Genomic DNA, 113,567 nt, shown 5'->3' with positions numbered 1-113,567 from the left:
GCTCGATCAGCGTATGCCTGACCCCCGCGGGTCGCAAGGCGTTCGACAAGATGGCGGTGGCGCATGAACAATGGGTCGTCGAACTGTTCGGCGGCTTGAGCCTCGACGAAAAATCGCGCACCCATCAGCGCCTCGGCAAACTCAAACAACATCTGCTCGACAGTCTGAAAGACTGATTCGCACTGTAGGAGACACTCATGACACGATCCAATGCCGACGCGCTGCTGGCCGGCAACCGCCTGACACTCGCCGGTTACGAAGCGCGGCACTTCGGTTGGTCGGTCGCCGGCAAGGTCGCGACGATCACGCTGAACCGCCCCGAGCGCAAGAATCCGCTGACCTTCGAATCGTATGCGGAGTTGCGCGATCTGTTCCGGCAACTCGCCTACGCAACCGACGTGAAAGCGGTCGTGATCCACGGAGCGGGCGAGAACTTCTGCTCCGGCGGCGACGTGCACGACATCATCGCGCCGCTGATCGATCTGCCGATGCCGGAACTGCTGCTGTTCACCCGCATGACGGGTGACTTGGTCAAGGCAATGCGCCACTGTCCGCAACCCATCATCGCGGCGGTCGACGGCGTATGCGCGGGCGCGGGCGCGATTCTGGCGATGTCGTCCGACATGCGGCTCGGCACCGCGCGCAGCAAACTCGCATTTTTGTTCACACGCGTCGGCCTCGCCGGTTGCGATATGGGCGCCTGCGCGATCCTGCCGCGCATCATCGGTCAGGGACGCGCCGCCGAACTGCTGTTCACCGGCCGCTCGGCGAGTGGCGACGAAGGCCACGCATGGGGCTTCTATAACCGCCTGTGCGACCCGGCGGCGCTCCTCGCGGAAGCGCAAAAGCTCGCCGCCGATCTCGCTGCCGGTCCGACCTTCGCGCACGGAATCACGAAGAAGATGCTGCATCAGGAATGGAGCATGAGCATCGACGAAGCAATTGAATCGGAAGCACAGGCTCAGGCCATCTGCATGAGCACCCGCGATTTCGAACGTGCATATAACGCGTTTGCCGCGAAGTCGCGCCCTGTGTTCGAGGGAGATTGAATTGAGCACTCACAGCGATATGGATCTGCACAGCGCGCTCGCGTGGCCCTTTTTCGAGCCGCGCCATCGCGAACTGGCCAAGGGTATCGAAGCATGGTGCAGCAACAATCTCTCGCACGTCGAGCACGATGACGTCGACGCGACCTGCCGCCAGCTGGTCCGCGAGCTCGGTGCCGCAGGCTGGCTGAAATACGGTGTTGGCGGCGTGGCCTATGGCGGACATGGCGACACCATCGATACACGCGCCGTGTGCCTGTTGCGCGAAACGCTCGCCAAACATTCCGGTCTCGCGGATTTCGCACTGGCAATGCAAGGGCTCGGCTCCGGTGCGATCTCGCTCGGCGGCACACATGAGCAAAAGACGCGTTACTTGCCGCGCGTCGCGAACGGGTCGGCTCTCGCCGCCTTCGCTTTGTCGGAACCGGAGGCAGGATCGGACGTCGCCGCAATGGCTCTCTCAGCACGAGAAGACGGTGACTTCTACGTACTCGACGGCGACAAGACGTGGATCTCCAACGGCGGCATCGCGGATTTCTACGTGGTGTTCGCCAGAACCGGCGAAGCGCCGGGCGCACGCGGCATTACCGCCTTTATCGTCGACGCCGACACGCCGGGCCTGGAAATCGCCGAACGCATCGACGTAATCGCGCCGCATCCGCTCGCGCGTTTGCACTTTGCCGGCGCACGCGTGCCGCGCAGCCAGATGCTTGGCGCACCCGGCGAAGGTTTCAAGCTCGCGATGCGTACGCTGGATATCTTCCGCACGTCGGTGGCAGCCGCGTCGTTGGGATTCGCGCGTCACGCCATGGCTGAAGGTCTCGCGCGTGCGGCGTCGCGCAAGATGTTCGGCCAGACGCTCGGCGATTTCCAACTGACGCAGGCCAAGCTCGCGCAGATGGCATTGACGATCGACAGCAGCGCGTTGCTGGTATATCGCGCGGCGTGGCTGCGCGATCAGGGCGAAAACGTCACGCGTGAAGCCGCGATGGCCAAGTGGCACGCCAGCGAAGGCGCGCAACAGGTGATCGACGCCGCCGTGCAACTTTATGGCGGAATGGGCGTGCAAAGCGGCACCCCTGTCGAGATGCTGTACCGCGAAATTCGCGCTTTACGGATCTATGAAGGCGCGACCGAAGTGCAGCAGTTGATTGTCGGCCGCGATCTCCTGAAAGCGCATGCGGCGGAATCCGGCAAGGACGCAGCGAAATGAGCCCGACCTTTGAAAGACCGGTCCGCATCCGCTTTTCGCACTGCGATCCGGCCGGCATCGTGTTCTTCCCGCAGTATCTGGTGATGACCAACGCGCTAGTTGAAGACTGGTTCAACGAAGGCCTGCGGATCGACTACGCACAGATGATCGCGCAACGCCGTGTCGGCCTGCCGATCGTCAAACTCGATTGCGAGTTTTCCCGGCCGAGCCAGATGGGCGAAACGATCACGCTATCGCTCAAACTCGCCAAGGTGGGCCGCCGTTCGATCAGCATCGAGATCGTCGGCCAGCATGGCGACGAAATCCGCTTCAGTGCGAAACAGGTGCTGGTGACCACGTCGCTCGAAAGCGGCACCTCCATCGACATTCCCGCCGACATCGCGAGCGCACTCGCGACATTCGCTCCACAGCCCGAACCCATCGAGGCACATCGCTCATGAAAAAAGCTCTCCTTCCCGCTGGTTGGATCAAGCCGCGCGGCTACGCGAACGGCGTTGCCGCAACCGGTACGCAAGTGTTCATTGCCGGCCAGATCGGTTGGGACGAACAGGCGCGTTTTCAGACCGCCGACTTCGCGCAACAGGCAATTCAGGCGCTCAGGAACGTCGTCGCCGTATTGCATGAGGCGGGCGGCAAACCCGAGCACCTGGTTCGCCTGACGTGGTACGTCACGGATAAACGCGAATACCTTGCCTCGCTGAAAGATATCGGCCGCGCCTTTCGCGAGCTGATCGGCGACTACGACATCGCGATGAGCGCGGTGCAGGTCGTTGCATTGATCGAAGACGAAGCCAAGGTCGAGATCGAAGCAACGGCCGTGATTCCCCAGTAAGCAAAGCACACGAACACGCCACCCACCAAGCCAACCGAAGCGCCTTCAGCCGGCTCAACGCCCGGGAGACCATGATGGAACCGTCAGCACACGTCGATACCTTCGCGCGCGACAATCTTCCGCCGCAGGATCAATGGCCTGTCTTTCTGCTCGACAACCCGGACGTTAGCTACCCGGCGCGCTTCAATTGCGCGACGGAACTGCTCGACAGAACGATCGAAGCGGGGCATCGCGACCGTCCGGCGATCTGGTCCGACGTGGATGGCAAGCCGCAGGCGACCACGTACGGCGAACTGCTTGCCATGGTGAATCGCAGCGCGCATGTGCTGGTCGATGAAATGGGTTTGCAGCCGGGCAACCGCGTGCTTCTGCGCGGACCGAACACCTTGCAGATGGCGGTGGCGGCGCTCGCCGCGCTCAAGACCGGTCTCGTCGTGGTGCCCACCATGCCGCTGCTGCGGGCAAAAGAACTCAAGCAGATCATCGAGAAAGCGCAAGTCGGTGCCGCGCTATGCGACGCACGCCTGACCGATGAGCTCGCACGCTGCAACGATCCCCAGGACGAGTTCTACTGCGCGGGTCTCAAACAGACACGCCTGTTTCATGACGATTCCGCCGCTTCGCTCGACACCCTCGCGCGCAACAAACCGGACCACTTCACCGCGTGCGACACCGCCGCTGACGACGTCTGCCTGATCGCCTTCACCAGCGGCACCACAGGTGCACCGAAAGGCTGCATGCACTTTCATCGTGACGTGCTGGCCATGTGCGATCTGTTTCCGCGGCACGTTCTGAAGCCTTCATCGAACGATGTGTTTTGCGGCACACCTCCGCTCGCCTTCACATTCGGACTGGGTGGCTCGCTGTGCTTTCCTCTGCGAGTCGGCGCGTCGACGGTACTGATCGAGCGGCTCACGCCCGAAACCTTGCTGCAAACCGTCGAACGCTTTCATGCAACGATCATGTTCACCGCGCCGACCTTCTACCGGCAAATGGCGCCGCTCGTCGCGCATCACGACGTGTCAAGCTTGAAGAAAACGGTTTCGGCGGGCGAAGCGTTGCCGGATTCGACACGCCGTCTATGGCACGACGCCACGGGCATCGACATGATCGACGGGATCGGCGGCACCGAGCTGATCCATATTTTCATCTCCGCGCAAGGCGACGAGATTCGCCCGCATGCGATCGGCCGCGCGGTGCCGGGCTACGTGGTGCAAGCCGTGGACGACGACATGCAGCCTGTCCCCGCCGGCACCATCGGCAAACTCGCGGTGCGCGGGCCGACCGGCTGCCGCTACCTGGCCGACGAACGCCAGATGAAGTTCGTACGCGACGGCTGGAACCTCCCCGGCGACTCGGTCTATCTCGACAAAGACGGTTACGTGTTTTATCAGGCCCGCGCCGACGACATGATCGTCTCCGCCGGCTATAACATCTCCGGTCCGGAAGTGGAAAGCGTGCTGCTGCAGCATGATGCGGTGGCCGAATGCGGCGTGATCGGCGTGCCCGACGAAACGCGCGGGCAAATCGTGAAAGCCTTCGTGGTGCTGAACCCCGGTTACACGCCAGGTGACGAACTGGTCGCGCAACTGCAGGATTTCGTGAAGAATAGCGTGGCGCCGTATAAATATCCGCGCACCATCGTATTCTTGAAGTCGCTGCCGCGCACCGAAACCGGCAAGCTGAAGCGCTTTGAATTGCGCACACTGAAGTAGCCCCTCTTTCCGCGGCAACTATTTGCATGGAATCGGAGACACACCACATGGCTGACTCTTTCATCGAAGTCGTCGCTCAGGATGGCGGCCGTTTCAACGCCTACATTGCGCGTCCGGCGCAAGGCTCGGGTCCAAGGCTCGTGCTGCTGCAAGAAATTTTCGGCATCAACGAGACCATGAAGTCGATGGCCGATCGCTTCGCCGAAGAAGGCTACGTGGTGCTGGTGCCGGATCTGTTCTGGCGGATCAAGCCGGGCATTTCGCTCGGCTACGGCGAGGCCGATATGAAGCAGGCGCTCGATTATCTCGGGCGCTTCGATGTCGATCTGGCCGTCGACGATATCGCGGCAACAGTCGCGACCCTGCGTGCCTTGCCCGAGCAGGCCGGCAAGGTAGGCGCGGTCGGTTATTGTCTTGGCGGCAAGCTCGCGTTCCTGAGCGCGGCACGCACTGACGTGGACTGCGCGGTCAGTTACTACGGCGTCGGCCTCGAAGCGAATCTGGATGAAGTACCGGCCGTACGCTGCCCGATGGTGTTCCACTTCCCCGAAAACGACGCGCATTGTCCGCCCGAAACGCGCGAGCGAATCAGCGCGGCGCTGCGCACGCGTCCACAGATCGAGCAATACGTGTACCCGGGCTGCGATCATGCGTTCGCCGCACCGTCACGCCCGCAGTACGACAAACCGGCCGCGATGATGGCCTATTCGCGCACGCTCGCGCTGCTGCGCAAAGTGCTGGGTCCCGTTTACGATCTGAACGCGTTGTGGGAGGCTCACTGCTACTACGAGTTCGCCACGCGCGACGTGGATGCGGTCATGCCGACCATGGTCGCGCAACCCTACGTCAATCACGTCCCGACCATGACGGGCGGCGTAGGCCACGACAAGCTCAAGCGTTTCTACACGCATCACTTCGTCAATTCGAATCCTGCCGATACGAAGCTGATTCCAATCTCGCGCACGATCGGCGCCGATCGCATTGTCGACGAGTTCATTTTTAGCTGCACGCATAGCTGCGAAATCGACTGGCTGCTGCCCGGCGTCGTGCCAACCGGCAAGTATTTCGAGGTGCCGATGCTGGCCGTGGTGTGCTTTCGCGGCGACAAGCTGTACAACGAGCACATCTACTGGGATCAGGCTTCCGTGCTCGTGCAGGTCGGCTTGCTGAATCCCGAGGGACTGCCGGTGGCCGGCATAGAAAGCGCGCGCAAGCTGCTTGACGAGACGTTGCCGTCGAATCAGTTAATGGGTACGAAGTCGCGGGTGTGACGTTTGACCGGGTTTGGCGGGTTTTGCCCGGGTCGAGCAGCAAGGCGCAACTAGAGCCCTACCTCGGCGCAACACCCCTATGATGTGACTCTTCACTGGCCAACCTCCCTCGCCCCATGCTGATCGTCCATCATCTGAACAACTCCCGCTCGCAACGCGTGTTGTGGCTGCTCGAAGAACTCGGCGTTCCGTACGAGATCAAGCGCTACGAGCGTGACCCGAAAACGATGCTCGCGCCGCCCGAATTGCGCGCGATCCATCCGCTCGGCAAGTCGCCCGTGATTGTGGACGAGGGGCAGACCATCGCCGAATCGGGCGCGATCATCGAGTATCTGGTCGACAAGTACGGTCAAGGCCGCTTCGCGCCCGCCGCGGGCACGCCCGAGCGTCTGCGCTACACCTACTGGATGCACTATGCGGAAGGCTCGGCAATGCCGCCGCTGCTGCTCAAGCTGGTCGCCCTGCGTATCGCTGGCGCGCCGATGCCCTTCTTTGCCAAACCGATCGCCCGCAAGATCGCCGCGACGCTGCAGTCGAGCTTCATCGATCCGCAGTTGAAGCTGCACCTTGGCTACATCAATAAGGAATTGGGCGCGACGGGCTGGTTCGTCGGCACCGATTTCACAGCGGCCGACGTTCAGATGAGCTTTCCGCTGGAAGCCGCCACCGCACGTGGCGGCATGGAAGGGCAGATTCCCGCTGTCGTCGATTTCCTGAAGCGTATTCACGCGCGGCCGGCCTATCAGCGGGCGCTGGAGCGCGGCGGCAAGTACGAACTGCTGGGCGGCGACTGACACCCGGCTCCGCCCAGGAATTCGTAGTTGTGACTGAAAACTCGCGAGTGCTAGACTAAATTCCCCCATTGCCATCAACGGGTTGCCGCCCGGGTTTCCAACTTCGTGCCGAGCGGCGGAACGTCCGGCATCCGCGCGCACCCGATCGCACCCGTTCGATCAAGGCAAAGGAGTCCCCGCATGACCCATTCCATCCACGGCAACAAGCGCTGGCTGGCACTGATCGTTCTGTGCCTCGGCGTGCTCATGATCGTGCTCGATACGACGATCGTGAACGTTGCATTGCCGTCGATCGCAGCCGACCTCGGTTTTACCGAGACCTCGCTGGTGTGGGTGGTCAATGCGTACATGCTCACGTTCGGCGGCTGTCTGCTGCTGGGTGGGCGGCTCGGCGATCTGTACGGCCACCGCAAGCTTTTTCTAGGCGGCATCACGCTGTTCACGCTGGCCTCGCTCGCCTGCGGCATGGCGAACTCGCAAATCCTGCTGGTGTGCGCGCGTGCCGTGCAGGGCCTGGGCGGTGCGGTCGTCTCCGCTGTGTCGCTGTCACTGATCATGAATCTGTTCACCGAGACCGGCGAACGGGCCAAAGCGATGGGCGTGTATGGTTTTGTCTGCGCGGGTGGCGGCAGCATCGGCGTCCTGCTCGGCGGCCTGCTGACCAACCTGCTGAGCTGGCACTGGATCTTTCTCGTCAACTTGCCGATTGGCATCGCCGTCTACGCGCTGTGTGTCGCGCTCCTGCCGTCCGCGCGCGGTCACGCTCATGGCGAACGGCTCGACGTAGCCGGTGCGGTGACGGTCACGGCTTCGCTAATGCTCGCCGTATACGCGGTGGTGAACGGCAATGAAGCCGGCTGGACCTCGGCGCAAACGCTGGGTCTGCTGTTCGCCGCACTCGTGCTGCTGGCCGTGTTTCTTATTATCGAAGCGCGCGTGCAACATCCGTTGATGCCGCTCGGACTGTTCCGTCTGCGCAATGTCGCGACCGCCAACGTGGTCGGCGTACTCTGGGCGGCGGCAATGTTCGCGTGGTTCTTCATCTCCGCGTTGTATCTGCAGCGCGTGCTCGGTTACCGGCCCTTGCAGGTCGGGCTCGCGTTTTTGCCGGCCAATCTGATCATGGCGTTTTTTTCGTTGGGCCTGTCGGCGCGCGTAGTGATGCGTTTCGGTCTGCGCCTTCCGCTGGCCGCCGGGTTGCTGGTCGCGGCGGTTGGCCTCGCGCTGTTCGCACGGGCGCCGGTCAACGGCAGCTTCGTGCTCGACGTGCTGCCCGGCATGATCCTGCTCGGCTTCGGTGCGGGCATCGCGTTCAATCCCATGCTGCTGGCCGCCATGAGCGACGTCGACCCGAGCGATTCGGGCCTCGCGTCCGGTATCGTCAATACGTCGTTCATGATGGGCGGCGCGCTCGGTCTCGCGGTGCTGGCAAGTCTTGCCGCCGCGCGCAGCGACGCGATGCAAGCTTCTGAAAGCGCCACAGCCGCGCTCAATAGCGGCTACCACGTGGCGTTTCTGTTCGGTGCGATCTTCGCGGCGGCTGCGGGTGTGCTGGGCGGGTTGTTGTTGCGTCCCGGGCAGGCTGGCGGCGCTCCTGCGGACACGCATGAGCTCGGACACGGCTCGTCGGCATCGGATCAGCCTCGCGCCGCCGGCAATGAGGCGGCGACAGAAAACTACTGACCGGAGCAACGCGGGGCAAACACGAAGCAGGCATACGAAGGAGCTCACCTCATGACCACCAGCACCGACGTTTCCACGCTTATCCGTGACTGCTACGCCGCGTACGAACGCAAAGACCGCAGCGCAATCGAGCCGCTGCTCAGCGACGACTTCACGTTCAGCAGCCCGCGTGACGATCACATCAGCAAAGCGGTCTACTTCGAACGCTGCTGGCCGTTCAACGAACAGGTCGAACACTTCCACATCGAAAAGCTGTTTGTCGAAGGCAACGAGGCGTTTGTCACATACGTCTGTAAGCCGAAAGGCCGCACGCCGTTTCGCAACACCGAGTTTTTTCGCACGAGGAATGGTCAGATTGTCGAGGTGACGGTGTATTTCGGTTCGTCGGCCGAAGACGTGTCGCCCACCTGAACAACACGCCATGACGGCCGATGCGGGTGGATCGCCAGGCCATCCGCAACATCGGCCGCAAAACCGCAAGCGCGATCAAATGCACCGTATCTTGCCTGGCTATGCTGGCTTCATGCAAACATGAGAGCCGAAATGAATCCCGTCGGAAAAGCGCTCTGGTTTATCGAAAGTCACTTTGCCCGCGCGCTGACGCTGGACGAAATCGCCAATGGCGGGTGCGTATCGCGCTTTCATCTGGCGCGTGCGTTCGAAGCAGCCACCGGGTTTTCGGTGATGCGCTACGTTCGCGCGCGCCGCTTGAGCGAAGCGGCACGACACCTAACCGACGGTGCCCCCGATATCCTGGCGGTTGCTGTCGATGCCGGTTACGGTTCTCACGAAGCATTCACGCGAGCGTTTCGCGAGCAATTCGGGCTCACGCCCGAAGCGTTGCGTGCGCGTGGTCACCTCGACAACCTTGCTATCGTGGAGCCGATCAGAATGGACAAACCCTTTCTCACGCATCTCGAACCGCCGCGTTTCGAAGACGGCAAACCGTTTCTCGTCGCGGGGCTCAGCGAGCGCTATACATGCGAAACCACCGCCGCGATTCCTTCGCAGTGGCAGCGCTTTGGCGACCACTTCGGCAGAGTGCCGGGCCAGGTCGGCAACCTCGCGTATGGCGTCTGCTATAACGCCGACGACGCCGGCAATATCGATTATCTATGCGGCGTCGAAGTCAGCGACTTCTCAGCCTTGCCTGCCGAACTGAGCCGCTTGCGCATTGCCCCGCAGCGCTACGCGGTGTTCATTCACCGCGAGCATGTCTCGACCGTGCGGCACACGTGGAATGCGATCTGGAATCAATGGCTGCCGGAATCGGGACATGTTCCCGCCGATGCACCGAACTTCGAGCGCTATGACGAAAAATTCGATCCGGTCAGCGGTATGGGTGGGCTCGAGATCTGGTTGCCGTTGAAGACCTAGTTCGGAACCGCTACGCCGCGCATGCCGCCACGAACGCGTTGACGAGCGGCGCCGGCGCTTCGCTGAGCGCCACACGTTCGGCATGTGCGAGCAACTCACGGCCCTTGAGCGTCAGCGTAACGGTACGGCCGGTAGGGCCGATACGCTCGACCAGCAGCACGTCAAGCTCACTTTCGAGTCCGCGAATCCATGAGGACACGTTGGCCTGCGACGTATGAAGATATTCGCCGGCCGCCGTCTCCTTGTGAACGCTGCCGCACACCTTCATACCGGCTGAAAGCGTCGTCCGCGGATATCAAGCGGCATGATGCACCAACTGAAGGCCGTGGAAGGACCGAATGGTGGCCGTGTTTTCCCGGAAGAAAGTTTGCGGTCGCGACAAACTACTCGAGGCATTCAGCGGCGCTGATCCACGCGTATCAGAGCACGGCTGCAATGACGTTCGACATGCCGGATCAGAACGATTCGCCCACCATCTCTTCGCTCTTGCGCCAGAGGGCGTCAGCATGTGCGGCGTCGAGCGCGTAACGTCGAACGCCTTCGCTGACGGGCGTAATGACAACATCGTCCGCGACAACTTCGCTCGTGTGGCAGTTTTCGCAGTATCTGCCACCAACGTCTTCGGCTGCTGCCACTACCGCGGCCCATACCGAAGTCGCGGCACCCTGCGGGATCGTTTTGAACTGGAACGGCCCTTGTCCCTCCGCTGCAAGCTGACTGTTGATTCTCTCGAGCAGTGCCGTGATCTGGCTTTCGTCCATATGACGAGCCAGCTCCGTGTGAATTCCGCCCGGATGAACGGCGGCTGCCCGCACGCCACGCACGCGATGTCGCTGATCGAAAGCAACGGCAAAGAGAACATTCGCCGTCTTGGCGCGTCCGTACGCGACGAACGGATCGTAGGGCGTACGCTCGAAACCGGGGTCGTCGAGATCCACGTCCGCGAAACGGTGCCCTGACGACGCCAGGACGACCACCCGCCCACCAGATCGGATCAGCGAAGCCAGGCGATTCACGAGCACGAAATGCCCCAGATGATTCGTGCCGAACTGCATCTCGAATCCATCTGCTGTTTTGCCAAAAGGTGTCGCCATCACGCCCGCATTCGCAATGATGATGTCAAAGGGTTGACCTTGCGCCAACAGCTTGTCGGCGCAAGCCCGGACGCTCGCGAGGTTCGCGAGGTCGAGCTCAACCAGATCGATGCTGCCGCCTGCCGCAGCGGCATTGCGCCGTGCTTCGGCAATCGCTTGCTGCGCCTTTTCGAGGTCTCGGGCAGCGCCAACCACACTCGCCCCGTGCACCGCGAGCGCCCGTGCCGTCTCCACGCCAAGCCCTGCCGAGACGCCCGTTACAAGAATTCGTTTGCCGTGAAGATCGACGCCCGAGAGCACGTCGTCCGTCGTCGAAGTTGCACCAAATTTCTCAGCCATTTCCGCCGCTCCATCACAATAGGGTTGACGCCATTCCCCGTCCGGGATAAAAACGGAGTAACCCTCCGCTTTTCTAATATACTAAACGGAGCCATCCTCCGTTTGCAAGCACTCAAGCTGCGAATGAATCACTCGACACCAAAAGAACGAAAACCCAGGGCCGACGCGCAACGCAATCGCGAGCGCATCCTCGAAGAAGCGAAAACGGCATTTACACGCGCAGGAGGCGATATCAGCCTCGAAGACGTCGCCCGTCAGGCGGGCGTTGGCGTAGGCACGCTATATCGGCACTTTCCCACGCGTGACACACTGCTCGAAAGTGTCTATCGTGCCGAGGTGGGAAAACTTGCGGACGACGCGCTAAAGCTGGCCGACTCCCTGCCCCCGCTCGATGCGTTGAGATCCTGGATGATGCTCTTCATCGACTACATCGCCACCAAGAAGATCATCGCGCCCGCGTTGAATTCAATCGTCGGGGGGCCGACGAAACTGTTTGAATCGTCAGGGGCCCAGATCAAGGACGCGATCCAGTCGCTTGTTTCGCGCGCCGTCGTCAGCGGCGACATTCGTGCCGATCTCGAGCCACTGGACCTCCTGCGCGCGCTGGTTGGTGTTTCCAATGTCGCCTCTGCGCCAGACTGGCAGCAAAGTGCAAAAAGGCTGGTCGATATCCTTCTACTCGGGTCCCGGCCGCCCGGATAAATACACGTACAGCGGAGCTTGTCGCTCTCGTTGCGCATGCCGTCGAAGAGCGCACGCACGGCAAGTGTGTGGCTTGATCACCACTCATCGTCGGCGAAACCGCAGCCTCTTTTGACACCGCAGGATTGCGGCCAAGGCACTTAAAGGAATTTCTCTTTGATCTATGACGTCGTGATTGCCGGCGGCGGCCCCGTCGGCCTGTTTCTGGCCTGTGAGCTGCGGCTCGCAGAGCTCTCGGTGTTAGTGCTGGAGCTAGCCGAGGATCCGGGCTCGCCCTTCAAGCGACTCCCGTTCGGCATGCGCGGCCTTTCAGTACCCACCATCGAAGCCTTTTACCGTCGCGGATTGCTGAACGACATTGCGCAGCCCCAACTCGCGAAAGACGACTCGGCCCGCAGCAGCGTTTCGGCTGAGGGGCAAGGCGCGCAACAGCCGCGCCGCCAGGTCGGCCATTTCGCCGGCATTCCCTTCGACAACGACAACATCGATGTCTCGAAGTGGACGTATCGTCTGCCAGGCCCGGTCGGCACCAGCATGGCGGCCGATATGGAGCACATCGAGTCCGCCCTGGGCGCTCGCGCAAAGGCGCTGGGGGTTGAGATCAGGCGCGGCGCCGGTGTTGAAGACCTCGAGCAGTCGGACGAAGAAGTCACCGTTCGCGCCGGTAGCGAGACCTTTCGCGGACGCTGGCTGGTCGGCTGTGACGGCGGCCGCAGCACCGTGCGCAAGATAAGCGGCTTTGAGTTCGTCGGCACCGATCCTGAGTTTACCGGCTACTCCGTTCTGGTCGAGATGGCTGATCCGGATAAACTCAAATTAGGCCGCAACTACACGCCGACGGGCATGTATTTTCAGTCCCGGCCCGGGACGATTGCGATGGCCGAGTTCGACGGGGGTGTTTCCCACCGAACCCAACCGCTCACACTTGAGCACGTGCAGGCCGTGTTGCGCCGTGTCTCCGGCGCCGACGTCACCTTGACCGCGCTAAAGCTTGCCACCACCTGGACGGATCGCGCGTACCAGGCCACGACTTACCGCAAAGGACGCGTGCTGCTCGCGGGCGACGCCGCGCACATTCATTCTCCGTTGGGCGGCCAGGGGCTCAACCTTGGGCTTGGCGACGCGATGAACCTTGGATGGAAACTTGCGGCCACCATCCGCGGCGACGCGCCGGCCGGTCTGCTCGACAGCTATTCGAGCGAACGGCATCCGGTGGGGGCGCAAGTACTTGACTGGTCACGCGCCCAGGTTACGCTCATGCGGCCGAGCCGGCATTCGCGCGCGCTCGAAGCCATCATCCGCGATCTTATCGACACGCGTGACGGCGCGACTTACTTCGCCGGGCGCGTGTGGGGCGTTTCTCTATGCTACGAGCTTGGCGGCGGCCATCCGCTGGTGGGCCGCAGCGCTCCCGATTTCGAGTTGCTCGACGGGACGAAGCTCGGCGAACTTCTCACAAACGGAAAAGGCTTGCTTCTGGACTTTGACTCTCGACCATCGCTTCAGACTCTGGCGAGCCGCTGGAGCGGCCGGATCACGTATGCCGCAAGTGATGCCAAAGATCGGCTTGGCTTGAGCGCGGTGCTCGTGCGGCCGGATGGGGTCGTCGCCTGGGCTGGTGAGGCTTTCCCTGACCTTGAACAAGCGGCTCAGATCGCGTCGCGCTGGTTCGGCGAACCCGAAGATACGCGTGAATCGGCCTGAGCGAGTCAGCGCAGGTGAAGGGTGCGTGACATTCGATTACTGACGTGAGTCTTTTGTCTGACGCAGAAGAAGGTCCACTGCCTGCCAGGCCCGCGTTGCAACGGTTGGGTCGCCGAATGCGCGAGCTTCGATCGTCGCGCCATCCAACAGCATTAAACAAACGCTAGCCAACTGGTCAGCCGCCGGTGGCGGTACGATCTCCCGCAGAATCTCGCTCATCCAACCCTGCAACTTCTCGCGGTAACGAAGCGCCACTTCCGAGACCTTGGGATAGGTGGGGCCGAATTCGGCAAGGGCACGCTCGAACAGACATCCTGCAAATTCAGGACTCCGGAACCATATCTCATACCAGTCAAAGATGGCTTTCAGCCGGGAGGTGGCGTCCGATGCCGGCGCCATCTGCTGCGCAATGCCCTCCACGATAACGCTGTAGCGCTGCTCCAAAACTTCCCTGATCAGATCTTCCTTGCCCGAAAAATGCCGATACATGGTCATTCTGGCTACGCCCGAATCGTCAATGATCCAATCAACGCCGACGGGATGAAAGCCATGTTTTGAAAACAGATCCGTCGCCTTGTTCACTATCTGCTGGCGCTTGGTCACAGACATCCTTTCCCCCTTTTGCAAGCCATTTAACAATTTTACCATCCGGGAACCGCAAGGATTGTCCGGATGGCGATAGTTCTGCATCCGCATCCGGCATCCCGGCTGCGAATCGAAAATACTGCGTCAACTTTATGCTCGGCGGGTCTTAAAACAAGCCTGACATGGCTTCATTGACATCAATGTAGAACGATCTATATACTTAAGATAGGTAAAAAACTTTAATTACCCTATCTGGCTTTCCGAGCCAACGGCGCGCCTTTTGAGAGAAAAATAATGCTGACAGGAAAGCTCACATTGTTAATCGCGGCTATCGCCGCCTTGACCCTCACTGGCTGCATGGGGCTATCGCCCTATTCACCGACGAGGAACGCTATGGATGCCCTGGTCGGCCATAACATTAAGGAAATGCTTCCAACCTGGAAGGGGGCGACGCCCAACGCCTATCAGGTGAACGCCCAGGAAAACGCGTATGTCTATACCTTCGGCTACCATCCGGGACATTACGTCACCAAGGGATACCGGACTCTGCTTACCCCCGGCATTATCGAGGAAGGCTCCTACGACGATTATGTGCCGACCTATACGGACTGCGTGATGACATTCTTTACGGACAAGTCTGGAGCCATCACGCGTTATATTATGAAAACCAATGGGGCAATAAACCAGAACTCGTGCGGACACTATGTGAGCGGCTGGGGGTTCTAGTAGCGATAGTCCATCGTTAAAAAGCGGCTGATTGAAGAAAAGGTCCGCGCGGAAAAGATTCCAGGCCTTTGCCATTGGGGGGCAAACCTGGCACGCGCGTTCCGCCTGCCCGCGCGACGCGGCATATCTCGAGGCATGCGTTAAGCTACCCGCATGGATATCCGCCAGCTCAAATACTTCGTTGCAATCGTCGATTGCGGCAGCCTCTCGAAGGCGGCCGAACAGCTTTGTGTGGCGCAGCCTTCGCTTAGCCAGCAGGTCGCCGGACTCGAAACCGAACTGAAAACGACGCTGCTGTTGCGCAGTCACCAGGGCGTCCAGCCGACCGAAGCCGGTCGCGCACTCTATCTTCGCGCTCGCGACGTGCTCCGTCAGATGGCGCAGATTCCCCTCGCGGTGCAGGTCAACGGCACGGAATCCGGACAGGTTGCGATTGGCTTGCCGACCAGCGTCGCGGTCGTGTTCGCGCTACCCATGTTCAACTACGTACGGCGTCATTATCCTGGCATCCGTTTGCAGATCGTCGAAGGCATGAGCGGATACCTCGCCGAATTGATGGCGAACGGGCGCCTCGATATGGCCATCCTGTTTCGCGAATCGGAAACACGAGGCGTCTCGGTACATCCGCTGTTCGAGGAAAACCTGTTCGTGTTCGGACAGATCGCCGGCATCGGCCCGGCGCATGACGTAACGTTGCGTCAACTCGCGAACGTGCCGATGGTTCTACCGAGCGCGGCGAATGGTTTGCGCGTGCTGATCGAGCGCGCCTTTGCACGCGAAGGCATCGAGCCCGATATCGTCGCCGATGTCGATTCGCTGCCGACCATGCTCGCCATCGCGCGCGAGGGCGAGGTGGTGACGATCGTTTCGTCGGATGCATTCGGGCGCAACACCGCGGACCAGCATCTGATCCATCGGCTGATCGATCCGGAGATCAGCCGTCCCGTCGGCTTGTGTGTGCCGAATGCGCTGCCCACCAGCGCCGCCTCACTGGCGATTCAGAAGGTGGTCACACGCCTTGTCGCCGAGCTGGTCGAAAGCGGCGTCTGGTCCGGTGTGCTGCACCCCAACGACGCCGGCACGGCATAGCTATAGGCGTCACCTATACCCGGTAGCTCCAATCGGTATTTCACGCCGATGCGGCACGCGTCTACATTGTGGCCTTCGCAGTCGATAAGAGATGCTCGCACAGAGCCCGAAGGAGACGCATGTACACCCAGATTTTCGACCCCGTCGCGCACTCGATAGGGGCTTCCGCATTTTTCGCCGTCCTTCCCCTGCTCACCCTGTTCGTCCTGCTCGGCGTCCTGCGCTTGCAGGCGCGCTGGGCTGCACTTGCTTCACTCGCGGTGTCGGTGGCGGTCGCGATTTTCGTCTACGGGATGCCCACTGGACAAACAGCCAGTGGCGCACTCGAAGGTGCCGCGATCGGGTTCTTCCCGATCATCTGGATTGGCATCAACGCAATCTGGCTGTTCAAGCTGACTCAGGAAAGCGGCCACGCCGACGTGCTGCGGCGCGCGCTCGCCCGCGTCAGCGCCGACCAGCGCGTGCAAGCGGTGTTGATCGCGTTCTGCTTCGGCGCGTTGCTGGAAGCGCTGGCTGGCGGTGGTGCACCGGTCGCAATCTGCGCGGTGCTGCTGATTTCGATCGGTGTCGAGCCGTTGAAAGCCGCAGCAGTTTGCCTGATCGCGGATACCAGCCCGGTCGCGTTCGGCGCACTGGGTTTGCCCATTACCGTGCTCGCCAAGATCACCCGTTTGCCGGTCCATGAGATCAGCGTAATGGTGGGACGGCAAACGCCATTGCTGTCGCTCTTCATTCCGCTGATCCTCGTATTCATCGTCGACGGCCGGCGTGGCATAAAGGAAGTCTGGCCGCTCGCGTTCGTCACCGGGATCGTGTTCGCGTTCGCACAGTTTGCCGGGTCGATGCTGCTGCCGGTCGAACTCGTCGACATCGTCGCCGCATTGATCTGCGCGGGCGTTTCCATCGCGTTCCTGCGTGTCTGGTCGCCGGGCGTGTTGCGCGCCGACCTGGCTGGCGCCGGAGCGGTCGTCGTCAATTCCGGTGGCCATCAACGTGCCGACGCCGACCATGGTCATGGCCTCGCGAGTGCGCCCCACAGCGCCACCATGACTATGCCGATGCCGGGCTCGGGCACGCAGTTCCATCACACGGCCGCCGTGCGCGGCAATGCATCAGCCGACACTGCCCAGGCGCCCGATTCGCGCGCCGAGATCCTGCGCGCGCTCGCACCCTACGCCGCCGTGATCCTGGTCGTCGCAGCGACGCAGATCGGCTTTATCGGTCACGCACTGGGTGTCGTCACCTCGACGTTCGCATGGCCCGGCCTGCACGTGGTCGATCCGAAAGGGGCCGCCGTATCGGCTACCAGCGCCAAGTTCGAATGGCTGCTTTCCGCAGGCTCGATCGTATTGATCGCCGGTTTGCTGTCCGCGCCGATCCTTAAGGTCAGCGCGCCGGTTGCCGCCCGGACCTATCTGAAGAATCTTCATGAACTGCGCTGGGCGGTCTTCACGGTGTGCTGCGTAGTCGGCGTGGCGTACGTGATGAACCTGTCCGGCCAGATCGTGACGCTCGGCATCTGGGCAGCCAAGGCGGGTCCCGCTTTCGCGCCGGTGTCGCCGATTCTCGGCTGGTTCGCAACCGCCCTCACCGGCTCGGATACATCGGCGAATGCGCTGTTCGGCATGCTGCAACTCACCACCGCCCATCACACCGGCCTGTCCGACATTCTGTTGACCGCGGCCAATACGTCGGGCGGCGTGGTCGGCAAGGCGATATCGCCGCAGAACCTCGCGGTCGGCGCGGTGGCCGTCGGCATGATGGGCAAGGAAGGCGTGTTGTTCAGACGCGTGGCTGGCTGGACGGTCCTGATGATCGCGGCGCTCAGCCTGCTGGTCTACCTCCAGTCCACGCCGGTGCTCGGCTGGATGGTGCCGTAATCGGGCCGGCCACCGCGGTGCCGTAGCGTGTGTCATGCCGTGTGTGGTGCCGTGTGTGGTGCCGTGTGTGGTGCCGTGTGTGGTGCCGTGTGTGGTGCCGTGTGTGGTGCCGTGTGTGGTGCCGTGTGTGGTGCCGTGTGTGGTGCCGTGTGTGGTGCCGTGTAGCAAGAAAAGCCTGAGCACCTGTTTTACGCATTGAAATAGTGAGGATATGCAGAAGATGAACCATCCACTCAACGACATCACGGTCGTCTCGATCGAGCAGGCGATTGCCGCGCCGCTGGCAAGCCGGCATCTGGCCGATTGGGGCGCGCGCGTCATCAAGATCGAGCGCCCGGAGGTCGGCGACTTCGCCCGCAACTACGATACCGCGATGGATGGCCTGTCGAGCCAGTTCGTCTGGACCAATCGCTCGAAGGAAAGTCTCGCGCTCGACATCAAGACCGGGCCCGGGCAGGAAACGCTCGAAGCACTGCTCGCCCGTGCCGACGTCTTTATCCAGAATCTGGCGCCCGGCGCGGCGCAGCGCCAGGGGCTTGACGCAAAGTCCCTGGTCGCGCGCTTCCCGCAACTGATCGCCTGCGACATTTCCGGGTACGGCTCCAACGGCCCCTACAGCAACAAGAAGGCCTACGACCTGCTGGTGCAGTGCGAAACCGGTTTCCTGTCCATCAACGGCACACCCGAGACACCGTCGAAAAGCGGTCTCGCGATTGCCGACATCGCGACTGGCATGTACGCGCTGAACGGCATCCTGATGGGCCTGCATCAACGCTCGCGTACCGGCAAAGGCATGGCGTTCGAGGTCTCGCTGTTCGATGCGCTGACCGAATGGATGAGCTATCCCGCGTACTACACGCGCGGCCTCGGCGAGCCAGTGCCGCGCAGTGGCGCCCGGCACGCAACCATCGCTCCGTACGGTCCATTCGCGACGGGCGACGGCAAGACGGTTTTCTTCGGTATCCAGAACGAACGCGAATGGCTCAGCTTCTGCACGGTCGTACTCGACGACGCGGCCATCGCGGTCGAGCCGCGCTATGCTTCGAACTCACTACGGGTTGCAAATCGCGAGGCGTTGGAACGGACCATCGAGGAGCGCTTCGCCGCGTGGAGCAGCGCGCAGGTACTGGAACGGCTCGATCGCGCGTCGATTGCGAACGGCATGATGAACGACGTCGAAGCACTCCTCGATCATCCACAACTACGCGAGCGCAATCGCTACCGTAGTGTTGAAACCGAGAGCGGTCCCCACGATATGTTCCTTCCGCCGGTGACGATCCCGGGGATCGAACCGGTCATGGGTCCGGTACCGGCAGTCGGCCAGCATACCGACGCCATTCTCGCGGAAATCGCAGCGGATACACACTCGCAACGGAGCGGCGCATGAGTCAACACGAATCGAATCCGCAGCGGCGCCCACGTACGACGCGCACCGTGCTCGCGGTGCCTGGGCATCGCTTCAACATGCTGCAATCGGCGGCGGCTTGCTCGGCCGATGCAGTGTTCATCGACCTTGAGGATGCCGTCCCTGTCGACAAAAAAGACGAGGCGCTCAAAACGGCCGTGCAGGCACTCGCCGAACTCGACTGGGGCGACAAGACTGTCAGCGTCAGGATCAATGCGAACGAACGGGGCATCGACGCGCACGAGGTCCGGACCTTGACCGCCGAAGCTCGCCGGCTCGATTCGATTCTCGTTCCGAAGGTGGAATCGGCGGACGTCATTGCACAGGTGGAGCAGTTGCTGAGCGCTCGGCCTGGGTCGTTCGCGCCGCTCGAAATCGAGGCGTTGATCGAGACGGCCCGCGGCGTGATGAATGTCGATAGCATTGCCGGGGCGAGTAGCCGGCTCACCGCCTTGCATTTCGGTGTCGGCGATTTTTCGGCGTCCATTGGCGCGCGCAACGTCGAGATCGGCGGCACACATGCCGGTTATGCCGTGACGCTCAAGGATGAAGCGGGGCACTACAGCGCCACGCCCCTCGACCTCTGGACGTACCCGATGATGCGGATTCTGGTCGCCGCACGCGCTTTTGGACTGCGTGCGATAGATGGTCCATGTGGCGCGTTTCGCGATCTCGTCCTGACGCGAGCCTGGGCGCTGAAAGCCGCGGCGATGGGTTACGACGGCAAGCAGGTCATCCATCCCGGGCAGATCGAGCCGACCCGTTCGGCCTTCTCACCGACCGACGATGAAGTGCGCGCCGCCCGCCGAACCGTAGAAGCGCTCGAAGCAGCGCAAGCCGCGGGCCTCGCAGCCATTTCGCTCGATGGCAAGCTGGTCGATTTCGCTAACGTGCGGATGGCGCAGCGCATCCTTGCGATGGCGGAACGGGGCTGAGCAGGCCACCGCGGGGACGGTTTTGTGCGGGTGTTTGTCGACTTCGTTGTCGAAGCGTTCGAGCGGCAGCGATTGGCTGAGAGGTTTGCGGGAAACGTCGAATGAGTTGAGCCTTGGCGAATTGATGCAGTTCGGTTTCGACTTCCATTCCGTATCCGGACGCGAACCAGCGTCACGTTAATGTTATCGGCGCGCCACTGGATCTACGCCCGGCGCTGGCAGTGCGTTTTTGTCCCTCGTCTGTCGAATGTTTTCCTAAGTTCTTACTCAATCCGGGCACAGCTTCGCCCCCATCGGAGCAGCCTCGTCGCGAAGACGGCAATACGGCCTTTCATCCTTGAGGGCGAATTCGGCCATCTGGTGTCCTAGGGCAGGCCACGCGAGTCGCATTAGCTTTTTACAGTCGCTGAAACGTGTCGTCAGTCGCTGTAATTCGGCGGCCCGAACCCCACGGCGGCTTCTCTTTTACCTGAAGCGAATTAACGCGAGCACCCACGTGTGCCGCTTTCCAGATGTCGGTCCGGTGACGCACTTTTCTGCTTCGTGGCTCACGCGAAATTTCATTGACTTCAGAGTAGAACGATCTATATCATGTGAAAAAATGGAAATTCAATCAAACCAATAGATTTTATACTGGTATTGCACCCCAATCCGTCACACTCCTATTTGTTAATTCTGAGTGCGACGAGACTATGGCTACTCCATTCAGGGTGGCCCGTATGGCCACGTTTATCGTGGCGCCCCTGCTTTTCCCGCGGCAAGTCCGCAATTAGCCAAAACTTCAATCAAACCGATCGTTTGACATAAATAAACCAGACGGAAACGACGATGAAAAAAATATTCTCGATTGTCCTGGTGATATTTTTAGCTGCTTGTCAGAGCCTGGGGCAAACGGTGGGCGTTGGCAATGAGAAATTCGATCCAGACTGGATCAAGCAACACGTAGTGGTCGGTAAGACAACGCAGCAAGATATCCTCAGCCTATACGGGGATCCGGATAACAAGACAACTGACGCCAAGGGTTTCGATACCTGGTTATATCGCAAGAATCGGTCGGGAAGCAATGTGATATCTGCCGTGAGCGGCATGATTCCCGGGATGTCAACGGCAAACCAAGCCGCGTCTTTGGCGGATGTTCACGATAAGCAAGGTTATAGCGATCGTTTGTATTTCTGGTTCAAAAATGGCGTTATGACCAATTGGCATAATTGACCTGCTCCGCAGCGCCCGGCAGTCATTCGCGCAATCGGCGCGACGCTCTGCTGTTGGCCGATCGCCTCCTGATGCGGTCGGCCATTTTGTTATGGCATACACGGAAATCCTGTCGTCGCCTGGTCGAAAGTAAGCTCGGCTAGCGAATCCGTGTGGCATCCCCGCCCCGCTGAAATTGATAACGGTCCGCAGAACGGTCTGGTTCAGCGCGGCCATCGCCGGCGAGAGACAACGGCAAAGCTCACGGCGATCGAACCCCCTTGCATCCGGCCATCGTCTGCCGGGAAGACGTCAGCGAACCGGGGGCGGCGCTCCCGATCCACTAACCGCGCCTGCGCAGGCTCAGGATTGCCGGCGGCGTCGTCAACCGGCACATCTGCACGGTCCGTGCGGTTTGCGCGACGCTTAGGATTTGGTGAGGCCATGGACAATCCCGTGTTGAGAGACATATCCGTATTGAACAGCTCGCCCATCGATTAGTAAAATGAATGATTTGATCGAAACGATAACTACGCAGAATGGAACTGAAACTGCTGAGAACGTTTTTGTCGGTCGTCGAGCTGCGTCATTTCGGACGCGCGGCGCAGGCGCTTCACTTGAGCCAGCCGGCGTTGAGCAAACAGGTTGGCGCGCTGGAGGCGAGCCTGGGCGCGAAGCTGTTTGAACGGGGGCGGCATGGCGCGGAACTGACGCGGTTCGGCGAAATTTTCCTGCCCGATGCGCAAGCGCTCGTCTACGACGCGGATGAGATTCTCGCGCGTGCGCGAGAGGCAGGCAGTGGCAAGCGTGGGCATTTGCGGATCGGCATTTGTCTGTCAGTGCTGATGATCGCACCGCGAATCATTGCCGACTTCCGTCAGCAGTATCCGGGCATTGCCATCGCGTTGAGCGACCTGTCGTCCGCCGAGCAAACCCGCCGCCTTCTGGCGGGAAAACTGGATGTGGGCTTTATGCGCGCACCCTCGGTCGAGGGCCTCTCGTCTCTTCGTGTGATCGATGAGACCCTGGCGCTGGCGTTACCTCCATCCCTTGAGCGCGTGCGTCTTCCTTCCGATTTTGACAAGCTGAATGAAATGGGTTTTCTGGCCCTGCGGCGTGCGCGCGGGCCTGGGCTCGCCGCACAGGTCGACGGCTGGTGTCGCGAACAGGGTTTTGTACCGAACGTGACTCAGCAGGCCGACGATGTGCAGTCCGTCCTGGCATCGGTTGCTGCCGGCGTCGGCGTCGCGTTCGTTCCCTCGGGTGCGCAACATCTGCTTCGGGATGCTACCGTCCTGCCGCTGCGCGGAAAATGCGCGAAGTGGCGTGTCGGGCTTGTGTGGGCGGATGCGAGGAAGAATCCCGTTACATCGCGGTTCGTCTCGTTTGTGCGCGCCGCACTGAAAGCGGGCTGAGTCTTTTCTACGTAGGGAGACTACTCGTCCCCACGGATCAGGGTTGGCGTTTGCCGCGGCCACCAGCGGGTTTGCCAGCCGGCTTACGTGAACCCGCAGCCGGCTTGCTGGCGGGTTTGCCGCGTGGTTTTTGCACGCTGAATGGGCTACCGCTGGACAAGCTTGTGCCTTTACCCGCGGCCACAGCACGCTGCGCCGCAGGCTTGCGTTTGTTTTCGCTACTTTGCGGGCGCGGTTTTTTGCCGGGCACTTGCACGGCGCCCGGCGCAGCTTGTGGCACTTTCGGCTTCTTGGGTTTTTTAGGTTTCTTGATGATCTCGCCCGTCGCGCTAGTTTGCGGCACGCGGTGTTCGGCTTCAAAACCCGGCTCTTCTTCACGGCGCAGCGTTTGCCGGATCAGCGCTTCAATCGCGGCCAGTTGCGGCGCTTCATCGGCACACACAAGGGATACTGCCACGCCGCTCGCACCCGCACGGCCGGTACGGCCAATACGGTGCACATAGTCTTGCGCCACGATCGGCAGATCAACGTTGATCACCAGCGGCAGGTCGTCGATATCCAGCCCGCGCGCAGCCACATCGGTGGCTACCAGCATACTGACTTCGCCCGTCTTGAAGCGTTCCAGCGCACGCAATCGTGCGGGTTGCGGCTTGTCGCCGTGGATGGTGTCGACCGAATAGCCCGCTTCATCCAGCATGGCCGCCAGATAATCCACGCCATTGCGAGTTTTGACGAACACCAGCGCCTGCTCCCAGTTGTTCTCAGCCACCAGGTGCATGAAGAGGTCAGGCTTGTTCTTTTTATCCACCGGTATCACCCACTGCTTGATCTTGCTGGCCGTGGCATTGGGCGGGCTGACGCTGATATTCACCGGGCCGCGCAGAATGCTCTCCGCCATCGCGCGGATGTCATCGGTAAACGTGGCAGAGAACAGCAGGGTCTGGCGCTGAGCGGGCAACGCGGCAAAGACGGCGTTGAGTTCGCGCGAAAAGCCCAGATCCAGCATGCGGTCGGCCTCGTCCAGCACCAGCGTTTGTACCTGGTCGAACTGCACTGCATTCTGGCGATTCAGATCCAGCAAACGGCCCGGCGTGGCAACGAGCACATCCACGCCTTTGCGCAACTTCATCATTTGCGGGTTGATGCTCACACCGCCGTAGGCGGCCAGAAATCGTAAGTCGAGGCCTTTGCCGTAGTCGATAAAGCTTTGCAGCACCTGTTCGGCCAGCTCACGCGTGGGCACCAGCACCAGAACACGCGCGCGGTTGCTGGACACCGCCGGGCCGTGTTGCACCAGCCGTTGCAACAGCGGCAGCGCAAAACCCGCCGTCTTGCCAGTGCCGGTCTGTGCCGCAGCCATGACGTCCTTGCCACTGAGCACAGCGGGAATCGCCTTGGCCTGCACCGGCGTAGGTGTCTGGTAATTGAGGTCCTGCAAATTACGCAGCAAGGGATCGATCAGGCCAAGCGAGGCAAAAGACATTGGCGTATTCCGGGCTAAAGCCGCAATTCTAGCGGTTGCCGCCTGATTGCGCCGCGCAGATCAATGGTCAAAAATATCGACGTTGATCGCCACTGAAAAACGGTAGCGCTGCCAGGCGACTGAACTATGCCGGCCACTGTCATCCCTCATCTGCCATTTCGCTATCACGTGCGGGAGTTCGACACCACTTAAAATGATGCCGGCGGTTCACAAATGCGAAGTGTCGAGGCGCGCTCATCGATACGCCTCGTGCCGGTCCAACATGCGCACATATGACGCGGCCAACATCGCAATCACGGAGGAGAACAGCATCAGGCAAAGCGGCGCGTAAGCTGCGTTGCCCTCCGTCAATACGGCTCCCGTCATCGAGGAAAGGGCGGAGCCGCCGGCAATGGTCATCGCGCCGACCAACCCGGATGCACTTCCCGCCAGCTCCGGCCGCACTGAGAGCGCTCCGGCATGGGCGCACGGATTTGACAGGCCGTTACCGACGCCGACTAGCATGCAAGGGCCGAACAGTGCTATTGCATGCCTGGCTCCGACGAAGAAGAGCATCAAGCCGATCAACGGACCGGCACAAGCAACGACACGTCCCACGGTGATGGTCGTAGCGAGCGGATAGCGGCTGGCGTAGCGACCCGACAGGAAGCTGCCGAGCACGAAACCGGCGGTGATGGTGCCCATGTACAAACCTAGCGTTGCCGGTGGTACATCGAACGCCGTTTTCGCGGCCAATGGAGCACCGGCCAGAAAGGCATAGAACGTACCCGTTGAGAACGCCATGCACAGCGCGTAGGCCCAGAAGCGACGTTCGTGGATAAGCGCGGGATAGGCCCGAAACTGCTGCCTGATGGTGTCCGATGGATACTTGTTGGTCTCACCCAGGCGGAACCAGCACACGGCAAACAAAGCTATGCCGGCAAGCGCGAGACCCCAGAAGATTGCTCGCCAGCCACTGGTTTCGTCGATAACGCCGCCGACCGTCGGGCCCAGCATTGGGGCGAGCGCCGCTGCCATCGCGGCATAGCCGATCCGGCTTGCGGCCCCCTCCTTCCCGGTCATATCCCTGATGGCGGCCATCGACACCGGATAACAGGAGGTGATCGGAGCCTGAAGCAAACGGAAAGCCAGAAAGGCCCAGATATTGCCCGCCAGTGCGCAGCCGAGCGACCCGACCACGAATACGGTCAGGCTGGTCAACACGATTGGCCGCCGCCCGAAGCGATCGGACAGCGGCCCCATGACCAGTTCCAGCACGGCGGCAACGGTTGCATATCCTGCCAGCGACAAGCTCACGAGCGCGTAGTCGGCGTGAAAATCCATCGCAATGTTCGGCAGCGAAGGCAGGAATATGCTCAATGGCAGTACAGAGAGCGCACACAGCAGAATCAGCGTGGAGAGCGTGGGAAGCGGTCGTGTTGAAGTCATCGGCATTTCCGATCGAAAGCAATTTCGCGCAGGGCAAAAAAAAGCCCCCGAACTTGTCGGGGGCGCATGGGGACGGCCAGGTGCCGTTACCGGACCATGCGCCGACTTCCTAGTACGATGATAAACGTGGCATTCATGCTGAATTTTCTCCTGGTGATCCTGAGCGATGTTAGGCGGTATGCTTCGGCGATGTCAACTGCCGAGATTGCCTGTCAAAGCATAGGGGTCCGGCGCATCGCGCTCATCCTTCACTCGACGTCACACTGTCAACTTCGGCAACGGCTTACCGTAGGCGAAGCAATGTTCTGATTGCGGAAATACCAGGTGGCGGACGTCGTGGGCGTACTGTGCGCCAGCCGTCGCACGCTGTCCCGCGTTTTTCGGCACGACACGGGGTTGTCGTTTGTCGAATGGCGGCAAAGACCGAAGCGTGCGCATAGCTATTCCCACAGGTTCCGGGGCCCTCCGGTCGATGCGCTTGCGAGGGCGAGCCATGCGCACATGCGCCGGAAAAAGGCGCTAAAGAATACTGTCCAATGCCTTGGTGAGCCTGGCGACCGCGCCTTCGACATCATGCAGTTTGTCGAGGCCAAATAGTCCGATGCGGAAAGTCTTGAAGTCTTCAGGCTCGTCGCATTGAAGGGGAACGCCGGGCGCGATCTGCAAACCGGCATCGGCGAATTTCTTGCCGGATCGTATGCCGTCATCGTCCGTGTAGCTGACCACCACGCCTGGAGCCTGAAAACCTTCCGCCGCCACGCTTCGGAAACCTTTGGCCGTCAAGAGTGAGCGAACGCGCGTGCCGAGTTCAAGCTGCTCCGCTTTCACTTTGTCGAAGCCATATGCCTCGGTTTCCTTAATGACGTCGCGCAGCGTCGCGAGACTGTCCGTGGGCATCGTGGCGTGGTACGCGAACCCGCCGTTCTCGTAGGCCTCCATGATCTGCAGCCATTTGCGAAGATCGCAAGCGAAACTGGTGCTGGTTGTCGCGTCGATTCTTTCGCGGGCAAGAGGGCTGAGCATGACGAGTGCGCAGCACGGTGACGCGCTCCACCCTTTTTGCGGTGCGCTGATCAGGACATCGACACCACTAGTCTGCATATCGACCCAGACCGTGCCGGAAGCGATGCAATCCAGTACAAACATGCCGCCGACGGCGTGAACAGCGTCGGACACGGCACGCAAATAGGCATCAGGCAGCATCATCCCGGAGGCCGTTTCGACATGCGGTGCAAAGACCAGATCCGGCTTGTTCTCCTTGATCGCGGCGACCACTTCTTCGATCGGCGGCGGTGCATATGCGGCCTGCCTTCCTTGTTCGACCGGACGCGCCTTCAACACGATCGATTCAGATGGAATGCTGCCCATGTCGAAAATCTGCGACCAGCGGAAACTGAACCAGCCATTGCGGATGACCAGACACTTCTTGCCCGTCGCAAACTGCCGGGCGACGGCTTCCATGCCGAATGTCCCGCTGCCCGGGACGATAACCGCCGACTTCGCGTTGTAGACCTTTTTCAGGGCGCCGGAAATATCGCGCACGACTCCTTGAAAAAGCTGCGACATATGATTGATTGATCGGTCGGTGTACACGACCGAATACTCGAGGAGTCCCTCGCGGTCGACATCGGGAAGTAAGCCTGGCACGTTCGCCTCCGGTAATGGACGAATTAATGAATCGGAAACAGATTCTAACGAAAGCCACCTGCAACGGCATCGGCCGGGAAGCCCCGTTACCGATCCGGCAAGTTCCGGTATGGACCCGCCATCGAGCCACGCCGGCTGGGAATGCTCCAGTGGCAGCAATCGGAACGATTGTGAACCTTCGCCGGAGCATGGTCTCCCCCATCCTTCTTGTAGGAGTGTGCCACGAATACCGAACAAGCCCCTGATGCGTGGAACAAAGGTAGGCGGGTCGACTGGAAACCACCGTTCAGGCCCAAAGGTGTTTGAACTATCCGGACTCAAACGGGCTTTTGTGCTGTCTATCCTGAACAAGGTGGACATATCCCGGGAAGAATCAGGGCGTTCCTCGACTGCCTGGTCGACCAGGTTCGGATTTTGTCGGCGCTGTCGCGGCTTGCGTCCGGTGGCACGGCGAGAAGACCGAGTTCGGCACTGCACGATTGCATCCATCGACACATGCCGCTCAAGGCTAAGTGCCGCGTGCGCAAGGAGATGACAGAAGCCAGTCCATCGGTTGCGGGTATTCGCCTGCACCGCGCCCCGTTCGAACATCCGGCACCCGTGACTTCAACCGGCTGCTTCGGGACGAGTGCCGCCGATCGCCGCCAGGCAGTGACCGGCCACAAGCAGCCACTCGACGACGCTACTTAAATCCTTGACAATCAACGCGCGTGTTAAGCCAGCCATTATCTCGACAGACTAGAGCGACAACATTGGAGACTTATCTATGCGCCACCCGGCTGCCTGTTTCATTCTGTCTGCCATTGATCCTGACTTACTCTGCCCCTGGCTTGAAGTCCGTTTCGAAACCGACGACTTTGACACGCTGCGCCGACTCCTCGAGCTAGATCCCTCGGAACATCTCGGCCCCGAAAATTTCTACCTGCTGACTCCAGCCCAAGTCGAGGCCGTTTGCGTTGCCTTCGAAATCAACTTTGAGCACGGCCCGCGTGAAGCATTTCTCTTTCAATACGTCGATAACGGAATTCATTTCCCTTACCTGGTTCACACGGGCTATGAGTTAGCGTTGATGGTCCAAAGGCGTAAGCCTTTCGGCTTTATCGACTTTCACAGTGGCAGACCAACCTCAGTCCGCCTGAAGGCTCAATTTGACACGTACGTTGCCCAGGGTCTCTTACATTCGCAGGAAGAAATTATTGATGTCGCTGGTCGTCCGAGCCGCCCGGGACATCAGATCGGGCAAATCTTCTATACGCTAAAAGGTGAAGAGTGGCGTATCCCCGCCCTTGAGTTTATACGACAACATATCAACAGGCAGGGCGACGGCTTTGAAAATCTGGAGCGCCTCGAAGGTGCATTGCTTGGCTACGAGCGTTGGCAGAATGATTGGTGGATTGACCATCTGGCCAGAAGCGGTGTGACTCTTTACGGCGCTCCGCTCATCTGCAAAGTAGACCGAGCGCAGTATGACTGGCTCGTTCACGCAGGGTTCCGGGCACTTCCGCCGTTTGACGCCCCGACCTTTACGCTCCATTCGCCTCATGGGCTGGATGACGAAGCAATGAAGCAGGCGATGCAGGCCGACTCGCGCATTGAGGCCTTTGTCCAGTTCAACATAGGCTTGCGGCACATTATGCATGCGGCTGATTTCCGGACCGCTGGCCCCTATGACATTCCTACGTCACTGATTCCGACGATAAACAGTGACCTCGTACGCACTGTACGAATTCTGGTTCAACGCACCGAAGCGCCCGGTCTCGTTGAGCCCTCAGCATGAATATAGGCTTCCCCCGCGGCGCAGACACGCGCGGCCGAAGGGACCTGGATGTCGGCTTTCAAACAGGATCACGCGTCAATTGAACGACCGCTTCGCGAAAGGGCGGTTGTCTGTGAGTCCCGTACTGCCAATCGTGATCTTGCGATCTTGCGATCTTGCGGGTTCGGGCTGCGCATGCATCCTGCATGAGGTAGTGGGCCGCCAGAAACGGATGATCGACATCCGTTTCTGGATCGCAGACAATCTGTCCCGCTGCGTGCGTCCTGTCATGCATTATCCAACTGCATATAGCGATGTGGAAACCGCATTTCAACTCACTGCTGTTTATGGCCTTTCCAAGAAACCGATTTGTTTGAGTCATGTTGCCTTGGCAACGTCCTCAAACCAGAATGATTTTTGAATGCTCCCGTACCGATGACGAAATTTTCCAGATGGGCAACCGGACTGACGCTGTGCATTGCTCCATGGCTCACCTCCCTCGCATCCGCCCAGGCGGTAGACACCCAGGTGCAGGAAGGCAGCATTGGCGGTCAGGCCGTACAACTGATCCTGCGTCTCGACAGTCATGGTCCCAGCCTGAGCGGCTACGTATTTGAGCAGAACGGCGGCCTGCTGTTGACCCTGGAGGAGACGCCGCTGGTGGACGGCCCGCAGGCGACACCCGATCTCTCTATTAACGTAAAAAATGCGAAGGGGCAGTCCTTCGCAACCTTGGTGCTGCATGCCTTCCGCTGGACGGACCATAAACTGGCCGGCGACTGGGTGGATCTGGGAAGCCGGATCCGCACCGCGTTCCAACTCAGGCAGACGGCCTTGTTCGGAGAGTCCGGCGCCTCCGTGGCCTACGACGGCGACCTGCTGCAGACCGGGAAAAGTGGCCGCTATCTGTTCCGGGTACACGCACACAAGGCCCGTGGTGAATACGGCGGCCTGGTGGATCGCATCGATGTCTACGATCGCGCCAGTGGCCACAAGGTCCAGACCCTGGATCACCTGCAACTGGACTTCAACTACACCGACACGCTGCAGTTCGGCGATTACAACGGAGATGGGCGTACGGACTTCCGTGTGTCGCGGCTCGCGGTCGATAGCAGCGGCAATCGCTCCACCGGCAGCCAGAGCTACTTCCTGTTCCTGGACGGCGGGTTTCGCGACTTCCCCCCACTCGATCAGCTGGCAGAGGACGGAACACTCTGGTTCTTGCCCCGTGGTCGGATCGACGTCAGGGCGGAGTCGGGCGTCGACTATCGCAATAGCCTGGCGACCTGGAACCACTACCGGTTCACCTCGCCCGGAACACTGGTATTTACCGGCAGCACCAAGGGACCCATGAACCGATGATCAAGCGCCTTAAAGCCATCGTGGCATTGTTGGGCGTGACACTGCTGGGAATCAGCGCGCCAGCCGCTCAAGCCCATTCCCTGTTTCAAGGGACCATTGGAAAGCAGCCCGTTACGTTGTACCTGTCGCTCAGCAATACTGTGACCACAGGGATCTATTTTTACGACCGGCACCGCACCCCCATCCGACTCAAACCCACGATCTTCCATACCTCGGGGAACATCCACATCGATGAACTCGACGCCAGCGGGTTGCCGGTAGCCCAGCTTGAACTGCCGAGTGATATCTTTCCGCCGAAGTCGTACGAGGGCACCTGGATCAGCTATCGCACCGGACAGAAACTGCCTATCCATTTGAACCTCGTCGCCTACAGCACTTACGGTGCCGAGCCGGTTCCCATACTCCAGGCGGCATCCACGGATCGCTGGTACTTCGTCATTCCATCGATCGCGACGCTCAATCGCGTGATCGAGGTGCGGGACAAGAAAACTGGCGATCTTGTCCAGGCGCTGGCCCCCGCTCATGGAACGCTGTGCGATTGGGGCATCGATACGGTGAAAGTAAAAGAAGACGGACCTACTCCGCAGGTAAGCGTGGCGGGGGTGGCGGTCGAAAACGGTGCGTGCGTGGGGGCCACATTTGCGTGGGATCCTCAAAAACAATCGTTCCAGGAAGTTCGGCCGTAGTTGGCTCAACGTCGCTTGAAAAATAGTGTGGATCAGTGTATTTCGTCGACGCAAAAAAAACCGCGCGCGTCTCACGACACGCGCGGTCCATTCTGAGCAGAAAGCCCGGCAACCCGGGCCGTGCGATCAGAAGATGTTACGTAGGCCGATTGCAACACCGGTCTGGTTGTTGCGGCCCGGGTAGTCCGCTAGAAACGCACCGGTGCCACGGGTAAAGTCGACCGTTCCGTATACCTCGGTGCGCTTCGACAACGAATACTCTGCGAGCAGCGTGCCCGAGTAATTGATACCGGCGCCGAGCGTGCCGTCGAGCGTTGCCGCATTGCGTGCATGATCGTAGTAGCCGGCCAGCGTAAGCGCCAGCACCGGCGTAGCTTGCCACGTCGAGCCGACGTAGAAACTGTCGTCGATACGGTTCGGGCTGACATGCGTCAGCACCGGTGCGCCGGCTTGCTGCTCGTCGCCATCGACAAGCCCGGTGTTGTCCTGCGAATGCAACCAGCCCGCCAGGACCTTGACCGACGGTGTGATTGCGTAGACTGCGCCGACGTTGACCAGGTTGAATTTCTTGCCGGCGTTATCGTTCTGCTGGAAGCCCACGTCGGCCGAGAGGGGGCCAAGCGCATACGACGCTGTAAAGCCGTACATGCTGTTCTGGCCGGTGCTACCCGGCACGCCGCCGAAGCCGTACATACCTTCCACTTGCAGACCGCCAAACTGGCCGGTGTACTTCGCCGAACTGTTGGTGAACAGATATCGCCCTACCGGGTTATAGATCCAGCTGTCCTGCCAGAAGTCGCCGACGGTCAGCGGGTCATACGTGTTGCCCATCACGTCAAAAAATGGCGTTTGCTGGCGGCCGAAGGTCAGCGTGCCGTACTGGTTGTTCGAGAGTCCGACATACGCATTGCGCTGGAACAGTGTGTTGTTGCTGTTGTCGAGTTTGCCGGACCAGAGCTGGAACTGGTTCTCGAGCTTGAAGACCGCCGACGTACCGCCGCCCAGATCTTCAGTGCCTTTCAAACCGAAACGGCTCGGTGTCTCGACACCTTCACCCATCGACACCTGAGAATCGTTATTCGAATTCGCGTTCGTCAGATAACGCACGCTTGTGTCAACGAGGCCATACAGAGTGACCGAGCTTTGTGCGAAGGTGGACTGAGCCGAAAGGGCGAGTAGACCTGCACCGACTGCCGCAAGTGTTTTTTTCATGAGGTATCCCGATTGTTGTCATGTCGAAAGCTGCACGTAAGCGTGCGCTGACGTGAGTGGCGCAAGCCTGACGCGCCGTGTGGCGATCATATTTCGTGACAATTAATGTCGCAATAATTCGGTGCCAATGTCGCCCACTCGCAACAGGCATTGACTTCAGCGAGGGAAATTCGGGGGCGTGCGTGATGACGCTCGACTTTCACTTGAAAGGAGATCGTCATGCAGACGCGGTGTTGTCCTCGTAGTGCACGATGGTGCAACCGCATCCCGCGAATTAGATGGTGTTATTGCAATTTGCATGGCAACTTACCCAACATTCGGCAGGCGGGAACATTCAGTCAAACTACTACGAGAGGGAATATGTCTGAGCGCGACACAAAGCTCCAAGGTTGCTGGCGGTTGGTTTCTTTTGATACCGAGCTTCAGGATTCAAAGGAGCGTACTCAACCGTGGGGCGCCGATCCCAACGGGTACCTTATTTTCGACGCTGGTGGGCGAATGATGGTGCTAGTTACCGCGCAAGCGCGGGAGCCAGGGAATACAGATGAGAAACTGGTGGCACTTTTCCGTACGGTGATGGCTTATACGGGACGGTATCGGATCGATGGGGATAGGTTCATCACAAAGATCGACTCATCCTGGAACGAAGCCTGGAACGGCACTGAGCAGGAACGATTCTACAAGCTGGATGGAGACACACTCGACGTCCGTACGGCCTGGATGCCGAATCCGTTAGTGTCAGGAAATCCAATGGGAAGGGGTATTCTCAGTTTTAGACGCGAGTAGTTTTCCCTGCACTGAGTTCGGCCAACAAGGGCCATTCGACAAAAGCATGTGAATTGATGACAATCATCGATTAGACCCGTCGCGCGCATTTCCTTCTGTGTATAGTCAACGTCGCACGCACTAACAACAATGAACATCCATCGTTTTCTTTGCTTCGGCCGTAATGATGAGAGCGGCAATGCTGCGATCGTGGTCGAGGACTCACACCTGGTTGAATCGGAACGGCTGAAGTTTGCTCAGCAGCAAGACGCAAACGCTACGGTGTTTGTAGAGACCGATGCTGCTGGCGTGCGGCTCGATTATTACTACCCGCACACGCGCAGCCCCCTTTGCCTGCATGCGACGCTTGCAGCGAGCGCCGTTTTCTTTGAACGCTACCCAGACAACAGGCGGATTCAGTTCGTTACAAGCATGCATCGGCAGACCCTTGAGGTCGAGCGCCTTGATCGGGGCATTTTCATCGGCGTGAAGTCGCAACCGTGTCCAGCATTGAGTGCTGATCTCGCGGAAATAGCCCGCTTACTTCGCATCGAACCGACGGCTCTGATCGGCGTTCCTAGACTCGCATCGGTTGGGAGCGCAAAGCTGCTGGTACAGATGGCGGGGCAATCCGCGCTTGATGCGTTGCGCCCCGATCTGACAGCCATCGCTCACTGGAGCCGCAAACATGGCGTTTCGGGCGTGTATGCATATTGTCATCTTCACGACGATATCTATGCTGGACGCAATTTCAATCACCTGGAGTCGCATCTGGAAGATGCCGCAACCGGGGTGGCGGCCGGCGCACTTGCCTTAGTGCTTGAACAGAGCATTACGGTGTTGCAGGGCGACGCGCTCGGACGTCCGTGTTCGCTCTTGGCCCGTTATCTGAACGGGGCGGTACAAGTTGGTGGACGAGCGACTAGGGGCACGCTCTGACACGTCCCACCGTGCTGATGCGCAAAGCATTCCAACTGTATCAGGGTTGGCGAATGACCGGTTCGGGGGGCGATGTCTGTTGCTTGTGGGTCGAGCTGGACCGGTCATCATCGGGCTGAGTTCGGCCATGAGGGCACGTTCGACAACGCCGCCTGGATCGTCGACAATCACAGCGGTTAGAGTACGTGAAACTGCAAGGCGAAACGGCATAGACCACCAACAGCACAAGTGGCATTTGCCTGACGTGATAATAAGCACCCGGCGCTCGTGCCGTTCAGGCGCTCAAAATCCCCGGCATCGCTATTGAATGGAGAACCTATGGCCAGAAGTCCGAATGATGATCGCAGCGACAGCATGAATCCGAACAATCCCGCGTACGATGCGAGCGAGGATAATCGGTTAAATCAGATCGGTGCAAACTATGATGATTACGATGACTTACCAGCACGTTCGAGTGGATTGTCCTTTTCGTATTACTCAAAGCAGATTGAGCCGGCATCCTCACCGCAGGTCGTGGAGTTAGAGGTTATTGTTCCACCGCAACCGGTTCGGGTTCCGGGTCTGAACTTGCTGATCGTATCGAACGACGGGAAACGGAAGAGCGTCAAAGTGGACGCAGGTGACATTGAGGAAGCAGTCAACGACGCAGCGACGATCTGGGATAGCAGGCCGCTCGTATACCTCGCCCTGTATGACAAGAAAAACGTCTATGTCGAGCGGACGCGAAGCAAACAGTTTAGCCCGGAAGTGCTGCGATCTATCGTCGAGCTCGGTGAGCTTGAAGAGTTGATTACGCTTGCGGCGGACCAGACCAGTTCCGCACGGCGGGGGTTGAGCGATACCGAATCACGCTATGGACGGCAAGCACCTGTGCAGGCTCTGGAGCGCTATGGAGCATGCTACTCAGCTTTGCAGGGATTGCGCGCAGAAAGGTCGGTACGGATTGAAGAGCTTCACGCGAGAGGGTATGGCGTCACCGAAGAAACGGCACAGAAGTTTGCGCAGGAAGGAAAACTGACACAAGTCGTGGATGCCAGTGCGCAATTGGTACGAGATCTCCAATCCGGAAAAACACGGCTTGACCCAATTGCCGAAGCCTTTTCTCGTTCGGAGCGCATTCTGGACGTGAAGGGATAGCACTCACCTAAAAATGAATCGCCGTCGGTTTCGTTGAACGTCCAAATGTTGCGGATAGCGCGGAAGACCGGCCGTTCTCGGAAGGGCGCGAAACGTCGATGACGTTGCTTGCGGCCGGCCGTGTCCGGCACCCATTACCGGCCAGTTTGAGACGTTCGACGCGGTCGGCTGGAGGTCCGCTAGATGATTTTCAATCGACAAACGAACGCCCGATCGATGCCGTAGCGGTAGAAAATTTTGGTCTCTCATCCTCGCGGGTGACCGCTCTTTTGTAGGTTGTGACGACCCCAAGACGTCACCCATGGCGCTGTCGGGTATCTAGGGGTGCCGTCAAGTTTCGGACGTTTACGTACGCCAACGGCGAAACCGTCAGACTTGTGCATGAGACGTTGACGTGAGGCGTCGAACAATACCGAAAACGACCAGGTCTGACGCGATTTGCGCTCCCTCCACTCCAACTTTATACTTCGCCAATACCAAAATACGACCACGGGGGAATGATGTTTTCGCGTCTCAGAGATCAAATTAAAGCAAGCGTGTACGGAAGTACAAACTTGAAGTGGACAGAGATAGTCGAAACCTTCGCGCTGAAATATCCTCAAGTTCAAATTGTTCGCCAACACCTTGAAGGCATTCCCGAAGCTTTCGTGGTTTGGAGATCAAGTGAGGGGGTATATTCAGTTGATTTATATCAAACTAAAGAAAAGAGTTTTTCATGGGTATTTAAAACTTATGCCCCCTATAGTCCTCGCATTGCGGCTATAGCTAAAGAAACCCAAGATGGCCGCTGGTGGGAGCGATGCGATACCCGCATTAGCACCTTGACCGCAGAAAGAACGCAGTATTTCTTAGGGCATGCACTAAATTGGGGGCTGTTTGGCTACAGCTGCTCTAAAGGAATAGGTGAATTTTGCAGAAACGATTTGGGCTTTGACCTTAACTTTGTCGATGCTTTTGTGCTTGAAGAAGACCGGCATCTCTTCAAGAAAAGATCCGTCTACTAAGGTTTGCGGAGAGCGGCGTAGATGTTCCTCTGCCTTTCATTTAGACAAGCGAAGCGGGAATTACTTCGAGGGGTGGGACTGTGGATAATGCGGCGAGTCGCTCGGGATCATCGAACGTAGCATGTACGTACGCCTCAGTATGGGATCGAGCAGCAACGACCGCTTTGTGGAAAGACCACGGTCGCGTGTGGGTCGAGGCTGTGTGGAAACGCGGAACGTAGATTTGATGTGCAAAAAATCTGATTCGGCGACTATATAGCCGCGTTGCGCTCTCGCAGTCAATCGATCAACTGAGAGATATTGGGTGGCTCCGCCGCCTTAACGCAAGCTGTTGCCCGGCATATGTTGGAAGGCTCAGGTGCTTCACGCACCCACCAGCCGCATTGCCCTCATGGTTCGCGAGAATCCCAATATCGCTATTACGCGCTTGAGGTTGTACGCCAGCACATGCAGGCTCATCTCAGTACTTACGTTGGTCAGTCTGCGCGTCAGGAAGTGCGTGTAGCCCATCCAGTGCTTGAACGTTCCGAAGACGTGTTCAACGGTTCGCCTTCGCACCATCATCGCATTCGGCATTCTGTCCAGTCTCTTCTGAGCAGCTTCCAGTACAGACTCATGTTCCCATCGCGTGATGCGTCGATAATCGCTCGGGGTACATTGTGATTTGATATCGCAACGAGGACAGGCACTGCTCCAGTAGCGGTGCAATTGCATGCCATGCTCTTCGCGTGTGAAGCGGTAAATCGCACGTTGTCCAGCTGGACAAAGGTATTCGTCATCCCGGGCAATGTAGATGAAGTCCGCTCTGTCGAAGCGGCCATGGGCTGTGGCGCCTGACGTCAGGTTCTTTGGGAGAATGGCGGCAATGCCCGCATCCGCACATGCTTTTATCTGCGGACCGCTGTAGTACCCACGGTCGGCGATGACCTTCAGTCTGTTCCTGCCCATGGCATCACGGGCTGCTTGCGCCATCGGACTGAGTTGCACCCGGTCGTGTCCGGAGTTCGTTACCTCATGAGCAACTATGAGGTGGTGCCTGGCGTCTACGGCCACCTGCACGTTGTAGCCGACCATGCCCGAGCCCCTGCCGCTCGTCGCCATGGAGCGCGCATCGGGGTCAGTCAGCGAAAGCTGGCCATCCGGTTGCGTCTTGAGTTCTTCCCTGATCTGCTCGAGGCGATGCATTTGATCGCGCAATTGCTTGATCTTCTCCTGCAGCCGGGTGGTCTTCGCTTCGAGCTCGGGGGGCTGCGTCCGGTCGGCCGTTTCCAGTGCACTCAGGTAGCGCTGGATGCTCTCCTCAATCTGCTGCTGCCGCTTGTCGATCTTGCCCGTCGTGAAGTTGCGGTCGCGAGTGTTCGATGCCTTGAACTTGCTTCCATCAATGGCAACCAGTGCCTGTGAGAACAGCTTCAGATCGCGGCACAGAACGACGAACCGGCGGCAAACGTTGCGGATGCCGGCGCCGTTGTCCCGTCGAAAGTCGGCTATCGTCTTGAAGTCTGGTACCAGACGGCCTGTGAGCCACATCAGCTCAACGTTGCGCTGACATTCACGCTCCAGGCGACGACTCGATTGAATCCGGTTGAGGTAGCCGTAGATGTATATCTTCAGCAGCACTGCTGGATGGTAGGAGGGGCGACCTGTTGTTGATGGTGTGACACCATCGAAACCCATCGATTCGAGTTCCAGCTCTTCGACGAAGGCATCGATGATCCTCACCGGGTTATCCTCGGCAACGAAATCGTCCAGGCATTCGGGCAACAACGTTACCTGCTTGCGGTCTTCGCCCTCAACGAATCGCTTCATGAATCCCCCGACCCAAACGCGTTGATTCAGTTTAGGCGATCAATGCGTTTTCACACAGCCTCGGTCGAACTGAGCCGGTCATCATCGGACTGAGTTCGGCCAAAAACGGGCCGTCGACTTTGATATCTAGATGACCGACAATCGTTGCGTACTTAGAGCCCTCGTTAGATTCGAAGTCTGACAATCGTCGCGTCGTTGCAGAGGAAACATGATTTTCTTCGCGTGGTCCACGGTTGGAGTCGCTGCCTTTGAAAAACTGAGCCGCGATAATCTCGATTGCCAGTTGTGGGTGAGTGGAGACATCCTGACCCATGAGCAACTCACAACGCTTCGCTTAACCGGAGTGCGTGTGACCGAATTCACACACGAGGTTCGGCCCGAGAATACAGAAACGTTGGCGCACGCAATCGATGTCATTCGAGAGCATCATCCTGATGAACCTATTTGGGTAGAAAGCCAGGCGGTATGAGCTAGCCACGCGCTTCCTGCTCCACAAGAGATCACGTCACATCGGCTTATGCCTCTTAAATTGGATGCGCCCCGGATGATTTTTCCGCGTAGTCTTCAGACGCTAGTCGGGCACTTTCGGCCGCTCGGCACTTGCGGGGAGATCGTTGACAACAGCGGAGGTGCAGTGGCTAAGGGCTAATGCCCCACACTGCGCGTGATGGCCGAACCCGAGAAAAAACGGTGCGCGAAAAATGCATCGCGCATCGAGCACGGTGTTTGAGAATTTTTGGCGATTTTTTTCCTAAGTCTCGACTAAAATCGGCGCTTTACGCTCTGCGGGATCAGCCCTGCGCCAGCTACGTGCGCATTTGTGCTTGACAAGCAGAAACGTTCGTTCTCTCGTGCCCTGGGACCGCACCCGTCGCCGCTTTCGCTGGAACCGCACAGGGCCGCGACAATGCTGACGACGTGGCGATGGAGATATCGGTCCGCTACCTAAAGGGATTTACTATCTCGTAGACCGCCAATCGGGCGGGTGCGTGGAGTTCATGCGTGATCTATGGAATGAATACGGCTATGGCTCAACCGACAGGCACGCGTGGTTCATACTCTGAATCCTGCGACTGGCGACACGACGAACGTCAACGGTGTGAAACGCGGAAACTTTCGACTGCATCCCACGGGTCCGCTCCGGCTAAGCGAAGGGTGCATTATGGTCGTCACCCCTGACGCCTTTGATGGACTTCAGAAATACATCCGGTCACAGGGGCTCACGACAACGGTCCCGGATACGACCATGAAGGCGTATGGAACGGTTGAAGTGAAATGAAAATACAGTTTGCGGTAAAAGCGCTGCTAGTCGTCGCCTTCGTCGTCGTGTCGGTGATAGGGGCCTGGTACGTGGCGGTCTTTTACAGCCGGTTGCCAATCGAAATGCCGCAGCCGGTAGATACATTCGTCCGCTTCGTGCTGTCCGTGACCGGCAACAGCGATATGGCGAACCCCGACGACATGGCAATGCTCGCGCTACTTCTGTACTGGGTAGTGTCCACGCTGCTGGTCGGTGGATTTATCTTTGCCGGTTACCGGGCGTTGCTGCATTACCGGAAACAGCGAGCGGCATAGACAAAAAAGCCCGATACGGAGGCGGCCTTCGGCGCAATCGAAGGTCCAAGGCGCTGTCCGGCCACAAGCGGCCGGTCGACATCAGTATCCAGAACGTTGACAATTGATTTACTGTCTTTGGTCATTGACCGTCACGTGAAACGTATGAGGCACCTGTGGAACGACAATTGACCAACGCCGAACTGGATTTGTACCGACGAGTGGATGAAGTCTTGTACTACGTCAGGGATCCGATCGGGATTGCACACAACCCGCTGGCACGCGATGAGTATCAAGGATATCTGCCGAAGGTATTCGCCATGTTGCACGAAGAAGCAGACGCATCGTCCGTCGCAAGATCACGGAACCGCACAAAGATCCAGACCGTAAGTCTCAATTGCTGTCGAACGGAGGCAACCAGATGAAACTCCAGGCCGGATATGAACAGACGTTTCGGTATGTGCGACAAAATGCGCACGGCCTCACGTACGACGTTGGTTTTCACGTATATCGGCGCAACGACGGAACATTCATATTCGGCTACGAAGTAGTGCAGGAGGCAATTGATTGTCGATTCGGAAACGGCGCTAGCAGGTTGGACTTCAAGGGCACGCGCGAAGAAGCGGAAGCACACGTGCGGGAATTACTGGAAAAGATGATCGATAATCTGACGGACGAGAGCGAGGAGAGAGTAACGCGAACAGGCGAACGTGCCGGTTATCAGATCGTCGAATGGAACGACGGGACTGACGGGGCTATCGAGGACTTAGTTCTACGCTTTCCGGAATTAGTGCTCGGGCGATATGTTGCAATCGCAAGTTGTGACAGCGGCCCATATACGCCGACCGATGAGGAATTCACGGTGGGATGGTCAAAGATCGGCGAACTCGCGGTCAGTCCGTTAGTCAAGGTGATATCTCAGCTTCCGATGCCAGGCTTTGATGAGTGGTACGTGTACGACAGGCTTATAAAATTTGAACCCCATGCAAATTTCGTGAATCGCTTAGGGTTTAGTCCGCTCAACGTCGATGACACGTACACGGAAGAATTCTGGAGGCAGGTCGTCAAGTTCGAGCCTCTGCACGTGCTCGGTTCAGGTACACCCGGTTTGTTCCTGGTCACGCGTGAGAAAACGCTTTTCGAGGCAGCAGCTCGTAATGCCACGCCCGGAGGGTGATGGGCAACGCTGACTGGGCCACCAAAAGTAGGAAGGACGACACCGATATGGTCTTGGTATCTCGATGCGCTACCGATAGCCAATTGCTGGAAATCGCTGGCAATTGGATAGACCTCCTTGCCAAGCAGGACTATGAAACGGTTGCTTCGGCTCTCGGGTATGCCGTGGCGTACGGTGAGCCGCCTGCAGAATGTATTCGCCGGGAAATCCGACAATATCGCTCCTCCACATTCTTTCCCTGTGTCGACGATTTTCGCGTCACGGAGAAAGCACAAGCCATCGGTGGCAACCCGCAGCCTCGAAAAATCGTCACTCGGTATAAGTCAAATTCAACAAGACTGTGGGCAACCATCGACTACGATTTGCCGATAAATGGAAAATGGAGCGACTTGTGCGCCAATTTCGTAATCTTTGAAACTAACGAGGCTAATCCTCGCCTGGTCTTGTCTTTGGAGGATATTAGTTCCTACTGACGAGCGCAACGGACGCTGACATCGGCCAGCAAGCAGAGCATGCGGCCAAGCAATGCGCGAGTGACAGCAATTGAGAAGCGCAAATGTCGGCTATGGATCGATAAGGGGAATTCGCGCGGCGGTTGGATAGTGTACTGACGCGCGGTAACCAAACTTCTGGGCTCAGCCATTTGAAAACGCTCAACACCACAAACCAGATCACCGTCAACCGAGAGGCGTGTTCATGTTTGAGCAACTGCTACATGAAGTCCGCAAATTCGGTACCGATGCGATCTTGCATGTTGGAAGACCGCTGTACACGTCGATAAGCTAACCTTCACCGCACTTCTAGAACTGGAAGCAGCGAACATCGCTGATGAAGCATTGCATCAACCGGATGCTCCCTCCGGTGCGGGGTCGTTCTGGTTAGCGCGCTTCTGTCACAATAGCACCCTACCGTTTCGCTGACGTCCCGTCGGCAACGTCCCATAACTAACCCTCTCGTCAATGCGCATCTTCGGAATCAGTCTTTACGTCATCATCGCTCTGTTCTTTGCGGTGCATGCCGTGCGCAACCAGCAGAACATGTATTGGCTGCTGATCCTGTTTCTTTTCCCTGGCCTCGGGAGTGCGGTCTACTTCTTTGTCATTTACTTGCCCTCCCTGCGCCAGTCGCGTGGCGCAAGAGCGGCAACGAGGGCCATCTCGCAGCTTGTCGATCCCAATCGGGCGGTACGCGAGGCGCGCACGGATTTCGATCGCGCGCCGACTGTCGCGCATCGCATGCGGTTGGCTGCGGCGCTGCTCGATGCAGGAAATGCCGCCGAAGCCCTGGAGCATTACCAGGCGGCTGCGAGCGGACCGTTCTCGTCCGACCCGGCTCTACTCCAAGGGCTCGCGCGTGCGCAATTTGCCAACGGCAATGCTTCGGCCACGCAGGACGCGCTCGAAAAACTGTTCGCCGCCAATCCTCTCGCACGCCGGCAGTCGGAGCCTGCTCTGCTGTATGCACGCGCCCTAGCAGCGATTGGCGCGCCAGGCACACGCGCCGCGTTCGAGCTTGCGCTCGCGAGCGCAAGCGACGCCGCACCGCGTTGCCTGTACGCCGATTGGCTGGCGGCGCAGCCCGACGAGGCAGACCATCAGCGTGCGCGCGAACTCTACGCCGAGATTGTGCAGGATGCGAGGCACTGGCCACGCCACGCCCTCGAACATAACAGCGAGTGGCTGCAACGGGCCCAAGCCGCCCTAAGCCGATAATCCACGCGCGCCGCCGGGTCCCCAGAATGCTCAAGGCAACGGCACCGGTACAATAGATCAACAATCAACCCGCATCCTGCTTAACCCATTCCAATTTCAAAAGAGCCGGGCTTATGCAAGTACGAAAGCGATGGTTTTCCCGCGCGGGCATGGTTGCCTTGATGCTGACGCTGACGGGGTGCGGCTGCTGGCCGCTTGAGCAGACTTCGCATTACGAATCCGAGTGGAAGTCCCAGACCATCGCGGCGGTGTTCAAGGATGCGGACCGGGAAGACAATGCATGCGTCGACGTCCTCTACACACAACATCTGAAGGACGCCATTTCGGCTTGCGAAAGCGGAGAGTATGAAAAAATTCGCAACCGCATCACCGGGGAACCCGTCAGGATCGGGCTCGCGAAGGCGTCCTGCGCAGAGGCGCAAGACGAACTCGATCATGGAATTCCCTCCAAAATCGACCAACGGATTTTTAATCTGAATCCGTTCCCGGACGAGATCTCTTCATGCATGACCCAGAAGGGATTCAAACTCGAACAGGTGGAGAAAAAGGAGTGCTACGTCAGAATAATGTGACCTGTCGAAAGGTCTGAAGTGTCTGCTTTTGATTCCTTATTGGACACAGAGCTTCGCGTTCTGCATACAGCACGACTACGCAACGAATCATCCCGAAGTGATTCGAATCTCACCGTCTTCTCTATTCGCCTGCGGCCTCGCGCAGGCATACGCCACAATTTCCACCAGCATTTCCTCACGAGCAAGGCCGGCCACGACGAACGATGCGCGGTTTGGAAACGGCGCCGAGAAATGCTCTCGATACACCGCGTTGACGGCCGGCAACCACGCCCGATCCGTCACATAGATGAGAACCTGCGCGACGTCACGATATGACGCGCCGGCCGAGGCCAACGTCTGCATCAAATTTTTGAACACCTGCTGTGCCTGTTTCTCGATACCTCCCGCAACGACAGCACCATCGGCACCCACCGGTATCTGCGCCGTATACAGCGTGCCGTTGCTGAGAACCGCCCATTCGAAAACCTGCGTGGCACTTTGCGGCAGACCGGTCCTGATTACGCTGACATCATTGACGTTGACGTTACCATCACGTTCCGCGTGCACCTTAGAATCCGTCATCCGCGCCTCCTGCACCGTGTTCTCGCGACGCCTGCGTGGCTGGAACAAGCACCTTCTCCTTCCACGCAACCAACCGGTCGAGATGCGAAGCATGGACCTCGATACCGCGCCACAAGGCATCGCGATAGCGCGCCTCCAGTTCCGCCTGATCGATTGCTCCGGCGAGCGGTACGTCCCGGCCAGGCGATGCCTTCGATGCCGCCTCGCCCACCCTGCAGCAAACCGTGAGTTCCGGCGCCGTAGTCGCTGCCCCGGCGCTGAAACCCAGGTAGTCTGGATATTCGTCGTGTCCGGAAGCGGTGGCGAAATGCCGGCCTGCAGCGTCTGTCCACGAAAGATCGAACCGGCGACCCCGCTCGCACATGACCTTCAGCCCATATAGAGCCAAACGCGGCGACAACGCATTGGATACCCGCACGGCACCCACGCCACACTGCGTCGCCCGCGCCCACGCCAGCTCAAATGCGAGCAGGCAGCCAGCGAGCCCCGCACAGGAGGTGGTTCCCTGTGCACCTGTGTGCCGCGTGCCCGCAAGCACCGGCTCGACACAATATGCCTCCTGCCGCGCGGCGCCTAGCAACGCGCCGATTGCATCCATGCCGTCGAAGTCCATCGCCTGCAGCCATACCGCAGCTTGCGCAGCGTCCTCATAGTCGCCTTGCGCCCAGCCGCTGCCTTCCAGCGCGCTACGGCACAGTGAGCTCAATTCGTTGATTGCCATTTTCACGTTAAAGCCCCCCTACTTCGTTGCCACCCGGCACACACGGAAACGCCCAATCGTCGACCATCTCCGGCGACAGATCATCGAGCGTCGGGGCGCCCTGAAAGAGCGTGACCCGAACCCAGAGATTCGACTTCGGATCGAACTTGCTCGCACCGAACATGGACAGCTTGGCTCGCATCAGATCGATCGGCAGCATGTCTCGCGCCAGCAGGTTGTGACGGATTTCACCGTAAGCGTGCGATGTGAGCGCCTGAATTCGCCGCACGATGGCGCGATGCTCAGGCGCCTCGCCTACCAACTCCGCGACAGTGCGTAAGCCGTCCGCTTCCGCCTTCAGCTTCGCGTGCAGCCGCAGCACCTGACGCGCGATATCCAATGGGACCTCCCGCTCTGCCCCTCTCTCCTCGACACGCACGCCAAGCCGCGGCTCTTCCTTTTCCGCCGACCTGTACCAGAAGAAATGATCGTCGTCACGTTGCACTTCGGGCTGTTCGAATACCCATCGGTAGTCCTGTTCGACAATCTTGAGCAGTTCGCCAACAGACATGTCTGGATCGAGCGTTTGCGCATCATCCACGGGCGCCGCACATTCGATCGAATCCACCAAGGCCGGATAAAGCTCGAGCAACACAGTGACGAAGACTTCCTGCGTCGCACAGGAAAGCGCCTGAGCCGTCCACGCAAACAACTCGCTCCAGCGGAACGTGTCTTTTCGTTCGTAACGTATCTGCAGTTCACGCTCCAGCCGTGGCAACTCTGCAAGAATCAACGCATTGCGGGCCGCTTCCTGCGGATGATCGGTGTGAACCTGCGAAACGTGGCGTGCCGCACGCGCGATCAATCCCATACAGCGTCCGAATGCAGCGGGTTCGACTGATTCAACGCCGAGCACGCGAGCAAGCGCGGTCTCGCGTGCCCGTATCCACTGATCGACCTGAATCGGATGACGTACGAGAAACGGCGCCATGCCAAGCCCGGTCGCATTGCCCACGCCGAGATAGCGCCGGAAGCTGTGCGCCAGTTTGACCGCTGCGCGCGGATTGCGTCGCGCCGCAACGTGCTCGACAAGCCGCACGCTAAAGTCACGCAGCACGAAGACGGCGCACATCTGCGCGGAAAAGCCGCGATTGAAAGCCTGGCTATCGACGAGCCGTGGATAGTCCGCAATACCGAATTTTCCGTTGCCGTACACCGCGGTCGTCCGGATCAGATAGCCGACCCTTTCGAACATGGCGGGATCGGGTTGCCTGCCCGCGGCAAGGCATTCCGCCACGTAGCTAAAGTTGCGTACGCTCTTGTTCGCGCGGCACAGGACGAGGTCATTTGCACGCAGGCGTCCCGCTTCCTGCAACGGGACATTCCCGCGCAAGTACTCGATGTCGGCGGCGCCAGGGACTCCGCAGATCAGCGCTGACGTAACGTCCCACTTCTGGGCGATGACCCGGTCGGTCCGCTCGGCGTCGTCGAGATGCTGCGAGAAAATCACCTGACTGTAGCGCTCGCCATAGGCTTCGATGGTATAGATGCAGACACCGTAGCCGTTGTCATCGAGATCCATGTGGGTGACACGGACCCGCCAGTTGTCGTGCGCCATCCGCCGCACAAGCGAACGCACGAAGCTCAGACGGGTGCCGTGCATCGCGCCGAGACGCTCGGTGCGGTTCGTGATGTCGGGACTGCGCAGCGGTGCGCTGGGATACGTCGCGGGGTCCGCAGGTTTGCCGAATCCCGCAAGGTGCTCGCGTTGTTCTTCCATGATCGCGTCGTGCGCCATCATTTCACTCCTTGCTCTGCGGCCATCGTGCGGGCGATGCGAACCGCATCCCACAACGAAGGCAGAATGATGATCGACACAGGCACGGCCGTAATCACAATGAACGACTGTAGCGCGCTCACGCCGCCGGCGCCCATCGTAATCAACACGGCGCCCACCAGACCCATGCCGACCGCCCAGAAGATCTTCAACCAGTTGCCAGGCTCGCCGCGATCGCCGGTCACCGCCATCGCGATGGTGTAGGCCATCGAGCCACCGTTCGTCACCACGGAGAAGAAGCTGAGAAACAGGAACAACGCGGAAATCAGGTTACGCAACGGCATCGCCTGAGCAACGCCTAACAGCAGCGCCTCGGGTTGCGTGCCATGGCCGATTACCACGCCGGGCGACTTCAGTTCGAGACCGATTCCGGTGCCGCCGACCAGCGTGAACCACAGCATCGTGATCAGCGGCGCCGCGACCGACAACAGCACCACCACTTCGCGGATCGTGCGGCCGCGCGATACTTTCGCGACGTAGATCGCCATGATCGGCGCGTAGCCAATAAACCAGCCCCAGTAGAAGAGCGTCCATGAATTGAGCCACTTGCCATCGCCGCGATACATGGCGGTCTGCGCGAAATCGACAATGTGCGTGGCGAACGCCTTGAAAAAGACCGTCGTCAGAAATTCGGTCGGCCCGAATGCATAAAGGAATGCAGCGAGTCCAAGCATCAGCCACACGTGGATCTTGCAGACAAAACGCAGCCCTTCGAGACCGGCAATGCAAGCCGCCGTGAAGATCGCCGTGACCGCAAGAATGACGAGGGCCTGCGTGGTGATCGTGTCGGGTACGTTCCAGACGGAATGGAGCACGTAGGCAATCTGCAGACCGAGAAAGCCGATCGGTCCAATTGTCCCCGCAGCAACCGCAATGATCGACGTTGCATCGGCTATCGCTGCAATCGGCCCTTTGAGAGCCCGTGCGCCGAACAACGGATACAGCAAGGTACGCGGCGCGAGCGGCAAACCCTTGTCATAGTGCAAATGCATCAACACGATACTCAGCAGGCTGCCCAGCACGGCCCACGCGAGAAAGCCCCAGTGCAGGAAGGATTGCGCAAGCGCCGCGACACCGCCCGCATAGGTTTTGCCTGGCACCCCGTAGAAGGGCGGCGGGTTGACGAAATGCATCAAGGGCTCGGCGGCTGCCCAGAAAGCACCGCCGCCGGCCAGCAGCGCGCACATGATGATCACCACCCAGTTGAACGTCGAATTGGACGGTTTTTGCGCGATGCCACCGAGTTTCACACGCCCCAGCTTCGAAAACGCGATGCCAAGACTGACCGCGAAGGTGGCGAGCATCAGCACTTGCCAGTAGAGCCCGAACCCTCTTGTGGCCCAGGTGAAAGCCGTGTCCACCGCCGTGGTTAGCCAGGGCAGATTGACCAGCGCGGCGATCAGGAACAGCAGGAAGAAGCCACCGCTGATCCAGAAAATGGGCCAGTCGATGCTTCCTTTGCGATGAGCCACTGCATGACCTTTGGCTGCAATGCTTGCCGTAGTTGGAATTTCCATGTCTCCTCCAGGAGGATAAATCGTTATGGCGCCGGTACGTTGTTGTATGAAGGGGGCGCCGTTTGAATTGTTGTGACGAAGCAGTGGTGCGGCTAGGACATAGCCGCTGCGCAGCGTTGCGCTTCACCTGTCTCGGGCGTACTCGCGTAACGGCTGTTTTCCGCGTCACGTAGAATCCGCATCCAGTTGCCGCCCATGATCTTCGCGATGTCGGCGTCGGCAAAACCTGCGTGCTCCAGCGCGGCCGTCAGGTTTGGAAAGTCCGCGCTCGATCGGAACCAGCTGACCGGCTCGGGCCATGCCGCATTGTTCGCGCTGCCTTCGCCAAAATCCGTCTCCTTGCTCCAGCGACCATTACGCATCCACTCGAGCACGCTATACGGCTGACCCTGACACAGATCGCTACCGATGCCGACATGGTCGATACCGATCAGATCGACGGTCCGCGCCACCATGTCGGTGAATTCGCCGGCGGTGCAACGGCTGCCGTTCTTCAGATGAAAGGGATAAAGGCTGAATCCGGCCAAACCGCCGCGCGACGCGAGCGCACGCAATACGTGGTCCGATTTGTTGCGTTTGGCTTCGTGGAAAAAGCTCGGATTCGCGTGACTGATCACAATCGGCTGCGCGGAAATCTCGATCGCCTCCAACGTGGAGCGCTCCGCACTGTGCGACATATCGACGATCATGCCGACGCGGTTCATTTCCTCGATCACCACACGGCCAAACCGCGTGACACCGCTGTCGGACGACTCATAGCAGCCTGTCGCAAGCAGACTCTGGTTGTTGTACGTCAGTTGCATGGTGCGCACACCGAGGTCGCGGAACACTTCGACGAGACCGATATCGTCCTCGATCGGCGAACAGTTTTGCAATCCGTAGAGAATCGCGATCTTGCCGTCGCGCTTTGCGCGTACAACGTCGTCCATCGTGCGCGCCGGCATCACGAGATCGCCGTGGCGCTCATAAAGTGAGTTCCACTCGGCGATACGCGACAGCGTTTCGCGTGCATTCTCCCAGTAGACAATCGTCGCATTGACCGCGGCTACTCCGCCGGCACGCATCTCTTCAAAGATCTGCCGGTTCCAGTTCGAGTACTGCGTGCCGTCGATGACAAGCAAAGCGTTATGGAGGCTCATGGCGTTTCCCCGTCCGTTCAGGCGCGCGTGTAAGAAGTCTTCAGCGTCGTATAGAACTCAGCTGCATTAGGACCCTGCTCGCGCGGGCCGTAGCTCGAAGACTTGCGACCGCCGAATGGCACGTGATAGTCGGTTCCCGCAGTCGGCAGATTCACCATCACACAGCCGGCCTGGGCGTTACGACGAAAATGCGTGGCGTGCTTGAGCGATTGCGTGACGATGCCCGCCGTCAGACCGAAGGGCGTATCGTTCGAAACCGCCAGCGCCTCGTCGTAGTCGCGCACTGGGATCACGCAGGCAATCGGGCCGAACACTTCGTCGCGATTGAGTTGCATGTCGTTGCGGCCATCGTCGAACAAGGCCGGCGACATGCAAAACGCGCGTTCGGGCTGCGCGAGACGTTCACCGCCATGCACGAGCCGCGCGCCTTCGCGCTTGCCGATCTCGATGTACCGAAGATTCTGTTCGAGTTGGCGGGCATCGACCACCGGGCCCATCTGCACGCCATCGTCGAGCGAGCGTCCCACCTTCACGCTGCGCAGTTTTGCGGTGAGCCGTTCGACGAACGGCCGATGCACCGCGTGTGTCACCACCAGCCGCGACGAGGCTGTGCATTTCTGCCCCGTGCCCGAATAGGCGCCCTGAAACGCGCATTCGACGGCGAGGTCGAGATCCGCATCGTCGAGCACCACGAGCGCATTCTTGCTGCCCATCTCCATCTGTAGCTTGATGAGGTTCGGCGCGGCGACACCCGCGAGGCGCCGGCCGGTGTCCACCGAGCCGGTAAAGGAAATGCCGTTGACCGATTGGGAAGCGGCAAGCTCGTTGCCAACCGATGCGCCCGCGCCCATCAGCAGGTTGAAGGTGCCGGCAGGCAATGCCTGCCGGCTGATGATTTCCGTGAGCGCCCAGGCACTGGCGGGCGTCAGATTGGCTGGCTTGAACAGCACCGCGTTACCGAACGCGAGCGCGGGTGCGATTTTCCAGCTCGCGGTTGCCATGGGGAAATTCCAGGGCGTGATCACGCCGACGACACCGAGCGCCTCGCGCTGGATATCGATCTCGATGCCCGCGCGGACCGAATCGGCCTTGCCGCCTAACTGACGGAGCACCTCGGCGGCGAAGTAATGGAAGAACTGTCCTGAACGGTAGACTTCGCCGACGCCTTCCGCGAGCGTCTTGCCCTCTTCGCGCGCCAGCAGCCGCCCCAGTTCCTGACTTCGCGCGATCAGTTCGTCACCGATAGCCCGCAGCACGTCGTGCCGCTTTTCAAGCCCAGTGGCCGCCCAGACGGGTTGCGCGATGGCCGCCGCTGCAATGGCTGCGTGCACCTGCCCGCTGGTGGCCTGCGTGTAGCAGCCGATCAGATCGTCCGTGTCGGACGGACTGCGGTTCTCGACAACCGTTTCGCCGGCCACCCAATGGCCGTCGATCCAGTTCAAAAAAGTCTGAGGATTCATCTTCGATCTCTATGCGTTTGACATGAGACCGATTCTAGAAATAGCTGTAAAATAATCAAAACCAATTGTTTTGATAAATTTATTTGTAAAACTTATTTAAGCCATGGACCGGTTCCCGGATGTAAAAATCGCGCAGTTGCGGCACTTCGTTTCCGTCGTCGAACATGGCGGCTTCAAGGCTGCGGCGAAGGCCGTGTTCCGCAGCCAGCCGGCGCTGTCGCTATCCATCAAGGAACTGGAAACCGCGCTTGGCGCCCCGCTCTTTGAAAAGGGCAGCCATGCGACGCCAACACCGTTCGGCACCATGCTCTATCGCGAAGCGCGGAAACTCGTCGAGCACTACGAACGCACGATCGCCGCCGCCATCGACGTCGCGCGAGTGCGTGGCGGCAGCGTGCGGGTCGCCGCCGTGCCCTCGGTCGCTCACGAAATGCTGCCGCGCGCGATCAGCCGGTTCACCGCACGCTATCCGGGCATCCAGCTTCATGTCGAAGACGGCACGGCCGCTTACATCCACGATCGCGTGCGCTCCGGCGCGATCGATTTCGGCATCGCCAGTGCCTCCGAGTCCGAATCAGCGTTGAGCTTTACGCCGCTGATCGCGGACGTCATGTGCGTGGTCGTGAATTCCGGGCACGCGCTTTTCAGGCAGCGGCGGGTCGAATGGAGCGATCTGTCGGGGTATCTGCTGATCGGCAACGGCACAATGCGCGCTTTGCCTTCCGCAGTGCGTGAAGCAGCGGCCCAGCAGGACGACATTTTCATTGCCAATACAACCACGCTGCTGGCCGCAGTGGAAAGCGGCGTCGGGCTCACCGTGCTGCCTTATCTTGCGAAGCAACGCTATCGGGACACGCTGCGCTTCATCCCGCTCGACGCGCCGCGCATCGAGCGCACCGTGGGATTTGTCGAACTTGCGGGACGATCGCTTAGTCCGGCAGCGGATGCGCTGCGGGCGAGTTTTGTTGAGGATATCAACGCGTCCCGGTTTCCGGAGCTTGTGCGGCGGTTGCTGGCGGCGGAGGTCGATAAGGTTTGAGAAGAAGCATTCGACTTCTTCTGCGATCGCTCGGTCGATGATCTGTGGAGTGACTCGCGGCCCACGTGCGAAACGTCAGGAACAAAACACGTAACGGCCTCGCCGACAGCGATGCCTGAGTGGCGGCAACGGTCGCCCATCCGCCGCATAGGCAGAATCGGCATCCGGCAGTTCCGTCTGCCATTGCGGTCGTTCATCGCCGGGCGGGATTGCCGATGAATGTCCGCTTGCAGGTGGTTTCGCGTCAGGCGGTAGTCGGCCGAACTGAGCCGGTCGCCGTCGGGCTGAGTTCAGCCAGAATCCGAAGCTCAGCCGGATTTTCGTAACGGCCGGTCGCACGCCAATAGCGGCCAAAGAAATAAAGAAACCGTAACCTCCTGGTCTAGGGATGAATGGTTTCGCCGCGATTCAGCATGCCGATGAACTCCTCGATCTTGCGCACCCGTGTTGCAGGCTTTTTGGCATTCTGTATCCGAAACAGAATGGCGTAGCGGTTTCGGCCACTCAGCGTCGCAAAGAAAGCGCTGGCCTTGGGATTGGCAGCCAGCGCGGCCTGCAGGTCGTCCGGCACGACCGAGTTGCTGGCCGACGTATAAGCGGCCTCCCAGCGGCCATCCCCTTTGGCTTTCTCGACTTCCCGCATGCCCGAAGGAAGCATTCTGCCTGCGGCGATCAGCGCTTCGACCCGGTCTCTGTTGAGCCTGGACCAGATACTTTTGGCGGAGCGCCGAGTGAAACGTTGCAACCAGTATTCTTCACTTTCAGTCTGTTTTTGGCCGTCGATCCAGCCATGACAAAGGGCACTTTCCAGCGCTTGTTCGTAAGTCAAGGTTGCCTGCCCGGCGCCCTTTTTGGCAAGGCGCAGCCATATTCCGGTCGAGGTGCTGCCGTTTTGCGTCAACCAGGTTTCCCATTCATTCTGGTCAAGGAATGTCAGTCGAGGCTCAGTCATGGACGATCCGAATGGTTGCAAATGGTTGCATTCAGGCAGTGAGGCTCTTTCGTTCACTGAAACCTCGCAGATTACCGATTTGCGCGGATTTGGGAATACCCGATTTATCGACAATTCAGCGTGTATCCATCGGGGCGAAGAGGGAGGTCTTTCCTGGCGGAGCATCCGGTTGATCGATGCATGGGTCGAGGTAAAGAGTTTGACGCCCCGGCACTGAGACGCCAGTTCGCGCAGAATCGCGATCCCGATTCCCTTACGTCGCGCACCTTCTCGAACCATGATTAGCGATGCAATGTCCCCGCTCGCGGCGACTCGAATGTTCACTCGATGGGTTGTCAGGGTTATGGCGAGATCGCAGATATATCGAGAGTAGCATCGGCTGCGGGTATTCGCTGGCGCCGCGCCCTGCTCGAACGTCCGTCACCAGTGACTTCAGCCGGCTGCTTCGGAACGAATGCCGCCGATCGCCGTCAACTCGTGACCGGCGAGCTTAAGACGTTCGACACTGTGTGATAGATCGTCGACAATCGGAGACAGCGCTCCCGACAGAAGACAACTCGAATCGTGTGCTAGTCGGATCGCGTAGCGAAACCTGTCCGTTGTCGAACCAGTAACTTTCGAATTGAATCAACAGAATGTATTCCTCCACGTTTATCTTTGCGACCAAGCAGTTCGACGATGAGTTTCATCGGCTTGATCAAACAATCGCAGACGCTGCCAGGACAATCCCGGGCTACCTGGGCGAAGAAGCGTGGGAAAACGCTTCCACCGGATTGACGTCCAACGTGTACTACTGGGAGTCGCTTGAAGCGCTTCAAATGCTAATCCAACATCCCGCTCATATCGAGGCGAAAGCCGCGCAGTCAAATTGGTTGGCCGGCTATCAGGTGATTATTTCCGAGGTCATTCGAACGTATGGCGACGGCGCTCTGGCCCATGTTCTCGGGTTGCCAGTACAAGACTGATACACACCGCACGGGTAGCGGACGTCAAGAGGGATGGGCCGCGCTGTTGTCGCATGGGCATGCTCATTCCACGAGCGTGCGGTGCGGAGAAAATCAAAACTCAGCATTGGGTCGAACTGAACCGGTCGTCGTCGGGCTGAGTTCGGCCAATTTCGGTCATTCGACAGGCCGGCGCGAATCGCCGACAATCTTGACCTCCGGCTCCGTCCAATCGCCGTCTAAAAATCAATTGCGAACCATGCACGCCTCATACAACATATTTCTTGCAGTGGGAATTTTATTTGTTGGAGTGCTTCGAGCGATCCGCTGCCGAAATGCAAAGGCGCGGGGGTTGAGTCCAGCGCAGTTCGCGTTGGAGAACGGTGCTTCAGTGCAGAAGTTGCTAGCAACAGGAAAACAAATGCGCTGGCTTGGCAGGATATTGTTCGTTTTCCCATTCGTGCTGGGTGTGGGATTGGCAATCCACCCCAAATCCCCGAGCAGTGTTCTTGCAGCAGAATTCGCAGCATTGGTGGTCATCTTTGGGGTTCTTGGACTTCTCTTCCTGTGGGTCGCAAGAAAAAATGAAGCGCTTGCGCGCGAGATAGAAAGGCTTCCCTCTGGCGTCTGACGCGCGTCGGCGCGGCACGAGTACCGACTCCCCCTGAATGTCCGTTGTAGAGCACACTCATTGTCCCCTCCGGGTCGATGACGGTCCGCCGCGTCGGGCAGCGGTCGGCCGTTTAGGGACGTTCCGCTCCCCAATAGGAACGACCGCTTTCGATCAAAAACATACATAAGCGGTGCCCTTTTCTGCAGCAAGGTCTCGGCTTTGAGCGATCGCATGCCGGACCACGGTTTCCCAGGTTTCAGCGCGGGACGAGCGTGCCTCGCTGTCCCGCTGCGACTGCAATTAGCAGCTTGTTATTTCAGATGCTTTCGCAGAAACGCGTCGACGACTGGGTTGAACTCGTCCGGTGTTTCGAAGTACGCAGAATGCCCGGCGTTGGCGAACGTGTGCGCGTGCGCGCCGGGAATCAGACTTGCCACATGCAGGTGGCTCGTGGGCGTGAGAAAGTCATCGTGTGCGCCGCCCGCAACCATGGTCGGCACCTGGTAGTTCGCAAAGGCAGACGGATGGAGCTGTACGATGTCGTCCTGCATCGTACGCGCGTCGAAGGGCCCGTTCAGCAGTTTGATCTGGCTGTACAGGAACGTAAGTTCCGGGCGGGTCCGGACAATCTCGCGATTCCATCCCACGCCTACACTGCGGCCGCTGCCGCCCAGCCTTCCGCTATTGTAGATGTCTCCCGACGAGCGCAGGACCGCCCAGTTCTCCTCCGAAAAGGCGGGCGTGGGCGAGCCAGTGACGAACAGGCAAGCTACGCGCTCAGGAGACTGTACGGCGAGCGGCAGCCCCGCCCAGGCGCCCAGCGACTGACAGACGAAGCCAGCCGTTTTGATGCCCTCGGCGTCCATGATCGCTCGTATGTCGTTCGCAAAGAACCGTGGATGAACCAGTTCCGGGTCACAAATGGATTTTTTAAAGCCGCGCAGATCGACGGTGATTACTTTGTACTTTTTGGCAAAATACGGCACCTGCTGGAACCAGCACATTGTATTGCCGCCGCCGCCGTGGATAAAGAAAACGGGATATCCGTCACCATGCACTTCGTAATTCAGGTGTGCATTCATATTTTCAATAATGGGCATCTTGTCCTCCATGGGTTGTGAGTGCCACGCATCTGCACGGCAGATTTATCTGCGGCAAAGGGTTCAGAACTTTTGACGGATTCCGACGACCACCACCAGTTGATGGTTGTCGCTGGAAGGGGCCGAGGTGAGTTCGATCCATGCATTCGCGCCGGACGCGCGTTGATAGACGCCGTTGATGTAAATATCGGTCCGCTTGGACAGAAAATAATTCGTGCCAATCACCAACTGATGATAGTGAGCGTTCGCGTAACTGGATGAATTGCTACGCTGCGTCGTATAGATATAGCCGGCCGCAACCTGTAGCGCAGGATTCAACAGGTAACGCAGATTAGCTTCGTAGTTGCCGAAGTGCAGGCTGCCACCCGTCAGCAAGTCGAACTGCACGTTCGTGTATAGCATGGCAAGCGTTGCAGCCCCGAACGTGTAGGCGCCGCCGCCGCCGAACACGCGGTTGTTGCTGACATTGGTGATGATGGAAGTGGCACTGGAAAAGTAGTTGTCCGATGCAATTGCACCATTTCCGTTGCTGGCCGGATTGGTCAGCTTCGCGTATGCGGCGTCGAAGCGTAGCGGGCCGTTCAGGTAGTTCGCGCCGACGCTCCACGTGCGATTGCTAGCGAACGCACCCGGTTGATTCGAGAAGCCGTAGAGGGCGCTTGCGGTCAGGCCTGCAACGGTCGGGCTCATATACTTCACTGAGTTCTGACTTCGATAGGTGTTGTTGATCCCATCCGTGTCGTAGATTGCGTTTGCATACGCGCTCAGCGCGACCCGTCGTTGATGGTGTGACGTCATCGAAGCCCATCGATTCCAGTTCGAGCTCTTCGACAAGGGCCTCGATGATCCTCACCGGGTTATCCTCGGCAACGAAGTCATCCAGGCATTCGGGCAACAGCGTTACCTGCTTGCGGTCTTCGCCTTCTATGAATCGCTTCATCCGGTCACCCACGCTGAATGAGTCAATTCAGTCCAGGCCATCTGATGCGAGAATGTTGAATCGAGAACTTACGGCGAGAAGGTAGTGAACCTGCATGTGATCTATACACGAGACAACCGGATCCTGCTGTCACGAAAGCAATACGTATCGTGGCAAGAAATTCAGGAAGACATCGAAGACTACATGGCTTCGCTAGGGCCTTGGCTGCCCGAACAAACCATTGAATACTTGCAGGAAGAGTATCCGGGGCTGTCACCGGACGCGGCCGAGCAAGTATGCGCGTTCCTTTCAATGAGCGAAACAACCATCACCCTTCGTTTCAAGCCCAGCGGCACCGATGACTAGCGAGTTACTTGATGGACCAGAGTAACGTGTTTTCACACAGCCTCGTTCGTCCTCGGACGGAGTTCGAGCCAGCAACGGCCACTCGATGAGCCGAAGTTGCCGTCAGTCAAATGTCTCTTCCGCATTGATAGCAGACACGCTGATTTACGGGAAGAAAAGTACTGTGCATGTACTCGATGACTTTCGGCCGGATGCGAAATTCGGCTGCCGCAGCCGGTCGCAGCGATCGGCTGCACTAGAAGAACCGTGCCGCAAGGGCAAGGTGCTATACGAAGCACTACGCGGAATAGAGCGTATCGACGGACTCGTGTAGTTTCATCGAAAGCGGCGACGCTTCATACCTGCCTGCTATTACCTCGATGTAGGCCCCGGTGCCGCATGATTCCGCCGTGGCGATAGCCTGATCCAGTTCTGCGCACGTTGTCACGCGTGCAGTGAACCAGCCATCACAACCCATTGCCTCCGGAAGTTTCGAGTAGTTCCATTTTGCCAGGTCGTTGTAGTACGACTCGGGGTCCTTGCAAAGTAGCCGCTCGATGAGGTAACCATCATTATTCAACACAAAGATGATCGGTTTGAGACCGAATCGATGGAACTGACTAACTTCTTGCGCGGTGAGTTGATGAGATCCTTCACCTGTAACCAGAATCGTTCTGCGATGGGGGGCAGCGATCGCGGCGCCGAATGCTGCGGGTGTCGCCCACCCGATCGCACCCCATAGCGTCTGGTTCTGGAAGGTCGCTCCCCTGGGCATGTGAGCAAAGCCGAGCCCCATCGATGCTGTTCCCGTCTCGGCGATCACAATATCGTTCGGCTTTAGCATGTGTTGCCACCGCGGATAGAGATACCCGGCGGTGACCGGACCTTCGAGATTGCCGACTGGTGCTTCCAGTCCTTGCCCTGTGGGGGCAGACACTTCTTTGCGGGGAATTCTCCGGGCCAGTTCCGTCAGTAGGTCTTCCATGCGCACATTGTCATAGGACGCGTTGCCGACGCGAACGGTATTGGGCAAGATATTGATGCTCTTCGAGCGGTCAATTTGTGCGGTGAACGAACCGGAGTTGAAGTCTGTCAGCATGGCCCCGATGCCCACGACGCAATCGCATCCTTCTACGAAGACGCCTACCTGTTCGTTCATCAGCTTGCCGTTATACATGCCAATGTAGTTCGGGTGCGACTCGTCGAGGACGCATTTGTCCATGAACATCGTCGTGAACGGCAAGTTGGAAGCATTGACGACAGCCAGTGCTTTGTCTGCCAATCCGGATCTCGCTACGAGAATCCCCGGGACAATGCATGCTGTCTTGCTTGGAACCAATGCATCGACGATCGCTGCAACCGCTGCATTCAACGAGACTGGATCTGTCGCCGGATTAATCGGGTGATCAGGAGTGGGGTCGACCGCACCGATGATCGGCATAATTGCGTAATCAGAAGGAAAGCCCAGGTAGACCGGTCGGCGCTCTCGCAGCGCTGCCGAGATCAACCGCTCGGTTTCCGCGATACAGTTGTCGGGCGTCATGATGGCGCGCGCGCAAACAACCGGTTCGGCCATGTCATAAAAGATGTCGAATTCGCCGTTGCCCAGCGTGTGATGGACGAGTCGGCGCGCTTTCTGCACGTTGCTCGCCGGCATGCCAACCAGATGAAATACGGGCAGAAATTCTGCGAACGAGCCGGCGATCCCGTTGATTGCGCTGAGTTCACCGACGCCGTAGGTGGTGCTGAGCGCCGCCATGCCATGGATGCGCGCATATCCGTCCGCCGAATAAGCAGCGTTGAGTTCATTGCAACTGCCGATCCACCGCATTTCGTTGTCTGCGCACACTGCGTCCTCGATTGGGAACGCGTAATCGCCCGCGACGCCGAAAACGTCCTTGATGCCCAGTTCCTTCAAGCGCGAAAGAACGTGCTGAATAACCGTCTTGCCCATGATTCTCTCCATTGCAAAAGGAAGATTGATGACCGACGGACCCAGTATTGGCGACCCGCCGCGATAATGGAAATTCCTTGTTATCATCCATGCGATTACCATTCGTTATGGGTCGAGCCATGGATATTCGGCAGCTTCGGTACTTCGTCGAGGTGGTGCGCCACAATGGATTCGGGCGGGCAACCGAAACGTTGCATGTGACCCAGCCGGCGATCAGCCGCGGGATCAAGGAACTGGAGGATGAACTGGGTCACAGGCTGCTGATTCGGGAGCCCAGGAGCGTTCGCCTCACGGACGAAGGCGTGATTCTTCTCCGTCATGCCAGGCTCATCCTTCAGCAGGTGAACAATCTTCGAGGTGAACTGCACGACGCGAGCGCTGCCATGACCGATACGTTGCGCGTGGGTCTGCCACCCATCATCGGTTCCACGTTCTTCGCCGAGGTGATCACGGCGTTTCGCGCACGCTGCCCACTTGTCGATCTGCAGATCGTCGAATTGGGCTCCAACCAGATGGAAAGTGCGCTACGAGAAGGACTCGTCGAGGTCGCCGCAGCAATGCTTCCCCTCGACGAAAAGGAGTTCGAGATCCAGCGCTTCGCGGTGGACAGACTGATGCTGGTCGTTGAACGCAAGCATCGTTTTTCCCGAAAGCGCGAAGTGCGTGTGGCGGACCTCGCGGCGGAATCATTTGTGACGTTCACGGAGGATTTCAGAATCAATGATCTGATTCGTAGCGCTTGCGGTGTCCATGGATTCGCACCGAGGACCGCAGGCCGCAGCAGTCACCTGGACCTCGTGATTGCGATGGTCCGCTCGGGGATGGGCGTCACTATCTTTCCAAAAACACTTTGGGACAAGATTGCATTGCCAGAGCTGGTTGCAATCCCGCTCATCAATCCCAAGCTTTCCTACGAACTCGCACTCGTCCGGCGTTCCAGTAGCTACGTGAGTCGGAGCTGCCAGGCTTGGATCATGATCGCGTCGACGGCACTAGGCTTCGATGTCGGCCCGGGCTTTATGAGGCAGCCCGAGTCAGCCTGAGATCGTGCGAGGCCGCAACAGATAGGGCGCCGCTGGGCTGAATTGGAAGCCCGCTAACGATCGCTGTACCGTGCGAACGACCATTGCCTCTACCTGTGCGTCGTTCGCCACGCCGCAATGCACAGCGAGGACCGCACAACCGCGGTCCTTCAGTTCGTCGGGCGCCGACTCCACGGTCTCTCTATCCCAGTCTGCCAGCACAACCGAAGCCCCCGACAAGGCAAACGCCTTCGCCGTCGCCAAACCAAGGCCGGAGCCCGCACCCGTGACGAGTGCAACCTTGTTCTCAAAAATTATATTCACAATCAATTCCCTCAACTCGTACAGGTACGGTAGTCAGCAGTGTTCTCTGCCGGCGGATCAACCGGTCACGCGGCGGCCTTCAACCGGATAGCTCGGGTCCGTATAGCCGACCGTCGACGCATGTCCAGCAGGCATCAGACTGTCGACAAACTTTTCGTCGCCCGGTCCCAGTTGCAGCGTCAACGGGTCCATGTAGCTGTCCCAGTGCGCTTCCGTGCGTGGCCCAGCGATATCCTGCTCGACGAAGCGAGCGCCCTTGTCTCGTGCAATTTCTTTTGTCCCCGACCGGAGACTGACATGGCTCGTTTCCGGTGTCGCCCGTCGCGGCCTCTATGAAGCTCATCCCGTGAGCGCGTGATCTGCTGGTGCAAAGCATCTCTTGCCGGCTATGGCGTCCGGCGTGCCTGACTAGGCAGGGGCCAAGGTCGGAAAACGATTGCGTCTCAATGCATCTCTCGCTGGATGGTCGCTGGACGGAGCGACCGAGGGAAAGTCCCTAAACGCGAGGCGAATGCCTTTCCAGCGCACCCTGTCAAGGCGTTTGGCGCTGAGCGGCGCTGATCTTCCGCGCTTGCAAGCCACATGAACTTGTGCTCAAATAGTTTCGGAATCTAATTCCGAAATTAGAATTGATGAGCACGGAGGCTGCCGCTGGCGCGTCCACGACATGGAGGAACACCGATATGGGATCCAACCCGGAAACCCTGTTCGCTGACCTGCAAGAAGGTCAGACTTTTTCACCGTATTGCTTCACACCGTCTGCGGATGATGAGGCGATCTATAACCAATGTGTCCGCATCCCATCGCTGACCCGAGCCGACGGCACGGCGGTCGTCGCAGAGGGGGATGCAGAAAGGGCACCGCTGTCGCCGTTCATGCTCAATACCTTTAAGGCAATGCGAGCAGCGATCAACATGCCCAACGGTGTGCTGCACGCGCGCGAGCAGATAGTCCTCCAGGCGCCGGCTTTTGTCGGTGAAGCGCTGGAGGCCGTCCTTTCCGTGAAGTCGAAGTATCTGAAGAACGATAAGCGGTTTGTCATCCTGGAGTTGGCGATAACGCGCGTCGCAGACCGGCAGCCCATCATGAACATCGAACGTCGTCTGACGTGGCCGCGATAGGAGGCGATCATGCATCAACTAAACAAGGGCGATGGTTTCGTACTGAACGTGCCGGCCATTTCGCAGGAACAAGTCAACGCTTATGGCGCACTACTCGGCACAAACGGTCCCATCCACACGGACCCCGTCTTTGCCAGAAGCACTTTCCTGAAGGGGCCTGTCGTACAGGCAAGCCTTGTTACGGCACCGCTCCACGATGCGATGAGCGTGTTGTTCGGCGTAGACCGATGGCTTCGCTGTGGCGCGCTCGACGCCAGGTTCATCTCCTATACGCGCCCCGGTGAAGCGACGCGTGTGGAGCTTCTCGTGACGGAATCCACGCCCTATGCAACCAAACTATCGTTCGAGATCAAGAAGAGCGATGGAACAGCCGTTGTGGTTGGTGACGCATCAATGGAGACAGGAAAATGATCGCAGATAAATCCATCAAGGAAACGCGGCGCACCAATTTACATCGCCTCTTCAAGCCCGCCAGCGTGGCCGTTGTCGGAGCGTCGGATCAGGCAACGAAAGTCGGCGGACGTCCCCTTGATTTGCTGGGAAAGTATGAGTTTGTCGGGCGCGTATACCCTGTCAATCCGAAATACGACGAACTGTTCGGCTATCGTTGTTATGCTGATCTGCAGGCCCTGCCGGAGATTCCTGATCTTGTCGTTGTAGCCGTTCCCGCACGGCATGTCCTTCAGGTAGTGAAAGACAGCGCGCGACTTGGAGTCGGCGCCCTTGTGATTTACACAAGTGGCTTTGGAGAAATGGGACCGCAAGGGGAGATTGTCGAAGGGCAAATCCGGGAGATCGCGGCCGACACTGGGCTTATCGTTTGTGGGCCGAATTGTCAGGGCATCGCGAATTTTTCAAATGGCATGGTCGTCAACTTCTCTTCCTCGGTAAGCGTTGCCCCGGTACTGCCAGGCAATGTGGGAATCGTCTCGCAGAGCGGTCTGATCGGTGGGCTGATGGTCCTCGAGTGCCTCGCGCGTGAACTAGGTGTCGGCTATCTCGTCAGTACGGGAAACGAAGCTGGAATGCACTTCTCCGATGTCGTCGCCTACATGGCGGATGATCCTGATATCAAAGTGATCGCGGGATACCTCGAATCGATCCGGGATATCGATTCGTTTCGCGAGGCAGCGACACGCGCCCGTCTCAACGGGAAATCCATCGTCATTCTTAAGGTCGGGCGAAGCCCTGAGGCGGCGAAGGCGGCTGCTTCGCACACTGGCTCCCTGGCAGGATCGGCTGAACTGTACGACGCGGCCCTCAGGGAAATGGGTGTATTTCTTGTCGATAGCATCGAAGAACTGGTGGATGCGTCTGTGACGTTCGCGCAGGTATCCACAGTGGCGGCCGGTCGCAGGATTGGCATTCTGACCAATTCGGGCGGGCTCGGCGTGTTCTGCGCCGATGATGTGTTTCGTCAAAATCTCGAAATGGCGAAATTCTCCGATGCGACGGTTGCAGCCATTGCAAAACGGCTACCGGAATTCGGCGCAGCGTCCAATCCGGTGGACGTGACGTTACAGGCCCATACGGACGTAGACACGGTCGCGTCGCATATCGAACACATTGTGAATGACCCGTCGGTGGACGTGGTTGTCGTGACCTTCGGTGTCCAGATGGTCAATGTGAAGGCACTCACGGACCACCTTGCGCGTATCGCCCATGAATCCCCCAAACCACTGCTTGTCTCCTGGGTGGCGTCTGATCCGGACGGCACGAGGCTGCTGGCAAAGGGAGGTGTTCCCGTGTTCGCGGATCCGGCGCGTGCAGTTCGGGCCGCACGCTATCTGGTCGAATTCAGTGAATTCGCGGTCGCAGATTCGGGTTCCCACCAGAGGTATTCTGGCGCTGCCGCCAGACTCCTGGCCGAGAAGATCAAGAACGCAACAGCTGCCGGCTCTCAGATACTGGGCGAATCCGAATTGCGCGACGTACTGGAGGCGATGGAGGTCGCTGTTCCTCGGCATGAACCTGCGACGGACGGGAGTCTTGCCATGCAGGCTTTTGACCGTATCGACAGCGAGCGGGTCGTCGTCAAGATCGATTCGGACGACGTCCTGCACAAAAGCGATGTCGGCGGCGTTGTTCTGAACGTTAGATCCCGCGAAGAAGCTTGCAAAGCGGCGGATGAGATCCTTACTGCCGTGAGAACAAAGGTTCCGGACGCTAAAATCCGCGGCGTTATCGTGTCCGAGATGGTCGCCGACGGCGTCGAAGTGATCGTCGGTGCAAAGCGCGATCCGGTGCTCGGCGCCTTTGTAATGGTGGGTCTGGGTGGCATCTTCGTTGAAGTTCTCAAAGATGTAGTTTTTTGCCCGGCCCCGGTGACGCCCGAACGCGCGGAGAGAATGCTCAGAAGCCTGCGGGCGTATCCACTACTGCAAGGTGTGCGCGGACAGGCACCTCGCGATACAAAGAGTCTTGCTCGCGTTATCGCGGCAGCCTCACACATGATCGCTACGCATCCCGAGATCGGTGAACTCGATCTGAATCCTGTCCTCGTGAAGCAAGATGGTGCGGTTGCTGTGGATGCGCTCATTCACCTGAACTGATTCCCTCAGATGGTCTGGACATCGCCCCCGGTCGATCGTTCAGACCATCCGGTACCGCGAAGTACTCTTTATGCTTCGTCCCGTGAGCGCTTGCAGATCGGCAGGCGGGTGTTCTGCTCGCGCTATACGCGTCACAGGCCATCGATGCGGCCCACGCTTGCAAGATAGATCCGCCGTCGGCGGGTCGACGATCAATCCCTCCATCCGTCCATCCTTTCATCTCGCCAGCTAACGACTACCCGTGCGAGGCATACGCCGCCAATATCTACACACGATCGAGAGAGCAAAGTTCGACTTCTGATCGCTGCTGAAAGGTATGTCGTTGGGTTTTGTCGCCCATGGACCGGGGGTTTGGCAGGTTACAATATCTCTCACATAAAACTTGCTTGCGGCACTGACAGGACGAGATCGACTTCGCTCGAATGCGATCGCTTTGCCGCGGTGCCAGGTGTCGCGTCTCGTCCGCCGGTAGACCTGGCATCGGCGATTCTGGACTGCGGAGCCTGGCCGTTTCGGATACTTTCAAGTTGGAACCCATAGGGCTGGAGAGGGAATGGTTCGCAAATCGAGCATGCTGACGGAAATGATGGAATCGCCACAGGGCGAGCGTGCTCCGGCGCCCAACGAAGACAAAGCCTTCGTCAATGTAGTTGCCAAGGCGTTCGAGTTGCTGTTCGCCTTTGACGGTACGCAGTCGCGCCTGGGCAATCAGGACATCGCGCGAATCACTGGCTTACCCAAGGCAACAGTCGCGCGCCTCACCTACACGATGACGCGCCTGGGCTATCTGAGTTACCTTCCGGACGAGTCGAAGTACAAGATCGGTGAGCGCGCGATCGCACTTAGCGGGTCGATCTTTCGTGGCCTCGATTTCCGCCTGACGGTGCGTCCCTACATGAAGGAGCTGGCTGATTTTTCGTCGGCATCCTGCTCCATTGGAATCTACGACGGTGAAAGCATCGTCTACATCGAGCATGTACAGTCCGACGAGCCGCTGGCACTACGGCATAGTGTCGGCTCGCGTATTCCTGTGCTGAAGACGGCTGCGGGCCATGCGTACATAGCGGCGATCAGCGAGGAAGCTCGTGCCGAGCTATTCGCGGAACTCGAGACGCGCGATGAACCGGGCTGGCCCGAGATGCTGCCGGAGGTACAGCGCGACATCAAGTCGTATCAGAAGAGTGGCTATGTCGTGTCGTGCGGCAAATGGATTCCCAACCTCAACGGCGTGGCGGTGGCGGTTTGGTCGCCGCGTCATGCGACGCATTTTATCTTTAGCGTAGGCGGTCTTTCGCATCTCGTGACGCCCGCGCGACTGAAAGACGACATCGCACCACGACTTGTTGATCTCGTCCACAAAGTCGCGGGAATTCTCACGGCGGCAGACGAGGACGCCCTCGGGATACGCGCCAGATAATCGGGACAGGCAGCGTAGCTTGCTGCCTTGAACAAGATCCGATGCGTGACGCGTTGTTCCGCGATGGCTTCCCTTTGTTGCGCTCGTACCTCTTGCCGAAGTTTTCGTCACACGTGCTCGCTTAGGAGCCGGCGCGGAAAGCCTATGATCAGCACGAAAGCGCCGAATATGACGACAGCGCCGAGCCCTGACAGGCCGAGGTAAAGGCTCCCCGTCTGTGTTTTGATCCAGCCGACGATCGCCGGCCCAAAAAATGCACAGAGCGAGGCGAGACTGCTTATGAACGCAATACCGCCAGCTCTTGCCGATTCGCTCAGGTAGCTCGACGGAATCGTCCAGAACACGACGATTGCGCCAAAGAGGCCTGTTGCGCAGATCGCCAGCAAAGTGACTGTTCCGAGGACGCTATTTGCCGCGAGCGGTAGGAGGAGCAGGGAAACTCCGCTAACAAAAGTCGCGAGCGCAGTGTGCCAGCGGCGTTCCATCCGCTTGTCGGAACTACGGCCGACAAAGTACATACCCAGTCCGCCGGCAATGTAGGGGATGGACATGAGGACACCAACCGTCTTGACGGAATCGATGCCGGTGCTCTTGATCAAGGTCGGTGCCCATAACGCAATCGATACGGATGTGACAGTCATGGTGCCGTAAGCGAACGCGGCCACGTACACGCGCGGATCGAGCAATGCGTGCACAAATGACGACTTGTCGTGCGCGCAATTCCGGCGATCCAGTGCGAGGTCATTATTCACGATCGCTTTCTCATGGTCGGCGAGCCAGCTAACACGTGCGGGCGAGTCGGCCAGATAGAACCACGCGGCGACGCCTAGCAGCACCGCCGGCAAACCCTCCAGAATGAACAGCATCTGCCAGCCCCTCAGACCCCACGTACCGCCCATCTCAGCCATGATCCAGCCAGAGATCGGGTTACCCACGATGCCGGCAAAGGTCAGAGCCAACATGAAAATCGCTGTCATGCGCCCGCGCCGCTCCGCCGGAAACCAGTAGGTCAGGTACAGGATGATGCCCGGGAAAAACCCGGCTTCGGCGACGCCCAGAAAGAACCGGGCCAGGTAAAGTTGCATTGGAGTCGAGACGAACGCTGTCGCGACTGAGATCGCCCCCCACAGAACCATGATGCGCGTAATGGTTGCCCGTACGCCGATGCGGGCCATCAGCAAGTTGCTTGGAACTTCGAAGGCCACGTAGCCAATGAAGAACAGGCCGGCGCCGAGCCCGTACACTGCGTCGCTTAGCTTAAGGTCGTGGAGAAACTGAAGTTTCGCGAAACCGATATTGACACGGTCCAGATAGTTGAACAGGTAGCAGCAAAAAATGAATGGCATCAGTCGCCAGGCAATTTTCCTGTAGACAAGCTCTTTTTCAGGAGTGCTGCATCCCTGTGTCGATACGGACTCCGGCTGCGAAATTGATGTTTCCATGACGTCTCCTATGACTCTCATCGAGTGCCCCGCGTCCTTCATTGGAACTCGGTGGATATGAGATTTCAGACTGATCGACGAATCGTAAGGTGCGACGAATACTAACGCCTGGCTTTTGCGTTCAACATCTTCGCTCGCAACTCTGTGTCCACGCGTTCGCGAATGGTGCGCAAAGCGTGGATCATTCGATAGTCGGCACTCTGCCTGGTGGAAGCTATATCGCTTGCCTGGCCGCCTCGGGCTTCGGCGCGACGTAGATGGATCGCTGCGGCTTCTCGAATATGCGTCGCATCAGCGGCTCGAATTCCTCGAGAGGCATCGACTTGAAACCCGGATCGAATGAGTTCTGATCGTAGAGTCTGCAGAACTCCTCGGTCGCATCGAAGTAGGGATGACCGCGATGTTTCTCGCGCAGATCGCGGTCGAGTCCGAGGTGATGGAAGAAGTAGTAGCCCTGGAAGATGCCGTGGTTGGCGACAATCCAGTGATTTTGCTCGGAGACGAATGGCTGGACGATAGCTGCAGCAAGGTCGGCATGATTGCGCGGTCCCAACGTATCACCGATATCGTGAACCAGCGCGCATGCCACGTACTCGTCGTCCCGGCCGGCTTCGGCGGCGCGAGTTGCCGTCTGCAGACAATGTTCGAGCCGGTCCACAGGAAAGCCGCCGTAGTCGCCGCGTAACAGTTTGAGGTGGGCAATCAACCGATCCGGTAAAGCTTTTGCAAAGGGCTTCATCGCCTTGCCGATCTTCTGCCAGTCGTCGTACGTACCGTCGGTCATCGCGTGAAACTGCGCGAGGTCATCTTGCGCTGATTCCATCATCATCTCCTTTCAGATCGAAACTGCAGTTTCATCGGCATCATCGCCGACAATTTAGTTTCGGAATTAGATTCCGATATGTGATTCGACCACGAACGATGCTCGAACGCAAGTCGTGATTTCACTTGGTAAGGTGCCTTGCGGAGGAGGAGGGGCGATTCAGTGTTGCTTTGGTTACGCGCGTCCGAGGCGTCTGTCTGAGCCTGCTTCCGCTTGCGCCTTACTTGCCGCTGGGATGGTGACGGTGGCGCTATTCGCGATCGCGGCAACGGGACGGTACAGCGCTGGCAATCAACGCGTTTTCACACACTCTGGGTCGAACTGAGCCGTTCAAAGTCACATTGCAAGGTCTCGGGCGGCGATGGTTCAGGGTCGAATGACTGGTGCAAAGCCTGTCTGATAGCCCAGTTTCAGTCCAGTCTCCCGGATTCAAGCCGTGCCCAATCTAGCGCTCACGCATGCCGCATCAACTGCAGTGCGCCAGATAATTCGCCTTATTTGTCAGTTAAGATCGATGCTCCCTAGTTGAATACAGCGCACGGGCTATGGCGACTACCCACGGCGATTTTGGCAATAGATTTACAGCGAACATGAGCGCGCTGGGTTGGCCTGCTCCTGGCAGTCTGCTTGGCTCCATTCAGGCGGCGGTATGAACTGGTTAGTGGATAAGGCAGCGCTTCTGCTGGCGGCCATCGCGTGTGCCGGTGCCGCGTGGGGACTGATTCATTACTCAGGCGAGTGGTTCTATCTACTGCTGTTCGCACTGGCGTTTGCCGGGCTGTTTGCGGACAACCAGCGACTCCGCACCCACCTGAAAGAACTCGGCGTAGACCCTGCCCAGCGTGACCCAAGCCGCCGCGTACGGCGTTAAGGCCGATTCGAAGGAATCAATAGAATAGTTGACCAGCTTTTTTTCAAATTCCTTTCATTTCATTCTAGCAAATCGGCAATATCGACAGGTCGCCGATCCGTCAAAGATATTCCGAACTGCTGACGCCGTGCGCCAACATCTTATTCTCGAGTTTTATGACAGATACCCGCGCGATCGCTGCTTGAATTAAAGGTTCGGACCTGCGGGCGATGCCTGTTGCCGATGCCACATTTGGCACCCGCGCCGGCGTGCGCATTAATGCCGATCTGCCCATTCCTGCTGGCAGACGGATATCACTTTTGTCGCATGAATACCGGTTATACTCCTTTCGCCGCAAACATCTGGGCGTACAGGCAGTACTCATCTTCAACATTTGCACGAGAACTCCCATCATGAACAAGATGCGTTTAACTACAGTGATGTTGACCAGTGCGGTAGTTGTCGGACTTGCCGCATGCGGTACCACGCAACTCAACACAATTGACGTACAGAACTCGACCGCGAAGACGTTGGGACTTGCTTCTTCCGACGAACTGACAATCTCCAACGTGCAGTATGGGCAGCACAATGCGCTCGGCGGCGTGCCGGTAACCTATGACGCAACCACGGCGAAAGGCAGGAGATTCAGCTGTTCGGTTTTCATGATTCCCGGACTCACGCCGATCAATCCCCCGACCTACAACAATTGGGAATGCCATCCGCATACCTGAGCGCGATGCACGCAGTGGGTCGTTCACCGGCTCACTTCGACCCAGCCAGTGCGGCGCCGCCATCAGCGCGGTCTGATTCGAACAGCCCGGCTCCCCGCCGTGGCTTGACCGGCACGAATTAGCAGCCGAGGTGTGTTCGTCGGCTGCTTACGAATCTAGCGTCAATGGCGTAGGCGGTCGACACGCATGCCTCTGTGGAGATCTTCGTATCCGCTTGTCGCAATGGCACTTCTTGAGGGACGGCTTTAAAGCAGACGGAAGGACCGAAATGGCCGACAAGGGAAATTCGCGGCGAGTTGGGTAGGTGACTGACGGGCCTTAGCCGAACCTCGACATCGAATATGCAAATCCTGCTACAGGCGAATTGCACCACTAAGCCGCTTGTACGGCATGCCTCTGTATTTAATGATCAGATTTTGCCATTCGACATGGAGGGGTCTCCACTACGGATGTGTCTATACAAAATAAAATAGTACTCGCCAAGTAGTTCGCGCACCCACGAATATATATCCAGAAGAAAAGCCGGCCGTTCTGATTGTTGGGGAAGGTTGTTCGAACAGGGTATCCAAAAGATCCTCATTTTCAGTTGTCGAAAGCAATACGGCAGATCCATCTTTATAATTGCGCGGTACAAGCGCGAGCGGTTATACGTTCAACCCTGATCGCAAACCGGTTTAAATCGAATCGCGTTGCCCAGACCCGTCCCCGATGTTGCAGGCGGAGTTCCTCTGCAAACTAATCTACGCGCCGCACCCCGCGACGCGTCGGGACCTCATTGCGGGGTGCTCCGCTGCAACTCACCACATAAGCGCAGTCCGCAGAACCGACGAGGTGAATCGTCGACGATCGCCTAGCTAACTGCGACAACCGCTTGTTCTTCCGCATCCTCAGCGCTCAACGCCGCGGCACCTTCTGCCGACCCGTTTTCCCCCAGTGACGCATTTTCAGTCGCAATAGACTCCCCACCTCGCTGCACTACCTCTTCCGCAAGCAGGTTCGCCGCATGACGTGCGGTGATGCGGTTTTGCGGAACGCCCTTTGCATCGAGCGCAATCACCTGGTATAACTCACGGTCGCACTGGAGTTCCTGTTGATACCGCTCCGACGTATCCACCAGCAATTCAAGGAGTGTCTGACGGCGCCGTCTTTCCTCAAGTGTAATGGGAGGATTCCTACATATTGAGGACGTAAGTGTGATCAAGGTATTCAGTTGATCCAGGTGCCGGTTACACAAATCGAATGCCGACAGCGCAAGCTTTTCGTACTGGAGTGCGTCGACAGGTGGACGTGAAGCGGGTTGTTTTTTAGTGGATTTGCTCATGGCGCGATCTCCCTGTTACTTCTCGGATCGCCCGACACTCGCTGGAAACGTGGGTGAGCGGGCACGAAGTAGGGTTGACAGACCGGGTCAGAAACATACCGGCGAGCCTTGCGGCTCCCCTACCAAGGCCCGCCCATTGGAATATAGACGTGCAGAGGTAGACGCACGCCCCGCCTGAGCGGGTGTGCGGTTTCTGACTACAGGCTGTCAAACCTGATCGCCGGGTGTATCCCGACGACTCGACAATTATAAGGCAGACCACCGCGCTTGAATCCGACCGTGCAAGCCAAATGTTTGATTTGGCCTAAAGGATAAGGAGCGGTAGGACAAAGGACATGCACAGTCCGTCAACGCAGCCACCCACCCATCGGCATCGCGCTATCGTGACCACACCACCCCCACCCCACCACTCACACAAACTGCGGCCCAAACCGCGTCGCAATATGCTCGTTCGAATCGAACAGTTCACGCAGAATCGGACTCGTACAACTGGGCTGCACATAAAGATAAAACGCGACTTCCGGCAGACGCGGCAAACCATCCGCCTCCGTCAACACACGCATATTCGCGTCAAGCAATTCAGTCGTGCGGGCGGTCACACCCAAGCCAGCACTGATAGCCGCCTTGATCCCCACGAGCGTCGGTGAGATATAGCTGGTTCGCCACAGAATGTGCCGCTCGTCCAGACACGAAATCGATACTTGACGAAACAGGCTCAGCTCGTCGGCCATCACCAACGGCACGGGCGCGGTTGCGTCGAAGATAAAGTCCTCCGCACAGATCCATACCATCGGCGAAGTGCGCAGCTTGATTCCCGGAAACGCATTGTCATAACGCGTGGAAATCGCCAGATCGAGTTCCTTGTCGCGCAGCGCATCCATCAGGAACGGACTGCGGCCGACGTTGATCTCCATCTGCAACTCGGGCGAGAGCTTCGACAGACGCCGCAAAAGATTCGGCAAGATCGAGTCCGCCACGTCGTGCGGCGAGCCAATGCGAATTTTCTCGATTGGCCCGCGCGTTTGTATCACCTGCACCGCCTGGTCGTTCAACGCCAGGATCTTGTGCGCATAGGCCATCAGCCGCGTCCCGTCGGGCGTCATCGACTTGTGCCGACCACGCTTCTCGAACAGCGAGCACCCCATCTCCTGCTCGAGCCGCTGCATCTGCTGCGTCACGGCGGACTGCGTGCGGCCCACGCGCTCGGCCGCCGCCGCAAAGGTTTCATGCTGTGCAATCGCGACGAAAGTACGCAACAAATCGATATCGAGGTTTCGCATCACCCGCTTCGCTCACTTCAGAATTTCTAATGCTTTCGCGTTAAAAATTAAATTGTTGCCGGTCATTCTCGCGATAACCTGCTTGACACTCAAGCAATATTTAAGGAATTGGCGATAACGTCGGCGCGTCGCGGTCACCCCCGCAAGGCGCCGAAGCGGGGAATCAGCTTCATTCAATCGGAGACGAAAGACCATGTGGCAACGAAAACTGGCTGTCCTTATCTTCACAACGACTGCCACCGCAGGCGTCGCGCATGCTGACGCGCTGGCCGACATCAAGGCGCGCGGCACGCTCGTGTGCGGCACGCAGAATGCCAGCGAACCTTATGCCTTCCCCGATACCGCCACGCGGCAGATCGTCGGCTTCGATGTCGATGTTTGCCGCGCGCTCGCGCAGGGACTCGGGGTAAAACTCGACCAACGCGCGCTCTCGACCGACGCACGAATCGCCGAACTCAAGACACATCGTGTGGACCTGCTGGCCGCCGCCATGGCGTGGATGCCGGCGCGTGCCACGCAGGTCGACTTCAGCGATCAGTACTTCGTCGCGCCCATTCGTGTGCTGGTGCGCGCCGACTCGCCGATTCAGACGCTCAATCAACTCGCGGGCAAGAAGATCGCCGCGTCCGAAGGCTCCAGTTCAGCGGCGGTCGCCGTGACAAGCCTGCCCGACTCGAACCTGCTGACCTTTCACGACATCTCGTCCGCCTATCTCGCGCTGCAACAACACAAGGTCGACGGCCTGGTCGCCGGTCAGCTGATCCTCGCGCGCTTTGCCAACGAGGCGGCACAGAACCATGGCCAGCAATATCGGCTGCTCGCCAGCCCGGTGTACGAGGAGCGCTGGGGCGTGGTGATGAACAAGAACGAACCGGCGTTGATGGCGGCCGTCAACAAGATCCTCCTCGACTACGACAAGACCAACGGCCTGCAGACGAGCTTCGACAAGTGGCTCGGCACGAACTCCGTCTACAAGTTCACGCGCGACTACAAGGTCGAGCCCATCAAGGCACAGTGATCCCAAGACAATGTTCGATTTCTCGTTCCTTCTCGACGACGGTTACCTAACGCTGCTACGAAACGGCGTGCTGACCACGGTGCGCCTGTTCGTCGTCTCGGGTCTGATGGCAAGCGCGATCGGTATCGTGCTCGCCACGCTGCGCGCGCTGCCGATTCGCTTCTGCAAGGCGCTTGTCGTGGTGATCGTCGAATACCATCGCAACGTGCCGGTGCTGGTGCAGATTCTCGTCTGGTATTTCGGGGTTCCACAGATCCTGCCTGAGCCGCTCAAGCTGTGGATCAACGCGGGCAATACCGAGTTCTTTCTCGCCGCCGTCGCGCTTTCGTTGAACTCGGGCGCTTTCGTCTCCGAGGACATCCGCTCCGGGCTCCGCGCAATACCCTATACCCAGCAGGAAGCTGCGTGGTCAATCGGCCTCACGTATCTGCAGTCATTGCGCTACGTAATCCTGCCGCAGGGCATCAGGGCCGCGCTCCCGGCGCTGCTCAACCAGGCATTGCTGTTGTTCAAGAACAGTTCGCTGGCAATGGCCATTGGCGTGCACGAACTGCTCTATCGCACGAAGCAGATCGACAACCTCACGTTCCGCACCTTCGACATCTTCCTTGTGGCCACTGTTCTGTATCTGATCGGCACGCTGGCGCTGATGGCGCTTTCGGAACACTTTGTCAAACGCCGTACGGCGCCCACAGGAGTTTGACGTCATGTTTGAAATCCTGCATGACCATCTGGCGCTATTCCTTGTTGGCGCATGGCCAAACGGCCCGCTCGGCGGCGTGGCAAACACGTTGATCCTCGCGGCGCTCGGGCTCGTCGCATCGTTTCCGCTCGCGATCGCTATCGGCATGGCGCAAGTCTCGCCGTGGCGCTGGCTACGGACCGGTGCGGGCGTATGGACGCGCTTCGTACGCGGCATCCCGTTGCTGCTGATCATCTTCTGGGCGTATTTCGCCGTACCGCTGCTGGTGGGCGCCGAAGTCTCGGCCTTCACGACCGCGGTGTGCGCGATCATCGTCTACGAGAGCGCGTTTCTCGCGCAGATCGTGCGTGCCGGCCTCGAAAGCCTGCCGCGCGGCCAGATGGAATCGGCACGCTCGAACGGCCTCTCATGGCTGCAGAGCATGCGCTATGTGCAGTTGCCGCAAGCGCTCACCAACATGCTTCCGTCGATCGTGAATCAGTCCGTGTCGATCATCAAGGCGACATCGCTCGCCTACGTGATCGGCGTACCTGAACTCACGTATTCGGCGGCCCAGGTGAATGCGATCACGTTGACCAAGCCCTTGCAAACCTTCCTGGTGCTCGCCGCTTTCTATTTCGTGTTGTGCTTCGCAATCTCCCGTTTCGCCGGGTGGCTGGAGCGCCGCGTCGCCCGTCATCGCATCGGGCTCGCGTAATCAGGAGACCCCTACACCATGCTCGCATTCGAGAACGTAAACAAGTATTACGGCACCTTCCACGTGCTCAAGGGAATTGACGCGACGATCAACCGAGGCGAAGTGGTCGTGGTGTGCGGTCCGTCAGGCTCCGGCAAATCGACGCTGATCCGCACCGTGACGCGTCTCGAAGCCATCCAGAGCGGACGCATCCTGTTCGAGGGGCGCGACGTCGTCGCGCGTGACTGCAACGTCAACCGGCTGCGGGCGCGAATCGGCTTTGTATTCCAGAGCTTCAACCTGTTCCAGAACCTCTCCGTGCGGCAGAACCTCATTCTTGGGCCGACCAAGGTACTGGGTATGTCGCGTGACGCGGCCGTCGCTCAGGCCGAGACCCTGCTCGCCAAAGTCGGGCTGGCAAACAGGATCGACGCGATGCCGGCCAATCTCTCCGGTGGCCAACAGCAGCGGGTGGCGATTGCGCGCGCGCTGGCGATGAAGCCGCCGCTCATGCTGTTCGACGAACCGACCAGCGCGCTCGATCCCGAGATGGTGCAGGAAGTATTGCAGGTGATGCGCTCGCTCGCCGACGAAGGCATGACGATGATGATCGTCACCCACGAGATGGGCTTCGCACGGGAAGTCGCGAGCCGCGTCTGGTTCATGGACCAGGGCGAATTACTCGAGGACGCGCCGCCCGCGCAGTTCTTCGATCGTCCCGCGCATGCGCGCGCGCAGCGCTTTCTGCAGGACGTGCTGCGCCCCGCGTCGCACGCCGCCACGCTGGTCGATTGAACCCCTGATCGCCTCAACGACTTAACGACTTAACGACTCATTTTTTGCTCAATACCGTTCGGAGAATCCTGTTATGTCCACGCTGTCCGTTCCTCAACAACGTCAGGCCGCCGTCGCCGCTTCGATTGCCGCCATGAAGGCCACGCTGGCACGCGAGGGCGAGACTCGCACCGCGCTGGCCGCCGTGCTCGACGAGGTCAAGGCCCTCGCCGCATACAGTACGTTCTGGCAAGACGCTGAGTTCCCGGCGCCGGCCGAAGGCGAGTTGCAGGCGCGTTATCTGATTTCGGAGGACGCGAACCAGAGCTACGCGCTGTACCTGAATGTCATGCGTCCCGGCAAGAAGATCACGCCGCACAACCATACGACGTGGGCATGCATCGCCGCGGTCGAGGGAACGGAATACAACTACGTCTATCGCCGCACCGACGACGGCACTATCCCCGGCGTCGGCACTCTGGAGGTGACCGATACCGTGGTCGTCGATCCGGGTCACGGCATAGCACTCGCGGCCGACGACATCCACGCCGTCGAGATCAAGGGCGACGCGCCGATCCGCCATCTCCACATGTACGGTCGCGCGCTCGAAACGCTGACCGAACGCATCACGTTCGATCTGGCCACCGGCCGGTACCAGATCATGGATATCGGCGTTAAAACGCGCCGCTGATTCCCGCGCGTTCCGGAACGGCAGCGCTGCCGCTCCGGAACCCGCCTTACCTGACACACCCTGTTGCCGTCCACCGCAGCGTTGCTCGCGGTGCGGCCCCGCTCATCCTTTCGATCCGATCTCTTATCGTCATGACATCGCTGGTTACCGCAAAAGACCTGAAAGCCTGGCTGCACGACGGCGCCGAAATCGCGCTGTTCGATGTGCGCGAGCACGGCCAGTACGGCGAAGCCCATTTGTTCTACGCCGTGCCCTTACCGTTCAGCCGGCTCGAGATCGACGCCCCGCGTCTCGCGCCGCGCCGCACGGCTCGCGTCGTGGTGTACGACGGCGATGGCACCGTCGCGTTCGAAGCCGCCGAGCGCCTCGAAGCCCTCGGCTATACCGACGTGTACGTACTGCGGGACGGCGCATCAGGCTGGACGCGCGCGGGCTATACGCTGTTTGCCGGCGTGAACGTGCGATCCAAGGCTTTCGGTGAACTTGTCGAAGCGGCCTTTCATACGCCCCGCGTCACCGCGCGAGAACTCGCGGCGATGCGCGATTCGGGCGCCGATGTCGTCATCGTCGATGGCCGTCCGGTCAACGAATACCTGAAGATGACGATTCCGTCGTCGATCTGCTGCCCCAACGGTGAACTGGGTTACCGTATCCGCGAACTGGTGCCGAATCCGGATACACCCATCGTCGTCAATTGCGCAGGGCGCACGCGCAGCATCATCGGTGCGCAGACGCTGATCAATCTGGGCATTTCGAATCCTGTCATGGCGCTAGAGAACGGCACGCAGGGCTGGTTCCTTGAGGACTTCGAGCTTGAGCACGGCAGTACGCGCCGCTATCCCGATGCGGTCACGCCCTCGGCGGTCGAAGACATGCGGCACGCAAGTCATCAACTCGCCGAACGCTTTACCGTTCCCGACATCGACCGTGCCACGCTCGCGCGTTGGGTCGACGAAGGCACGCACAGCCTGTTCCTGTGCGACGTACGCACGCCGGAGGAATTCGCCAAGGGTAGCTTGCCCGGTGCGCAGCATACGCCGGGCGGCCAGTTGATCCAGGCGACCGATCAGTACGTCGGCGTACGTCACGCGCGTCTCGTCCTTTTCGATGCCGACGGCGTGCGTGCCGCGATTGTCGCCAGCTGGTTGCGCCTGATGGGACACGATGCTTACGTACTGCGTGACGGCATCGCGAGCGGGGCATCGGTACCCGTGGCCACTGCGGTCGTACTGCCAGCATTGTCCTCGGTCAGTGTCGAGGCCCTTGCCGATGCGTTGGCGGCCGGAACAGCGCAAGTGGTCGATCTGCGGCCGAGCACGGCCTATCGGTGTGCGCACGTGCCAGGCTCGACGTGGGTCATCCGCTCGCGCCCCCCTGTGTTCGCAGCCGGCCTTGATATCGTGCTGGTGGCCGACGACGATCGCATCGCGGAACTCGCGGCCGCCGACTGGCGTCGGCATGCACCGTACAGCAACGCGCGCTTCATGCTGCTGGCCGGCGGTTTTGCCGCGTGGACGGCAGCGGATCAGCCGGTTGAAGCGACACCCGAGTTGCCGCCGGACAGCGAATGCATCGACTACCTGTTCTTCGTGCACGACCGGCACGACGGCAACAAGGCGGCGGCCCGGCAGTACCTTGCCTGGGAAACCGGACTGCTCGCGCAACTCGATGCGGAAGAGCTGGCTGGCTTCAAGATCGGGGCGCATGCCGCTACGCTGTAGCCATCGATTACCTCTGCGAACATGAGATCGAATTTGCCGGACGCTCGACGTCCGGTCATCACAACCGGAACAGACATGTCATCGAAATCCTCATCGCAAGGTCTGGCCACTCGCCTCGTCAAGGGCGGCACGTCGCCTGTCTTCGAAGGCGGACGCGCCGTCAATCCGCCCATCGTGCGGGCGTCCACCGTGCTGTTCGAATCGATGGATGCGCTCGAAGACGCACGCCACAGGCGTAATAACGAGCGGATGTTCACCTACGGCGCGCGCGGCAACCCCACCGGCTTCGCACTGGAAGACGTCGTCGCGCAGCTCGAAGGCGGTTATCGCACGCGACTCTTTCCGACCGGACTGGCTGCAATTTCAATGGTGTTCATGGCATTCGTGCGGCCCGGCGATCATGTGCTGATCGCCGACTGTGTCTATCAGCCACTGCGCCACTTCGTCGACACCTTCCTGCGGCCGTGGGGTATCGAAGTGACCTACTTTCGCGCTGACGGCAGCGACCTTGCGCAGCAGATGAGGCCGGCCACGAAGCTGGTCTATGTCGAATGCCCTGGTTCGCTCGTCTACGAGATGTGCGACCTGCCGGCGCTAGCCGAGATCGCGCATCGCCACGGCGCGTTGCTGGTTGCCGACAACACATGGGGTTCGGGCATGCAATACCGGCCACTCGTATTGGGCGCCGACGTCTCCGTGATGGCGGCGACCAAATACCTCGGCGGACACTCGGACGTGATGATGGGCACGTTGACGACCACCCAGGACGCCTGGCAAGCGGTCGCCACGATGTGCGACGCGCAAGGCGTTGCGGTCAGTCCCGACGACGCCTACCTGGTGTTACGCGGCACGCGCACGCTGGCCGCCCGTCTGGCGATGCATGAACGTCACGCACTCGAAGTTGCGCATTGGCTGGTGGCCCATCCCGCCGTGGCACGCGTGTACTGCCCGGCGCTTGCCGATGACCCCGGCCACGCGCTGTGGAAACGCGATTGCACCGGCACGAACGGTCTGATCTCCTTCGAGTTCGCCAAAGCCGATCCCGCCGCGGCTACACGCTTCGTCGATTCGCTCGATCTCTTCGGCATCGGCGCATCCTGGGGCGGCTTCGAAAGCCTGGCGACCGTCGCCAAAGTCGCGAACACTCGCACCTGCGTCGACTGGTCGAATGCCGGCCCCATCGTGCGTCTGCATATCGGCCTGGAGGACCCGCGTGATCTCATCGCCGATCTCTCGCAAGCATTTGCGCGGATTGGCGACGGGCGCTGAACTTTACGTACCCAGGACCCGCAATATCTCCGGCATCCGCGCCACCGCGCGTTCGTGCAACTGCGTATAAAGGCTGTTGCCGTGCGCATCGATCGCGACGGTCGCGGGTCCGAGTTGCTCGACTTCGAGCGTGAGCAAGCGGAACTGCGAGATGTATTCGGTCCAGTTCATCGCTACGACCCGGCGCAACGCAGCCGACAGCAGATGCGCGCCGCCGCCCAGAAACGACAGATACACACAACCGCATTCGCGCATCGCCGCTGCGCTTGCTTCGTCGAGTCCGCCCTTACCGCCTACGAGGCGCACGCCGAGACCCCGGATCAGCGTGGGCATCCACGGGTTGTACCGGGTGCTGGTGCTCGGGTTCAGATAGAGCGGAACGGGGCCGTCCGCCGTTTCGTCGACGTAGGTGCTCAAATGGAAGAACGCGCCGTCGCGTAGATCGACCGGCAGCGGCGCGCCCCGCTCCACGGCTTCGGCGAGCCGGCGATGCGTCGGCAAACCGATGCTGACAGTGATCTCACCCGATAGCCGCACCATGTCGCCGAGTTTCAGATCGAGCACGCTCTCGCGCGTGAGCGGCAAACGCAAATCGTGAATCTGGCTCATCGTTAGCACTCCATGAATTCGACGCGGCCATCGCCGTGAATACGCGCCGCGGTACGGCGGTTGATCCAGCAGTTGAAGCACACGGCAACTGGCACGAAACCATGACTCGCGGCGTAATCGACATGCACGGCCATCGCCGTGGTGTCGCCGCCCGTTCCCATCGGCCCGAAGCCCATCGCGTTGACGGCGCCAAGCAGGCGCTTCTCCATGCGCTCAAGGATGGGCTCCGGGTTGGTCTGGCCAAACGGTCGCAGCATCTGTTCTTTCGCGAGACGGGCCGCATAGTCGAACGTGCCGCCGATGCCAACACCAATCACGAGCGGCAGGCAAGGCTGTGACCCGGCGCGCAGCATCGTGTCGAGCACGAAGCGTTCGATCTGTTCCAGAGTCGGATACACGAACGCGTCGATGGCTTCCCAGCGGCCCGTGCCCATCGCTTTCGGCGCGCAGACAATGTCGACGTAGTCGGCGTCGTCGATCACGTCGAAGCTTACGATCGGCATGTCCTTGCCCGCATAGCTGCGCTCGTGCGTCAGCGGATTCGTGACCATCTTGAGGATCGGCGGTGAGATGTTCGCTGCCAGTTCTGCAAAGCCTTCGCGGATGGCGGCGCGCACCGGTCCGTCGAACTGAACGCGCGTGCCGATCTTGATGCTGTAGGTCGGAATGCCGACGTCGCTGCAAACGAGCGTGCCGTTCCGCCGTGCGCCGTCGGCGCTTTCGAGCATGATCTTGAGCGTCGCCTTGCCGGTCGGATCCGACTCGGCGCCAGACGCTTGCTGCAAAAACGCGCGCGTGTCGTCCGGAATCGCTTTCAGCGAGCGTTCGTAAAGTTGTGCGGTGACACGCTTGATGATCGTGCTGTTAATCGGCATCGTGGAGATTCCTGAAGATGAAACGGAGTCTGCTTACCTGCCGGCCCGCCACTGCGAACCAATGGCTCGCGGGCTCGCGCAAGATTCCGGCAGGAGAAAAGCGGGCAGAAAGAACTAGACGGACTGGGCGCAGTGGCGACAATAAGTGGCTCCCTTTGATCACAGCGAATCCACCATGAACGATTTCCCCACGCACGCGCGACGTATCGGCATCATCGGCGCGGGTGCGATCGGCGGCCACTTTGCCGCTCGCCTCGCGCTCGCCGGGCATCGCGTATCGATCCTCGCACGCGGCGCCACGCTGGATGCGCTTGCCACATCCGGACTGCGTTATACGTGTCCCGGTGAAGCTGAACAGATCATCGCGGTAGACGCTCATGCAAGTTGCGCGGACATGGGTCCGCAGGATCTGGTGATCATTGCGCTGAAGTCGCACGCGCTGCCCGCCATTGCCGCGTCGCTCACGCCGCTCATCGGCCGCGAAACCGTCGTGCTGCCAGTGGGAAACGGTCTGCCGTGGTGGTACTTTCTCGCTCAGGGCATTCCGCTCGAAGGGCTGCGCCTCGCAAGCGTCGACCCGGACGGCGCCATTGAGCGCGCGCTGCCGTTCGAGCAAGTGCTCGGCGGCAGCGTGATGGCGTCGTGCAGTTCGCCCGCACCCGGCGTGGTCCGTCATCACAGCGGCGGCAAGATCGTGATCGGCGAGCCGTGCGGTGGCATCAGCATGCGAGCGCGCGACTGGGCACAATTGCTGACGGCCGCCGGCCTGCCGACCACCACCAGCGACGACGTGCGACGCGATCTGTGGCTCAAGCTGCTCGGCAACGTATGCGCGAATCCGTTGAGCCTCATCACGCAGGCAAGTACCGACCGTCTGGTCGACGATCCCGGCACGCGCGCCATTTTCGAAGCCCTGATGGCGGAGTGCCTCGCGCTCGGCCAGCGTGCCGGTCTCGCACTCGAGATCGACATCGCGCAACGCATCGCCCAGACGCGCCAGCTCGGCGCGATCAAGACCTCGATGTTGCAGGACCTTGAGGCCGGCCGCCGCGTCGAACTCGACGCGATTCTCGGCGCGCCGCTGGAATGCGCGGCACGGCTCGATGCTGCCGTGCCCCTCATGCAGACGGTGTTTGCGCTCGCCCGTTTGCGTGCGGCGCAGGCGGGCCTCGATGGCGGACATACCGGTTCTCGCTAACGGTCAGCCGCGCGTATAGTCGGCCGAGTTGGCGACCCAGCCCTTGTCGATGAAGTCCGTGCGCGGCGGCGAGAACACGTCGATCAAAAGATGGCGGCCAGTGCCAACGCCTTCGGTGGTGTGGATCAGATGAACCGGAATCGAGATCATCGATGCCGGACCGGCTTCAAGATGCTGATCGTCGCGCCACTGATTCGCGTCGGCGCCCCATTGCACGCGCAGATGATGAATGAAATGTCCGTCGATCGCGAGCGACCCCTGTTCGAAACTCGTGTGGCTATGCGGGCTAAGCGCCGAGCGGTCCCGCGCATCCTGATACTCGACCCAGTTGATGCTGAGCGTGTCGGTTTGCAGCATCTTCAGACGCGGTTTGTCGGCAGGCGGCCGGATGCCGTCGATACTGATCACCTGCAATTCGCCGTTCGCGCGCGTACGTCGATAACCGGCATCGCTGCCGACGATACGCGGGTCAGCCGACGCATAGTCATGTTCGTTGATTGCTGCGCCGGGCGCGAGATCCACACGTGACGACGCGATCAGCACCGCGCGGCCAGCGCCTTCTGGTTTCACCGAGACGTCGCCCGCGGGCAACACGCAGACGCTGCGGCCCGGTACGGATTGCGCGACGCCTTTGGCAGTACGCACTTCAGCGCCGGTTTCGTCGGGCAGGAGCAGCAGCATTTCGTGCGCACTGCGTGCTTCGAAGGTCTTGCCATCGCCTTGCAGCCATTGCACGAAGAAGTTCTGGCCGCGCGTCACGCCGCCTGGCGCAAGATCGTAGACGGCGGTTTCCCGCACGCTGGTATCGGTTGTAGTGGTCATGTTCGGTTCCTTCTTGATTGGGGGATCAGTCGCGCCGCGGGCTCGGACGGCCCAGCACGTCCATGCGGCCGACAGTGGCGTAACGGTTGCCGTCGAGGCGGGTCAGCGGTTCGGTGCGGGCCGTATCGAAACGCCCGTCCTCGCCGATGAAACGTTCGTCCAGATGCACGCCGACCACGCGCCCAAACACCACATTGCTGGCCGTCTCACCGGGCCCCGTCGGTTCGATATCGACGATGCGCAGCAAGCGGCACTCCATGCTGGCGGGCGAAGCCGCTACGCGAGGCGGCTTCACCATCACGCTCGGGGCCTTGTCGAGACCGGCCAGTTCGAACTCGTCGGTGCCGTAAGGCGCGTCGATCGAACTGAGATTCATCTGGGTACGCAGATCCCACGTCACCAGATTCGTGACGAACTCGCCGGTCTCACGCACGTTGGTGATGGTGTCCTTCTCGTGCCGGTCGGCGGGCGCGTTGCACGAAAAGATCACTACCGGCGGCGCGGTCGAGACCAGATTGAAATGCGAGAACGGCGCGAGATTCACCTGCCCTTTGCTGTTCATCGTGCTGATCCAGCCAATCGGGCGCGGAGCGACGATTGCGTTGAATAGCGTGCGCTTGAAGTCCGGCGTGGTCGCGGGGTCTAGAAACATCGTTATCTCCTTGTACGACTCGGATTGCTCAGCGGCGCACGCCGCCTTTCACAAACACCTTCTTGCCCGTCTCGTAGAGCACGGCGTGGCGCTCCGCGTCGGTGAGCAACGTACTCGCGTCGAGCATGCGTTGCACCATATCCTTGTACGTGCCCGACGAGGTGCCGATATCGGAGCCCCACATGATGCGATCGGCGCCGAACATATCGACAGCCTGGCGCAGCACGTCACGCGCCGGGGTATCCGTCTCGCGGTAGATGTCGAGGTTGATCGAAGTGAACTTGAAGAAAATATTAGGCTCGGCGGCGAGCGGCACGAAGCGCGCGTCGAAACCGTAGTTGTCGTCCTCGACTTCCGGTTCGAGCATGTGGTCGAGCACGACACGCAAGTTCGGGAAGCGTCGCGCCAGTTCGATGATCGCCGGCACCGACGGGCCGCCGCCGCCGATCGCCAGCACTTCCAGATCCATCACGATGCCGTATTCGTTCGCCACGGCCCAGGTCTCCAGCGCGCGCGGCGAGTTCAGCCACGGCATGGTGCCGTCGGCTTCGCGTCCGCCGAACAGGCGCACGCCCGCGAGGCCATGTTTCTCGATGTACGAGCGCACCAGCGCCGGCGTCCCTGCGTCTTCCGCATCGAGAATGACGACGGCGGAAAACGTGTCGGGATACGCGTCCGACGAATCGAGGATATAGCTGTTGTCGAAGCGATAGGTCATACGTTTCTGCACGGCGACCGCGCCTTCGACGCGTTCGTCCTGCATCCACTGCAACATGCGCGCGACGTCCGGCACTTCATTGATCGGATTAAGGCCATGCTTGCCGCCCGGCAGACCGATCACGCCGGGCAGGCGTGGCGGCGCATTGGGCGAGCGCTTCATCGGATTGCGCGGGTAGCGCGTCTGGTCGTCGGCCACGAGATGCGCGTGCGAGTCGAACAGTTTGACGGTTTGACCGGCAGGAGAATTCGTGGGGTCTTGCTGGGAAGGCATGTCTCCTCCAGGGAGGTGTAGGTTGCTAAAAGGCGCATAGCTGACCCGCTACGCGTCGCGGCTAGAAAAGATGGCGGATGCCGAGCAGCACGGCGTTCTGCGTATCGGTCGCCGAGGGCGTCGCCGAGGTCAACGCTGCCACGGCGCGGTGTCCAGTCGAATCGAAGCCGCCCGCCGTCTCGCGCAGCAAGACGAAATAGAGGTCGGTCCGCTTCGAAAGCAGATAGTCAGCGCCGAGACTCCATTGCTGATAGCTGGCGCCGCTCTCGCCGTTATACGAACTCGCGCGCGTGTACGTGTAGGCAACGCCGAACTGTAGCGACGGCGTCATACTGTATTTCAGATTCGCTTCACCCGTGTTGAACGTGGCGGTCGCGCCGATTTCGCCCGCCGGCGGTTTGGCGCCCGCGACCGGCGTGCCGCCAATGTTGAAGAACTTCGTATTCGTATACATGCCGCCGAGCGTGAACGAACCGATCGCATACGATGCGCCCGCGCCCACGACCTGTTGCGATGCGGCCGTCGCATAGCCGCTGAAAACCGGGCTCGAGAAGTTGTTGCCGGTCGTGCTGCTGGTCGCATTGTTGCCGAACAGCGAGTAGTTCGGATTCTTCACATACAGATAGGCCGCCGCGAACTTGAAGGGCCCGTTGCCGTAATCGACGCCCGCGGAAATCATCTGATTCTGCGTCGTGTTGCCCGCAATGCCGCCGAGGCTGTACGTGGCGCCAAACTGCAATCCGCGATAACGGGGGCTCACATACTTGATCGCGTTGTTGGCGCGTTCGGTGCCGTCGACGTCGTCGAGACCGGCCGGATGGTAGCCCCACCCGGCGCCGCGCGCCGCCCAATCGCTGCCGGAAGAGAACGGTCCCAAGTAGGTCGACAGCGTCAGGTACTGACGGCCCAGCGTTACAGTTCCGTAAGGCGTGGCCACGCCGACGAAAGCCTGACGGCCAAACATCAACCCCGCCTGCATGGCGCCCGTCGTGGTGGTGAAGCCGCTTTCCAGCGTAAAGACGGCTTTGTAGCCGCCGCCCAGATCTTCACTGCCTGTCACACCAAAGCGCGATGCGCTCTCATTGCCGCCGGCAATCGCGAATTGAGACTTGCCGCCCGCGTTGCTGTTGTAGCGAAAACCGGCATCGACAATGCCGTAGAGCGTCACGCTGCTTTGCGCGTGTGCCGTGCAGGCGATACCGCAGGCTGCCATCAGGGACAATGTTTTTTTCATCGAGGTCTCCTCCGTGTCTTGGCCCGTTCGCGTTGCGTCACGGACTGTCAGTTTTTCGGCTTTTCAAAGTCGGCGAACGCACGCTATTGGCGGCTATCACGTTCGACGCCTCGTATGGTTCCACGCGATACGCGCCGGTCCAAGCGCGTTTCAGAAACTTTCCGCAGAACGAAAAGCACGACCTGCCACCTGGCCCTGAAAAAATGACCGGTTCGGCATGGATTCCGCCATGCGAAATCTTTCTGATTCATGCTTGAATCCCGGCGTCGGCGGGACATAGGATTGCTCACCTTGGGTCCGGCTTCGTTCAGAAGGGGCTCGCCACCAGATAAAAGCCGGCGCCGCGCACCTCAAGCGCGACCAACCGGCGCGCTACGTTGGAGGAGAGATGGAGATTTCGGTTGCCCCGGCGCTTAGCCAGGCAGTGACGCACGACGAACGCCTGATCCGGCGCGTATGGTGGCGCATCATGCCGCTGATTCTGGTCACGTATCTGGTGTCGGTCATCGACAAGATGAACGTCAGCTTCGCGAAGTTGCAGATGGTGCATCAGATTGGCATGACCGAAACGGCTTACGGTCTGGCGTCGTCGCTGTTCTTCATCGGCTATCTGATCTTCGAGATTCCGAGCGCGCTCGGCGTCCATCGCTTCGGCGCGCCGAAGTGGATTTTCCGCATTGTGCTGAGCTGGGGCATCGCGACCTTGCTCATCGCGTACATCTCGTCGGGTTCGATGTTCGCGGCGCTGCGGTTTCTGGTCGGCGCGGCGGAAGCCGGCTTGTATCCCGGCATCGTCTACTACCTGACCGTGTGGTTTCCGCGCCGCTACCAGGTGCGCGCAATCGCGCTTCTGACGCTCGGCAGTGCGCTTGGCAACATGCTCGGCTCGGCTTTCGGCGGCCTGCTCCTCTCGCTCGACGGCGTCTGGCACCACGCGGGCTGGCAATGGGTGTTTATCGTCACCGGCCTGCTTGCGCTCGTGCTCGCGCCGATCGTGCTGTTCTACCTGCCGCGCAGTGTGGAGACAGCGTCGTTTCTCGACCCGCAGGAGCGCAGTCACCTTGCGCGCATGGTCGCCGATGAAGCGCCGGCCGCTCATCACGAAGGCAGTGTCTGGAGCGTGCTGTGCGACCGCAAGGTGCAGGCATTTGCGCTCGGCTACACGTGTCTGCTCACGTCGCTTTACGGCCTCATTTACTGGCTGCCGACCGTGATCAAGGGATTCGGTGTCTCAAGTTCGCTCAACGGTCTGCTCACGATGATTCCGTGGGCACTGACCGCCGCGCTTTTGCTGATCGTGCCGCGCACGCTGAAGAATGAAAGCCAGGTACGCCTGGCCGCCGCGACCATCGGCATGGTGGGTTGTGTGGCCTTTGTGGCCAGCCTGCTGGTGAGCGATCCGGTGGCACGCTATGTCGCGCTTGTGATCGGCACGCCGTGCACGTCGCTGCTGCTGCCGTGCTTCTGGTCGTTGCCGTCGAAATATTTCAGCGGACGGCGCGCCGCCACCAGCCTCGCCGCGATTAGCAGCATCGGCAACCTCGGCGGCTTTCTCGCCCAGAACGCGATGCCGTGGATCGACAAGGCGTTCGGCCATCCCGGCTACGCCATGCTGCTGCCCGCCCTTTGCCTGCTGTTGCTCGGCTGCACCGCGCTCGCGTTGAAGGCTACGCGAGTTCATGCGCCGGTCAACCAGACCGCGTCCCGATAGGGCGCTTCCAATCCGCTTTCATCCATCATCCATGTCTACCAGCACGCACGACACCTCCACGCGCCAGATCGGCACTTTCGTCAAAACCGGCGCGCCACAGATCATCGAGATTCTCGGTGGCGCGGGACTCCACTTCGCGGTGATCGACGCAGAACACGCGCCGTTCGACCGTGCCACGCTCGACGTGATGGTGATCGCCGCGCGCTCCGTGAATTTGCCGCTGTTCGTGCGGATTCCCGACATGAGCGCCGCGACGATCCAGTCCGCGCTCGATCTCGGCGCCTCGGGACTGTTGGTGCCGCACGTCGACTCCGCGGACGACGCGCGCACGCTGGTCGCCCGCACGCGTTTTATCGACGGTGAACGCGGCTTCTCCAGTTCGCCCCGCTTTGCCGGTTACGGTGCGATGGGCATGCAGAAGGCCGTCGCGGCAGGCAACGGCACCGTGGTGATGTGCCAGATCGAGAGCCGCGCGGGCTGTGCCGCCGCGCATGAAATCGCGAACGTGGACGGCGTATCCGGCCTCTTCGTCGGCCGCGCTGATCTGGCTTTGTCGTTTGGCCTGACCAGCGCCCGTGCGCCCGAAGTGATGCAGGCTACCGTCCAGGTACTCGATATCGCACGGCGTGCCGGCAAGACGCCAGGCGTCGCCGTCGGCGAGGTCGACGAGTGCGCCGAATTCGAGCAGATGGGCGCGACGTGGTTCGTGATCGGATCGGATCAGTCGCTGCTTCGCAAGGGCGCACTGACGTTGATGGCCTGATTGCGGGCCAAATCCGTGGCGTGGCCACCGAGCTCGGCACGGCCGGTCCAGGTACATCAAAAACTGCGATAATCCGGGTTTGTTGACGGGCAAGCGTCAGATTGATCGACGTGCGCCCGACCACCCAGGCAAGGCGATACGATGACGGAACGCGAATCTTCGATCCGGGCGGTAGAAAGGGCAATCACCCTTCTGCGTGCCCTGAACCAGATGCCCGTTTCGACGCTCGACAGCCTGCATCAGTTGACCTCACTGCCGAAGCCCACGTTGATCCGCTTGCTGCGGACCTTCGAAGAACTGGGTCTCGCTGCGCGCGGCGCGCGACCCGGCGAATACCGCCTGCTCGACGGGGTCAACGCACTGAACTCGGGCTATCACCATGTGCCGCGCGTAGTCGAAATCGCCGCGCCGCTCGTGCGCAAACTCACCGAAGAGATCAAGTGGCCGATTGCCGTCGGCATGCTCGACGTCGACGCGCTAGTCGTACGCTACAGCACGATTCCGTATTCGCCGCTCTCGCTGCTGCATTCGTCGATCAACATGCGTCTAAGCCTCGTTTCGCGTGCGTTGGGACGGGCCTATCTCGCGTTCTGCTCGTCTGAAGAACAGGAGATGCTGCTCGAAGTCGTGCGGCAAAGTCATCACCCGGAGGACCGGCTCGCGCAGGATCGCGAAGCGGTCCAGGCGATGCTCGATCAAACTCGCCAGCGCGGATACGCGCTGCGCGATTCCACTGTGCGGCCAGTGTCCGGCACCATCGCCGTGCCGGTGAAGGCGAAGGAATTCGTTGTCGCATCTATCGGGCTCACGTGGTTTTCTTCCGCGCTTACAACGGAGAAAGTGGTCGATCGGTACCTGGACCAATTGCTCGACGTGTCACGGCGAATTTCGGAGCAGTTAGAGAATTAGTGAATGACGCGCGGCGGTCATGCGGCTATCGGCCAGTCACATTCGCGCGTCACGTCACGCCCATTTCGGCAGGTGGAATTCCGCGGAGTTGTGCTTGGCTGCAGCCGGGGCAGAACGTACTATTTCCCGAATAGAAGAGTTTATCGCGAGTATTGTTGGACAAATTCCAGTTCATTGGCAGCGGACATGTAGTCCATCTATTTTCGGCTCCGCCTGCCCCGCAGATATTCAATCGGAGACAGGGTATTCCGGAGCAAGCCGTGGGCTTGATCCAGTGTCTTCATTATCAATCTTCTAATTCGTCAATTTAAATTCTGGACAGAGTAATCAAGATCCAGATAAGGAGGAGACTGTGGCGATCAAGAAAGAAGTTCCATGGAAAGCGGTAGTCGCATCTACCGTTGGCAATGCGCTGGAATGGTATGATTTTCTGGTCTACGGATACCTGTCCGTCATTATCGCCAAACAGTTTTTCCCTGCCGATAATCCCGTTACCTCGATGCTTCTGACCACGGCTACTTTCGGCGTGGGCTTCGTCGTGCGGCCCATAGCCGGGATTGCCATCGGCATCTATGCAGACCGTGCCGGGCGAAAGGCCGCGCTGTCTTTCGTAATTCTCCTGATGCTCGTTTCAACCGCCATGCTGGCATTCTCGCCGACCTATAGCCAGGTCGGCATTCTTGCCCCGATCATTGTTGTCTGCTCACGGATATTGCAGGGCATTTCGGTCGGTGGCGAGTTCGGCAGCGCCACCGCGCTACTGATCGAATACGCGCCGCCCGGAAGGCGAGGTTTCTACGGCAGTTGGCAAATGTTCTCGCAGTCGATCGGTGTGTTTCTGGCGACGCTCATGGGTGCTCTCCTAACGAGTGTGTTCACCACGGAGGCGTTATCGTCGTGGGCCTGGAGAATTCCGTTTCTGCTTGGTCTGATCATCGGGCCGATCGGTTTCTACATTCGCCGAAATTTGCAGGAACCCGAAATTTTCCTGAAAGAAGCGCAGCACAAGAAAGTTTCGATTGCGGAAATATTTCGGCGCTACCCGGCGGAACTGTTCGTGTCTTTCGCACTGAGCGCGGTGACGAACATCATGGTCTATGTACTGATCGCCTACCTTCCGATCTACGCGGTTCAGTCTCTCAAGACTTCCTTGAACGCGCCGTTCATCGTTCTCACGGTATCGCTACTGGTAAGAATGGCACTCGTTCCTTACTTTGGTCACCTGTCTGACAAAATTGGCCGGAAAATCATCATGGGGGTAGCGCTCACGCTCTTCGCGTTGCTGATCTACCCAGCGTTTATCTGGTTGAACATGTATCCGACAACCACGTCGCTACTCATCATGGAACTGGTATTCGCGTTGCTCATGGCGGCCACATTGGGTCCCGTCTCGGCAACCCTTGCAGAACTGTTCCCAACGCACATGCGCTCGACCGGCCTGTCGATTACCTATAACCTGGCGGCTTCATTGCTGGGTGGGTTCACCCCGTTTCTGCTGACGTGGCTCGTCGCGAAAACCGGCGACAAGCTGATGCCGGCTCACTATCTGGTTGGGTTTCTGATCCTCGGCGCGGTTTCATTGCTGTTCTATAAGGAATCCGACATAAGTACGGCTCTAACGGATCGTGACGATCGCGAGTTTTCCGAGAAAGACGTTGATCTCGTTCCGCAAGCCTGCCAATCTGTACGGAAGGCAAATTGATCTGACGAGGCTCAATTCTTTCGCGTGGATGATCACGGCTGGACGAACGGGTGCATCAGATCCCTACACACCGGAGGCAGTTTTAAATGAGCAAAACGGTGACCATTGATGGTCAAACCTTAACGGCGCGGCAAGTGGTCGAGATTGCACGGTTCGACGCACCTGTCGCGCTTGCTCCGGAAGCCGTGGAACGCATGCACGCCGCCCGGCGCGTCGTGGAGCAGGCGGTCAGCCGCGGCGATCGGATTTACGGCGTGACAACCAGCGTGGGCGCCAAGACAGGCGTTCCGCTCGAACCCGCAAGTATCGAGGAGTTCAACCGCCGGCTTTTGCAGACCCACAACTTCGGCCACGGCCCCACGGCGCCAGACGAGATTGTGCGCGCGATGATGGTCATTCTCGTGAACTCCATGGCCTCGGGTCGACTCGGTGTTCGGCCGGTGCTAGCCACAATGCTGGTCGAGGCGCTCAATAGCCGCCGAATGTTTCGCGTACACCTGTGGGGGTCGATAGGCCAGAGCGACATGTCGCCGGTGGCCGATCTGGCTTTGGCGCTTTACGCCGACATCACGTTGACTTCCGGCGAAGCGCTGGCGCTTCTCAATTCCAGCGCGCTCTCGCTTGGCACAGCCGCTCTGGCCATCGACGATCTGCGGCGCCTGCTGAACTCATGGACGATCGCCTCGGCGTTGAGTATGGAAGGTTTCGCGGCCAACCCGTCGATTCTTTCGCCCGCTGCGATCCGTTCGCGGCCATTCGAAGGATTGCGGATCGCCGCCGGGCTGATCCGTGCACAGCTTGACGGCAGCTACATTCTGGAAAGCGGCGGTCCCCGTCACCTGCAAGACCCGCTCTGTTTTCGTTCGCTGCCGATTACATTTGGAAATGCGTTCGATAGCTTCGCATTCGCCGAGCAACAGATCTCCATCGAACTGAATGCCAGTCAGAACAACCCTATCGTTTCGATCGAGGACGATACGCTAGTGTCGGTCGCCAACTTCGACATGCTGTCACTGTCGATGGCGCTCGATACCGTCAGGCTCGCCTTGTCGCCCGTCGTCACCAGCTCCACGGAGCGCGTTGCGAAATTAACGGATTCATTCTGGTCCGGACTCCCCACGGGCTTGATCGAGGAAGACAGCGTTGGCTTACCCGGATTCAACGGACTGGCGCAGTTTCACAAGTCATTGGCATCAGAAGCGCGCCTGCTCGCCGCACCGGTGGTCACCGAACTGGCTAGCTCCAGCCATTCGAACGGCAACCTCGATCGCGCCAGCATGGCTACTGTCGCAGCGCGCCGCGCTCGCGAAACGATGGAACTCTGCAAGTCGCTCCTTGCGATGGAACTCATGGTCGCGGCTCAAGCCGTTGAGATACGTAAAGCCGCACCGCTTGGGGCCTCGACGACGAAACTTTTGAATTTCATCCGAAGCCTTGTGCCCCATGCGGCAGGACGCGAGCGGGTGCCCCATCCGAACCCTCTGCTTGCCGCACTCGAAGCGAGAGAATACGACCTGAGTACGATCGTTGCGTGAGCTGTGCTCTTCTGCTCGCAGCCTGCCCCGAAGCCCGCTCTCTCGCTCGCTCGAAGTGATCGAGCGCGGCTTACGGCGCGGCAGCGTGCAGCACGATCTGAAACCCTTCGTCTGGCGAAGGCGGGACAAAGTACCGGGTTATCTGGTCGAACTCAGCGTCGGTCGTTTCGAACGGATGCTCTCCCGCTGCGTTCCGGGCCTTCAGCCGAGCCTTGCAGATCTCATCACTGACGTCGAGGTAATGAAGCCGGTGTGCCACACTGGCGCCACTGAATAGCTCGCGCCCCCATGCCCGGCTATTGATGGTGTTGAAGGGAAAATCGAGGATCACGGACATCCCCGCCGACAGCAGTGTCTGAACGTGCCCGGAGAGCGCCCGCCTGATGCGTCCCGAGCAACGTACGTAGTCCTCCAGCGTGTGGACTTCTCCTGGATAGAGATGCGCCATCCAACTATCCTCGCTGATGATCACGGCATTCTCCGTGCGCGCCAGATGGTGCGTCAGCGTTGATTTTCCTGATGCGATTTTGCCGCAGACCATATGAAGCACGGCTGCTTCGCCTGAACTACTCCGATTCTTGCTCATGATTTCCAGGTCCTCTGGTAGGAGCCCAGAAAGCAAAAACCCGCCTTCTGGGCGGGTTGCTTGCGAACTTTCAGGTCGAGAGCTATTCCGCCGATAGGGTAACGGCGGTAATAATCGACGCGAGGTGGAATCTGTTCATACAAAAATAATACCGTGATGAATGGGACGCGGCAAGCGAAACCGCAGCCACGCCCCGTCATCTATCCGGCAAGCAAACTTTCACCCACCGAACACTTCCACCATCTGCGCATTCAGGCCGTTCACGAATGCATGCTCGCCAGGCCCCGGATTTCCACGAAACTGCTTCGCACCTTCAACCAGCACCTCATCCACATCCGTTCCGAGCACAGCGATCGTTTCGTCGATGAAGGGTTCGAGCGGCATTGCCTGTTCGGCTTCGCGGCTGTTCATGAGGTCTGTGCGCACCCATGGCGGGGCGATTTCAAGCACCCTAACCTTCGTATTCCTTAGCATGAAACGCTGCGAAAGAATGTATGAATGCAGTGCCGCCTTGGTCGACGAATACACTGCCGTCACCGCCAGCGGCACGAAAGCCAGGACCGAACTGGTATAGGCGACGACAGCATCGTTTCTGCTCTTGAGATGGTCGATCAGCGCTGATGTCATGCGGATCGGTCCCATGAGGTTGGTCGTGACGGTGGACACCAGCAACGCGTCGTCGATATGACCGGCCGCCTGGTCCGGTTGCATGATCCCGGCATTGTTGATCAGCACGTTGAGGTCGGGATAGTCCGCGATCAGTTGCGCCGCTACCTTCTCGATGCTCGCCGGGTCGGTAATGTCGAGTTCGATTGCTGCCATGCCGGGATTCGCCGCCACCACCTCGTCGAGATGGCTGCGCCGGCGGCCGCTGATGATGACCTTGTTGCCGCGCTTATGGAGCGCCTCGGCCAATCCACGGCCAATGCCCGAACCGCCGCCCGTGATGAAGATCGTGTTTCCAGTGAGTTTCATGATCGTTTCCTGTGATGTTGCAATTGCAGTTGAAGTTGAAGTCGCGGTAGGTAAGGCTGATGCGTTCAGGCAGGGAACCGTTCGCCAAACATCGGCAGGCCGCTCGCGGATTCGGCCTGAGTCGCTTCGTCCTGCAGAACATCCCAATGCTCGGCAAGCTTGCCGTCTTCAAAGCGGATAACGTCGGCCGCAATCCATGCGGCGGGACGGCCGATCCCCGAGAAGCGTCCATGCGCGACCACGTAGTCGCCCTCGGCCACCATCAGATGGTTCTCATAGCGCGCGGTGTCCGGCAATGCGCGCACCAGATTGAACAGGCCGTCGCGTCCCGGTGCGATATGGGCGCTATGCTGGATGTAATGGTCGGTCCATAAGCGCTCGGCCGCGGCGTAATCGCGCTTGTTGAACAGGGTGTCGAATGCTTCCAACGCGACCGCCTTGTTCTGTTCAGGGGTTGTCTTCGCCATCTTGGGTCCCTCTTTAACGATTCAGTTGACGACGCGCTGAGGCGTCGGATAGCCCTTGTGCCTCATCTGCCTGGACGTTCCGGCAAAGAAGGCTATACTTAAGACAATGGTGAATGACATTGTCATTGCGATGGATTGTGGTCGTCCGCCTCAGCAATGTCAATGGTGATCGACATTGTATTTTTCGATGAGTCTGATTGGGCCGTGGTCGGCCGAAGGGAGGGAGAGTGGGTGTTTCCAGGCAACAGGCGGTTGAAAACCGGCACGCGATCGTGGCCGCCGCCGAGAAGCTGTTTCGCGAGCGCGGCGTCGATGCGGTCGGGCTCGCCGAGTTGATGAAGGCGGCGGGCTTCACGCAGGGCGGTTTCTACAACCACTTCAAATCAAAAGACGCACTGGTCGCCGCCGTGATGGAAAAGGCGATGGAGGAAGGGGGAGAGGTTTTTGCCACCCAGTTCGCAAGCTCCAGATCGACTGACGCCGACCCGGTAAAGCAAAACATCGAGTGGTATTTGTCCGCCGAGCATCGCGAAAACATCGAAGCGGGGTGCCCGTTATCGGGTTTCGTGGGCGACGCCCGCCGGTTCGGCGACGGGGCGCGCGGCTCTTACGCGGAAGGGCTCGCAGCGAACCTCGAACTGTTCGCCAAGGTGATCGAAGAGAGAGAGGGCGTGAGCGAAGGCAGTCGCAGGAAGGCGATCGCTGTGTTTAGCCAGATGGTCGGTACGCTACTGCTTTCGCGTGCTGTCGCTGACACTGACCCGGCGCTCGCGGATGAAATTCTCGACGAGGGGCGCCATCATCTTCTCAGCACGCTGGATACGCAACCCGGCACTCAAGCGCAGTCGCACGGACGCGCGCGACGATCGAAGCCGGGCCGCACATAAGGCGAATCAGAACAGCGGATGTGCCGTCGGATAGAGCGCCGTTCTCAAAGCAAGCCCACCGAGTACGACAAAGATGATGGCGGCAAGAATGTGAACGGCCTTCGTCGGCAAGCGGTCGGCGAACTTGTGTCCAAGATAGATGACCGGCACATTCGCCAGCATCATGCCCAGCGTCGTTCCCGCGACAACCCCGAAGAACTCGTGAAAGCGCGCAGCGAGCGCGATGGTCACGATTTGAGTCTTGTCGCCCATTTCGGCCAGAAAGAACGTCACGGCCGTTGTGCCGAACACGCCCATCGAATTCTTGGTCAATACCGCGTCGGCGTCGTCCAGCTTGTCCGGAACGAGAATCCACACCGCCATGACAGCAAACGACGCGACCACCGCCCAGTTCAGGATCCCCGGACTCAGAATGCTCGCAAGCCATGCCCCCAGCGCGCCGGATGCCGCATGGTTGATGAGCGTTGCAGCAAGCACGCCGAGGACGATGGGGATCGGCTTGCGATAGCGCGCAGCCAGTACCAGGGATAGCAGTTGAGTCTTGTCGCCGATTTCAGCGAGGCCGACCACACTGGTCGAGACGAGGAAGGATTGCATGGGGTTGTTGTACCCGGGCCGCGCTGAAAGCACGCGATGACGCGCATTCCGGCGACCCGGTTAGGTCGGAATGCGTGTCATCGGTCTTGCCAGGCATTTAGCTGCGCACGCCATAGCGGGTCTTACGACTCGCCAAGTATGTTGACATGCGCCCCCGAACATCGCGTTCGAGGCGGCTACTCCCCAATGAGCAGGCGCGATTCTATCGTGCCGTGTGCCACATAAGCAAGTCGCCATACCGAAAGCTTGCGGCGATTATTACTAAAGCCTTTCTGCCGTGATATGCTCGCCTCTGTCTTTGGGGAGTAGCCGGCTTCTACCCAGAAGCGCCTGCGTCAACATTCTCGGTCGCGCAGACCGTGGTGCAGGTAGCCATTTGGTTGGCAAGACCATCGACACACCACGCGACCGGTCGGGCGCGGCGGTGTGTCGCGGTTTTCCGCCCGACCTTGAGCCTCTCCTTCCATGAATCCTGTCGCAACGCTCTTCCTTGCTTTCGCCATGTCTACCGATGCCTTTGCAGCCGCAATCGGCAAAGGCGCCACGCTCAATCGTCCACACTGGCGCGAAGCGCTGAGGACGGGACTCATCTTCGGCGTCATCGAGGCGCTAACTCCGTTGATCGGATGGTTTCTGGGCAAAGCAGCCGCTCAGTATGTTTCCGCGTGGGATCACTGGATCGCGTTTACGCTGCTGTTCGTGCTCGGTGCCCGCATGATCCTGAACGGCTTTGCGGCCAAAGATGTCGACGAGAAAAAACCGGCGGCCCATTCGTTCTGGCTGCTGGCATTGACGGGCTTCGCCACCAGCATCGATGCGATGGCGGTCGGCGCGGGCCTCGCCTTTGTCGACGTCAATATCTATTCGACGGCCGCCGCGATCGGCCTCGCCACCATGGCGATGGTCACGATCGGCGTCATGCTCGGCCGTGTCATCGGCCACGTCGCGGGCAGGCGCGCGGAGATGGCAGGCGGTGTCGTGCTGATCGGAATCGGCAGCACCATACTGGCCGAACATCTGAAGCTCTTCGCCTGAGCGTCGATCAAACGTCCTTCGCTGGCAGCTAGCCTGCGGCCTTGATTGTCCGCAGGAAGTCGAGGAGCGCCGCCGTGACCGCTTCCGGCGCCTCCTGCTGTATCCAATGACCGATGCCCGGAAGCAATGTGCTGGAGACGAGACCCGGCAGGTTCTGCGCATGGGCAGCAACGGCGTCGCGCGGCCAATTCGACACAGGGTCCCGTGCGCCCGCGAGAAACATCGACGGCTGTGTGATGCGCGCGCCGGCAAACGCGCCGAGCAACGCCCAGTTCCGATCGAGATTGCGATACCAGTCGAGCGGCGCACGAAAGCCACGAGCGAAGGCCGCTGTTTGCAGGCTGAGGTCCTCGGGCGTCAGCCAGTCCGGCAAGCCGGCAGGTGCCGGGAAGGTCGCAAGAAACCCGCTCTCGGAGACCATACCGTTCCAGAGCGGATCGGGCGCGGCGCCGGAGAGGCCCCAGTACATGCGGCGAAGGCTTTCCGCCGGATCCGCGTCAAGTTCGGCTTCGGCGCGACCCCGTGGCTCGAACCAGAGCCAGTAGAAACGCTCCCGCCCCCGGAGGTGCAGAGTCGCGAGGGGCGCAGAGGCGGTGCGAGGGACGAACGGAACAGAAAGTCCCGCGACACCAATAAATCGATCGGGCCGCAACATGGCTGCCGACCATGCAACCAGTGCGCCCCAATCGTGACCCACGATCACCGCTTGCGGATGCCCGAGCGCATCGAGCAAGCCGACCATGTCGCCCACCAGATGCAGGATCGTGAAATCTTCGATCGCTTGCGGCGCGCTGCTGCCGCCGTAACCCCGCATATCGGGTGCGATCACACGATAGCCCGCTTCGGCGAGCGCCGGCACCTGATGGCGCCAGGAATGCCGCGATTCAGGGAACCCGTGGCAGAGCAGAACCGGCATACCGCTGCCGGCAATGTCCACGCGTAACTCGATCCCGTTGACGGCAAAGTCTCCAGTCTCAATCTGCATCATGCGGCACCCTCGATCGACGATTGCATTTTTTGGGCTGTGCCTGGAACGCGGGAGCGCCCCAATCCGTCAACAACGCGAAGACATAGAATGGCCCTGACCGCCTCACGGCGGCAGGGCCGTTTCACTTTACTTGCGCTTGAGTTGCGAGATATCCCGCACCGCGCCACGGTCAGCCGAGGTCGCCAGTGCGGCATATGCCTGCAACGCCTGCGACACCACGCGCTCACGATTCGCCGGCAGCCAGGCCTTGTCGCCGCGTGCCTCCATGGCTTCGCGACGGCGCGCCAGGTCAGCGTCCGATACCACCAGGTGCATCTTGCGGTTCGGAATATCGATCTCGATCACATCGCCCTCTTCCACCAGACCGATCGTGCCGCCTTCGGCTGCTTCCGGCGACGCATGTCCGATCACGAGCCCGGACGAACCGCCCGAGAAACGGCCATCTGTAAACAACGCACAGGTCTTGCCCAGGCCCTTGGATTTCAGATACGACGTGGGGTACAGCATTTCCTGCATGCCGGGGCCGCCCTTGGGGCCTTCGTAACGGATCACAACCACGTCGCCCGCCACGACCTTGTCGCCCAGAATGGCTTCGACGGCGTCGTCCTGGCTCTCGAAAACGCGCGCGCGCCCGGAGAAGACCCATTGCGATTCGTCGACGCCCGCGGTCTTGACGATACAGCCCTTCTCAGCAAGATTGCCGTACAGCACCGCGAGTCCGCCGTCCTTCGAGTACGCGCTTTCCTTGCTGCGGATACAGCCGGTCTTGCGGTCAGTATCGAGCGATGCAAACGTGGCTTCCTGGCTGAACGCGACCGTGGTCGGAATCCCGCCCGGGGCCGCACGGAACAGTTTCTGCGCGGCTTCACCCGCACCGCCGGCGATGTCCCAATTGGCGATCGCGTCGCCCAGCGTGCCGCTATGCACGTTGCTGCACGAGAGGTCGAGCAGATCCGCGCGGGCCAGTTCGCCGAGAATGCCGGGGATGCCGCCAGCACGATGCACGTCTTCGATATGGTACTTGTCGGTGGCGGGCGCCACTTTGCACAGGCACGGTACTTTGCGCGAAATGCGATCGATGTCGGACATCGTGAAATCGACGCCGCCTTCCTGCGCGGCTGCCAACAGGTGCAACACGGTGTTGGTCGAACCACCCATGGCCACGTCGAGCGCCATGGCGTTCTCGAATGCCTGTTTGTTGGCGATGCTGCGCGGCAGGACCGACGCGTCTTCTTCCTGATAGTAGCGGCGGCACAGATCCACGACCAGACGGCCCGCCTGTTCGAACAGGCTCTTGCGGTATGCGTGCGTGGCGACGATCGTGCCGTTGCCGGGCAGCGCAAGGCCAATTGCCTCGGTCAGGCAGTTCATCGAGTTCGCCGTGAACATGCCCGAGCAGGAGCCGCACGTCGGGCAGGCGTTGCGCTCGATTTCCGCCACTTCCGCGTCGCTGACCCTGGAGTCACCCGCCTTGATCATCGCGTCGATCAGGTCGATCTTGGCGATCACCTGGCCATCGGTCGGCGACTTGACCTTGCCCGCTTCCATCGGGCCGCCGGAAACAAAAACGACGGGGATGTTCAGGCGCATGGCGGCCATCAGCATGCCCGGGGTGATCTTGTCACAATTGGAGATGCAGACCATGGCGTCGGCGCAGTGCGCGTTGACCATGTATTCCACCGAGTCGGCGATCAGTTCGCGCGAGGGCAGCGAATACAGCATGCCGCCGTGACCCATGGCGATGCCGTCGTCCACCGCGATGGTGTTGAACTCTTTCGCCACGCCGCCAGCCGCTTCGATTTCGCTCGCCACCAGCGCGCCCAGGTCACGCAGGTGGACATGGCCCGGCACGAACTGGGTGAACGAGTTCACCACCGCAATAATGGGCTTGCCGAAATCACCGTCCTTCATGCCGGTGGCGCGCCACAAGGCACGGGCGCCGGCCATGTTGCGGCCATGGGTCGAGGTTCGTGAACGATAGTCAGGCATCTGTATCCTCAGGTATTGGGGTCGTCAAAATTAGAATTGTGCCCAGCCCGGCTAACGCACCGTTGAGAACGGCGACGACATGCCGATAGCCCGCAAGCGGTGGCTCGCGATAGCGCGCACGGGGTGAGCTGGGAATATACGAATAGTGCGAGAAGGCCGGTAAGACGTCCAATATATTTTTGCGGCGCAATTAGGTCGCAAAAGATATTAATTGACGGTCGGCCAGACAGGGAGAGAGCCAGCGATACCGGCTTTGAGACCAGAACTACTATGATTGGAGCCGAAGCGGCCTGCAGACACGGGCTTACTGGCGCCAGGACGCGTTGAACGGTAGCCAGTTCAGTCTGCCCGAAGCAAGCCCGGACAGACTGAACCTTCGATGCCGCTATCTTCGATAACGGTTAATTCACGGCCTTGATCGGTGCCGGGAACCAGTCACCTTGCTGAACCTCGTCCTTCGGAACATAAGTACGGAAGTTCAGCGAGAAGCCCTTGCCTTCCGGCGTAGGCAACCAGTTGCTTTGAGCTACGTTTTTCGGTCGAACCGGTGCCAGCCAGATGCTCGTGCTGCCATCGGCATTTGCCCTCAGATGGGACACGTTATTCAGGTTGTAGCGATGCAACGCGTTGGGCACAACGCGATAGTCCGGCACGCTGTACAAGGTCACCGACCAGAATCCCTTGACATGCCCATCTGGCTTTTCACCCTTCGGGAAGCGGATCTCGTAGGTCTTGCTGCCATCGAGCGGTTGCTTGTCGCTGTCGCTCAGCCCCACAAAATAGATGGCCTCGCTGATCACGTTGGCCCACAGACCACCGTAGTTGACGATGTCGCGCGCCACATAGTCATTGCCAAAATTGCCGGCCACATAAGTCACCGACCAGCCATCCCTTTGTGTGCCGAAACCCTTGGCATTCGCGAGGAAAGCCGGAATGGCCTTGGCCTTGACGACGTCGTTGACGCGCTTGTGGGCAGCGTCGCTGCTCTTCGCATAGTTGGCGACATTGAGTGCCGCCGCCTGATATTCGGCCGCCTTCGGCATGGCATCCGGATAGGTGGCCAGCGCTTCGCTTACGTGGTCGAATATCTCACCGCCAATGGGCGCGGCCGGCGTGAAGGACGGCACGGGAAAGGGCGGATCGATCTGGGTATCGGGCGACGCATCGACAGTGAAGCGATGCTGCAACTTCACGGCAACCTTCGGTGAGCCCTTGAGCTCGACGCGCGCCAGCAATTTCGCCTTGGCCGAAGGCAATTCGATCTTGACCGCGCCATCCGGCACCGGCGGATTGGTGCCCTTGATCACCAGGGCAAATTTGCCATACGGGTGATCCGGATAGGTGCGCTCATTGATGTTGGTAATGACCTCGCCCCATCCGTCGAGTAGTTGGGCCGTGTAGTAGCGCCCTGTGACTTTGGGAACGTTCAGGATAACTGCGTGATCCTTGTCAGCTGCAAGCCAGGCTTCCAGGTAGGCCACGTCGAGATTCGGATTCACAAACTGCGCGGAGCCCAGCGGGTTGTATTTGATCTTGTTGTAGCCAACCTTCTCGACGTTGATGTCGTAGTTCTCCTGTTGCAGCACCAGATAGCGCCCATACAGGTAATGCCAGGACGACACGATCTGCTCGTCGGAAGGAACGGACGCGGCCGCACTCGCGCTAGTTGACGGGTTCGTACCGGACGAGCTACAGGCCGTCAGGCCTAATCCGATTAAACCCGCTGCGATCCAGGGAAAAGTCCACTTCGGCGCTTTCATGGTGTTCATCATTTAATTGGCCCTGTCTGAATGGGTGCGGTAAAGCTTACATGGAACCTGCAAATGTTGATAGAGTGGCAACGCAGCCAAGACGAATATCCCGTGAATTGCATGCAAATCGGATATTTTGACAAATAACAAAGACTAGTCATCTATTTTTGACTGGGAGTGCGCAACAGATTCAAGCTTTTTCGGGTTTGAATAATTCATTGTCTTGTGATAAGCGGGCTCGGCTCTGGCATTCACGATTTTATCGATCGCTATTGCTTCGCCTGTTGCGAATTTGCTCAATTCGACAAGTACGTTGCCACAAGCATTTCCTAATGCTCTGCTGGCGTATTCAGGCATGACTCACCATTCTTGACGAGGAGTAGGCGTGAATCTCAAGCACGTTATTCTGGGTGTCGCGGTCTCGACCACGTTCATCATGGCCGCGCAGGCGCAGCCAGGCTCGCCGGCAAAATCCGCAGCGGAAATCATGGGTACGCCACCGGGCACGGTGATGACAAAGGAGTACGTCGCCACAGTGGGGCGCTTCGCCTATCTCTGGGGCTGGACGCTGGTGAACAACTACAACCGCTCACTTGCTGTCAAGGACTTGCCGGAACCAGGCCGGATTGGCGGCGTGATTCCCGGTTCGCCGCATAACCAGGTTTCCATGCTGACGGACTATATCGACTCGGCCGAAAACTTTGTGACATGCCCCAACCAGGACACAGTGTACGGTGCGGGTTTCATGGAGCTTGATAAAACGCCGGTTGTCATTCAGGTACCGAATTTCGGCAAGCGCTTTTACACTTATCAGCTTTCCGACGCACGCACGGATTCATTCGGTCAAATTGGCACGCAATACGGCACCAAACCCGGATTGCATCTTCTGGTGGGCCCGGACTGGAAAGGCAAGGTTCCGGCTGGAATTGTCGCGGTACATCGCTCGCCGACTAACCTGGTCGCCATATTCCCGCGTATTTTCCAGGACGATACGCCAGAGGACAAGGCCGCAATTCAGCCTTTACTAAGCCAGGTCATGGTTTATCCGCTGAGCGAATTTACCGGGAAGATGAAGACCAAAGACTGGAAGATCACCCCTTCTTTTCCGCCTCCCACTACCGACGGGAAGGGAGAAGTTAAATGGGTTATTCCGGAGAAGTACTTCGACGAACTCCCGCTGGTCATGAAAATGGTGCCCCCACTGCCCGGTGAGGAAGCCGTCTATCGCACGATTGAGTCCGTACTGGATGCCGCGGCCAAAGACCCGCAGATCAAGGCAACACTGACGGAAACCGCGGTAGCCGCGGAGGCGGATCTGATCAGCCCGCTGTTCGAATTCCGGAACAATGGCCGGCCGGTGGGAAATGGCTGGACGTCTCCGCCCAATGGCGCGCGCTGGGGCACCGACTACCTGTCCCGCACCGCATCGGCGAAGTCGAATATGTACGACAACGCGCCGCAAGAAACGCGCTACATCTATACGGACTTCGACTCGACGGGACAACGCCTGAACGGCGCCAATCGATATACGGTGACTTTCGCGAAAGGGCAAACGCCACCGGTCAACGGCTTCTGGTCATTGACGGTCTACAACAAGGAACACCTTTTTGAAGCGAACAAGCTGAACCGTTTCTCGCTCGGCACCAAGAGCAAATCACTCAAGTACAACGCGGACGGTTCACTCACGCTGTATTTCCAGAGCGACTCGCCGGGAGAGGACAAGGAATCGAACTGGGTTCCAGCGCCCAAGGACGTGTTCTCGCTGTACATTCGCGCGTACTGGCCGCAGGCTGCGATAACCGACGGATCGTGGACGCCGCCGCCAGTGGCACGCGTGAACTGAAGTCCGATTCACGAGGCGCTCACGCGCCCGCCGAGCGCTTGCGCGGCCACACGCGGTCCTATGTGGTTTTTTCGCGACTCCCGCTCGGCGCAATTACGACAACAGGCTTGTCCGGCAAGGCGATCGAATGCTTCATACAAAATACCCGATTTGCAGTTGCAGCGAGCTTCGATAGCATCAGGAAACACGTCAGCGTTCCCCAACGTTCGGCGTGTGTGTTTGTTAGCCGCAGCGTCGTCTGCGGCTTTTTTTATGCCGCTTTTTGCCTCGGAACGAGAGCATCGACCGTCTCGCTGCTCAGACAATTACTCTCGCCCCCTTTCCCGCAATCTGAGCGGCTCTGAAGTTCACATCTGAGCGAAGTGTCGGCGTGCTTCAGGCGCAAGCCGGCAATGCCGATTGAATAAATAGACGACACGTCAAGCAGGTTCCCGATCACTCGCCATCACGCTTGCACGGCGCTCACGATCCGTTGATGAATCGTCGTCGGTGCGAGTCCGGCCAAGAATCACGAACACCGCAATCGCGCACAGCAGCGTAACGACAGTCAGCCCCGCGAGCAAAAGGCCGAACGCATCGGTATAGATGTGCTGCAATGCCGCGTGGCTGACATGCGGAAGAAGCGCCGATGCGCGCTCCAGATCGCCCGCTGCGAGACGTGCCGCCGCTTCGGATACGTCGGCGGATCGAGCATCGGGTCTCACGATCGACTGCACGCGAGCCTGCGTGAGCGCTGCCAGAATCGCGCTGACCGTTGCGAGTGCAATGCACTCACCTGCCACACGCGTGGTACTGAAAATTCCCGTCGCCATGCCGGCGCGCTCCTTCGGCACGACGCTCACCGACAAGCCGTCCATCAATCCCCACGGCATTCCCGCGCCGACGCCGATTGTGAGCAAGGGAGCGATCGCGGCATGGCTCGCACCGTCGCGTAACACAATGGTCAGCCAGTACAGGCCGGCCGCGGCGATCAACAAGCCGATGCCCGAGATGACGCCGGCCGACATCCAGCGCGTCAGCGTTGCGGCAACGAGCGGCACGACCAGCATCGGGGCCGACAGCGCGAGCATCAGCCAGCCGGCCTCGATCTCGCTGTAACCGTCGGCACCGACAAAACGCAACGGCAGCACGACGAGCAGCACGATGTAGCAGTAGCAGGTCGCGATCGGCAGCACCTGCACGCCGACAAAACGCGGATAGCGGAACAGAGACAGATCAAGCATGGGCCGCGCGACGTGCGTTTCGATGACCCAGAACGCAGTGCCCAGCAATGCCGCGCCCACCAGAAATCCGACGACGAGCGGGTTCGACCAGCCGCTCTCCGAGGACTGAATCACGCCGAACGTGAAGCACGACAACGCCCCGGTGAACGTAGCGATTCCCGCCCAGTCGATACGCCGCGCATCCGGGTCGCGCGATTCACGCATCTGCGGCACGCCGAACAGCAGCGAGAGGACACCCACCACGGCACCCGTCGCGAAGATCGCTCGCCAACCGAAGCGCTCGATCATGAAGCCCGCCAGCACGGGTCCGAATGCCAGCCCAAGCCCGAAGGTCGTGCCGAGCAGACTGAACGCGCGGGTGCGCGCGCGACCGTCGAACTCCTGGGCAAGAGCCGCAGTGCCGCCCGCCAGCGCGGCCGCGGCGGCAACACCCTGCACGGCGCGCAGCAGATCGACGACCAGGATCGACGGTGCAAAGCCGAGCAGCATCGAGACCAGCGCGAATCCGCTGACACCGATCGCAAACAGGCGCTTGCGTCCAAACCGGTCCGCGAGTGCGCCCGCCGCCATCAACAGGCTGCCAAAGGTCAGCATGAACGCGTTCGTGATCCAGTTCATCTCGACCGGGCCGCCCGCGAGCTCCCGGCCAATCGCGGGCGTTGCCAGCGCACCCGCCGAAAAACTGAGCGGCAGCGCGAGCGCTGCGAGACAAACGGCCGTCAGAATGGCGACTGGCCGTCCCATTGAAACGGACGAAAAAGTGTTGCTCATCGACGCTCCCCAAAGAAAGCCGGTCCGCGCGACACCTCCTGTGCGCGCACTCCCGGCAGAGCGATCAACGATAATTCGGATTCAATCAAATAAAAACACCGTGGAATTCCGATGATAAAGGAGTTAAATTCCTTAATTCAATCGGCTTTACGGGTGTCAGAACGGGATGGACAACCTCAACGGAATCGTCGCGTTTGTGCGCACGGCAGAGGCGCTTAGCTTCGTCGCCGCCGGGCACAAGCTCGGCATCTCGGCGTCGGCGGTCGGCAAGGCGATTGCGAAGCTGGAACACTCGCTCGGCGTGCGGCTCTTCCATCGCACCACACGCAAGGTCACGCTCACCGACGAAGGCCGTCATTTCTACGATCGCTGTCACCGGATACTGGAGGATCTGCGCGATGCCGAGGCCATGCTGTCGGAGGCCGCGCAAACACCACGCGGCAAGCTGCGTATCAGCCTGCCCGCGATCGGCTATCGATTCCTGTTGCCGGTGCTGCCGGAATTCACGCGACGCTATCCCGACGTCGAGCTCGATCTGGATTTCAACGACCGGCTCGTGGACGTCGTCGAAGGCGGGTTCGATGCCGTCATCCGCAGCGGCACGCTGAGCGATTCGAGTTTGATGTCGCGCCGTCTCGGCGCATTCTGCTTCGTGCTGTGCGCGTCGCCGGGCTATCTCGCGCAAGCGGGTGTGCCGGCCACACTGCGCGACCTGGAAGCGCACGCCTGCGTGCGTTACCGGTTTCGCACAACCGGCAAGCTGCAGCCGTGGGAATTGCTGGCGGATGGAAGTGAGCCTGCGAATCTGCGCACGGCGCTGACCTGCAACAACATGGAAGCGTTACGCGAGACTGTCATCGCGGGATTTGGCATTGGCTACATGCCGGACTTCCTGGTTCGCGATGCAATCGCGACGGGCATGCTGACGACGGTGCTCGGCGCGCATCAGATCGCCCCAGGACAGTTCTCGATCCTATGGCCGTCGAGCCGGCAGTTGTCGTCGAAACTCAGAGTGTTCGTCGATTTTATGTGCGCGAAACTGTTCAAGGTTTCAGACGGCTGACCCGTCGGCGTGGATGTCCGTTCATGCAGCCTTTGCGGGCTTCACCGTGTTGATCGCTCAGTAGAGAGAAGACCTCCATCGCCAAACGCGAGCCTGGCGAACCGCTCGCCAATGCGGCGATGCGCGGGCCCATCCGGATGCAGTTGATCGGGCAGCGGCAGATCGGCGAAATCCTGTTGACCGTAGAGTTCAAGTCCGTCGAGATAGTGCAGATGTGGGTCGTTCGCCGCGCGCTGCTGCACGATGCGTCGCAACTCATCCCGTATGACGGTCAGCGTCAACTTTCCGGCCTTGCGGTCGGCCGGATCACCTGTGGCCCGAAACGAAACCTTACCTGCGGCGAGCGCATTCATATCGAACGCGCCAGGGCCCGGCGTGTCCTCGTGAATCGGGCAATAGAGCGGTGAGATGATCAGCAACGGCGCGTCTGGGTGGCCTTCCCGGATGGTGTCGAGAAAACCGTGCACCGCCGGCGTAAAAGCACGCAGCCGCATCAGATCCGCATTGACGAGATTGATGCCGATCTTCAGGCTGATCACGTCGGCAGGCGTGTCGCGCATCGTTCGGGCGGTGAAGGGGTCGAGTAGCGCGCTGCCGCCGAATCCAAGGTTGACCAGCTCCACGTCGCCGAGGGAAGCGGCAAGCGCGGGCCAGATCGAAGTGGGACTCTGTGCGTTGGAGCCATGGCTGATGGAACTGCCGTGATGCAGCCAGACTGTTCGCCCCTCGTCGACAACCGGCTCGACATGGGCGTTCGAGCGCAGCGCGACAAGCTCCGTGATTTCGTTGTGCGGCAGCCAGAGTTCGACTTTCTTGTCATGGCTGGGCAGGCCGCTAAACCGCAGGGTGTCCAGCGAACCCGACTGCTTCGACACGGTGCCGGTGGCCATGTCGATCGTCACGGTGTCGCCACCCGTTGCACTACTCTGATGGACGAGGCGGCCGTCCACCAGCAGGTCATACACACCGGCTGGCCGCGGCGGGACACCCGCATACGCGTACCGTGTCGGCAGGACATCGATTTCGATATCCGTCGCCGGGGTGCGAAACGCCAGTCGTACTCCTGAGGGCTGCGACTCGGCCATCGCCAACTGAGGGTCGGTGCATTGAGCGCGCGCCCAGGCAGGCAAGCGGTGCGGCATCAACCCGCGTTCGGTCTGCTCGAGTCCGAGGGCGCCACGCAGGAGCGCCTGGCTAATGCGTGTGGTAATCAAGGGAGCCTGCTCGTTCGTCATGTGTGGGTAGGGGCATGTCTTAAGATACGGGCGGCGGCATGCCGTCAAAGCGGAAGTTCAATCGCCAATCCCATTCGGAGAATCCGATGTCCGTCTCTATGACGAGGTTAATACTGTACGTCCGCGATGTTGCATTGCTGAAGTCGTTCTATCAGCAACACTTCGATCTTCCCGTCACAGAAGAAATTGCAGGTGAGTGGGTTGTACTCAACGCAGGCGGCATGGAGATTGCCCTGCACCGTGTCGGCGAACCTTACCGCGACCGGCCAGTCGCCGCCAATACGTCGAATGCCAAGATGGTTTTCTCGGTGCAAACGGGATTACCGCAGCTACGCGAGAAACTGGTGAACGCCGGTGTACCGATGCGCAGCCTGAAGCGCTTCGACGGCTTTGCCCAACTGATGTGTGACGGCGAGGATCCGGAAGGGAACGTATTTCAGCTTTCGCAAGCGGACTGACGTTGCCCAGGGTGCCGGGCGCGGTCCGGCCGCTCGCCGCTCATCGATAAATAGCGGGGCGATTATAGCGAACGCTCAATCGCCTGCCCTAGTAGCTCCAGCCCCAGGTCGATCTCTTCCTCGCGGACAGTCAACGGGGGGGCGATGCGAAACACGCCGCCCATGCCGGGCAACTGCACGATGTTCATGCTGAGCCCCAGGTTCATGCACTCGCGGGTGATCTTCGCGCCAAGCCCGTCCGCCGGTTCCTTCGTGCGGCGGTCCTTGACGATCTCCAGACCGAGCAGCAACCCGCGCCCGCGAATGTCGCCGATGCACTCGAAGCGTTCCATCAAATCCAGCAAGCCGCGTTTGAGCCGCTCGCCCATCAGGTTCGCACGCGCAACCAGCCCCTCGCGCTCGACCACATCCAGCACCCGCAGACCGACAGCGGCAGGCAGCGGATCGGACACATGGGTCGTATAGAACAGGTAACCCAATTCATGGGCCCGCTCTTCGATCTGCGCGGAGGTCACGACCGCCGCGAGCGGCAGACCAGCGCCTAGCGTTTTCGACAGGGTGAGAATGTCCGGTGTGACGCCGTCGCGCTGGCAGGCGAACATCGTGCCCGTGCGGCCCACGCCGGTTTGCGCTTCATCGAGGATCAGCAGCATGCCGCGCTCCTCGCATTTACGCTTTAGCGCGGCCATATAGCCTGGCGGCAGTTCGATGATCCCGCCCGAACTGAGGATCGGCTCCGCGATGAACGCGGCGAGATTGCCGCTGGACTGACGATCGATCAGATCGAAGGCGTAGTCCAGTTCCGCCAGGTAATCGTATTCGCCATTGCGCTCGAAGCGCGGACGGTACAGGAACGGCGCAGGAATCGCAAAGGAGCCGACGGCTGCCGGACCGACGCCCTTGCGGCCGGCGCTGTAGGTCGCGGATGCCGCGTTCCCCGTCATGCCGTGCCACGACTGCGCAAAGCCGACGATTTCATATTTGCCGGTGACCAGTTTCGCCATGCGAATGGCGGCCTCATTCGACTCCGCGCCGGTGCTGAGCAATAGCGCCCGGTCGAGTCCGTCAGGCGTGATGTCGGCCAGCCGGGTTGCCAGATCGACCACCGGTCGCGAAAGCATGCCGCTGAAGAGATGGTCGAGCTTGCCGGCGTATTCATTGATCACCGACACGATCTCCGGGTGGCTGTGCCCAAGCACCGCGCTCATCTGCCCCGACGTGAAATCCAGAATCGCGCGGCCGTCCGCGTCATACACAAAGCTGCCTTGGGCCCGCTCGATGATCATCGGCTCGAAGGTGCCGCCGTAGCGGATGAGGTGCTGCCTGGCGTTGCGCCAGAAAACTGCGTCATTGTTCCCGGACACGTTGCTTCTCCCTTGGCGGGTGGCTGGAATAACTTGCAGTCTAGAGGGCACTCTGCTTTCATAGAATCGAATACTTCTTATGGAAGCTAGAAGCGAGCCTAATATCTTGAGCCTTTCACTCGAAATCGATCTGCTGCGTTCGTTTATCGTCATAGCCGAGGTCCGGGCGCTGAGTCGCGCGGCTAACCGGATTGGCCGGACCCAGTCCGCGCTGAGTCAGCAGATGAAGCGCCTCGAAGAAATCGTCGACCAGCCGCTATTCCAGCGCACGGGTCGTGGGGTGGTGCTGACGAATCCCGGCGAACGGCTGTTGATCCACGCCCAACGCATTCTGCGCGTGCACGACGAAGCGATGGCCGATCTGTCCGGCAAAGGGTTGTCGGGAACGATCCGTTTCGGCTGTCCGGAAGACTACGCCGCCGTTTTTCTGCCGCATTTGCTGCGTCAGTTCTCAAGCCAGCACCCGCATGCGCTGGTGGAGGTCATGTGCGCCCCTACCCCGCGACTACTCGAACAACTGGAGATGCATGCGCTGGACCTTGCCATGATCTCGTTGCCGGAAGACGCGCCGAATGCCGATATCATTCGCCGCGAGCCGCTGGTCTGGGTAGGCTATCCGGGACTGGACTCCGCCCATTTCGATCCATTGCCACTGGCGCTTTCCGATCCGGACACGCTCGACCACGTGGCGGCCTGCGATGCGCTGCAACGCGCAGGCAGGGCCTATCGCATCGCCTATGCGAGCAGCAGTCTTGCCGGGCTCACGGCGCTGGTCCGCTCGGGGCAGGCCTTTGCCGTCATCACGCAGACTGCAGTCGCCCCCGATCTCACGATACTCAATGGCGATCCCACGCTACCGTCGTTGCCCGCGGTAGGTATTACGCTGAAGTTCGAGCGGGAGCGTCCTTCACATCTGACCACGGCATTTGCGGAGCACATCAGACTGACGCTGCCGTTGCTGTAACCGAGCAACGCGGCACTTTCTTCAAGCGTCGCTTTGCGACAGTACCGGCAAACAGAAATCAGATCCGAATTGCTTTAAATGCGAGCAGCACGTCCTCCACGTCCGAATCGGATAACGCAAGGGACAACTGGAGCCGAAGTCGAGCGGCTTCTCTGGGCACCACCGGAAATGAAAAGGCTGCTGCCAGGATGCCTTTCTCGGCAAGCGAACTTGCGACAGACTGTGCGCGAACCGCGTCATGAAACATCACTGGGACAATCGGGTGAGTGCCAGGCAATACCTCATACCCTTGTGCCTCGAGGCCAGAGCGCAAATAGTCACTCATCGCGCGCAACCGGGCAAAGTCGATTTCGTCGCCAGCGAGGATATCCAGTGCGCAAATTGAAGCCGCGGCGATCGCAGGCATAAGTGCATTGGAGAATAGATAGGGACGTCCAAATTGCCGAAGCGTCTCAATCGCAAGCGTTGGACCTGCGACGAATCCACCCGCTGCCCCGCCCAATGCTTTACCAAGCGTGCCGACATACAGATCCACAGCGTTGTGCGCCCGCTGCGATTGAGCCGTGCCTCGACCGGTTTCGCCGATCACGCCGATGCCGTGCGAGTCGTCGACGATCAGCATGCTCTCCGATGCGCGGCAAATCTCACCCAGTTCATTCAGCGGCGCCTGAAACCCGTCCATCGAAAACACGCCATCGGTGACAACCCATCTCGCACCTTGCCCGCCGCTTTGGCGCAACTGGTCATTGGCGGCGGCGACGTCGCGGTTCGCATATCGATGCCGCGTGGCGCGACAAAGTCGCAAACCGTCGATGATGCTCGCATGATTCAGTTCATCGGACACCACGGTATCGCCTTCGGCAGTCAGTGCCTCAAATAGCGCACCGTTCGCATCGAACGCGGAAGGAAACAGCAACGCCGCCTCGGTGTCCATGAAGGCCGCGAGTTTTGATTCCAGTTTCCAGTGCAACTCGTTCGTGCCACTGATGAATCGCACGGACGCCATGCCTAAACCATACCGCGCGACGGCTTCACGGGCGGCCTCCTTGAGACGAGGGTCGTCTGCGAGGCCTAGGTAGTTGTTCGAGCACAGATTCAGATAGCGCCGCCCCGCCGACCCGGAAGTTGGCTTCGCGAAAATATGAGCCGACTGCGCCGAAGTCAGCGCGAACTCGCGTTTGACCGATCCTTGTACCTTGAGTGAATTGTGCTTTTCCTGAAGCCGCTCAACGAGCGTCTTGCTAAGCATGCTGGTCCCCGTAGTCGACCGCCAGGCTCCATGCCGGATCGTCGTGCCGAGCCCAGTATGCGTCAAACAATGCGCGCGTAATACGTCCGGGCCTGCCGTCCCCGATCGCCGTACCGTTGAGCCGCGTCACCGGCATGATGCCTCCGGCCGTTGACGTGATGAATACCTCGTCAGCATTGCGCAACTGGCTTTCGCTAACCGCCCCTGTACGTGAGCGCAAACCTGCCGCATCCGCGAGATCGAACACCGTCTGGCGTGTGATGCCATGAAGTACGCCGTGGTCTGGGGTATGCAACACCCCGTCGCTCACGATAAAGACGTTGAATCCCGGACCCTCGGCGAGACTGCCGTCCGTGCACTTAATGACCACGGTTTCGGCGCCGGCGTCGTACCCTTTGAACAACGCGGTCACGAGGTCAAGCCAATGGTAGTTCTTGATTTGCGGATCGACCGACTCCGCTGGAATTCGGCGCACGTCGTCAATCAGATGCATATGTAGCCCTTCTTCCAGTTGCCGCGCGTTGGCAACCGACCCGAACGGCACTGCAAACGCGACAAACTGATTGATCGCCTCGCGCGGGTCACGGCTGAATGTCGGAGATATCCCTCGCGTACAAAGCATTTCGACGTATGCGTCGCGCAACCCTGACCGCCTCACGCACTCGACCAGGATGTCACGAAGCGCCTCATCGCTGAATTGCACGTTCAGCCGCAGCTTGGCCAGCGACCGGCGAAACCGCGCGATATGTAGATCGAGACGGAAGAACTTCCCTTTCCAGACATGTACGGTGTCGTAGGTTACGTCTGAGTGAAGAAGTCCCCAGTCGAGCACCGAGATACGCGCTTCCGAAATTGGCATGAACTTACCGGCCATATACGCGACGCCGGTAGGATAGGTCAGGCCGTCGATGCGGCCGATGTCTTGAACAGGCATACAGGAACTCTCAGGTTGTGTGAGGGAAGTAGTCGACGAGTCGGGCGAATGCCGCGAGATCCGCTTCGAAGACACTACGGTGCACGAGCGGGTTGGGTCCGGTCGCATGGTCGAAAGACAGTTTTCCGTCGAGGTGATCGATCTCGTGCTGCATCAACTCGGACAGGTCCGGCGGTAGACGCTCCTTTACATGAACACCGCCCTCAAGCGTCGTGTACACGATCGATACGGAAACGTGTCGCTCGACCTTCACGAGCATTTCCGGAAAACAGAAGCAATCGTCCCAGAGTGTCATACGTTCCGCGCTGCACCAGACGATCTCGGGGTTCACGATCACCTCCGGCCAGCCGGGCAGCGCAAGGCCGATCATCCGTTTGCCAATGCCGATCTGCGGCGCCGCGATCGCTCGACCGAATCCGTGCTCCTCGCGAAACGCCTTGATCTCTTCGGTCAGCGCGCGTGCCTGTTCCCGCACAACGGGATCGTGAACGTCGCCAACCGGTTTCGCGATCTCGCGAAGTGAAGCCGTTCCGACCGCAAGAATGCGTGAGCTCATTTCGACACCTCTGACAGCGCCACCTTGTGGCCGCCCCTGAATGTTGAGATCGTGGCAACCGGGTTTCGCAGATCGCCGTTCGCATCGAATGAAACGTTGCCGGTTACGCCCTGAAAGTCCACCCTATGCAGCGCATCGACTATCTTCGCGGGGTCGCCCGACTGCGCCTGCATGACAGCATGGTAGATGGCCATCATCGCGTCATATGCATAGGGTGCGTAGAGTTGTACAGGTTCGCCATACTTCGCCTTGAAGCGCTCGGCAAAGGCTGGACCACCCGGCATCTTTGCCAGGCTGCGGCCGCCGTCTGCACAATAGAGATTACCGTTGAGCGCTTCGCCGGCCAGTTTCTGGATTTCTTCGGTGCACAAGCCGTCGCCCCCCATCAGAGGCGCCTCGATCTGATACTTCTTCATTTGCTTAAGCATGGGTCCGCCCTGGGTGTCCATGCCACCGAAGAAGATCGCGTCTGGCCGCTTGCCCTTGATCAATGTGAGCGGAGCACCGAAGTCGAACGCTTTGTCCGTTGTGTAATCACGTGCGGCAACAGCGATACCAGCCTTGCCGATGTCGTCAGCGAACACGTCGGCGATGCCCTGTCCATATGCCGTGCGATCGTCAATGACGCCCACGCGCCGCACGTGCAACTGCTCGACTGCATAACGCGAAACGGCTTGACCGAGAAAGTTATCGTTGGCCAGCATGCGGAAGGTCGTCCGGTAGCCGAGGTGAGTGAATTGCGGATTGGTCGCCGACGGTGTCAGCTCCGCGACATTTGCGGCGGCGTAAATTCGTGCGACGGCGATCGACGTGCCCGAGTTCTGATGTCCAATGACGGCGCTCACGTGCTGATCGATGAAGCGTTGCGCGACCGTTGTCGCGGTCTTGGGATCAGCCTGGTCGTCCTGCGCATCGAGTGCGAATGTGACCGGCTTGCCAGCGATCATTGGATGCTTAGCGTTTATTTCCTCAAGCGCGAGGCGGATGCCGTGCTCACTATCCTTGCCGTAATGAGCCTGACCGCCAGTGAGCGCGCCGGCAAAACCGACCACGATCGTATTGTCCGCGTACGCCGGTGCCGTGAGGACACACAGCGTCACGATGTATAAAAGCTGCCTTGGTCGCATTCTCTTCTCCGCATTGCCGAGTCGTTGAATTGAAGCCTAAATTCTAGGGACACGCTACGAAATCCAAAAAACGATGGACGCGGAAAAACATTAGGAAATTTCTTTTGTTGGGGCTCGCGCGAAATCCGAAGTGCACGCCACTCGCCTCGCTGGATGCTCGATTGAATTCGGCGCAACGGTGCTTGAAAAGTCATCAATCTCTCGTGCGGTTCGACATCCCATCGCTACCGCAACACCGTCTGCGCAGTCTCGCGCGATAGGCGAGCAGCGACCAGGCTGATCAGGGCGCCCGTTGCGATATACCAGGTGGGCGATAACGGGTTGCCTGTCATGCTAATCAGCCACGTTGCAACAAACGGTGCGAAGCCCCCAAAAACCGTTACCGCGAAGTTGTAGCTGAGCGCATCCCGAGAGGCCACTCCAAACGTGCGAATCAGGTTGCGACGATGA

The 113,567-nt window shown here is 59.6% G+C and carries 112 protein-coding genes, 1 pseudogene and 2 riboswitches (2 of these 115 running past the window's edge); of the genes and pseudogenes, 66 read left to right on the top strand and 47 right to left on the bottom strand.

Translation table 11 applies throughout. The annotated features are described in order from the left end of the window. The 11 genes from GH665_RS23530 to GH665_RS23480 all read left to right on the top strand — a co-directional run. Positions 1-176: the end of a MarR family winged helix-turn-helix transcriptional regulator gene (locus tag GH665_RS23530; protein WP_030099533.1), read on the top strand. 382 nt of this gene lie to the left of the window's left edge; 176 of the gene's 558 nt are visible here — the last part of the coding sequence; the start codon falls outside the window, past its left edge; its stop codon occupies positions 174-176. 21 nt (positions 177-197) lie between these two features. Continuing rightward, positions 198-1,049 carry an enoyl-CoA hydratase family protein gene (locus GH665_RS23525; RefSeq protein WP_028195356.1) on the top strand — a complete coding sequence of 284 codons (852 nt, stop codon included), beginning with the start codon at positions 198-200 and terminating at the stop codon, positions 1,047-1,049. A 19-nt stretch (positions 1,050-1,068) separates the two neighbouring features. Then, complete coding sequence (locus GH665_RS23520; protein ID WP_153142261.1) at positions 1,069-2,259, top strand: acyl-CoA dehydrogenase family protein; 1,191 nt, start codon at positions 1,069-1,071, stop codon at positions 2,257-2,259. Then, complete coding sequence (locus GH665_RS23515) at positions 2,256-2,699, top strand: acyl-CoA thioesterase (protein ID WP_153139355.1); 444 nt, start codon at positions 2,256-2,258, stop codon at positions 2,697-2,699. The genes GH665_RS23520 and GH665_RS23515 overlap by 4 nt, the downstream gene beginning before the upstream one ends. Next, positions 2,696-3,091 (top strand): RidA family protein, encoded by a 396-nt coding sequence (locus GH665_RS23510; RefSeq protein WP_028195359.1) that lies wholly within the window; start codon positions 2,696-2,698, stop codon positions 3,089-3,091. Before GH665_RS23515 ends, GH665_RS23510 begins: the two co-directional genes overlap by 4 nt. 74 nt (positions 3,092-3,165) lie before the next feature. Further along, positions 3,166-4,806, top strand: coding sequence for an AMP-binding protein (locus GH665_RS23505; protein WP_153142260.1), 1,641 nt, complete (start codon positions 3,166-3,168; stop codon positions 4,804-4,806). Positions 4,807-4,853: 47 nt separating this feature from the next. Further along, the gene (locus tag GH665_RS23500; RefSeq protein WP_153139353.1) at positions 4,854-6,077 is read left to right on the top strand and encodes a dienelactone hydrolase family protein; all 1,224 of its coding nucleotides are present in this window, start codon (positions 4,854-4,856) and stop codon (positions 6,075-6,077) included. Positions 6,078-6,193: 116 nt separating this feature from the next. After that, the gene (locus tag GH665_RS23495) at positions 6,194-6,871 is read left to right on the top strand and encodes a glutathione S-transferase family protein (protein WP_153139351.1); all 678 of its coding nucleotides are present in this window, start codon (positions 6,194-6,196) and stop codon (positions 6,869-6,871) included. A gap of 180 nt (positions 6,872-7,051) precedes the next feature. Next, complete coding sequence (locus GH665_RS23490; RefSeq protein ID WP_153139349.1) at positions 7,052-8,554, top strand: DHA2 family efflux MFS transporter permease subunit; 1,503 nt, start codon at positions 7,052-7,054, stop codon at positions 8,552-8,554. A 51-nt stretch (positions 8,555-8,605) separates the two neighbouring features. Continuing rightward, the gene (locus tag GH665_RS23485) at positions 8,606-8,965 is read left to right on the top strand and encodes a nuclear transport factor 2 family protein (RefSeq protein WP_153139347.1); all 360 of its coding nucleotides are present in this window, start codon (positions 8,606-8,608) and stop codon (positions 8,963-8,965) included. A 132-nt stretch (positions 8,966-9,097) separates the two neighbouring features. Further along, positions 9,098-9,931 (top strand): AraC family transcriptional regulator, encoded by an 834-nt coding sequence (locus GH665_RS23480; protein WP_153139345.1) that lies wholly within the window; start codon positions 9,098-9,100, stop codon positions 9,929-9,931. A gap of 10 nt (positions 9,932-9,941) precedes the next feature. On the opposite strand, the gene GH665_RS23475 is transcribed toward GH665_RS23480, so the two are convergent. Next, positions 9,942-10,199 (bottom strand): LysR family transcriptional regulator, encoded by a 258-nt coding sequence (locus tag GH665_RS23475; protein ID WP_153139343.1) that lies wholly within the window; start codon positions 10,197-10,199, stop codon positions 9,942-9,944. 187 nt (positions 10,200-10,386) lie between these two features. Next, positions 10,387-11,364 carry an SDR family NAD(P)-dependent oxidoreductase gene (locus GH665_RS23470; protein WP_153139342.1) on the bottom strand — a complete coding sequence of 326 codons (978 nt, stop codon included), beginning with the start codon at positions 11,362-11,364 and terminating at the stop codon, positions 10,387-10,389. 123 nt (positions 11,365-11,487) lie between these two features. On the opposite strand from GH665_RS23470, the gene GH665_RS23465 reads away from it, so the two are divergent. Together GH665_RS23465 and GH665_RS23460 are read left to right on the top strand one after the other, a co-directional pair. Beyond that, on the top strand, positions 11,488-12,066 hold the full coding sequence (locus tag GH665_RS23465; RefSeq protein WP_153142259.1) for a TetR/AcrR family transcriptional regulator: 579 nt from the start codon (positions 11,488-11,490) through the stop codon (positions 12,064-12,066). 156 nt (positions 12,067-12,222) lie between these two features. After that, a complete protein-coding gene (locus tag GH665_RS23460; protein ID WP_153139340.1) occupies positions 12,223-13,770 on the top strand; it encodes an FAD-dependent monooxygenase in 1,548 nt (515 codons plus the stop codon). Positions 13,771-13,806: 36 nt separating this feature from the next. Here the strand turns inward: GH665_RS23460 and GH665_RS23455 are convergent, their stop codons facing one another. Next, positions 13,807-14,379, bottom strand: a complete 573-nt coding sequence (locus GH665_RS23455; protein WP_153142258.1) for a TetR/AcrR family transcriptional regulator — start codon at positions 14,377-14,379, stop codon at positions 13,807-13,809. Positions 14,380-14,649: 270 nt separating this feature from the next. On the opposite strand from GH665_RS23455, the gene GH665_RS23450 reads away from it, so the two are divergent. From GH665_RS23450 to GH665_RS23420, 8 genes are all read left to right on the top strand, one after another. Then, positions 14,650-15,081 (top strand): hypothetical protein, encoded by a 432-nt coding sequence (locus GH665_RS23450; protein WP_246216337.1) that lies wholly within the window; start codon positions 14,650-14,652, stop codon positions 15,079-15,081. A gap of 153 nt (positions 15,082-15,234) precedes the next feature. After that, positions 15,235-16,170, top strand: coding sequence for a LysR substrate-binding domain-containing protein (locus GH665_RS23445; RefSeq protein WP_153139338.1), 936 nt, complete (start codon positions 15,235-15,237; stop codon positions 16,168-16,170). A gap of 119 nt (positions 16,171-16,289) precedes the next feature. Continuing rightward, positions 16,290-18,050 carry an L-lactate permease gene (locus GH665_RS23440; RefSeq protein WP_153139336.1) on the top strand — a complete coding sequence of 587 codons (1,761 nt, stop codon included), beginning with the start codon at positions 16,290-16,292 and terminating at the stop codon, positions 18,048-18,050. Between the two features lie 27 nt (positions 18,051-18,077). Continuing rightward, entirely contained in the window at positions 18,078-18,215 is a 138-nt protein-coding gene (locus tag GH665_RS39680; RefSeq protein ID WP_425496054.1) for a glycine zipper family protein, read from the top strand. A gap of 55 nt (positions 18,216-18,270) precedes the next feature. Next, a complete protein-coding gene (locus GH665_RS23435) occupies positions 18,271-19,437 on the top strand; it encodes a CaiB/BaiF CoA transferase family protein (RefSeq protein ID WP_153139334.1) in 1,167 nt (388 codons plus the stop codon). After that, on the top strand, positions 19,434-20,390 hold the full coding sequence (locus tag GH665_RS23430; protein ID WP_153139332.1) for an HpcH/HpaI aldolase/citrate lyase family protein: 957 nt from the start codon (positions 19,434-19,436) through the stop codon (positions 20,388-20,390). The genes GH665_RS23435 and GH665_RS23430 overlap by 4 nt, the downstream gene beginning before the upstream one ends. Positions 20,391-21,218: 828 nt before the next feature. Beyond that, positions 21,219-21,602, top strand: coding sequence for a hypothetical protein (locus GH665_RS23425; RefSeq protein ID WP_153139330.1), 384 nt, complete (start codon positions 21,219-21,221; stop codon positions 21,600-21,602). A 518-nt stretch (positions 21,603-22,120) separates the two neighbouring features. Then, entirely contained in the window at positions 22,121-22,996 is an 876-nt protein-coding gene (locus tag GH665_RS23420; protein WP_153139329.1) for a LysR family transcriptional regulator, read from the top strand. Positions 22,997-23,033: 37 nt separating this feature from the next. On the opposite strand, the gene GH665_RS23415 is transcribed toward GH665_RS23420, so the two are convergent. From GH665_RS23415 to GH665_RS23405, 3 genes are all read right to left on the bottom strand, one after another. Next, positions 23,034-24,479: a DEAD/DEAH box helicase gene (locus GH665_RS23415; protein ID WP_153139327.1), complete on the bottom strand. Its 1,446-nt coding sequence runs from the start codon at positions 24,477-24,479 to the stop codon at positions 23,034-23,036. A 234-nt stretch (positions 24,480-24,713) separates the two neighbouring features. After that, positions 24,714-25,913 carry a multidrug effflux MFS transporter gene (locus tag GH665_RS23410; protein ID WP_153139325.1) on the bottom strand — a complete coding sequence of 400 codons (1,200 nt, stop codon included), beginning with the start codon at positions 25,911-25,913 and terminating at the stop codon, positions 24,714-24,716. Positions 25,914-26,426: 513 nt separating this feature from the next. Further along, positions 26,427-27,554 carry an aminotransferase class V-fold PLP-dependent enzyme gene (locus GH665_RS23405; RefSeq protein ID WP_153142256.1) on the bottom strand — a complete coding sequence of 376 codons (1,128 nt, stop codon included), beginning with the start codon at positions 27,552-27,554 and terminating at the stop codon, positions 26,427-26,429. A 766-nt stretch (positions 27,555-28,320) separates the two neighbouring features. Between GH665_RS23405 and GH665_RS39175 the strand changes: the two genes are divergently transcribed. The 4 genes from GH665_RS39175 to GH665_RS23380 all read left to right on the top strand — a co-directional run bounded on the left by GH665_RS39175 (position 28,321) and on the right by GH665_RS23380 (position 31,358). After that, positions 28,321-29,331 carry a hypothetical protein gene (locus GH665_RS39175; protein ID WP_246216335.1) on the top strand — a complete coding sequence of 337 codons (1,011 nt, stop codon included), beginning with the start codon at positions 28,321-28,323 and terminating at the stop codon, positions 29,329-29,331. A gap of 79 nt (positions 29,332-29,410) precedes the next feature. Continuing rightward, positions 29,411-29,731 (top strand): hypothetical protein, encoded by a 321-nt coding sequence (locus tag GH665_RS23390; protein ID WP_153139322.1) that lies wholly within the window; start codon positions 29,411-29,413, stop codon positions 29,729-29,731. Between the two features lie 14 nt (positions 29,732-29,745). After that, complete coding sequence (locus GH665_RS23385) at positions 29,746-30,672, top strand: hypothetical protein (protein WP_153139319.1); 927 nt, start codon at positions 29,746-29,748, stop codon at positions 30,670-30,672. Beyond that, positions 30,669-31,358, top strand: a complete 690-nt coding sequence (locus GH665_RS23380; protein WP_153139318.1) for a hypothetical protein — start codon at positions 30,669-30,671, stop codon at positions 31,356-31,358. The genes GH665_RS23385 and GH665_RS23380 overlap by 4 nt, the downstream gene beginning before the upstream one ends. A gap of 126 nt (positions 31,359-31,484) precedes the next feature. Here GH665_RS23380 and GH665_RS23375 read toward each other — a convergent pair whose 3' ends face one another. Then, complete coding sequence (locus GH665_RS23375) at positions 31,485-32,570, bottom strand: porin (protein ID WP_153139316.1); 1,086 nt, start codon at positions 32,568-32,570, stop codon at positions 31,485-31,487. A 360-nt stretch (positions 32,571-32,930) separates the two neighbouring features. Between GH665_RS23375 and GH665_RS23370 the strand changes: the two genes are divergently transcribed. From GH665_RS23370 to GH665_RS23355, 4 genes are all read left to right on the top strand, one after another. After that, positions 32,931-33,356 (top strand): lipocalin-like domain-containing protein, encoded by a 426-nt coding sequence (locus GH665_RS23370; protein ID WP_153139314.1) that lies wholly within the window; start codon positions 32,931-32,933, stop codon positions 33,354-33,356. Positions 33,357-33,485: 129 nt separating this feature from the next. Next, complete coding sequence (locus GH665_RS23365; protein ID WP_153139312.1) at positions 33,486-34,274, top strand: PhzF family phenazine biosynthesis protein; 789 nt, start codon at positions 33,486-33,488, stop codon at positions 34,272-34,274. A 318-nt stretch (positions 34,275-34,592) separates the two neighbouring features. Beyond that, positions 34,593-35,411: a hypothetical protein gene (locus tag GH665_RS23360; RefSeq protein WP_153139310.1), complete on the top strand. Its 819-nt coding sequence runs from the start codon at positions 34,593-34,595 to the stop codon at positions 35,409-35,411. 554 nt (positions 35,412-35,965) lie between these two features. Continuing rightward, positions 35,966-36,415: a hypothetical protein gene (locus tag GH665_RS23355; RefSeq protein WP_153139309.1), complete on the top strand. Its 450-nt coding sequence runs from the start codon at positions 35,966-35,968 to the stop codon at positions 36,413-36,415. A gap of 363 nt (positions 36,416-36,778) precedes the next feature. Here the strand turns inward: GH665_RS23355 and GH665_RS23350 are convergent, their stop codons facing one another. Then, positions 36,779-38,224: an IS1182 family transposase gene (locus GH665_RS23350; protein WP_153139307.1), complete on the bottom strand. Its 1,446-nt coding sequence runs from the start codon at positions 38,222-38,224 to the stop codon at positions 36,779-36,781. A 208-nt stretch (positions 38,225-38,432) separates the two neighbouring features. On the opposite strand from GH665_RS23350, the gene GH665_RS38955 reads away from it, so the two are divergent. The 7 genes from GH665_RS38955 to GH665_RS23315 all read left to right on the top strand — a co-directional run bounded on the left by GH665_RS38955 (position 38,433) and on the right by GH665_RS23315 (position 43,239). After that, on the top strand, positions 38,433-38,693 hold the full coding sequence (locus GH665_RS38955) for a hypothetical protein (RefSeq protein ID WP_217361902.1): 261 nt from the start codon (positions 38,433-38,435) through the stop codon (positions 38,691-38,693). A 579-nt stretch (positions 38,694-39,272) separates the two neighbouring features. Next, entirely contained in the window at positions 39,273-39,503 is a 231-nt protein-coding gene (locus tag GH665_RS39170; protein WP_343038761.1) for a tlde1 domain-containing protein, read from the top strand. After that, entirely contained in the window at positions 39,500-39,799 is a 300-nt protein-coding gene (locus GH665_RS23335; protein ID WP_153139303.1) for a hypothetical protein, read from the top strand. Before GH665_RS39170 ends, GH665_RS23335 begins: the two co-directional genes overlap by 4 nt. A 400-nt stretch (positions 39,800-40,199) precedes the next feature. Further along, the gene (locus GH665_RS39165; RefSeq protein ID WP_246216334.1) at positions 40,200-40,955 is read left to right on the top strand and encodes a hypothetical protein; all 756 of its coding nucleotides are present in this window, start codon (positions 40,200-40,202) and stop codon (positions 40,953-40,955) included. Beyond that, the gene (locus tag GH665_RS23325; RefSeq protein ID WP_153139301.1) at positions 40,955-41,428 is read left to right on the top strand and encodes a hypothetical protein; all 474 of its coding nucleotides are present in this window, start codon (positions 40,955-40,957) and stop codon (positions 41,426-41,428) included. The genes GH665_RS39165 and GH665_RS23325 overlap by 1 nt, the downstream gene beginning before the upstream one ends. A 486-nt stretch (positions 41,429-41,914) precedes the next feature. Beyond that, positions 41,915-42,667, top strand: coding sequence for a hypothetical protein (locus tag GH665_RS23320; protein ID WP_153139298.1), 753 nt, complete (start codon positions 41,915-41,917; stop codon positions 42,665-42,667). Between the two features lie 113 nt (positions 42,668-42,780). Continuing rightward, the gene (locus tag GH665_RS23315) at positions 42,781-43,239 is read left to right on the top strand and encodes a hypothetical protein (protein ID WP_153139297.1); all 459 of its coding nucleotides are present in this window, start codon (positions 42,781-42,783) and stop codon (positions 43,237-43,239) included. An 87-nt stretch (positions 43,240-43,326) separates the two neighbouring features. On the opposite strand, the gene GH665_RS23310 is transcribed toward GH665_RS23315, so the two are convergent. The 6 genes from GH665_RS23310 to GH665_RS23285 all read right to left on the bottom strand — a co-directional run bounded on the left by GH665_RS23310 (position 43,327) and on the right by GH665_RS23285 (position 50,453). Next, positions 43,327-43,848, bottom strand: coding sequence for a RidA family protein (locus GH665_RS23310; protein WP_246216333.1), 522 nt, complete (start codon positions 43,846-43,848; stop codon positions 43,327-43,329). Further along, a complete protein-coding gene (locus GH665_RS23305) occupies positions 43,787-44,521 on the bottom strand; it encodes a DUF3726 domain-containing protein (RefSeq protein ID WP_153139295.1) in 735 nt (244 codons plus the stop codon). The genes GH665_RS23310 and GH665_RS23305 overlap by 62 nt, the downstream gene beginning before the upstream one ends. Positions 44,522-44,528: 7 nt before the next feature. After that, positions 44,529-46,301 (bottom strand): hypothetical protein, encoded by a 1,773-nt coding sequence (locus GH665_RS23300; protein ID WP_153139293.1) that lies wholly within the window; start codon positions 46,299-46,301, stop codon positions 44,529-44,531. Continuing rightward, positions 46,298-47,854, bottom strand: a complete 1,557-nt coding sequence (locus GH665_RS23295; RefSeq protein ID WP_028195729.1) for a BCCT family transporter — start codon at positions 47,852-47,854, stop codon at positions 46,298-46,300. The genes GH665_RS23300 and GH665_RS23295 overlap by 4 nt, the downstream gene beginning before the upstream one ends. 92 nt (positions 47,855-47,946) lie before the next feature. Further along, positions 47,947-48,993 (bottom strand): dipeptidase, encoded by a 1,047-nt coding sequence (locus GH665_RS23290; RefSeq protein ID WP_153139291.1) that lies wholly within the window; start codon positions 48,991-48,993, stop codon positions 47,947-47,949. 17 nt (positions 48,994-49,010) lie between these two features. Next, complete coding sequence (locus GH665_RS23285) at positions 49,011-50,453, bottom strand: aldehyde dehydrogenase family protein (protein ID WP_153139289.1); 1,443 nt, start codon at positions 50,451-50,453, stop codon at positions 49,011-49,013. 103 nt (positions 50,454-50,556) lie between these two features. Between GH665_RS23285 and GH665_RS23280 the strand changes: the two genes are divergently transcribed. Beyond that, entirely contained in the window at positions 50,557-51,492 is a 936-nt protein-coding gene (locus tag GH665_RS23280; RefSeq protein WP_153139288.1) for a LysR family transcriptional regulator, read from the top strand. 382 nt (positions 51,493-51,874) lie between these two features. Here GH665_RS23280 and GH665_RS23275 read toward each other — a convergent pair whose 3' ends face one another. Further along, entirely contained in the window at positions 51,875-52,444 is a 570-nt protein-coding gene (locus tag GH665_RS23275) for a YdeI/OmpD-associated family protein (RefSeq protein ID WP_153139286.1), read from the bottom strand. A gap of 635 nt (positions 52,445-53,079) precedes the next feature. Between GH665_RS23275 and GH665_RS23270 the strand changes: the two genes are divergently transcribed. Both GH665_RS23270 and GH665_RS23265 read left to right on the top strand, forming a co-directional pair. Next, positions 53,080-53,409, top strand: coding sequence for an antibiotic biosynthesis monooxygenase family protein (locus tag GH665_RS23270; RefSeq protein WP_153139285.1), 330 nt, complete (start codon positions 53,080-53,082; stop codon positions 53,407-53,409). 190 nt (positions 53,410-53,599) lie between these two features. Beyond that, positions 53,600-54,019: a hypothetical protein gene (locus tag GH665_RS23265; RefSeq protein ID WP_167530995.1), complete on the top strand. Its 420-nt coding sequence runs from the start codon at positions 53,600-53,602 to the stop codon at positions 54,017-54,019. 293 nt (positions 54,020-54,312) lie between these two features. Here GH665_RS23265 and GH665_RS23260 read toward each other — a convergent pair whose 3' ends face one another. From GH665_RS23260 to GH665_RS39160, 3 genes and pseudogenes are all read right to left on the bottom strand, one after another. Further along, entirely contained in the window at positions 54,313-55,101 is a 789-nt protein-coding gene (locus GH665_RS23260) for an alpha/beta fold hydrolase (protein WP_153139280.1), read from the bottom strand. A gap of 63 nt (positions 55,102-55,164) precedes the next feature. Further along, entirely contained in the window at positions 55,165-55,791 is a 627-nt protein-coding gene (locus GH665_RS23255) for a porin (protein ID WP_246216332.1), read from the bottom strand. Between the two features lie 79 nt (positions 55,792-55,870). Continuing rightward, a pseudogene (locus tag GH665_RS39160) lies at positions 55,871-56,041 on the bottom strand (IS5/IS1182 family transposase); the annotation flags it as partial. Between the two features lie 84 nt (positions 56,042-56,125). Between GH665_RS39160 and GH665_RS23250 the strand changes: the two are divergent. Then, positions 56,126-56,386, top strand: a complete 261-nt coding sequence (locus GH665_RS23250) for a hypothetical protein (RefSeq protein WP_153139276.1) — start codon at positions 56,126-56,128, stop codon at positions 56,384-56,386. Positions 56,387-56,663: 277 nt separating this feature from the next. On the opposite strand, the gene GH665_RS23245 is transcribed toward GH665_RS23250, so the two are convergent. Next, complete coding sequence (locus tag GH665_RS23245; RefSeq protein ID WP_153139274.1) at positions 56,664-58,319, bottom strand: alpha-keto acid decarboxylase family protein; 1,656 nt, start codon at positions 58,317-58,319, stop codon at positions 56,664-56,666. 119 nt (positions 58,320-58,438) lie between these two features. Between GH665_RS23245 and GH665_RS23240 the strand changes: the two genes are divergently transcribed. After that, the gene (locus GH665_RS23240) at positions 58,439-59,362 is read left to right on the top strand and encodes a LysR family transcriptional regulator (protein WP_153139272.1); all 924 of its coding nucleotides are present in this window, start codon (positions 58,439-58,441) and stop codon (positions 59,360-59,362) included. Here GH665_RS23240 and GH665_RS23235 read toward each other — a convergent pair. Together GH665_RS23235 and GH665_RS23230 are read right to left on the bottom strand one after the other, a co-directional pair. Further along, entirely contained in the window at positions 59,354-59,665 is a 312-nt protein-coding gene (locus tag GH665_RS23235; protein ID WP_153139270.1) for an SDR family NAD(P)-dependent oxidoreductase, read from the bottom strand. The two genes, GH665_RS23240 and GH665_RS23235, sit on opposite strands and share 9 nt — an antisense overlap. A gap of 57 nt (positions 59,666-59,722) precedes the next feature. Further along, complete coding sequence (locus GH665_RS23230; RefSeq protein ID WP_425496053.1) at positions 59,723-59,857, bottom strand: hypothetical protein; 135 nt, start codon at positions 59,855-59,857, stop codon at positions 59,723-59,725. 491 nt (positions 59,858-60,348) lie between these two features. Between GH665_RS23230 and GH665_RS23225 the strand changes: the two genes are divergently transcribed. The 4 genes from GH665_RS23225 to GH665_RS23210 all read left to right on the top strand — a co-directional run bounded on the left by GH665_RS23225 (position 60,349) and on the right by GH665_RS23210 (position 64,755). Beyond that, a complete protein-coding gene (locus GH665_RS23225) occupies positions 60,349-60,786 on the top strand; it encodes a hypothetical protein (RefSeq protein WP_153139268.1) in 438 nt (145 codons plus the stop codon). A 9-nt stretch (positions 60,787-60,795) separates the two neighbouring features. Next, entirely contained in the window at positions 60,796-61,197 is a 402-nt protein-coding gene (locus tag GH665_RS23220; RefSeq protein WP_153139267.1) for a MaoC family dehydratase, read from the top strand. Beyond that, a complete protein-coding gene (locus tag GH665_RS23215) occupies positions 61,194-63,338 on the top strand; it encodes an acetate--CoA ligase family protein (RefSeq protein WP_153139266.1) in 2,145 nt (714 codons plus the stop codon). Before GH665_RS23220 ends, GH665_RS23215 begins: the two co-directional genes overlap by 4 nt. Positions 63,339-63,891: 553 nt before the next feature. Beyond that, entirely contained in the window at positions 63,892-64,755 is an 864-nt protein-coding gene (locus tag GH665_RS23210; protein WP_153139265.1) for an IclR family transcriptional regulator, read from the top strand. Between the two features lie 107 nt (positions 64,756-64,862). On the opposite strand, the gene GH665_RS23205 is transcribed toward GH665_RS23210, so the two are convergent. After that, positions 64,863-66,239: an MFS transporter gene (locus GH665_RS23205; RefSeq protein WP_217361901.1), complete on the bottom strand. Its 1,377-nt coding sequence runs from the start codon at positions 66,237-66,239 to the stop codon at positions 64,863-64,865. 172 nt (positions 66,240-66,411) lie between these two features. Further along, on the bottom strand, positions 66,412-67,020 hold the full coding sequence (locus tag GH665_RS23200; protein WP_174771750.1) for an HD domain-containing protein: 609 nt from the start codon (positions 67,018-67,020) through the stop codon (positions 66,412-66,414). 649 nt (positions 67,021-67,669) lie between these two features. On the opposite strand from GH665_RS23200, the gene GH665_RS23195 reads away from it, so the two are divergent. Further along, positions 67,670-67,891 (top strand): hypothetical protein, encoded by a 222-nt coding sequence (locus GH665_RS23195; protein WP_153139264.1) that lies wholly within the window; start codon positions 67,670-67,672, stop codon positions 67,889-67,891. Between the two features lie 209 nt (positions 67,892-68,100). Beyond that, positions 68,101-68,601 carry a hypothetical protein gene (locus GH665_RS39155; RefSeq protein WP_246216331.1) on the top strand — a complete coding sequence of 167 codons (501 nt, stop codon included), beginning with the start codon at positions 68,101-68,103 and terminating at the stop codon, positions 68,599-68,601. Positions 68,602-69,451: 850 nt separating this feature from the next. Here the strand turns inward: GH665_RS39155 and GH665_RS23185 are convergent. Together GH665_RS23185 and GH665_RS23180 are read right to left on the bottom strand one after the other, a co-directional pair. After that, complete coding sequence (locus GH665_RS23185; protein WP_153139263.1) at positions 69,452-69,922, bottom strand: hypothetical protein; 471 nt, start codon at positions 69,920-69,922, stop codon at positions 69,452-69,454. Positions 69,923-70,332: 410 nt separating this feature from the next. Next, on the bottom strand, positions 70,333-71,202 hold the full coding sequence (locus tag GH665_RS23180; RefSeq protein ID WP_153139262.1) for a LysR substrate-binding domain-containing protein: 870 nt from the start codon (positions 71,200-71,202) through the stop codon (positions 70,333-70,335). A 193-nt stretch (positions 71,203-71,395) separates the two neighbouring features. Between GH665_RS23180 and GH665_RS23175 the strand changes: the two genes are divergently transcribed. The 7 genes from GH665_RS23175 (at position 71,396) to metC (ending at position 78,054) form a co-directional block, all read left to right on the top strand. Continuing rightward, a complete protein-coding gene (locus GH665_RS23175; protein WP_153139261.1) occupies positions 71,396-72,220 on the top strand; it encodes a transporter substrate-binding domain-containing protein in 825 nt (274 codons plus the stop codon). 10 nt (positions 72,221-72,230) lie between these two features. Then, positions 72,231-72,923, top strand: coding sequence for an amino acid ABC transporter permease (locus GH665_RS23170; protein ID WP_153139260.1), 693 nt, complete (start codon positions 72,231-72,233; stop codon positions 72,921-72,923). Between the two features lie 4 nt (positions 72,924-72,927). Beyond that, positions 72,928-73,620 carry an amino acid ABC transporter permease gene (locus GH665_RS23165; RefSeq protein ID WP_153139259.1) on the top strand — a complete coding sequence of 231 codons (693 nt, stop codon included), beginning with the start codon at positions 72,928-72,930 and terminating at the stop codon, positions 73,618-73,620. Between the two features lie 18 nt (positions 73,621-73,638). Then, positions 73,639-74,394 (top strand): amino acid ABC transporter ATP-binding protein, encoded by a 756-nt coding sequence (locus tag GH665_RS23160; protein ID WP_153139258.1) that lies wholly within the window; start codon positions 73,639-73,641, stop codon positions 74,392-74,394. A 133-nt stretch (positions 74,395-74,527) separates the two neighbouring features. Next, positions 74,528-75,064, top strand: coding sequence for a cysteine dioxygenase family protein (locus GH665_RS23155; RefSeq protein ID WP_408270211.1), 537 nt, complete (start codon positions 74,528-74,530; stop codon positions 75,062-75,064). A gap of 131 nt (positions 75,065-75,195) precedes the next feature. Further along, positions 75,196-76,785, top strand: a complete 1,590-nt coding sequence (locus GH665_RS23150) for a rhodanese-like domain-containing protein (protein ID WP_153139256.1) — start codon at positions 75,196-75,198, stop codon at positions 76,783-76,785. 75 nt (positions 76,786-76,860) lie between these two features. Continuing rightward, positions 76,861-78,054: a cystathionine beta-lyase gene (gene metC, locus GH665_RS23145; RefSeq protein ID WP_153139255.1), complete on the top strand. Its 1,194-nt coding sequence runs from the start codon at positions 76,861-76,863 to the stop codon at positions 78,052-78,054. Between the two features lie 3 nt (positions 78,055-78,057). Here the strand turns inward: metC and GH665_RS23140 are convergent, their stop codons facing one another. Together GH665_RS23140 and GH665_RS23135 are read right to left on the bottom strand one after the other, a co-directional pair. After that, on the bottom strand, positions 78,058-78,663 hold the full coding sequence (locus GH665_RS23140) for a fumarate hydratase C-terminal domain-containing protein (protein WP_153139254.1): 606 nt from the start codon (positions 78,661-78,663) through the stop codon (positions 78,058-78,060). 2 nt (positions 78,664-78,665) lie between these two features. Next, entirely contained in the window at positions 78,666-79,538 is an 873-nt protein-coding gene (locus GH665_RS23135) for a fumarate hydratase (RefSeq protein ID WP_153139253.1), read from the bottom strand. A gap of 175 nt (positions 79,539-79,713) precedes the next feature. On the opposite strand from GH665_RS23135, the gene GH665_RS23130 reads away from it, so the two are divergent. Then, positions 79,714-80,736: a ketopantoate reductase family protein gene (locus tag GH665_RS23130; RefSeq protein ID WP_153139252.1), complete on the top strand. Its 1,023-nt coding sequence runs from the start codon at positions 79,714-79,716 to the stop codon at positions 80,734-80,736. A 3-nt stretch (positions 80,737-80,739) separates the two neighbouring features. Here GH665_RS23130 and GH665_RS23125 read toward each other — a convergent pair whose 3' ends face one another. From GH665_RS23125 to GH665_RS23110, 4 genes are all read right to left on the bottom strand, one after another. Beyond that, the gene (locus tag GH665_RS23125) at positions 80,740-81,558 is read right to left on the bottom strand and encodes a cupin domain-containing protein (RefSeq protein ID WP_153139250.1); all 819 of its coding nucleotides are present in this window, start codon (positions 81,556-81,558) and stop codon (positions 80,740-80,742) included. Positions 81,559-81,583: 25 nt separating this feature from the next. Then, positions 81,584-82,210 (bottom strand): flavin reductase family protein, encoded by a 627-nt coding sequence (locus GH665_RS23120; RefSeq protein ID WP_153139248.1) that lies wholly within the window; start codon positions 82,208-82,210, stop codon positions 81,584-81,586. Between the two features lie 28 nt (positions 82,211-82,238). Then, positions 82,239-83,201, bottom strand: a complete 963-nt coding sequence (locus GH665_RS23115) for an amidohydrolase family protein (protein WP_153139246.1) — start codon at positions 83,199-83,201, stop codon at positions 82,239-82,241. A 61-nt stretch (positions 83,202-83,262) separates the two neighbouring features. After that, positions 83,263-84,435: a porin gene (locus GH665_RS23110; protein WP_153139244.1), complete on the bottom strand. Its 1,173-nt coding sequence runs from the start codon at positions 84,433-84,435 to the stop codon at positions 83,263-83,265. 388 nt (positions 84,436-84,823) lie between these two features. Here GH665_RS23110 and GH665_RS23105 point away from each other — a divergent pair, with 388 nt between their 5' ends. From GH665_RS23105 to GH665_RS23085, 5 genes are all read left to right on the top strand, one after another. Beyond that, positions 84,824-86,146, top strand: a complete 1,323-nt coding sequence (locus GH665_RS23105; protein ID WP_153139242.1) for an MFS transporter — start codon at positions 84,824-84,826, stop codon at positions 86,144-86,146. A gap of 31 nt (positions 86,147-86,177) precedes the next feature. Beyond that, positions 86,178-86,909, top strand: coding sequence for an HpcH/HpaI aldolase family protein (locus GH665_RS23100; protein ID WP_153139240.1), 732 nt, complete (start codon positions 86,178-86,180; stop codon positions 86,907-86,909). Positions 86,910-87,050: 141 nt separating this feature from the next. Then, complete coding sequence (locus GH665_RS23095) at positions 87,051-87,818, top strand: DNA-binding transcriptional regulator (protein ID WP_153139238.1); 768 nt, start codon at positions 87,051-87,053, stop codon at positions 87,816-87,818. A 352-nt stretch (positions 87,819-88,170) separates the two neighbouring features. Further along, complete coding sequence (locus GH665_RS23090) at positions 88,171-89,520, top strand: MFS transporter (protein WP_246216330.1); 1,350 nt, start codon at positions 88,171-88,173, stop codon at positions 89,518-89,520. 86 nt (positions 89,521-89,606) lie between these two features. After that, entirely contained in the window at positions 89,607-91,055 is a 1,449-nt protein-coding gene (locus GH665_RS23085) for an aromatic amino acid ammonia-lyase (RefSeq protein WP_153139237.1), read from the top strand. Between the two features lie 70 nt (positions 91,056-91,125). On the opposite strand, the gene GH665_RS23080 is transcribed toward GH665_RS23085, so the two are convergent. From GH665_RS23080 to GH665_RS23070, 3 genes are all read right to left on the bottom strand, one after another. Further along, on the bottom strand, positions 91,126-91,641 hold the full coding sequence (locus GH665_RS23080) for a P-loop nucleotide/nucleoside kinase family protein (RefSeq protein ID WP_153139235.1): 516 nt from the start codon (positions 91,639-91,641) through the stop codon (positions 91,126-91,128). Between the two features lie 219 nt (positions 91,642-91,860). Then, complete coding sequence (locus GH665_RS23075) at positions 91,861-92,616, bottom strand: SDR family oxidoreductase (RefSeq protein ID WP_153139233.1); 756 nt, start codon at positions 92,614-92,616, stop codon at positions 91,861-91,863. A 65-nt stretch (positions 92,617-92,681) separates the two neighbouring features. After that, the gene (locus tag GH665_RS23070) at positions 92,682-93,083 is read right to left on the bottom strand and encodes a nuclear transport factor 2 family protein (RefSeq protein ID WP_153139231.1); all 402 of its coding nucleotides are present in this window, start codon (positions 93,081-93,083) and stop codon (positions 92,682-92,684) included. 227 nt (positions 93,084-93,310) lie between these two features. On the opposite strand from GH665_RS23070, the gene GH665_RS23065 reads away from it, so the two are divergent. Further along, complete coding sequence (locus GH665_RS23065; protein ID WP_153139229.1) at positions 93,311-93,970, top strand: TetR/AcrR family transcriptional regulator; 660 nt, start codon at positions 93,311-93,313, stop codon at positions 93,968-93,970. 6 nt (positions 93,971-93,976) lie between these two features. On the opposite strand, the gene GH665_RS23060 is transcribed toward GH665_RS23065, so the two are convergent. Further along, entirely contained in the window at positions 93,977-94,567 is a 591-nt protein-coding gene (locus GH665_RS23060) for a TMEM165/GDT1 family protein (protein ID WP_153139227.1), read from the bottom strand. A gap of 14 nt (positions 94,568-94,581) precedes the next feature. Next, positions 94,582-94,764, bottom strand: a riboswitch (yybP-ykoY riboswitch). A gap of 91 nt (positions 94,765-94,855) precedes the next feature. Further along, a riboswitch (yybP-ykoY riboswitch) is annotated at positions 94,856-95,025 on the top strand. Between the two features lie 7 nt (positions 95,026-95,032). On the opposite strand from GH665_RS23060, the gene mntP reads away from it, so the two are divergent. Beyond that, positions 95,033-95,602, top strand: coding sequence for a manganese efflux pump MntP (mntP, locus tag GH665_RS23055; protein WP_153139225.1), 570 nt, complete (start codon positions 95,033-95,035; stop codon positions 95,600-95,602). A 28-nt stretch (positions 95,603-95,630) separates the two neighbouring features. Here mntP and GH665_RS23050 read toward each other — a convergent pair whose 3' ends face one another. From GH665_RS23050 to GH665_RS23035, 4 genes are all read right to left on the bottom strand, one after another. Next, a complete protein-coding gene (locus GH665_RS23050; RefSeq protein ID WP_153139223.1) occupies positions 95,631-96,590 on the bottom strand; it encodes an alpha/beta fold hydrolase in 960 nt (319 codons plus the stop codon). A 126-nt stretch (positions 96,591-96,716) separates the two neighbouring features. Continuing rightward, the gene (ilvD, locus tag GH665_RS23045; protein WP_153139221.1) at positions 96,717-98,579 is read right to left on the bottom strand and encodes a dihydroxy-acid dehydratase; all 1,863 of its coding nucleotides are present in this window, start codon (positions 98,577-98,579) and stop codon (positions 96,717-96,719) included. 401 nt (positions 98,580-98,980) lie between these two features. Next, entirely contained in the window at positions 98,981-100,201 is a 1,221-nt protein-coding gene (locus GH665_RS23040) for a DUF1214 domain-containing protein (RefSeq protein ID WP_246216329.1), read from the bottom strand. Between the two features lie 282 nt (positions 100,202-100,483). Continuing rightward, positions 100,484-100,687, bottom strand: a complete 204-nt coding sequence (locus GH665_RS23035; RefSeq protein ID WP_153139217.1) for a hypothetical protein — start codon at positions 100,685-100,687, stop codon at positions 100,484-100,486. Between the two features lie 79 nt (positions 100,688-100,766). Here GH665_RS23035 and GH665_RS23030 point away from each other — a divergent pair, with 79 nt between their 5' ends. Further along, the gene (locus tag GH665_RS23030; protein ID WP_153139215.1) at positions 100,767-102,173 is read left to right on the top strand and encodes a DUF1254 domain-containing protein; all 1,407 of its coding nucleotides are present in this window, start codon (positions 100,767-100,769) and stop codon (positions 102,171-102,173) included. 419 nt (positions 102,174-102,592) lie between these two features. Here the strand turns inward: GH665_RS23030 and GH665_RS23025 are convergent, their stop codons facing one another. Continuing rightward, positions 102,593-104,167 carry an MFS transporter gene (locus GH665_RS23025; protein ID WP_153139213.1) on the bottom strand — a complete coding sequence of 525 codons (1,575 nt, stop codon included), beginning with the start codon at positions 104,165-104,167 and terminating at the stop codon, positions 102,593-102,595. Between the two features lie 166 nt (positions 104,168-104,333). On the opposite strand from GH665_RS23025, the gene GH665_RS23020 reads away from it, so the two are divergent. Then, on the top strand, positions 104,334-105,230 hold the full coding sequence (locus tag GH665_RS23020) for a LysR family transcriptional regulator (RefSeq protein WP_153139211.1): 897 nt from the start codon (positions 104,334-104,336) through the stop codon (positions 105,228-105,230). Between the two features lie 41 nt (positions 105,231-105,271). Here GH665_RS23020 and GH665_RS23015 read toward each other — a convergent pair whose 3' ends face one another. Next, a complete protein-coding gene (locus GH665_RS23015; RefSeq protein WP_246216328.1) occupies positions 105,272-106,444 on the bottom strand; it encodes an SGNH/GDSL hydrolase family protein in 1,173 nt (390 codons plus the stop codon). A 107-nt stretch (positions 106,445-106,551) separates the two neighbouring features. Here GH665_RS23015 and GH665_RS23010 point away from each other — a divergent pair, with 107 nt between their 5' ends. Beyond that, the gene (locus tag GH665_RS23010) at positions 106,552-106,923 is read left to right on the top strand and encodes a VOC family protein (protein ID WP_153142248.1); all 372 of its coding nucleotides are present in this window, start codon (positions 106,552-106,554) and stop codon (positions 106,921-106,923) included. 62 nt (positions 106,924-106,985) lie between these two features. Here the strand turns inward: GH665_RS23010 and GH665_RS23005 are convergent, their stop codons facing one another. Further along, positions 106,986-108,287 carry an aspartate aminotransferase family protein gene (locus GH665_RS23005; RefSeq protein WP_144192995.1) on the bottom strand — a complete coding sequence of 434 codons (1,302 nt, stop codon included), beginning with the start codon at positions 108,285-108,287 and terminating at the stop codon, positions 106,986-106,988. 79 nt (positions 108,288-108,366) lie between these two features. On the opposite strand from GH665_RS23005, the gene GH665_RS23000 reads away from it, so the two are divergent. Beyond that, a complete protein-coding gene (locus tag GH665_RS23000; protein ID WP_174771749.1) occupies positions 108,367-109,251 on the top strand; it encodes a LysR family transcriptional regulator in 885 nt (294 codons plus the stop codon). A gap of 58 nt (positions 109,252-109,309) precedes the next feature. On the opposite strand, the gene GH665_RS22995 is transcribed toward GH665_RS23000, so the two are convergent. The 5 genes from GH665_RS22995 to GH665_RS22975 form a co-directional block, all read right to left on the bottom strand. After that, positions 109,310-110,500, bottom strand: coding sequence for a glycine C-acetyltransferase (locus GH665_RS22995; RefSeq protein ID WP_153139205.1), 1,191 nt, complete (start codon positions 110,498-110,500; stop codon positions 109,310-109,312). After that, the gene (locus GH665_RS22990; RefSeq protein ID WP_153139203.1) at positions 110,493-111,434 is read right to left on the bottom strand and encodes an aminotransferase class IV; all 942 of its coding nucleotides are present in this window, start codon (positions 111,432-111,434) and stop codon (positions 110,493-110,495) included. The genes GH665_RS22995 and GH665_RS22990 overlap by 8 nt, the downstream gene beginning before the upstream one ends. A gap of 10 nt (positions 111,435-111,444) precedes the next feature. Continuing rightward, on the bottom strand, positions 111,445-111,990 hold the full coding sequence (locus GH665_RS22985) for a peptide deformylase (RefSeq protein ID WP_153139201.1): 546 nt from the start codon (positions 111,988-111,990) through the stop codon (positions 111,445-111,447). Beyond that, on the bottom strand, positions 111,987-113,117 hold the full coding sequence (locus tag GH665_RS22980; protein WP_153139199.1) for a branched-chain amino acid ABC transporter substrate-binding protein: 1,131 nt from the start codon (positions 113,115-113,117) through the stop codon (positions 111,987-111,989). Before GH665_RS22980 ends, GH665_RS22985 begins: the two co-directional genes overlap by 4 nt. A 224-nt stretch (positions 113,118-113,341) precedes the next feature. After that, on the bottom strand, positions 113,342-113,567 hold the 3' portion of the coding sequence (locus GH665_RS22975; RefSeq protein WP_153139197.1) for an MFS transporter. Its footprint extends 188 nt past the window's final position; 226 of the gene's 414 nt are visible here — the last part of the coding sequence; its start codon lies beyond the right edge, outside the window; its stop codon occupies positions 113,342-113,344.

This window comes from Paraburkholderia agricolaris (assembly GCF_009455635.1).
GTDB lineage: Bacteria > Pseudomonadota > Gammaproteobacteria > Burkholderiales > Burkholderiaceae > Paraburkholderia > Paraburkholderia agricolaris.
This window is presented reverse-complemented; position numbering and strand designations above follow the sequence as displayed.

Excerpts from the sequence above, each read along its gene's own strand:
- GH665_RS23525 (WP_028195356.1), top strand. The coding sequence starts at position 198 with ATGACACGATCCAATGCCGACGCGCTGCTGGCCGGCAACCGCCTGACA.
- GH665_RS23520 (WP_153142261.1), top strand. The coding sequence starts at position 1,069 with ATGGATCTGCACAGCGCGCTCGCGTGGCCCTTTTTCGAGCCGCGCCAT.
- GH665_RS23515 (WP_153139355.1), top strand. The coding sequence starts at position 2,256 with ATGAGCCCGACCTTTGAAAGACCGGTCCGCATCCGCTTTTCGCACTGC.
- GH665_RS23510 (WP_028195359.1), top strand. The coding sequence starts at position 2,696 with ATGAAAAAAGCTCTCCTTCCCGCTGGTTGGATCAAGCCGCGCGGCTAC.
- GH665_RS23505 (WP_153142260.1), top strand. The coding sequence starts at position 3,166 with ATGGAACCGTCAGCACACGTCGATACCTTCGCGCGCGACAATCTTCCG.
- GH665_RS23500 (WP_153139353.1), top strand. The coding sequence starts at position 4,854 with ATGGCTGACTCTTTCATCGAAGTCGTCGCTCAGGATGGCGGCCGTTTC.
- GH665_RS23495 (WP_153139351.1), top strand. The coding sequence starts at position 6,194 with ATGCTGATCGTCCATCATCTGAACAACTCCCGCTCGCAACGCGTGTTG.
- GH665_RS23490 (WP_153139349.1), top strand. The coding sequence starts at position 7,052 with ATGACCCATTCCATCCACGGCAACAAGCGCTGGCTGGCACTGATCGTT.
- GH665_RS23485 (WP_153139347.1), top strand. The coding sequence starts at position 8,606 with ATGACCACCAGCACCGACGTTTCCACGCTTATCCGTGACTGCTACGCC.
- GH665_RS23480 (WP_153139345.1), top strand. The coding sequence starts at position 9,098 with ATGAATCCCGTCGGAAAAGCGCTCTGGTTTATCGAAAGTCACTTTGCC.
- GH665_RS23475 (WP_153139343.1), bottom strand. The coding sequence starts at position 10,199 with ATGAAGGTGTGCGGCAGCGTTCACAAGGAGACGGCGGCCGGCGAATAT.
- GH665_RS23470 (WP_153139342.1), bottom strand. The coding sequence starts at position 11,364 with ATGGCTGAGAAATTTGGTGCAACTTCGACGACGGACGACGTGCTCTCG.
- GH665_RS23465 (WP_153142259.1), top strand. The coding sequence starts at position 11,488 with ATGAATCACTCGACACCAAAAGAACGAAAACCCAGGGCCGACGCGCAA.
- GH665_RS23455 (WP_153142258.1), bottom strand. The coding sequence starts at position 14,379 with ATGTCTGTGACCAAGCGCCAGCAGATAGTGAACAAGGCGACGGATCTG.
- GH665_RS23450 (WP_246216337.1), top strand. The coding sequence starts at position 14,650 with ATGCTGACAGGAAAGCTCACATTGTTAATCGCGGCTATCGCCGCCTTG.
- GH665_RS23445 (WP_153139338.1), top strand. The coding sequence starts at position 15,235 with ATGGATATCCGCCAGCTCAAATACTTCGTTGCAATCGTCGATTGCGGC.
- GH665_RS23440 (WP_153139336.1), top strand. The coding sequence starts at position 16,290 with ATGTACACCCAGATTTTCGACCCCGTCGCGCACTCGATAGGGGCTTCC.
- GH665_RS23435 (WP_153139334.1), top strand. The coding sequence starts at position 18,271 with ATGAACCATCCACTCAACGACATCACGGTCGTCTCGATCGAGCAGGCG.
- GH665_RS23430 (WP_153139332.1), top strand. The coding sequence starts at position 19,434 with ATGAGTCAACACGAATCGAATCCGCAGCGGCGCCCACGTACGACGCGC.
- GH665_RS23425 (WP_153139330.1), top strand. The coding sequence starts at position 21,219 with ATGAAAAAAATATTCTCGATTGTCCTGGTGATATTTTTAGCTGCTTGT.
- GH665_RS23420 (WP_153139329.1), top strand. The coding sequence starts at position 22,121 with ATGGAACTGAAACTGCTGAGAACGTTTTTGTCGGTCGTCGAGCTGCGT.
- GH665_RS23415 (WP_153139327.1), bottom strand. The coding sequence starts at position 24,479 with ATGTCTTTTGCCTCGCTTGGCCTGATCGATCCCTTGCTGCGTAATTTG.
- GH665_RS23410 (WP_153139325.1), bottom strand. The coding sequence starts at position 25,913 with ATGCCGATGACTTCAACACGACCGCTTCCCACGCTCTCCACGCTGATT.
- GH665_RS39175 (WP_246216335.1), top strand. The coding sequence starts at position 28,321 with ATGCGCCACCCGGCTGCCTGTTTCATTCTGTCTGCCATTGATCCTGAC.
- GH665_RS23385 (WP_153139319.1), top strand. The coding sequence starts at position 29,746 with ATGACGAAATTTTCCAGATGGGCAACCGGACTGACGCTGTGCATTGCT.
- GH665_RS23380 (WP_153139318.1), top strand. The coding sequence starts at position 30,669 with ATGATCAAGCGCCTTAAAGCCATCGTGGCATTGTTGGGCGTGACACTG.
- GH665_RS23375 (WP_153139316.1), bottom strand. The coding sequence starts at position 32,570 with ATGAAAAAAACACTTGCGGCAGTCGGTGCAGGTCTACTCGCCCTTTCG.
- GH665_RS23370 (WP_153139314.1), top strand. The coding sequence starts at position 32,931 with ATGTCTGAGCGCGACACAAAGCTCCAAGGTTGCTGGCGGTTGGTTTCT.
- GH665_RS23365 (WP_153139312.1), top strand. The coding sequence starts at position 33,486 with ATGAACATCCATCGTTTTCTTTGCTTCGGCCGTAATGATGAGAGCGGC.
- GH665_RS23360 (WP_153139310.1), top strand. The coding sequence starts at position 34,593 with ATGGCCAGAAGTCCGAATGATGATCGCAGCGACAGCATGAATCCGAAC.
- GH665_RS23350 (WP_153139307.1), bottom strand. The coding sequence starts at position 38,224 with ATGAAGCGATTCGTTGAGGGCGAAGACCGCAAGCAGGTAACGTTGTTG.
- GH665_RS38955 (WP_217361902.1), top strand. The coding sequence starts at position 38,433 with ATGATTTTCTTCGCGTGGTCCACGGTTGGAGTCGCTGCCTTTGAAAAA.
- GH665_RS23335 (WP_153139303.1), top strand. The coding sequence starts at position 39,500 with ATGAAAATACAGTTTGCGGTAAAAGCGCTGCTAGTCGTCGCCTTCGTC.
- GH665_RS39165 (WP_246216334.1), top strand. The coding sequence starts at position 40,200 with ATGAAACTCCAGGCCGGATATGAACAGACGTTTCGGTATGTGCGACAA.
- GH665_RS23325 (WP_153139301.1), top strand. The coding sequence starts at position 40,955 with ATGGGCAACGCTGACTGGGCCACCAAAAGTAGGAAGGACGACACCGAT.
- GH665_RS23320 (WP_153139298.1), top strand. The coding sequence starts at position 41,915 with ATGCGCATCTTCGGAATCAGTCTTTACGTCATCATCGCTCTGTTCTTT.
- GH665_RS23315 (WP_153139297.1), top strand. The coding sequence starts at position 42,781 with ATGCAAGTACGAAAGCGATGGTTTTCCCGCGCGGGCATGGTTGCCTTG.
- GH665_RS23305 (WP_153139295.1), bottom strand. The coding sequence starts at position 44,521 with ATGGCAATCAACGAATTGAGCTCACTGTGCCGTAGCGCGCTGGAAGGC.
- GH665_RS23300 (WP_153139293.1), bottom strand. The coding sequence starts at position 46,301 with ATGATGGCGCACGACGCGATCATGGAAGAACAACGCGAGCACCTTGCG.
- GH665_RS23295 (WP_028195729.1), bottom strand. The coding sequence starts at position 47,854 with ATGGAAATTCCAACTACGGCAAGCATTGCAGCCAAAGGTCATGCAGTG.
- GH665_RS23290 (WP_153139291.1), bottom strand. The coding sequence starts at position 48,993 with ATGAGCCTCCATAACGCTTTGCTTGTCATCGACGGCACGCAGTACTCG.
- GH665_RS23285 (WP_153139289.1), bottom strand. The coding sequence starts at position 50,453 with ATGAATCCTCAGACTTTTTTGAACTGGATCGACGGCCATTGGGTGGCC.
- GH665_RS23280 (WP_153139288.1), top strand. The coding sequence starts at position 50,557 with ATGGACCGGTTCCCGGATGTAAAAATCGCGCAGTTGCGGCACTTCGTT.
- GH665_RS23275 (WP_153139286.1), bottom strand. The coding sequence starts at position 52,444 with ATGACTGAGCCTCGACTGACATTCCTTGACCAGAATGAATGGGAAACC.
- GH665_RS23270 (WP_153139285.1), top strand. The coding sequence starts at position 53,080 with ATGTATTCCTCCACGTTTATCTTTGCGACCAAGCAGTTCGACGATGAG.
- GH665_RS23260 (WP_153139280.1), bottom strand. The coding sequence starts at position 55,101 with ATGCCCATTATTGAAAATATGAATGCACACCTGAATTACGAAGTGCAT.
- GH665_RS23255 (WP_246216332.1), bottom strand. The coding sequence starts at position 55,791 with ATGAGCCCGACCGTTGCAGGCCTGACCGCAAGCGCCCTCTACGGCTTC.
- GH665_RS23245 (WP_153139274.1), bottom strand. The coding sequence starts at position 58,319 with ATGGGCAAGACGGTTATTCAGCACGTTCTTTCGCGCTTGAAGGAACTG.
- GH665_RS23240 (WP_153139272.1), top strand. The coding sequence starts at position 58,439 with ATGGATATTCGGCAGCTTCGGTACTTCGTCGAGGTGGTGCGCCACAAT.
- GH665_RS23230 (WP_425496053.1), bottom strand. The coding sequence starts at position 59,857 with ATGGACCCGTTGACGCTGCAACTGGGACCGGGCGACGAAAAGTTTGTC.
- GH665_RS23225 (WP_153139268.1), top strand. The coding sequence starts at position 60,349 with ATGGGATCCAACCCGGAAACCCTGTTCGCTGACCTGCAAGAAGGTCAG.
- GH665_RS23220 (WP_153139267.1), top strand. The coding sequence starts at position 60,796 with ATGCATCAACTAAACAAGGGCGATGGTTTCGTACTGAACGTGCCGGCC.
- GH665_RS23215 (WP_153139266.1), top strand. The coding sequence starts at position 61,194 with ATGATCGCAGATAAATCCATCAAGGAAACGCGGCGCACCAATTTACAT.
- GH665_RS23210 (WP_153139265.1), top strand. The coding sequence starts at position 63,892 with ATGGTTCGCAAATCGAGCATGCTGACGGAAATGATGGAATCGCCACAG.
- GH665_RS23205 (WP_217361901.1), bottom strand. The coding sequence starts at position 66,239 with ATGAAGGACGCGGGGCACTCGATGAGAGTCATAGGAGACGTCATGGAA.
- GH665_RS23200 (WP_174771750.1), bottom strand. The coding sequence starts at position 67,020 with ATGGAATCAGCGCAAGATGACCTCGCGCAGTTTCACGCGATGACCGAC.
- GH665_RS23195 (WP_153139264.1), top strand. The coding sequence starts at position 67,670 with ATGAACTGGTTAGTGGATAAGGCAGCGCTTCTGCTGGCGGCCATCGCG.
- GH665_RS39155 (WP_246216331.1), top strand. The coding sequence starts at position 68,101 with ATGCCTGTTGCCGATGCCACATTTGGCACCCGCGCCGGCGTGCGCATT.
- GH665_RS23185 (WP_153139263.1), bottom strand. The coding sequence starts at position 69,922 with ATGAGCAAATCCACTAAAAAACAACCCGCTTCACGTCCACCTGTCGAC.
- GH665_RS23180 (WP_153139262.1), bottom strand. The coding sequence starts at position 71,202 with ATGCGAAACCTCGATATCGATTTGTTGCGTACTTTCGTCGCGATTGCA.
- GH665_RS23175 (WP_153139261.1), top strand. The coding sequence starts at position 71,396 with ATGTGGCAACGAAAACTGGCTGTCCTTATCTTCACAACGACTGCCACC.
- GH665_RS23170 (WP_153139260.1), top strand. The coding sequence starts at position 72,231 with ATGTTCGATTTCTCGTTCCTTCTCGACGACGGTTACCTAACGCTGCTA.
- GH665_RS23165 (WP_153139259.1), top strand. The coding sequence starts at position 72,928 with ATGTTTGAAATCCTGCATGACCATCTGGCGCTATTCCTTGTTGGCGCA.
- GH665_RS23160 (WP_153139258.1), top strand. The coding sequence starts at position 73,639 with ATGCTCGCATTCGAGAACGTAAACAAGTATTACGGCACCTTCCACGTG.
- GH665_RS23155 (WP_408270211.1), top strand. The coding sequence starts at position 74,528 with ATGAAGGCCACGCTGGCACGCGAGGGCGAGACTCGCACCGCGCTGGCC.
- GH665_RS23150 (WP_153139256.1), top strand. The coding sequence starts at position 75,196 with ATGACATCGCTGGTTACCGCAAAAGACCTGAAAGCCTGGCTGCACGAC.
- metC (WP_153139255.1), top strand. The coding sequence starts at position 76,861 with ATGTCATCGAAATCCTCATCGCAAGGTCTGGCCACTCGCCTCGTCAAG.
- GH665_RS23140 (WP_153139254.1), bottom strand. The coding sequence starts at position 78,663 with ATGAGCCAGATTCACGATTTGCGTTTGCCGCTCACGCGCGAGAGCGTG.
- GH665_RS23135 (WP_153139253.1), bottom strand. The coding sequence starts at position 79,538 with ATGCCGATTAACAGCACGATCATCAAGCGTGTCACCGCACAACTTTAC.
- GH665_RS23130 (WP_153139252.1), top strand. The coding sequence starts at position 79,714 with ATGAACGATTTCCCCACGCACGCGCGACGTATCGGCATCATCGGCGCG.
- GH665_RS23125 (WP_153139250.1), bottom strand. The coding sequence starts at position 81,558 with ATGACCACTACAACCGATACCAGCGTGCGGGAAACCGCCGTCTACGAT.
- GH665_RS23120 (WP_153139248.1), bottom strand. The coding sequence starts at position 82,210 with ATGTTTCTAGACCCCGCGACCACGCCGGACTTCAAGCGCACGCTATTC.
- GH665_RS23115 (WP_153139246.1), bottom strand. The coding sequence starts at position 83,201 with ATGCCTTCCCAGCAAGACCCCACGAATTCTCCTGCCGGTCAAACCGTC.
- GH665_RS23110 (WP_153139244.1), bottom strand. The coding sequence starts at position 84,435 with ATGAAAAAAACATTGTCCCTGATGGCAGCCTGCGGTATCGCCTGCACG.
- GH665_RS23105 (WP_153139242.1), top strand. The coding sequence starts at position 84,824 with ATGGAGATTTCGGTTGCCCCGGCGCTTAGCCAGGCAGTGACGCACGAC.
- GH665_RS23100 (WP_153139240.1), top strand. The coding sequence starts at position 86,178 with ATGTCTACCAGCACGCACGACACCTCCACGCGCCAGATCGGCACTTTC.
- GH665_RS23095 (WP_153139238.1), top strand. The coding sequence starts at position 87,051 with ATGACGGAACGCGAATCTTCGATCCGGGCGGTAGAAAGGGCAATCACC.
- GH665_RS23085 (WP_153139237.1), top strand. The coding sequence starts at position 89,607 with ATGAGCAAAACGGTGACCATTGATGGTCAAACCTTAACGGCGCGGCAA.
- GH665_RS23080 (WP_153139235.1), bottom strand. The coding sequence starts at position 91,641 with ATGAGCAAGAATCGGAGTAGTTCAGGCGAAGCAGCCGTGCTTCATATG.
- GH665_RS23075 (WP_153139233.1), bottom strand. The coding sequence starts at position 92,616 with ATGAAACTCACTGGAAACACGATCTTCATCACGGGCGGCGGTTCGGGC.
- GH665_RS23070 (WP_153139231.1), bottom strand. The coding sequence starts at position 93,083 with ATGGCGAAGACAACCCCTGAACAGAACAAGGCGGTCGCGTTGGAAGCA.
- GH665_RS23060 (WP_153139227.1), bottom strand. The coding sequence starts at position 94,567 with ATGCAATCCTTCCTCGTCTCGACCAGTGTGGTCGGCCTCGCTGAAATC.
- mntP (WP_153139225.1), top strand. The coding sequence starts at position 95,033 with ATGAATCCTGTCGCAACGCTCTTCCTTGCTTTCGCCATGTCTACCGAT.
- GH665_RS23050 (WP_153139223.1), bottom strand. The coding sequence starts at position 96,590 with ATGATGCAGATTGAGACTGGAGACTTTGCCGTCAACGGGATCGAGTTA.
- ilvD (WP_153139221.1), bottom strand. The coding sequence starts at position 98,579 with ATGCCTGACTATCGTTCACGAACCTCGACCCATGGCCGCAACATGGCC.
- GH665_RS23035 (WP_153139217.1), bottom strand. The coding sequence starts at position 100,687 with ATGCCTGAATACGCCAGCAGAGCATTAGGAAATGCTTGTGGCAACGTA.
- GH665_RS23030 (WP_153139215.1), top strand. The coding sequence starts at position 100,767 with ATGGCCGCGCAGGCGCAGCCAGGCTCGCCGGCAAAATCCGCAGCGGAA.
- GH665_RS23025 (WP_153139213.1), bottom strand. The coding sequence starts at position 104,167 with ATGAGCAACACTTTTTCGTCCGTTTCAATGGGACGGCCAGTCGCCATT.
- GH665_RS23020 (WP_153139211.1), top strand. The coding sequence starts at position 104,334 with ATGGACAACCTCAACGGAATCGTCGCGTTTGTGCGCACGGCAGAGGCG.
- GH665_RS23010 (WP_153142248.1), top strand. The coding sequence starts at position 106,552 with ATGTCCGTCTCTATGACGAGGTTAATACTGTACGTCCGCGATGTTGCA.
- GH665_RS23000 (WP_174771749.1), top strand. The coding sequence starts at position 108,367 with ATGGAAGCTAGAAGCGAGCCTAATATCTTGAGCCTTTCACTCGAAATC.
- GH665_RS22995 (WP_153139205.1), bottom strand. The coding sequence starts at position 110,500 with ATGCTTAGCAAGACGCTCGTTGAGCGGCTTCAGGAAAAGCACAATTCA.
- GH665_RS22990 (WP_153139203.1), bottom strand. The coding sequence starts at position 111,434 with ATGCCTGTTCAAGACATCGGCCGCATCGACGGCCTGACCTATCCTACC.
- GH665_RS22985 (WP_153139201.1), bottom strand. The coding sequence starts at position 111,990 with ATGAGCTCACGCATTCTTGCGGTCGGAACGGCTTCACTTCGCGAGATC.
- GH665_RS22980 (WP_153139199.1), bottom strand. The coding sequence starts at position 113,117 with ATGCGACCAAGGCAGCTTTTATACATCGTGACGCTGTGTGTCCTCACG.